The 112,880-nt window shown below is 59.9% G+C and carries 107 protein-coding genes, 2 pseudogenes and 2 riboswitches (1 of these 111 running past the window's edge); of the genes and pseudogenes, 58 read left to right on the top strand and 51 right to left on the bottom strand.

What is annotated here, in order from left to right; translation table 11 throughout:
* Positions 1–1,398, bottom strand: partial view of an NADP-dependent malic enzyme gene (locus tag ATY80_RS21195; RefSeq protein WP_088694289.1) — the 5' portion only. 915 nt of this gene lie to the left of the window's left edge; the window shows 1,398 of its 2,313 coding nt (coding positions 1–1,398); the start codon lies at positions 1,396–1,398; its stop codon lies off the left edge, out of view.
* Between the two features lie 227 nt (positions 1,399–1,625).
* Between ATY80_RS21195 and ATY80_RS21190 the strand changes: the two genes are divergently transcribed.
* The gene (locus ATY80_RS21190; RefSeq protein WP_088694288.1) at positions 1,626–2,450 is read left to right on the top strand and encodes a UDP-2,3-diacylglucosamine diphosphatase; all 825 of its coding nucleotides are present in this window, start codon (positions 1,626–1,628) and stop codon (positions 2,448–2,450) included.
* Positions 2,451–2,611: 161 nt separating this feature from the next.
* The gene (locus ATY80_RS21185) at positions 2,612–3,832 is read left to right on the top strand and encodes an MFS transporter (protein ID WP_088694287.1); all 1,221 of its coding nucleotides are present in this window, start codon (positions 2,612–2,614) and stop codon (positions 3,830–3,832) included.
* Here the strand turns inward: ATY80_RS21185 and dgcA are convergent.
* A complete protein-coding gene (gene dgcA / locus ATY80_RS21180; protein ID WP_088694286.1) occupies positions 3,784–4,767 on the bottom strand; it encodes an N-acetyl-D-Glu racemase DgcA in 984 nt (327 codons plus the stop codon). The genes ATY80_RS21185 and dgcA overlap by 49 nt on opposite strands.
* A gap of 99 nt (positions 4,768–4,866) precedes the next feature.
* On the opposite strand from dgcA, the gene ATY80_RS21175 reads away from it, so the two are divergent.
* The 4 genes from ATY80_RS21175 to ATY80_RS21160 are packed head-to-tail and all read left to right on the top strand — an operon-like array spanning position 4,867 to position 8,902.
* Positions 4,867–6,036: an MlaE family lipid ABC transporter permease subunit gene (locus ATY80_RS21175; RefSeq protein WP_189637229.1), complete on the top strand. Its 1,170-nt coding sequence runs from the start codon at positions 4,867–4,869 to the stop codon at positions 6,034–6,036.
* Positions 6,037–6,045: 9 nt separating this feature from the next.
* A complete protein-coding gene (locus ATY80_RS21170; RefSeq protein WP_088694284.1) occupies positions 6,046–6,891 on the top strand; it encodes an ABC transporter ATP-binding protein in 846 nt (281 codons plus the stop codon).
* 9 nt (positions 6,892–6,900) lie between these two features.
* Positions 6,901–8,271 (top strand): MlaD family protein, encoded by a 1,371-nt coding sequence (locus tag ATY80_RS21165; RefSeq protein WP_088694283.1) that lies wholly within the window; start codon positions 6,901–6,903, stop codon positions 8,269–8,271.
* A gap of 22 nt (positions 8,272–8,293) precedes the next feature.
* Entirely contained in the window at positions 8,294–8,902 is a 609-nt protein-coding gene (locus ATY80_RS21160) for an ABC-type transport auxiliary lipoprotein family protein (protein WP_088694282.1), read from the top strand.
* Positions 8,903–9,095: 193 nt separating this feature from the next.
* On the opposite strand, the gene ATY80_RS21155 is transcribed toward ATY80_RS21160, so the two are convergent.
* The gene (locus ATY80_RS21155; RefSeq protein WP_088694281.1) at positions 9,096–15,551 is read right to left on the bottom strand and encodes a hypothetical protein; all 6,456 of its coding nucleotides are present in this window, start codon (positions 15,549–15,551) and stop codon (positions 9,096–9,098) included.
* A 468-nt stretch (positions 15,552–16,019) separates the two neighbouring features.
* Here ATY80_RS21155 and ATY80_RS21150 point away from each other — a divergent pair, with 468 nt between their 5' ends.
* Both ATY80_RS21150 and ATY80_RS21145 read left to right on the top strand, forming a co-directional pair.
* Positions 16,020–16,388 carry an Hpt domain-containing protein gene (locus ATY80_RS21150; protein WP_088694280.1) on the top strand — a complete coding sequence of 123 codons (369 nt, stop codon included), beginning with the start codon at positions 16,020–16,022 and terminating at the stop codon, positions 16,386–16,388.
* 205 nt (positions 16,389–16,593) lie between these two features.
* The gene (locus tag ATY80_RS21145; RefSeq protein WP_024312780.1) at positions 16,594–16,914 is read left to right on the top strand and encodes a 2Fe-2S iron-sulfur cluster-binding protein; all 321 of its coding nucleotides are present in this window, start codon (positions 16,594–16,596) and stop codon (positions 16,912–16,914) included.
* 292 nt (positions 16,915–17,206) lie between these two features.
* Here ATY80_RS21145 and ATY80_RS21140 read toward each other — a convergent pair whose 3' ends face one another.
* A complete protein-coding gene (locus ATY80_RS21140) occupies positions 17,207–17,833 on the bottom strand; it encodes a DUF922 domain-containing protein (RefSeq protein WP_088694279.1) in 627 nt (208 codons plus the stop codon).
* A gap of 99 nt (positions 17,834–17,932) precedes the next feature.
* On the opposite strand from ATY80_RS21140, the gene folP reads away from it, so the two are divergent.
* From folP to folK, 3 genes are read left to right on the top strand one after another with little or no spacing between them, the layout of a single operon-like run.
* The gene (folP, locus tag ATY80_RS21135) at positions 17,933–18,799 is read left to right on the top strand and encodes a dihydropteroate synthase (RefSeq protein ID WP_088694278.1); all 867 of its coding nucleotides are present in this window, start codon (positions 17,933–17,935) and stop codon (positions 18,797–18,799) included.
* Positions 18,796–19,164 carry a dihydroneopterin aldolase gene (folB, locus tag ATY80_RS21130; protein WP_088694277.1) on the top strand — a complete coding sequence of 123 codons (369 nt, stop codon included), beginning with the start codon at positions 18,796–18,798 and terminating at the stop codon, positions 19,162–19,164. The genes folP and folB overlap by 4 nt, the downstream gene beginning before the upstream one ends.
* Positions 19,157–19,675 (top strand): 2-amino-4-hydroxy-6-hydroxymethyldihydropteridine diphosphokinase, encoded by a 519-nt coding sequence (folK, locus tag ATY80_RS21125; protein WP_088694276.1) that lies wholly within the window; start codon positions 19,157–19,159, stop codon positions 19,673–19,675. The genes folB and folK overlap by 8 nt, the downstream gene beginning before the upstream one ends.
* A 47-nt stretch (positions 19,676–19,722) precedes the next feature.
* On the opposite strand, the gene ATY80_RS21120 is transcribed toward folK, so the two are convergent.
* The 4 genes from ATY80_RS21120 to ATY80_RS21105 form a co-directional block, all read right to left on the bottom strand.
* A complete protein-coding gene (locus ATY80_RS21120; protein ID WP_088694275.1) occupies positions 19,723–20,274 on the bottom strand; it encodes a hypothetical protein in 552 nt (183 codons plus the stop codon).
* Between the two features lie 211 nt (positions 20,275–20,485).
* Positions 20,486–21,565 (bottom strand): TIGR01620 family protein, encoded by a 1,080-nt coding sequence (locus tag ATY80_RS21115; protein ID WP_088694274.1) that lies wholly within the window; start codon positions 21,563–21,565, stop codon positions 20,486–20,488.
* A complete protein-coding gene (locus ATY80_RS21110; RefSeq protein ID WP_088694467.1) occupies positions 21,562–23,037 on the bottom strand; it encodes a YcjX family protein in 1,476 nt (491 codons plus the stop codon). Before ATY80_RS21110 ends, ATY80_RS21115 begins: the two co-directional genes overlap by 4 nt.
* A 77-nt stretch (positions 23,038–23,114) precedes the next feature.
* Entirely contained in the window at positions 23,115–23,612 is a 498-nt protein-coding gene (locus ATY80_RS21105) for a histidine phosphatase family protein (protein ID WP_088694273.1), read from the bottom strand.
* Between the two features lie 273 nt (positions 23,613–23,885).
* On the opposite strand from ATY80_RS21105, the gene dksA reads away from it, so the two are divergent.
* The gene (gene dksA, locus ATY80_RS21100) at positions 23,886–24,305 is read left to right on the top strand and encodes an RNA polymerase-binding protein DksA (RefSeq protein WP_007532954.1); all 420 of its coding nucleotides are present in this window, start codon (positions 23,886–23,888) and stop codon (positions 24,303–24,305) included.
* A gap of 67 nt (positions 24,306–24,372) precedes the next feature.
* On the opposite strand, the gene ATY80_RS21095 is transcribed toward dksA, so the two are convergent.
* Positions 24,373–25,383 carry a flagellar biosynthetic protein FliO gene (locus ATY80_RS21095; RefSeq protein ID WP_088694272.1) on the bottom strand — a complete coding sequence of 337 codons (1,011 nt, stop codon included), beginning with the start codon at positions 25,381–25,383 and terminating at the stop codon, positions 24,373–24,375.
* A 285-nt stretch (positions 25,384–25,668) separates the two neighbouring features.
* Between ATY80_RS21095 and ATY80_RS21090 the strand changes: the two genes are divergently transcribed.
* Positions 25,669–28,269 (top strand): PAS domain-containing sensor histidine kinase, encoded by a 2,601-nt coding sequence (locus tag ATY80_RS21090; protein ID WP_088694271.1) that lies wholly within the window; start codon positions 25,669–25,671, stop codon positions 28,267–28,269.
* Between the two features lie 29 nt (positions 28,270–28,298).
* On the opposite strand, the gene ATY80_RS21085 is transcribed toward ATY80_RS21090, so the two are convergent.
* Together ATY80_RS21085 and ATY80_RS21080 are read right to left on the bottom strand one after the other, a co-directional pair.
* Positions 28,299–29,225 (bottom strand): pseudouridine-5'-phosphate glycosidase, encoded by a 927-nt coding sequence (locus tag ATY80_RS21085; RefSeq protein WP_088694270.1) that lies wholly within the window; start codon positions 29,223–29,225, stop codon positions 28,299–28,301.
* A gap of 28 nt (positions 29,226–29,253) precedes the next feature.
* Positions 29,254–30,198, bottom strand: coding sequence for a carbohydrate kinase family protein (locus tag ATY80_RS21080; RefSeq protein ID WP_088694269.1), 945 nt, complete (start codon positions 30,196–30,198; stop codon positions 29,254–29,256).
* A 240-nt stretch (positions 30,199–30,438) separates the two neighbouring features.
* Here ATY80_RS21080 and recA point away from each other — a divergent pair, with 240 nt between their 5' ends.
* Both recA and alaS read left to right on the top strand, forming a co-directional pair.
* Positions 30,439–31,527, top strand: coding sequence for a recombinase RecA (gene recA / locus ATY80_RS21075; RefSeq protein ID WP_088694268.1), 1,089 nt, complete (start codon positions 30,439–30,441; stop codon positions 31,525–31,527).
* 152 nt (positions 31,528–31,679) lie between these two features.
* A complete protein-coding gene (alaS, locus tag ATY80_RS21070) occupies positions 31,680–34,340 on the top strand; it encodes an alanine--tRNA ligase (RefSeq protein WP_088694267.1) in 2,661 nt (886 codons plus the stop codon).
* A gap of 95 nt (positions 34,341–34,435) precedes the next feature.
* Here the strand turns inward: alaS and ATY80_RS21065 are convergent, their stop codons facing one another.
* Positions 34,436–35,068 carry a LysE family translocator gene (locus ATY80_RS21065; RefSeq protein WP_088694266.1) on the bottom strand — a complete coding sequence of 211 codons (633 nt, stop codon included), beginning with the start codon at positions 35,066–35,068 and terminating at the stop codon, positions 34,436–34,438.
* 126 nt (positions 35,069–35,194) lie between these two features.
* Between ATY80_RS21065 and ATY80_RS21060 the strand changes: the two genes are divergently transcribed.
* A complete protein-coding gene (locus tag ATY80_RS21060) occupies positions 35,195–36,046 on the top strand; it encodes an AraC family transcriptional regulator (RefSeq protein WP_088694265.1) in 852 nt (283 codons plus the stop codon).
* Between the two features lie 10 nt (positions 36,047–36,056).
* Here ATY80_RS21060 and ATY80_RS21055 read toward each other — a convergent pair whose 3' ends face one another.
* The 3 genes from ATY80_RS21055 to ATY80_RS21045 all read right to left on the bottom strand — a co-directional run bounded on the left by ATY80_RS21055 (position 36,057) and on the right by ATY80_RS21045 (position 38,520).
* The gene (locus ATY80_RS21055; RefSeq protein ID WP_088694264.1) at positions 36,057–36,677 is read right to left on the bottom strand and encodes a glutathione S-transferase family protein; all 621 of its coding nucleotides are present in this window, start codon (positions 36,675–36,677) and stop codon (positions 36,057–36,059) included.
* Positions 36,678–36,783: 106 nt separating this feature from the next.
* Positions 36,784–37,230 carry a GNAT family N-acetyltransferase gene (locus ATY80_RS21050; RefSeq protein WP_088694263.1) on the bottom strand — a complete coding sequence of 149 codons (447 nt, stop codon included), beginning with the start codon at positions 37,228–37,230 and terminating at the stop codon, positions 36,784–36,786.
* Between the two features lie 78 nt (positions 37,231–37,308).
* Positions 37,309–38,520: an NADP-dependent isocitrate dehydrogenase gene (locus ATY80_RS21045; protein ID WP_018854858.1), complete on the bottom strand. Its 1,212-nt coding sequence runs from the start codon at positions 38,518–38,520 to the stop codon at positions 37,309–37,311.
* A 187-nt stretch (positions 38,521–38,707) separates the two neighbouring features.
* Here ATY80_RS21045 and ATY80_RS21040 point away from each other — a divergent pair, with 187 nt between their 5' ends.
* The 11 genes from ATY80_RS21040 to ATY80_RS20985 all read left to right on the top strand — a co-directional run bounded on the left by ATY80_RS21040 (position 38,708) and on the right by ATY80_RS20985 (position 50,292).
* Positions 38,708–39,238: a hypothetical protein gene (locus ATY80_RS21040; RefSeq protein WP_088694466.1), complete on the top strand. Its 531-nt coding sequence runs from the start codon at positions 38,708–38,710 to the stop codon at positions 39,236–39,238.
* 444 nt (positions 39,239–39,682) lie between these two features.
* Complete coding sequence (locus ATY80_RS21030; RefSeq protein ID WP_088694261.1) at positions 39,683–40,513, top strand: RNA methyltransferase; 831 nt, start codon at positions 39,683–39,685, stop codon at positions 40,511–40,513.
* Positions 40,494–41,294, top strand: coding sequence for a glutamate racemase (gene murI, locus ATY80_RS21025; RefSeq protein ID WP_088694260.1), 801 nt, complete (start codon positions 40,494–40,496; stop codon positions 41,292–41,294). The genes ATY80_RS21030 and murI overlap by 20 nt, the downstream gene beginning before the upstream one ends.
* 128 nt (positions 41,295–41,422) lie before the next feature.
* Complete coding sequence (locus tag ATY80_RS21020) at positions 41,423–42,529, top strand: MFS transporter (protein WP_245306910.1); 1,107 nt, start codon at positions 41,423–41,425, stop codon at positions 42,527–42,529.
* A gap of 91 nt (positions 42,530–42,620) precedes the next feature.
* Positions 42,621–44,135, top strand: coding sequence for an ATP-binding protein (locus tag ATY80_RS21015; RefSeq protein ID WP_088694465.1), 1,515 nt, complete (start codon positions 42,621–42,623; stop codon positions 44,133–44,135).
* A gap of 165 nt (positions 44,136–44,300) precedes the next feature.
* Positions 44,301–45,758, top strand: coding sequence for an alkaline phosphatase (gene phoA, locus ATY80_RS21010; RefSeq protein ID WP_088694464.1), 1,458 nt, complete (start codon positions 44,301–44,303; stop codon positions 45,756–45,758).
* Positions 45,759–46,014: 256 nt separating this feature from the next.
* Positions 46,015–46,632, top strand: coding sequence for a 30S ribosomal protein S4 (gene rpsD / locus ATY80_RS21005; RefSeq protein WP_088694258.1), 618 nt, complete (start codon positions 46,015–46,017; stop codon positions 46,630–46,632).
* A 171-nt stretch (positions 46,633–46,803) separates the two neighbouring features.
* Entirely contained in the window at positions 46,804–47,733 is a 930-nt protein-coding gene (locus ATY80_RS21000; RefSeq protein ID WP_088694257.1) for a glutaminase, read from the top strand.
* A gap of 59 nt (positions 47,734–47,792) precedes the next feature.
* Positions 47,793–48,677 (top strand): tRNA 2-thiocytidine(32) synthetase TtcA, encoded by an 885-nt coding sequence (gene ttcA, locus ATY80_RS20995; protein WP_088694256.1) that lies wholly within the window; start codon positions 47,793–47,795, stop codon positions 48,675–48,677.
* A gap of 29 nt (positions 48,678–48,706) precedes the next feature.
* A complete protein-coding gene (locus ATY80_RS20990) occupies positions 48,707–49,531 on the top strand; it encodes an inositol monophosphatase family protein (protein ID WP_088694255.1) in 825 nt (274 codons plus the stop codon).
* 164 nt (positions 49,532–49,695) lie between these two features.
* Complete coding sequence (locus tag ATY80_RS20985) at positions 49,696–50,292, top strand: LysE family translocator (RefSeq protein ID WP_088694254.1); 597 nt, start codon at positions 49,696–49,698, stop codon at positions 50,290–50,292.
* A 74-nt stretch (positions 50,293–50,366) separates the two neighbouring features.
* Here the strand turns inward: ATY80_RS20985 and ATY80_RS20980 are convergent, their stop codons facing one another.
* The 3 genes from ATY80_RS20980 to grxD all read right to left on the bottom strand — a co-directional run bounded on the left by ATY80_RS20980 (position 50,367) and on the right by grxD (position 53,368).
* Positions 50,367–51,647 (bottom strand): multidrug effflux MFS transporter, encoded by a 1,281-nt coding sequence (locus ATY80_RS20980; protein ID WP_088694253.1) that lies wholly within the window; start codon positions 51,645–51,647, stop codon positions 50,367–50,369.
* 35 nt (positions 51,648–51,682) lie between these two features.
* Positions 51,683–52,888, bottom strand: coding sequence for a multidrug effflux MFS transporter (locus ATY80_RS20975; RefSeq protein WP_088694252.1), 1,206 nt, complete (start codon positions 52,886–52,888; stop codon positions 51,683–51,685).
* Between the two features lie 144 nt (positions 52,889–53,032).
* Positions 53,033–53,368: a Grx4 family monothiol glutaredoxin gene (gene grxD / locus ATY80_RS20970; protein ID WP_007532908.1), complete on the bottom strand. Its 336-nt coding sequence runs from the start codon at positions 53,366–53,368 to the stop codon at positions 53,033–53,035.
* A 284-nt stretch (positions 53,369–53,652) separates the two neighbouring features.
* Between grxD and ATY80_RS20965 the strand changes: the two genes are divergently transcribed.
* Positions 53,653–54,804, top strand: a complete 1,152-nt coding sequence (locus ATY80_RS20965) for a hypothetical protein (RefSeq protein ID WP_088694251.1) — start codon at positions 53,653–53,655, stop codon at positions 54,802–54,804.
* A gap of 20 nt (positions 54,805–54,824) precedes the next feature.
* Here ATY80_RS20965 and ATY80_RS20960 read toward each other — a convergent pair whose 3' ends face one another.
* The 4 genes from ATY80_RS20960 to ATY80_RS20945 form a co-directional block, all read right to left on the bottom strand.
* Positions 54,825–55,058, bottom strand: coding sequence for a BolA family transcriptional regulator (locus tag ATY80_RS20960; RefSeq protein ID WP_088694250.1), 234 nt, complete (start codon positions 55,056–55,058; stop codon positions 54,825–54,827).
* 19 nt (positions 55,059–55,077) lie between these two features.
* Complete coding sequence (gene purL, locus ATY80_RS20955) at positions 55,078–57,312, bottom strand: phosphoribosylformylglycinamidine synthase subunit PurL (RefSeq protein WP_088694249.1); 2,235 nt, start codon at positions 57,310–57,312, stop codon at positions 55,078–55,080.
* 124 nt (positions 57,313–57,436) lie between these two features.
* Entirely contained in the window at positions 57,437–58,012 is a 576-nt protein-coding gene (locus ATY80_RS20950; protein WP_088694248.1) for an acyloxyacyl hydrolase, read from the bottom strand.
* Positions 58,013–58,129: 117 nt separating this feature from the next.
* Positions 58,130–59,551 carry a PLP-dependent aminotransferase family protein gene (locus ATY80_RS20945; RefSeq protein ID WP_088694247.1) on the bottom strand — a complete coding sequence of 474 codons (1,422 nt, stop codon included), beginning with the start codon at positions 59,549–59,551 and terminating at the stop codon, positions 58,130–58,132.
* Positions 59,552–59,630: 79 nt separating this feature from the next.
* On the opposite strand from ATY80_RS20945, the gene ATY80_RS20940 reads away from it, so the two are divergent.
* A complete protein-coding gene (locus ATY80_RS20940; RefSeq protein ID WP_088694246.1) occupies positions 59,631–59,897 on the top strand; it encodes a DUF1127 domain-containing protein in 267 nt (88 codons plus the stop codon).
* Here the strand turns inward: ATY80_RS20940 and ATY80_RS20935 are convergent, their stop codons facing one another.
* The 7 genes from ATY80_RS20935 to ATY80_RS20905 form a co-directional block, all read right to left on the bottom strand.
* Positions 59,898–60,296 (bottom strand): hypothetical protein, encoded by a 399-nt coding sequence (locus ATY80_RS20935; protein ID WP_088694245.1) that lies wholly within the window; start codon positions 60,294–60,296, stop codon positions 59,898–59,900.
* 47 nt (positions 60,297–60,343) lie between these two features.
* Entirely contained in the window at positions 60,344–61,015 is a 672-nt protein-coding gene (gene purQ / locus ATY80_RS20930; RefSeq protein WP_088694244.1) for a phosphoribosylformylglycinamidine synthase subunit PurQ, read from the bottom strand.
* Positions 61,016–61,023: 8 nt separating this feature from the next.
* The gene (locus ATY80_RS20925; protein WP_028744592.1) at positions 61,024–61,269 is read right to left on the bottom strand and encodes a hypothetical protein; all 246 of its coding nucleotides are present in this window, start codon (positions 61,267–61,269) and stop codon (positions 61,024–61,026) included.
* A 21-nt stretch (positions 61,270–61,290) separates the two neighbouring features.
* The gene (gene purS / locus ATY80_RS20920; RefSeq protein WP_007789552.1) at positions 61,291–61,533 is read right to left on the bottom strand and encodes a phosphoribosylformylglycinamidine synthase subunit PurS; all 243 of its coding nucleotides are present in this window, start codon (positions 61,531–61,533) and stop codon (positions 61,291–61,293) included.
* Positions 61,534–61,566: 33 nt separating this feature from the next.
* Entirely contained in the window at positions 61,567–62,331 is a 765-nt protein-coding gene (gene purC, locus ATY80_RS20915) for a phosphoribosylaminoimidazolesuccinocarboxamide synthase (protein ID WP_007532892.1), read from the bottom strand.
* A gap of 231 nt (positions 62,332–62,562) precedes the next feature.
* Positions 62,563–64,857 carry an EAL domain-containing protein gene (locus ATY80_RS20910; protein ID WP_088694243.1) on the bottom strand — a complete coding sequence of 765 codons (2,295 nt, stop codon included), beginning with the start codon at positions 64,855–64,857 and terminating at the stop codon, positions 62,563–62,565.
* 425 nt (positions 64,858–65,282) lie between these two features.
* The gene (locus ATY80_RS20905) at positions 65,283–65,840 is read right to left on the bottom strand and encodes an alpha/beta hydrolase (protein WP_088694463.1); all 558 of its coding nucleotides are present in this window, start codon (positions 65,838–65,840) and stop codon (positions 65,283–65,285) included.
* A 153-nt stretch (positions 65,841–65,993) separates the two neighbouring features.
* On the opposite strand from ATY80_RS20905, the gene ATY80_RS20900 reads away from it, so the two are divergent.
* Both ATY80_RS20900 and ATY80_RS20895 read left to right on the top strand, forming a co-directional pair.
* Positions 65,994–66,797 (top strand): DUF2189 domain-containing protein, encoded by an 804-nt coding sequence (locus ATY80_RS20900; RefSeq protein ID WP_088694242.1) that lies wholly within the window; start codon positions 65,994–65,996, stop codon positions 66,795–66,797.
* A 70-nt stretch (positions 66,798–66,867) separates the two neighbouring features.
* Positions 66,868–67,365 carry a low affinity iron permease family protein gene (locus ATY80_RS20895; RefSeq protein WP_088694241.1) on the top strand — a complete coding sequence of 166 codons (498 nt, stop codon included), beginning with the start codon at positions 66,868–66,870 and terminating at the stop codon, positions 67,363–67,365.
* On the opposite strand, the gene purB is transcribed toward ATY80_RS20895, so the two are convergent.
* From purB to ATY80_RS20875, 4 genes are all read right to left on the bottom strand, one after another.
* Complete coding sequence (purB, locus tag ATY80_RS20890) at positions 67,362–68,669, bottom strand: adenylosuccinate lyase (RefSeq protein WP_088694240.1); 1,308 nt, start codon at positions 68,667–68,669, stop codon at positions 67,362–67,364. The genes ATY80_RS20895 and purB overlap by 4 nt on opposite strands.
* Positions 68,670–68,732: 63 nt before the next feature.
* Complete coding sequence (locus ATY80_RS20885; protein WP_088694239.1) at positions 68,733–69,224, bottom strand: hypothetical protein; 492 nt, start codon at positions 69,222–69,224, stop codon at positions 68,733–68,735.
* A gap of 16 nt (positions 69,225–69,240) precedes the next feature.
* A complete protein-coding gene (rpe, locus tag ATY80_RS20880; protein WP_088694238.1) occupies positions 69,241–69,921 on the bottom strand; it encodes a ribulose-phosphate 3-epimerase in 681 nt (226 codons plus the stop codon).
* 38 nt (positions 69,922–69,959) lie between these two features.
* Positions 69,960–71,042 carry a branched-chain amino acid ABC transporter substrate-binding protein gene (locus tag ATY80_RS20875; protein WP_088694237.1) on the bottom strand — a complete coding sequence of 361 codons (1,083 nt, stop codon included), beginning with the start codon at positions 71,040–71,042 and terminating at the stop codon, positions 69,960–69,962.
* 172 nt (positions 71,043–71,214) lie between these two features.
* On the opposite strand from ATY80_RS20875, the gene ATY80_RS20870 reads away from it, so the two are divergent.
* Genes ATY80_RS20870 through ATY80_RS20840 form a run of 7 tightly spaced genes read left to right on the top strand, consistent with a single transcriptional unit; the run spans position 71,215 to position 76,910 of the window.
* Complete coding sequence (locus tag ATY80_RS20870; RefSeq protein ID WP_088694462.1) at positions 71,215–71,709, top strand: flavin reductase; 495 nt, start codon at positions 71,215–71,217, stop codon at positions 71,707–71,709.
* A gap of 23 nt (positions 71,710–71,732) precedes the next feature.
* Positions 71,733–72,662: a MoxR family ATPase gene (locus ATY80_RS20865; protein ID WP_088694236.1), complete on the top strand. Its 930-nt coding sequence runs from the start codon at positions 71,733–71,735 to the stop codon at positions 72,660–72,662.
* Between the two features lie 3 nt (positions 72,663–72,665).
* On the top strand, positions 72,666–73,928 hold the full coding sequence (locus tag ATY80_RS20860) for a VWA domain-containing protein (protein WP_088694235.1): 1,263 nt from the start codon (positions 72,666–72,668) through the stop codon (positions 73,926–73,928).
* Positions 73,925–74,254 (top strand): XdhC family protein, encoded by a 330-nt coding sequence (locus ATY80_RS20855; protein ID WP_088694234.1) that lies wholly within the window; start codon positions 73,925–73,927, stop codon positions 74,252–74,254. The genes ATY80_RS20860 and ATY80_RS20855 overlap by 4 nt, the downstream gene beginning before the upstream one ends.
* Positions 74,254–74,958 carry an XdhC family protein gene (locus tag ATY80_RS20850; RefSeq protein WP_088694233.1) on the top strand — a complete coding sequence of 235 codons (705 nt, stop codon included), beginning with the start codon at positions 74,254–74,256 and terminating at the stop codon, positions 74,956–74,958. Before ATY80_RS20855 ends, ATY80_RS20850 begins: the two co-directional genes overlap by 1 nt.
* Positions 74,955–76,589 carry a molybdopterin-binding/glycosyltransferase family 2 protein gene (locus ATY80_RS20845; RefSeq protein WP_088694232.1) on the top strand — a complete coding sequence of 545 codons (1,635 nt, stop codon included), beginning with the start codon at positions 74,955–74,957 and terminating at the stop codon, positions 76,587–76,589. The genes ATY80_RS20850 and ATY80_RS20845 overlap by 4 nt, the downstream gene beginning before the upstream one ends.
* Positions 76,590–76,592: 3 nt before the next feature.
* Positions 76,593–76,910, top strand: a complete 318-nt coding sequence (locus ATY80_RS20840; RefSeq protein WP_088694231.1) for a TfoX/Sxy family protein — start codon at positions 76,593–76,595, stop codon at positions 76,908–76,910.
* 3 nt (positions 76,911–76,913) lie between these two features.
* Here ATY80_RS20840 and ATY80_RS20835 read toward each other — a convergent pair whose 3' ends face one another.
* From ATY80_RS20835 to ATY80_RS20815, 5 genes are all read right to left on the bottom strand, one after another.
* On the bottom strand, positions 76,914–77,336 hold the full coding sequence (locus ATY80_RS20835) for an NUDIX domain-containing protein (protein WP_088694230.1): 423 nt from the start codon (positions 77,334–77,336) through the stop codon (positions 76,914–76,916).
* Between the two features lie 6 nt (positions 77,337–77,342).
* Complete coding sequence (locus tag ATY80_RS20830; protein WP_088694229.1) at positions 77,343–78,830, bottom strand: DEAD/DEAH box helicase; 1,488 nt, start codon at positions 78,828–78,830, stop codon at positions 77,343–77,345.
* A 157-nt stretch (positions 78,831–78,987) separates the two neighbouring features.
* A complete protein-coding gene (locus tag ATY80_RS20825; protein ID WP_088694228.1) occupies positions 78,988–80,286 on the bottom strand; it encodes a M23 family metallopeptidase in 1,299 nt (432 codons plus the stop codon).
* 97 nt (positions 80,287–80,383) lie between these two features.
* Positions 80,384–81,211 carry a ferritin-like domain-containing protein gene (locus ATY80_RS20820; protein WP_088694227.1) on the bottom strand — a complete coding sequence of 276 codons (828 nt, stop codon included), beginning with the start codon at positions 81,209–81,211 and terminating at the stop codon, positions 80,384–80,386.
* Positions 81,208–81,681 (bottom strand): peroxiredoxin, encoded by a 474-nt coding sequence (locus ATY80_RS20815; protein WP_088694226.1) that lies wholly within the window; start codon positions 81,679–81,681, stop codon positions 81,208–81,210. The genes ATY80_RS20820 and ATY80_RS20815 overlap by 4 nt, the downstream gene beginning before the upstream one ends.
* A 119-nt stretch (positions 81,682–81,800) precedes the next feature.
* On the opposite strand from ATY80_RS20815, the gene ATY80_RS20810 reads away from it, so the two are divergent.
* Complete coding sequence (locus ATY80_RS20810) at positions 81,801–85,190, top strand: DUF3971 domain-containing protein (protein WP_088694225.1); 3,390 nt, start codon at positions 81,801–81,803, stop codon at positions 85,188–85,190.
* Positions 85,191–85,242: 52 nt separating this feature from the next.
* On the opposite strand, the gene tyrS is transcribed toward ATY80_RS20810, so the two are convergent.
* Complete coding sequence (gene tyrS / locus ATY80_RS20805) at positions 85,243–86,499, bottom strand: tyrosine--tRNA ligase (protein WP_088694224.1); 1,257 nt, start codon at positions 86,497–86,499, stop codon at positions 85,243–85,245.
* A gap of 116 nt (positions 86,500–86,615) precedes the next feature.
* Here tyrS and ATY80_RS20800 point away from each other — a divergent pair, with 116 nt between their 5' ends.
* Together ATY80_RS20800 and ATY80_RS20795 are read left to right on the top strand one after the other, a co-directional pair.
* Positions 86,616–87,734: an anhydro-N-acetylmuramic acid kinase gene (locus ATY80_RS20800; RefSeq protein WP_088694223.1), complete on the top strand. Its 1,119-nt coding sequence runs from the start codon at positions 86,616–86,618 to the stop codon at positions 87,732–87,734.
* Positions 87,734–88,258: a GNAT family N-acetyltransferase gene (locus ATY80_RS20795; protein ID WP_088694222.1), complete on the top strand. Its 525-nt coding sequence runs from the start codon at positions 87,734–87,736 to the stop codon at positions 88,256–88,258. Before ATY80_RS20800 ends, ATY80_RS20795 begins: the two co-directional genes overlap by 1 nt.
* Here the strand turns inward: ATY80_RS20795 and ATY80_RS20790 are convergent.
* A complete protein-coding gene (locus ATY80_RS20790) occupies positions 88,255–88,932 on the bottom strand; it encodes an alpha/beta hydrolase (protein ID WP_007789602.1) in 678 nt (225 codons plus the stop codon). The two genes, ATY80_RS20795 and ATY80_RS20790, sit on opposite strands and share 4 nt — an antisense overlap.
* A gap of 204 nt (positions 88,933–89,136) precedes the next feature.
* On the opposite strand from ATY80_RS20790, the gene ATY80_RS20785 reads away from it, so the two are divergent.
* The 10 genes from ATY80_RS20785 to ATY80_RS30175 all read left to right on the top strand — a co-directional run bounded on the left by ATY80_RS20785 (position 89,137) and on the right by ATY80_RS30175 (position 98,014).
* Complete coding sequence (locus ATY80_RS20785; RefSeq protein ID WP_088694221.1) at positions 89,137–90,303, top strand: cysteine desulfurase family protein; 1,167 nt, start codon at positions 89,137–89,139, stop codon at positions 90,301–90,303.
* Positions 90,304–90,446: 143 nt separating this feature from the next.
* On the top strand, positions 90,447–91,916 hold the full coding sequence (gene sufB / locus ATY80_RS20780; protein ID WP_088694220.1) for a Fe-S cluster assembly protein SufB: 1,470 nt from the start codon (positions 90,447–90,449) through the stop codon (positions 91,914–91,916).
* A 72-nt stretch (positions 91,917–91,988) separates the two neighbouring features.
* The gene (sufC, locus tag ATY80_RS20775) at positions 91,989–92,744 is read left to right on the top strand and encodes a Fe-S cluster assembly ATPase SufC (protein WP_088694461.1); all 756 of its coding nucleotides are present in this window, start codon (positions 91,989–91,991) and stop codon (positions 92,742–92,744) included.
* A gap of 23 nt (positions 92,745–92,767) precedes the next feature.
* Entirely contained in the window at positions 92,768–94,042 is a 1,275-nt protein-coding gene (gene sufD / locus ATY80_RS20770) for a Fe-S cluster assembly protein SufD (RefSeq protein WP_088694219.1), read from the top strand.
* A 12-nt stretch (positions 94,043–94,054) separates the two neighbouring features.
* Positions 94,055–95,296 (top strand): cysteine desulfurase, encoded by a 1,242-nt coding sequence (locus tag ATY80_RS20765; protein WP_088694218.1) that lies wholly within the window; start codon positions 94,055–94,057, stop codon positions 95,294–95,296.
* Between the two features lie 11 nt (positions 95,297–95,307).
* Positions 95,308–95,688 (top strand): SUF system Fe-S cluster assembly protein, encoded by a 381-nt coding sequence (locus tag ATY80_RS20760; RefSeq protein WP_018854912.1) that lies wholly within the window; start codon positions 95,308–95,310, stop codon positions 95,686–95,688.
* A 136-nt stretch (positions 95,689–95,824) separates the two neighbouring features.
* Positions 95,825–96,217, top strand: a complete 393-nt coding sequence (sufA, locus tag ATY80_RS20755) for a Fe-S cluster assembly scaffold SufA (RefSeq protein ID WP_088694217.1) — start codon at positions 95,825–95,827, stop codon at positions 96,215–96,217.
* Between the two features lie 139 nt (positions 96,218–96,356).
* Positions 96,357–96,974 carry a LysE family transporter gene (locus tag ATY80_RS20750; RefSeq protein WP_088694216.1) on the top strand — a complete coding sequence of 206 codons (618 nt, stop codon included), beginning with the start codon at positions 96,357–96,359 and terminating at the stop codon, positions 96,972–96,974.
* A 79-nt stretch (positions 96,975–97,053) separates the two neighbouring features.
* On the top strand, positions 97,054–97,707 hold the full coding sequence (locus ATY80_RS20745; protein ID WP_348626659.1) for an NAD-dependent epimerase/dehydratase family protein: 654 nt from the start codon (positions 97,054–97,056) through the stop codon (positions 97,705–97,707).
* Positions 97,604–98,014, top strand: a complete 411-nt coding sequence (locus ATY80_RS30175) for an NAD-dependent epimerase/dehydratase family protein (protein WP_348626658.1) — start codon at positions 97,604–97,606, stop codon at positions 98,012–98,014. The genes ATY80_RS20745 and ATY80_RS30175 overlap by 104 nt, the downstream gene beginning before the upstream one ends.
* Here the strand turns inward: ATY80_RS30175 and ATY80_RS20740 are convergent.
* The 6 genes from ATY80_RS20740 to ATY80_RS20715 all read right to left on the bottom strand — a co-directional run bounded on the left by ATY80_RS20740 (position 97,974) and on the right by ATY80_RS20715 (position 104,553).
* Positions 97,974–99,032: a glycosyl transferase family 90 gene (locus tag ATY80_RS20740; protein WP_245306909.1), complete on the bottom strand. Its 1,059-nt coding sequence runs from the start codon at positions 99,030–99,032 to the stop codon at positions 97,974–97,976. The genes ATY80_RS30175 and ATY80_RS20740 overlap by 41 nt on opposite strands.
* Before the next feature lie 165 nt (positions 99,033–99,197).
* The gene (locus ATY80_RS20735; protein WP_189637235.1) at positions 99,198–99,443 is read right to left on the bottom strand and encodes a DUF982 domain-containing protein; all 246 of its coding nucleotides are present in this window, start codon (positions 99,441–99,443) and stop codon (positions 99,198–99,200) included.
* 95 nt (positions 99,444–99,538) lie between these two features.
* Positions 99,539–102,403: an aminomethyl-transferring glycine dehydrogenase gene (gcvP, locus tag ATY80_RS20730; protein WP_088694213.1), complete on the bottom strand. Its 2,865-nt coding sequence runs from the start codon at positions 102,401–102,403 to the stop codon at positions 99,539–99,541.
* Positions 102,403–102,765, bottom strand: coding sequence for a glycine cleavage system protein GcvH (gene gcvH / locus ATY80_RS20725; RefSeq protein ID WP_088694212.1), 363 nt, complete (start codon positions 102,763–102,765; stop codon positions 102,403–102,405). The genes gcvP and gcvH overlap by 1 nt, the downstream gene beginning before the upstream one ends.
* A 24-nt stretch (positions 102,766–102,789) precedes the next feature.
* The gene (gene gcvT / locus ATY80_RS20720; protein WP_088694460.1) at positions 102,790–103,926 is read right to left on the bottom strand and encodes a glycine cleavage system aminomethyltransferase GcvT; all 1,137 of its coding nucleotides are present in this window, start codon (positions 103,924–103,926) and stop codon (positions 102,790–102,792) included.
* A gap of 74 nt (positions 103,927–104,000) precedes the next feature.
* Positions 104,001–104,081: riboswitch (glycine riboswitch) on the bottom strand.
* A 3-nt stretch (positions 104,082–104,084) separates the two neighbouring features.
* Positions 104,085–104,172: riboswitch (glycine riboswitch) on the bottom strand.
* 111 nt (positions 104,173–104,283) lie between these two features.
* Positions 104,284–104,553: a hypothetical protein gene (locus ATY80_RS20715; protein ID WP_088694211.1), complete on the bottom strand. Its 270-nt coding sequence runs from the start codon at positions 104,551–104,553 to the stop codon at positions 104,284–104,286.
* A 119-nt stretch (positions 104,554–104,672) separates the two neighbouring features.
* Here ATY80_RS20715 and crcB point away from each other — a divergent pair, with 119 nt between their 5' ends.
* The 7 genes from crcB (at position 104,673) to ATY80_RS20680 (ending at position 110,185) form a co-directional block, all read left to right on the top strand.
* Positions 104,673–105,050 carry a fluoride efflux transporter CrcB gene (crcB, locus tag ATY80_RS20710; protein ID WP_088694210.1) on the top strand — a complete coding sequence of 126 codons (378 nt, stop codon included), beginning with the start codon at positions 104,673–104,675 and terminating at the stop codon, positions 105,048–105,050.
* Between the two features lie 90 nt (positions 105,051–105,140).
* Positions 105,141–106,136 carry an RluA family pseudouridine synthase gene (locus tag ATY80_RS20705; RefSeq protein WP_088694209.1) on the top strand — a complete coding sequence of 332 codons (996 nt, stop codon included), beginning with the start codon at positions 105,141–105,143 and terminating at the stop codon, positions 106,134–106,136.
* Positions 106,133–106,786, top strand: a complete 654-nt coding sequence (locus ATY80_RS20700) for an HAD-IA family hydrolase (RefSeq protein WP_088694208.1) — start codon at positions 106,133–106,135, stop codon at positions 106,784–106,786. The genes ATY80_RS20705 and ATY80_RS20700 overlap by 4 nt, the downstream gene beginning before the upstream one ends.
* Before the next feature lie 8 nt (positions 106,787–106,794).
* Complete coding sequence (locus tag ATY80_RS20695; protein WP_088694207.1) at positions 106,795–107,580, top strand: ATP12 family chaperone protein; 786 nt, start codon at positions 106,795–106,797, stop codon at positions 107,578–107,580.
* A gap of 71 nt (positions 107,581–107,651) precedes the next feature.
* Positions 107,652–108,107 (top strand): hypothetical protein, encoded by a 456-nt coding sequence (locus tag ATY80_RS20690; protein ID WP_088694206.1) that lies wholly within the window; start codon positions 107,652–107,654, stop codon positions 108,105–108,107.
* Between the two features lie 32 nt (positions 108,108–108,139).
* On the top strand, positions 108,140–109,672 hold the full coding sequence (locus ATY80_RS20685; protein WP_088694205.1) for an acyl-CoA carboxylase subunit beta: 1,533 nt from the start codon (positions 108,140–108,142) through the stop codon (positions 109,670–109,672).
* A gap of 126 nt (positions 109,673–109,798) precedes the next feature.
* Positions 109,799–110,185: a DoxX family protein gene (locus tag ATY80_RS20680; RefSeq protein ID WP_088694204.1), complete on the top strand. Its 387-nt coding sequence runs from the start codon at positions 109,799–109,801 to the stop codon at positions 110,183–110,185.
* Positions 110,186–110,228: 43 nt separating this feature from the next.
* On the opposite strand, the pseudogene ATY80_RS20675 reads toward ATY80_RS20680, so the two are convergent.
* The 5 genes and pseudogenes from ATY80_RS20675 to ATY80_RS28720 form a co-directional block, all read right to left on the bottom strand.
* A pseudogene (locus tag ATY80_RS20675) lies at positions 110,229–110,541 on the bottom strand (multidrug efflux SMR transporter).
* A 127-nt stretch (positions 110,542–110,668) separates the two neighbouring features.
* Positions 110,669–111,502 (bottom strand): S-formylglutathione hydrolase, encoded by an 834-nt coding sequence (gene fghA, locus ATY80_RS20670; RefSeq protein WP_088694203.1) that lies wholly within the window; start codon positions 111,500–111,502, stop codon positions 110,669–110,671.
* The gene (locus ATY80_RS20665; protein ID WP_088694202.1) at positions 111,499–111,966 is read right to left on the bottom strand and encodes a YaiI/YqxD family protein; all 468 of its coding nucleotides are present in this window, start codon (positions 111,964–111,966) and stop codon (positions 111,499–111,501) included. Before ATY80_RS20665 ends, fghA begins: the two co-directional genes overlap by 4 nt.
* Before the next feature lie 102 nt (positions 111,967–112,068).
* On the bottom strand, positions 112,069–112,647 hold the full coding sequence (gfa, locus tag ATY80_RS20660; RefSeq protein WP_088694459.1) for an S-(hydroxymethyl)glutathione synthase: 579 nt from the start codon (positions 112,645–112,647) through the stop codon (positions 112,069–112,071).
* 104 nt (positions 112,648–112,751) lie between these two features.
* Positions 112,752–112,880 (bottom strand): annotated as a pseudogene (locus ATY80_RS28720) (S-(hydroxymethyl)glutathione dehydrogenase); the annotation flags it as partial.

The following is a 112,880-nucleotide window of genomic DNA, read 5'->3' as shown; positions in this document are numbered from 1 at the left end:
TTCGTCTTCACCTTCGGAGAAGATCACCCGCTTGCGCTCGGCATTCTTCGCCGCAGCAAAGATCGGCTTCATGATGAAGCCCGAGCGGAAGACGAAACGGTTGAGCTGGTCGAGATAAGCGTCGAAATCGGTAATCGGACGCAGGGCGACGCCGCTTTCGGCCGCGGCTTTCGCTACGGCCGGGGCGATCCGCAGGATCAGGCGCGGGTCAAAGGGCGAGGGGATCAGGTAGTTCGGGCCGAAGACGGGCGTTTCGCCCGAATAGGCGCGGGCGGCGACGTCGGATGGTTCTTCGCGCGCCAGTGCCGCGATGGCGCGGACGGCAGCCATCTTCATTTCTTCGTTGATAGTGACCGCGCCGCAATCCAACGCGCCCCGGAAAATATAGGGGAAGCAGAGAACGTTGTTCACCTGGTTCGGGAAGTCGGAGCGACCGGTGCAGATCATCGCATCGGGACGGGCAGCGCGGGCGAGATCGGGCATGATTTCGGGCGTTGGGTTGGCGAGCGCCATGATCAGCGGGTTTTCGGCCATCTGCGCCAGCAGCTCCGGCTTCAGCACGCCCGCTGCGGAAAGGCCAAGGAAGACGTCGGCGCCGCCGATGTTTTCGGCAAGCGTGCGCGTGTCGCTCTTCTGGGCGTAGACGCTCTTCCACTCGTCCATCAGTTCGGTGCGGCCTTCGTAGACCAGACCTTCGATGTCATGAACCCAGATGTTTTCGCGTTTGGCGCCCAGCGTGACGAGGAGATTGAGGCAGGCGAGGGCGGCAGCACCTGCGCCGGAGGCAACGATCTTGACCTCGTCGATCTTCTTGCTCGCCAGTTCCAGGCCATTGAGGATCGCGGCAGCGACAATGATGGCGGTGCCGTGCTGGTCATCATGGAAGACCGGGATCTTCATGGTCTCGCGCAGGCGACGCTCGATTTCGAAACATTCCGGCGCCTTGATGTCCTCGAGATTGATGCCGCCGAAGGTCGGCTCGAGCGAAGCGACGGTCGAGACCATCTGCTCGACGCTCGATGCATCGACCTCGATATCGAAGACGTCGATGTTAGCGAACTTCTTGAACAGGACGGCTTTTCCCTCCATGACCGGCTTTGATGCCAGCGGGCCGATATTGCCGAGGCCGAGAACGGCCGTACCGTTAGAAATGACCGCTACGAGATTTGCACGCGAGGTATAATCGGCGGCCGTCTCGGGATGATCGCGGATCGCTAGACAGGGTGCTGCGACGCCGGGGGAATAGGCAAGAGCCAGGTCGCGCTGGTTGCCGAGCGGCTTGATCGCCTGGATCTCGAGCTTGCCCGGACGCGGATAGCGATGGAAGTAGAGCGCCTGCTCGTCCAGGCTTCCACCTGCCAGATTCTTTTCCGTCTTGGACTTTTCCTGATGATCCATCATCGCCTCCGGGCTGCCGCATGCTGTCTTTGAAATGCCTTCAATACATCAAACGGGATGGCGGAACAGTCGGAATTTCCGTTCGAAATACGAAAACAGCGCAAATCTGTCGCCGTTGCATCGAGGCGCGGTGGCAACCGGGAAAATCAGGCAGGGCACCAGCATGTCATCTTCCTGAAACACGACTCTGGTTTTGAGAGGCAGGTGAACGATGGGACACGAGCAGGATGCTTGTGAGGGACAACATGGATACGCGGCACTTCCGTACGCTTTTCATTTCCGATGTACATCTCGGCTCCAAGGCCGCGAAGGTGGACTTCCTGTTGGATTTTCTCAAGCATCACGAGGCGGACACCATTGTCCTCGTTGGCGACATCGTTGACGGCTGGCGGCTGAAGCGTAGCTGGTACTGGCCGCAGGATTGCAATGACGTCGTTCAGAAGCTGCTGCGCAAGGCGCGCAAGGGCACGCGGGTCATTTATATCCCCGGCAATCACGACGAATTCCTTCGCGACTTTCCAGGCACCCATTTCGGTGGCATCGAGGTCGCCGAGCGCATCATGCATGAAGCTGCCGACGGCAAGAAGTACCTCGTGCTGCACGGCGACGAGTTCGACGTCGTGGTGCGCAATGCCCGCCTGCTCGCCTATCTCGGTGACTGGGCATACGACATGGCGATCATGGTCAATATTGGGCTCGCGGCGATCCGCCGCCGGATGGGAATGCCTTACTGGTCATTTTCCGCATGGGCCAAGCTTCAGGTCAAGCATGCGGTCAACTTCATCGGCGAGTTCCAGCGCGTCGTCGCTGACGAAGCTCGGAAACATGGTGCGGACGGCGTGATTTGTGGCCACATTCACCATGCGGTGATGGAAGACATGGATGGGATCCGCTACATCAATACCGGGGACTGGGTCGAAAGCTGCACAGCGATCGCCGAGCATGAAGACGGCACCTTTGAATTGATCGAGTGGCGCACCATGAGCGATCTACAGTCGATTCCGATGGCGATCGGTCATCGCGAAAAGGACGTCGCGCAGCAGGCCGCCTAAAGCGGTCTTGCGAGCCCGTAATTCAATGAATCTATTTAGCCCGTTGTGTCTTTGCGACAGGCCCTATTTATTTTCTAAAACGTTTCAGTTGGGCAATTTCTTGCCATAGTCGCCCTTAGGTTGACGTGTTAGGCAACGTTCAGTTCCTACAGGTCTACCCCATGATTCCCGCGCAAAATCCTCCGGCGAGTGAGGGGGCACCACCGCGCTTCCGTGTGCTCAGTGCCTTGTCCTATTGTGCGCCTTTGCTCGTCAACGGCGTTGCCCTGCCGTTTTTCCCGATGTGGCTTGCGCTGCACGAGTTCAACGACCATGAGATCGGTGTCATTCTCGCCGTGCCGATGGTGGTGCGCGTGCTCGTCGCTCCCATCGTCGCGATGTATGCCGACCGGATGAAAGAGCGCGCCGATGTGCTGCCGTTTTCGGGCTGTCTATCGCTGCTGACGGCGATCGCGCTCTACTGGACGAATACATTCTGGCCAGTGCTGATCGTCTACACGATCCAGGGAGCGACCTTTGCCTGTTATGTCCCGGTCGTCGAGTCGATCGTGATTTCCGGTGTCAGGCGCTGGGGGCTGGATTACGGCTCGATGCGGGTGTGGGGTTCGGTCGCGTTTATCGTCTCCACCCTGATCGGCGGGCAGTTGATCGGGCACTGGGGCGGCGAGATGGTGCTGCCGGTCATGACCTTTGGTTTCGTGACAACCGTTGTGATGGCGATCTACTGTCCACGGATCGGCCCGACACGCAGGCGCGGAACGCCCGTCGATATTTCCGCGGCGACCGGCAGTTCGCTGCGTCAACCGCATCTGCTTGCATTGCTGATCGGCGTCGCAATCCAACAGTCGAGTCATGCTGTCTTGCAGGCGTTTGCGTCCCTCTACTGGCGGGATCTCGGCTTCTCAGGGACGCAGATCGCGATCCTTTGGAGTGCCGGCGTTGCAGCCGAGGTAACGGTGTTCTTTCTGTCCCGGCGGCTTAGCCGTCGTTTCAGTGCCTGGACGCTGATTCGGTTTGGTGCGGCGGTCAGCGTCTGTCGCTGGATCCTGTTCCCGATGCACTGGGGTTTCTGGGGCTTCTTTTTGCTCCAGTGCATGCATTCCTGCACCTACGCCTTCGTGCATACCGGCGTACAGAGAAGGATCGTCGCCTCCGTGCAGGAGACTCAGGAATCGTCTGCACAGGGCGCCTATTTCTTCTACAACGGCATGTTCATGGGGCTGATGACGATCGCCTCCGGCTACATCTATGCGTGGCTAGGGCTCGCAAGCTACTACGTCATGGCGCTGGTCGCCCTGACCGGACTGAGCCTGCTCATCGTGGCTTACTATCTTCAGCCCCAGAGCGTCGTTTCTGGCGGCCAGACGAGAGAGGCGGCGTAGCGCAGCCCTGGTTCGCGGTCGCGAGCCAGAAGCAGCGGTCCGTCCAGGTCGACGAATTCGGCATCCTGCGCCAACAACACGGCCGGCGCCATTGCCAGCGATGTGCCGACCATGCAGCCAACCATGATCTTGAAATCAAGGCGTTGCGCCTCTTTTTTCATGGCGAGCGCCTCGGTGAGACCGCCTGTCTTGTCGAGCTTGATGTTGATCGCATCGTAGCGGTCGCGAAGGCTTGCCAGGTCGCCGGTGTGGTGGACACTCTCATCCGCACAAACGAGCACGGGACGGTGGATCTCAGCCAGAAGCTCATCCTTGCCCGCCGGCAGCGGCTGCTCAACGACGGCGACACCCATCTCGGCAGCGATGCGCAGATGATGCTCCAGCGTCTCTTCAGGCCAACCCTCATTGGCATCGAGAATGATCGCGACATCAGGCGCTGCCTCGCGCACCGCGCGGATGCGGCTTTCATCGTCGCCCGTACCGACCTTGACCTTCAAAAGCGCCCGATCGGCGTTCGCGCGCGCCTGCGCTGCCATGACATCAGGCTCACCGAGAGAGATCGTGAAGGCCGTCGTCAAAGGTTTCGGCTTCATGAGACCCAGGTTTTTGATGACCGAATTGCCAGAGCTCTTGGCTTCGAGGTCCCAGAGGGCGCAGTCAACCGCATTGCGCGCCGCACCGGGTGGCATCGCTCGCTGTAGTTCCTTGCGCGTCAGGCCCGCCTCGATCAGCGGCCTTGCAGCTTCGACCTGGGCGGTGACGCTTTCCATGGTCTCGCCATAACGGCGATAGGGAACACCCTCGCCCCGGCCGACAATCCCGTGCTCGCGGATTGTGCAGAGGATCACGTCTGCTGACGTTTTGGCGCCGCGCGAGATCGTAAATGTGCCTGAGATGGGGAAGGATTCCGTCTGAATTTCAAGCGACCGTGGCATATTTGCAATCCTGCGCGCATGGAAATTTGGTGTGGCTTGGGTATATTGATCCGAAGCGGCGAACCGCTAGTTCGCGAGTCGGCAATGTCGCCGTAAGCCTTGAAAGACACAAGCGTTTTGAAGTCCGAAACCCGTAACGCCGCCTCACTGCATGTGGACGACCAGACCCATGGCGCGGGCCAGCTCGTTCATATCGAGGGGAACTGGCGAAGCGCGAACCTGCATCTCGTTTTGCGCGACTTCGAGAAGCTCACTGCGGGTCGAAGCGGCGAGGTGACCCTCGACCTGTCAGGCGTGACGGACATCGACACGGCGGGTGTCTGGCTGCTGTGCCGGCTGAAAAAGCAGGTGGAAGGCGCAGGTGGCACCGTGCGCTTCGAAGGCAGCAACGCGCATATCGACGAAATGATCGCGGAGTTTTCCGAGGAGCCGCCGCTGTCCGAGCAGGAACCGCAGCAAGGCGCAAGCTGGCTGGAGTGGATCTTCGCGCCGATCGGCAAGATCACGTTCGAGATATGGAACAACCTTGCAGCCGCGATGTATATTCTCGGCTCCGCCGTCCGCGGCGCACAGATGAAGTTCGGGCGCGGCAGTGGGGTCTCGCCGGCGTCGATCGTCAATCAGATCGACCATATGGGCGTACGCGCGGTGCCGATCATATTGCTGATGTCGTTCCTGATCGGCGCGATCATCGCGCAGCAGGGCGCCTTCCAGCTCCGCTATTTCGGCGCGGAAGTCTTCGTCGTCGACCTCGTCGGTATCCTGCAGCTTCGCGAAATCGGCGTGCTCCTGACGGCAATCATGATCGCTGGCCGTTCCGGTAGCGCCATCACCGCCGAAATCGGCTCCATGAAGATGCGCGAGGAGGTCGATGCGCTGAAGGTGATGGGGCTCAATCCCGTCGGCGTGCTGATCTTCCCGCGCCTGGTTGCCCTTACGGTGGCGCTGCCGCTGTTGACCGTCATTGCGAACTTTGCGTCGCTCGCCGGCGCAGCCGTGGTTGCCTGGGCCTACTCCGGCATTACCTTCGCCAACTTCATCGCCCGCCTGCATGAGGCGATCACGCTGTCGACGGTCCTGTCCGGGATGATCAAGGCGCCGTTCATGGCGCTGGTTATCGGTATCGTTGCGGCGGTCGAGGGCTTAAAGGTAGGCGGCAGCGCCGAGTCGCTTGGCCAGCATGTGACCGCGTCGGTGGTGAAGGCGATCTTCGTCGTTATCCTCATGGACGGGCTTTTTGCCATGTTCTATGCGGCCATCAATTTCTAAGGATCGTACGTGGACGGACAACAGACAGAGACCAGAAACAACGAGGGGCGGAAAGTCGTGCTGTCTGCGCGCGGCGTCACCGTCGGTTTCGGGTCGAAGGTCGTCCTCGACAATCTGAACCTCGATATCTATCGCGGTGAAATTCTCGGTTTTGTCGGCGCGTCGGGAACGGGCAAGTCTGTCTTGATGCGGACCGTGCTTCGGCTGCTGCCGCGGCGCTCGGGCACCATCAAGATTCTCGGTCAGGACTTCGATCAACTGGACGAACCGCAGCGCAATGCGCTCGACATGCGGCTCGGTGTGCTGTTTCAGCAGGGGGCACTTTTCTCCTCGCTGACCGTCAAGGAAAACATCCAGGTGCCGATGCGCGAGTATCTGGATCTGCCGCAGTCGTTGATGGACGAACTGGCTCAGCTCAAGATCCGGCTGGTTGGACTCGCGGCTGATGCTGCCGACAAATACCCTTCCGAGCTTTCGGGCGGTATGATCAAGCGTGCGGCGCTGGCACGCGCCCTGGCACTCGATCCCGAGCTGGTGTTCCTCGACGAACCGACGTCAGGCCTTGATCCAATCGGGGCAGCGGAGTTCGATGAGCTTATTGCAAGGCTCAGGGACACGCTTGGACTGACCGTCTACATGGTCACCCACGACCTCGACAGCCTCTTCTCCGTCTGCGACCGCATTGCCGTGCTTGGCAAGAAACGGGTATTGGTCGAGGGAACAATAGACGACATGCTGGCCTGCGATGATCCGTGGGTTCAGGCTTATTTCAAGGGCAAGAGGGCGCGCTCGATCGTGCCGCAAAACAGCCACGCCGGCGACGACAGCCTGGCGCAAGATAGCCGCGGGAAGTGAGCGGATACGATGGAAACAAAAGCGAACTACACGATTGTCGGCTTTTTCACGGTGCTTGTTATCGCGGCGGCGTTCGGCTTCGTCTACTGGATGGCTGAATACGGGCGCGGCGGGCCGATGGCTGAACTGATCGTCCGCATCCCGGGCTCCGCGAACGGTCTGAGCGTCGGTTCGCCGGTGCGCTTCAACGGCATTCAGGTCGGCTCGGTGAAGTCGCTGTCGATCGATGCAGACGATCCGAGCTTCTCGCTGGCGTTTACTGAGGTGCGCGTTGATGCGCCGATCTATCCCTCGACGAAAGCCATCCTTGAAATCCAGGGTCTGACGGGTGCCGCCTACATCGAGCTCTCCGGCGGTAAGATCGGCGAGAAGAACATCCTTCAGCAGTCGATTGACACAGGGAAGCGAGCGGTGATCGTCGCTGACCAGTCGAGCGTGACCAACCTTCTGGCGACGGCGGACAAGATTCTCGACCGCGCAAACGATGCCATCGGGCAGGTTCAGGGGTTTGTGAAGGACGCACGCGGACCACTGACGAAGACGTTGCAGAATGCAGAGACGTTCTCCGACGCGTTGGCCAAGAATTCCGGCAATATTGATTCATTCCTGCAAAGCGTCGGGCAACTGTCCGATACGGTTCGGAAAGTCTCGGGTCGTGTCGACACGACGCTGGAGGCGGTCGAAGCGCTCGTGAAGGCCGTCGATGCGAAGAAGATCGATACTATTCTCAGCAATGCCGAGAAGGTCAGCCGCGACGTTGCCGATGCGTCGGGCGACTTCAAGGGTGCGATCCAGAAATTCCAGGAGACGGCAACGACCTACAACGATCTCGGCAAGAAGGCGCAGGCGACACTCGATCGGGTGGATACTCTGGTAGCGCAGATCGATCCGGCGAAAGTCAAGGGATCCGTGGACGACATCTCCCAGGCGACCAAGGATGCGCGCAGTGCAGTCGCGTCCATCAAGGATGTCGCAAACACCGTTTCGGCTCGGCAGAAGGATATCGATCAGACGATTCAGGACGTGTCGCAGATGGCGAACAAGCTGAATTCGGCGTCCACACGCGTCGACGGTATTCTGATCAAGCTCGATGCGCTGCTCGGAACGGACAATACGCAGTCGCTTTTTGCGCAGGCGCGTGACACGCTCACCTCGTTCAAAAAGGTGGCCGACAACCTCAATTCGCGGATCGGCCCGATTGCGGACAATCTGCAGAAGTTTTCCAGCGGTGGCCTGCGCGATATGCAGTCGCTTATCAACGACACGCGCTCCACCGTCCAGAACCTTAGCAATGCGATAAGTGATTTCGACCGCAACCCGCAGCGGCTCATCTTCGGCGGGGATACGGTAAAGCAATATGACGGCCGGACGCGGCGTTAACAGGGATATTAGGGGAGCGCATATGGCCGTATCGGATCTGTTGCAGCGTCGTTCGTGGCTATCCAGAACCGCGATCGCGTTGCCGCTATTGGCAGGCCTTGCCGGCTGCGGAACGGCTGCGAAGAACGACACCTATGATCTCTCGGGGTCGGCGACCGGCACTGGACCGGCGGCAAGAAGCCGGCAGATCCTGGTGCAACAACCGACCGCGTTGAAGGCAATCGACAGCGAACAGATTGTCGTTCGGGTGGCGCCTTCGCAAATACAGTACCTTTCCAGGGCGCAATGGGGTGACAAGCTGCCTCGCATGGTTCAGGTGAAGCTGGTCGAGGCCTACGAGAATTCCGGCAAGCTCGGCGGCGTCGGCGTCCCCGGCCAGGGGCTCGCGATCGATTATCAGCTCGTGACGGATATTCGCTCCTTCGAGATCGATACGACCGGTGGCAGCCGCGCGGTGGTTGAGATTTCAGCCAAGATCGTGAACGATCGCAACGGTACTGTACGGGCTCAGAAAGTGTTCAGACAAGAGGTACCCGCCAGCGGGTCGAACGATGGTCTTGTGAAGGCGCTCGATCGTGCTTTCTCGGCCGCAGCCGCTCAGATCGTCGACTGGACGCTGCAGTCGATCTAACCGTCCAACCGGGCAGGCGGTAAGTGCCGCGGGGCGCTTTGTGACCGGAACGGCCAGGGGTATGAGGCTATATGGGGTTCCATCTTGCTGTGCACGAGCTTCGCTCGCTTCATCCAGATCTCAGCCGGATAGCTGCCGCCCAAAATACAAAATGGCCGCCCTCGGGCGGCCATTTCTTTGTTTTCCGGACGTCTTACTTCAGCCGTCCCGCGGCATGAGCAAGCATCGTGTAGACCTTGCCCGTATCGGAGGTCAGGTAGGACTGCGTAATCGTCTTGTCGCGATCGCCGCGGGACACATCGGCCAGCAGCTTCTCGAAATCGGCGATGTAGCGATCGACTGCAGTGCGGAACTCCGGCTCGCGATCGTACTTGCGTTTGATTTCGTCGAACGTCTGCTGACCCTTCAGCGTGTAAAGGCGACGTGTGAAGACGTCGCGTTCGCCGCGCTGGTAGCGACGCCACAAGTCAACCGACGCATCGTGATCGATCGCGCGGGCGATATCCACTGAAAGCGAGTTCAGGGACTCGACGACATGGCGCGGGTTGCGGCTATCGGCGGTGCGAGCCGGTGCTGCTGCGGTAGCCTCGGCGCGCGGTGCCGGTTGCCGTGCCGGAGATTCCTCGGCGGTTTCCTCGCGCGATGCGCCACGCAGAAGATCGCTGATCCAGCCGCCGGTTGCCGGCGTTGCCGGAGCAGGCGCTGCAACGGGTGCTCGCTGTGGAGTCACGGTTGCTGGCGTCGGCGGTGTCAGCGAACCCCGCAGACCGAAGTTTTCGATCGGCGATGGCGTTACTGCAGGTGCGGGGGCTGGCGACGTGGCAGGTTGAGGAGCCTGCTGGGTAACGGCTGGCTGGCCAGGACGCGGCGCTGGCTGAGGCTGAGCAATGGCCCGCGGCGCCGGCTCGGAGATTTCCAACTGCTGCGTCGAACGGCCAACGATGTGCGAGATATCCTGCAGAGCCTTGATCTGCTCGGCGACCGCGCGACGCATGGCGGCGGCGCTTTCCTTAGCTTCCTCGGGGAGGTCGAATGCGCCGCGCTTCAGCTCGCTGCGGGTCATATCGAGTTCCTTGCGGATATCGCCGGCGGAGCGGCGGATCTCTTCCGTTGCACCTGAGAAGCGAGATACCGCCTCCTCGACTGCTTCACGCAGCGATTCGCGCATGGTCTGGGCAGCGCCGTCGGATGCGCGGCCTGCCTCGCCCAGCATACGCTCGACTTCCGACAGGGACGCTGTCAGGCCGCCGCGCAAGCGGTTCGAGAGCTCACCGGAACGACGCTCGGCGTTGCCGAATGCACCGTCGATTGTCGCGTTGGCTTCTTCTCCGGCCTTGACGAGCGCCGCGCGCATGGTCGCGGCTGCTTCCTCCGCACGCTTTTCGGTCTCGGAAAGAACGCGGCCGATGTCGGAGAACGAGGACTGCACGCTTTCGCGCAGAGTACCGCTAACTTGGTTCGAGCGCTGCTCGGCGCGGTCGAACGCGGATTCGACCATACCGCCCAGGGAGCGCATGGTCTTCTCGATTTCCTCCGAGCGCTGGACAAGGCCAATCGAGAGGTTCTGCAGTGCAGTCTCGCGATCCTCGAGCGTCGAAACAAGGTTCGATTGAGCGGCCGCGAGCAGGCCGGATGCCTGGCCGAGCACCTTGGAGTGCTCGTCGAACCGGCCAATGATGCCACCGACCTGAGCAAGAGTCTGACCCGAAATATCGGACAGGCGATCGACCTTGCCTTCGAGCAGGCGCGTTGAGGCCGAAACCATCTCTGCTGCCTTCGATGCCGATTCAGTGAAACGCGATGTCGTATCGCCAAGGCGACCGTCCACTGCTGCCAGGTTTTCGGCTGCGCTGCTCATCATTTGCCCCATGGCGGAGCTGTTGTCCGACAGGCGCTCGATGAGCTTGTTTACGTTGGCAAGAAGGCTGTTTTCCATTGCATCGACGGCCGAGGATGCACTCTCCGTGCGTGCGGCGATCGCATTGATCAGGGCCTCATTCTCGCTGCGCAGACGCTCGGTGCTGCGCTCGGTTGCCGCCGTGATACGCGCTGCGGCCTCCTTGCCTGCGTCGGCATAGCGATCGATCAGCGGGCGTGCTGTCTCGTCGAGAATGCGCGACAGCTCCGTATTGCGGCCGGCAAGCATCGAGTTGAGTTCGCGTGTGCGATCGTCGAGCGTCGAGCGGATGGCGTTGCCGCGTGCTTCAAGCGCTTTTTCAACGTCGGTGAGCGTCGAGTCTATTTCGCGCGTGCGGTCCTCGAGGCTTGACCGGATCGCATTGCCGCGAGCTTCCAGAGCACGTTCGACCTCGGCCATCGTCGAGGTGATTTCCTGGCTGGCGTCGGAAATCGTCATGCGGATGCCCGCGCCATGGCTTTCGAAGGTTGCCTGTGCGTCGCCGAGCGCGCGTGAGATGGCGCCCACCTGGCCGCTGACCAGGGTCTCGGCTTCCGCAACCTTGTTGATGATTGCATTACCTGCTTCCGAGAAGGTCTGAGCGACGGCTGCTGCCTGGCCGGCCAAACGGTTCTGCGCTTCGGACACGCGACCGACGATCCGTTCGGAACGCTCTTCGATCGTGCGGCTGAACTCGTTGCTCTTGGCTTCGAGGCTCTCCGCAAATTGCTGGCCGGTACGGCCGAGACTTTCGGCGGCGCGGGCTGCTTCTTCGTCAATGCCCTGGGTTGTCTCGGCGACGGCGCTACGCAGCGAAGCGGCGAGGCTGGCAGCTTTGCCTTCAATCGTACGATTGACCGCGTCGAGGCCAACCGTCAGAGCGCGGTCCATCGTCGAGAGACGCTCCTCGATGCGAGCACTGCCGCGCTCCATCGCCTCGCCGATGCTTGCCGTGCGGGTGTCGATACCGGACGTCAGATTGGTCGTGCGGCTGTCGATCTCCGATGTGAGGTTGGCCGTGCGGCCATCGATCGTCGCGGCAAACTTAGCAGCGCTCTCATCAAGCGCTGCCGAAATGCGGCCGGTCGCTTCTTCGCCGATCGTTCCGAGACGCGAGATGCCGTCGGACAAGGTGTTTGAGAGGCGACCGCCAGCCGCGTCGACCTGCTCAGCCACGCCGCCAACGCCGTCGCGAATACGGTTTTCGAGGGCCGTAAGGCCAGCCTCGACGCGAGAACCGGTTTCGGCAAAGCGACCGGTCATGCCCTCGATCGACTGATCGAGCTGCGAGGAGAAGGTTTCTGCCGTGCGCGAGATCTCGCCTGCAGCCTCCTGGAAGCGACCGGCAATATGGCCGGTGCTGTCGCGCAGGCGATCTTCGAGAGCTCGGCCACTGTTGTCGATCGTCTGGCGAAGAGAAGCCTCGTGGTCTTCCAGCGACATTTCCAGCATGCCGACGCTGGTGGCGATCGATGCGCCGATGGTCGTCGCCTGGTCGGAAAGCGTGTCATTGAGGCGAGTGTGAGCATCGGTCAGCGCGAGATTGATCGCCTGTTCGCGATCGGTGAGCGTCGAGCGAATGCGTTCGTGAGCCGAATCCAGACCGCCCTCGATGCGCGTGGCTGCGTCGCCGTGTAACGTTTCCAGCCGCCGGTGCGCGTTGCTCAGGCTGTCTTCGATGCGGGCGGCAGCACCACCGGTCAGCTGCTCGATGCGGTCTCCGCCGCTCGAAAGCGTGTTGGCGAGCGTCGATGCGTGATCGTTCAACGTGCGCTCGAGGCGTTCCTGGCTCTGGGTGTAGGCGCTGCGAATTGCGTCCGACTTGTCAACGAGGGCACCGGCAACGCGGGATTCAGCGCCGGCCACCGTGTCAAGCAATGCATTGGTACGCGCTTCCAGTGCGTCGTCGAAGCGGCCCTGGCTTTCGCTGAAGGAGATCGCGAGCGCCATGGCCTTCTCGTCGAGCGTATCCGAAAGACGATCCTGAACCGTGGCAATCGAATTCGCGATGGTATCGACGCGCCGGCCAAGCGCATCCTCGATGCGGCTATGACCTTCGTTCAGGGATACGGCGAGTGCCATGACGCGGTCGTCGAGCGCTTCGGTGATCCGGTCATGTCCGCCGGAAAGCGAGTTGCTGATCGTTTCCGCGTGATGGCCGAGCGTGTCTTCGAGACGGGTCTGGCTTTCGTTGAGGGAAATGGCAAGCGCCATTGCCCGATCGTCGAGAGCCTTTGTGAGCTTCTCGTGGCCGCCGACCAGTTGGTTCGCGATGGTCTCAGCGTGATGTCCGAGGGTGTCGGCAAGGCGCGTCTGGCTTTCATCGAGAGAGATGGCGAGCGCCATCGTCTTGTCGTCAAGCACTTCGCTGAGCTTTTCGTGGCTGCCGGCGAGCTGGTTTGCGACCGCGTCGACATGAAGGCCAAGTGTGTCGGCAAGGCGGGACTGCCCCTCGTTGAGGGAAATCGCGAGTGCCATCGCCTTGTCATCAAGAGTGTCGGCAAGCTTGTCGTGGCCGCTGGCGATCGAAGCGGCAATCGCTTCGGCACGCTTGGCGATCGTATCCTCGAAACGGTTCTGACTTTCATCCAGCGAAATGGCCAGCGTCATCGCCTTGTCGTCGAGGGTGTCGGCGAGGCGCTGATGGCTGCCGGAAACTGCGCTGATGATTGCCTCGGAGCGGCTTGCAAGCGTGCTCTCGAACCGGTCCTGGCTCTCCGCGAGGGCAGCCGTCAGCGCGCCGCCGCGATCGGTCATCACTCCGTCGATCCGCTCGTGCGCGGAATCGAGCGCCTGCGTAATATCTGCTGCGCGCCTGGAGATCATCGTGTTCAGTTCGTCGGCACGACCAAAGGCCGAGGTGATCTGATCGGTCCCCGCGGAGACGGCGGAGCTTAGATCGGAGGTCGTGGACAGCAGCGTGTCGCGGAATTCCGTCGCGCGCGCGGAGAGATTGTTGTGGAGTTCGGACGTGCCCGATGCGAGCGCCAGGGAGATCTCGGAGGTGGCGTGGCTGAGCGCAGACGTCATACCCGTCGTATGCGTATGGATGGCCTCGGTGACTTCCGAGACCTTGCCCGCCAGCGAGCTTTCCATGACTTCCTGGCTGGTGGCAAGGGCGGTGGCCAGCGTGAAGGACTGGTCGGTGAGCGACGCGCCAAGGCGCTCGATGCTCGAACTCAGGATACCGTTCAGCGCGTCTGAACCGCCGGTCATCGTGTCGTTGATGCGATTGAGGCTTTCCATCAGCTTCGTGTCGAGCGAGCCGGCGCGCTTGTCGAAGGCATTGGCGAATTCCGCGACACGCTCATCGAACGAGGTCGAGAGCTGCGCGACAGTTGCCTGGAGCCTTTCGTCAAAGAAGCCGGAGCGAAGATCGAGGTCCATAATAGTGTCGTCGACGCTCGATTGTAGGCTCTGACGGAAGCTCGAACCCTTCTCGTCCAGTGCGCTGTTGAGCTTGGAAAGGACGTCATCAAGCGTGGTGCTGATCGTGCGCTCGCCACCGGTCAGGCTCTCGTTGATCTCACGGGTGCGGGCAATCAGGATCTCGTTCAGCTGACGGGCGCGGTCGTTCAGCGCGGCATTGAGCTTCTCGGCGTTGCTGTCCATCGTGGACGCACGCGTCTCGAACTGCCGGAGGATCTGCTCTCCGTGTTCGCTGAGGCTCGACGTGAGGGAGTCCAGTCGGGTGTCGAATTCGTTTGTTAGCGCAAATCCAGACGAGGTCAGCGTTTGGAGCAGCGAATCCGTCTTTGCCGCCAGCAGCGTGCCGAGCGACTGGATCGCCGACTCGGATTTTTCAGTGATCGCCGCGGCGCGCGTGTCGATCATCGATGCGAAGGCTTCACCTGAAGTCGCTAGGCGTACGGCGATCTCTTCCGTGGCAAGCGACAGATCTTCCTTAAGCTGGTCGTGCACGCCGGCGATCGACGTGCGGATGCGCTCGGCGTGATTAACGATCGCTTCGCGCTCCGAGCCGAGCTCGTGCACGAGGCCGCGTACGCGCAATTCATTGTCGGCGTAGCTCCGCTCAAGCGCATTGACCTCGGAATGGACGAGGGTTTCAAGCTCCGAGGCGCGCGCAATAGTACGCTCGATGCCTTCATTCATGGCGGAGACTTCGCGGCGAACGGCCTGGCCGACGGTCATGATGCGTTCGGAAGCGACGGTTTCCGGCTCGGAGAGGCGAAGCGCGACTTCGGCCATGGAACGTGCTGCGTTGCGCATGTCCTGGGCGCGGGCCATCATGACGGCGAAGGCATAGAACAACAGTACCGGCACAATGATGCCGATGAAGCCGGCGATGACACCCGGAAGCGCCAAAAGATCGGCGAGGGAGCGGATCTGCCAGATCTGGGGCGAGTAGAGCAGGGCCATCAGGCCAAGTCCCGCGACAATCCAGAGAAGCGACACGAGCGTTGCGTTGCGCACTGCCGAGCGGCTGGTGCCGTTCTCCAGGGACTTCAGGAGCGAAGCCGGCGAGATGCGGGTGGCATCGTTGGCCGCGAAGGAGGGCGCGCGCGACGGCTGTTCGGGCTGGCGAGGCGTGTTAGCGGCACGGGCACGCTTGGCGTCTGTTTGGCTCTGCTGATTGCGGGCACTTGGTGTTTCGGACAATTTGGCCTCCGGGGCGTCGGTCTTGCCGTTGCGAGACAGCGTATCGTCTTCTCCGAAGTCGATCTGGAGCGCTTCGTCCAATGCCTTGAACGCCTTGTCCTCGATCGACTCGTTGTACTTGTTGTTCGCCATTTACGTTACGCCTCGTTACATCCCAGCCGGTTCAACAACGCATCCGGGCTTCCCGCCGAGCCCGAACAAAACCTTAGCCTCTGAGCCCGCCCGCCCACATTGCCGAGGACGGATAAGCATATCATTTCAGAGTGGATAGCTGCTTTTTCATACAGACGGTATCAAAACATTACCATTATCCACTTGGCGAGCAAAGGCAGGTGCCGGCAAGCTCGCCCAGTAGTATCGTAGTGACACATCCGCGACTGCTAGACAATTAACGCAATCGGTCAAATCCCCCGGCATTAAGGTCTTGTTAACATCATTTAAGAAATGTGCGTCTTTAAAAACCAAAGAGTTAACGCCGTTTATCGGGCGTTAACCATATCCCGAGAAATCCGCCCTGAATGTGCCGGAATTTAACGCGATTCCCATCCAGTACCCCGCACGATGATGAAACGGCGGGATAGACGACGGGAGAATTGGCACATGGCAGCAGTCAGTATTGCGTTCGCGGCGCCCGACAATTGCAAGGGGCCTCGCCCTTCGCACGAACGTCCGGTCGATCTGCTGCATCTGGCAAATCAGACAATGGGCGACAAGAGCCTGGAAATCGAAGTTCTGCAGATGTTTGCGCGGCAGGCGCGGGCTTGCCTGCAGGAGATGTCGTCCGGCGATGCCAAGATTATAGAAGCCGCGGCACACCGCCTCAAGGGCGCGGCTGGAGCCATTGGCGCGTTTCGTGTTCATGCGGCAGCCGAAGCGCTCGAGGGTAATTGCGGCGACGCTGCCAGCATGGCGGCGGTCGGCATTGCGGTAATCGAAGCCGAGAATTTTATTCTCAAGCTCTGCCGCTAATCGATGCAAAGTCAACATGGGTACAAGACCCGCTGGCCCATTTCAGGGCAGCGGGTCTTTTTGTGACCTTCGGCATGGCGCATTTTGACAAGCGCGTCGCTTCTCAATTTGTGATGAAGAGCATCGAGCGGTCGATGTTGACTGCCTCGGCGATTTGTTGGAAGAAAAATCCAGACCCTCCCATTGACGACCACCGGAAATCATCATGCCCAAATTGACCATTGTCGCCTTCGACGGCACGCGCTTCGATCTTGATGTCGATCAGGGATCGACTGTTATGGAAAATGCCGTGCGCAATTCGGTGCCGGGCATCGAGGCGGAGTGCGGCGGCGCCTGCGCCTGCGCAACCTGTCATGTCTACGTCGACGACGAGTGGACGGAGCGCGTTGGTCCGCCCGAGGCCATGGAAGAAGATATGCTCGATTTCGCGTTTGACGTGCGCCCGACGTCGCGCCTTTCCTGTCAGATCAGGATGAAGGCAGCCCTGGATGGCCTCACCGTCCACGTGCCCGAGCGGCAGGCCTAATTTCACTGCACTCCCCAAAAAAAGCCTCGCTGGCCGTTAGACGAGCGAGGCGAGGTAGGCGCATTACCTACGGACGAGGGAGGATCATCCGCGGCTTCGCAACGCGCCAGGAGAACCCAGGAGCGAAAGTTCGAGCTTGCCGACCTGAACTTTCGAATGTTTGAATATTACCGCGTTGTGGTTGATTTAGCTAGACCGAGAAATAACCACTAAAACACTGGGGCGACAGCGGTTTCACACAAGTTTTGTTGCGCGGCTAAACTTCTGTGATCGTTTTTGACCCAAGAATCGGCTATCTTGCGCCGCCGGATTTTTTTAGCCGGTGGTCGAGCAACCTCATCATCCGATTCTCGAAATTGGCAGCTTCGACTCGGTCGAATCGGGCCTGCAGCCGATCGTGTTCCTCGATGCCGCGCGTCGATACGTCGGTGACGAGTTCCTGCATCCGCTCGCAATTGGGTTGTGGCGGTAGAGCGAGAATCTGTCTTTCCATGACGCGCGCCTGGTTTCGGGCAATTTCGGCATGGCGTTCTTCGTGGCGCTTAATGTCGCTCGAGAGTGCATCCCAGACCATAGAGAGCTGTTTGCTGGCGCCTTTGCGGTTTGTCCAGCGCGGCAGGATAATCTGCGTATGGACCGTTACCTTGGCGTTGCCAACCTTGCACTTGCCGCCCGTCTGGACATAGGTGGCGTCGCCGCCAAAACGGATTTTGGTCGCGCCGGGATGGCGGGCTGACGACCCGCTTGCCGTCGGTCCGTTGGAGCTCAGCTGTTGATCGAGCTGATCCGCGGTTTTGCCCCCGATCGCGAAGTAGGAGTAGCTCTTGGTCGCAATGACGGCGGCAGAGGCCGGAGGACACGCTGGTACGACCATGGAAAACCCCAGCACGAAGGGCATATAACGCGGTACGGAAAGCATTCTGCAGATACTCATGTTGAAGTTTGGCGGAGCTTGGGGCATAGGCACGGCCAGCGCAATATGGTTGGCGCCTTTTTCGATCGATAGGATGAATTGCCGTTGGCACAGCTTGGGAGCAGTTTCTGGCGCGTCGGGCATGGCCGTGAGATAGAACTGGGCACACGCGCCGTTATTATGGCGATCGTCAACGCGACGCCGGATTCCTTCTCTGATGGCGGACGTTACGACACTGTCGATGCCGCTGTTGCGCACGCGCTTCAGGCCGCCGAGGAGGGGGCTCAGATCATCGATATCGGCGGCGAGTCGACACGTCCCGGCGCGGATATCGTCACTCCCCTGCAAGAGCAGGCACGAGTCCTGCCGGTGATCGAGGCGTTGCGCAGCAAGACCGATGCGTTGATCTCGATCGACACCTATCGGGCCGAGACCGCCCGGCTTGCGGTCAGCGCGGGAGCGCATGTTATCAATGACGTATTCGGATTGCAGAAGGAGCCGGAGATCGGAAAGATCGCTGCTGATACCGGCGCAGGACTGTGCCTGATGCACACGGGCCGCGAACGGGAGAAGCTTGCCGACGTGATCGCCGACCAGTTTCTCTTCCTGCAACGCTCGCTCGAAATCGCATCGGTCGCGGGGGTCGCAAGGGATCGCATCGTGTTGGATCCGGGCTTCGGCTTTGCGAAGGATACCGAAGAGAATATTGAGCTGATGGTGCGTTTCGGCGAACTTCACCGCCTTGGATTACCGCTGCTTGCCGGGACATCGCGCAAGCGTTTTGTCGGCGCCATCACGGGCAGGGAAGCCGCCGACCGGGACGCAGGAACGGCAGCGACGAGCGTGTTGCTGCGTCTTTCCGGAGCGGTCATTTTTCGTGTGCACGATGTCGCAATCAACAGGGATGCTTTGGCCATCGCTGATGCTATGCTCGCGGCGCGCTATAGTTTGGAGCAAGGACACTCGGCATGAGCACCACTTACACAATCACGCTTCAGAACTGTGCGTTCTTTGCCCGCCACGGCGTTCACGACGAGGAGGAGTTCCTCGGCCAGCGCTTCTTTGTGGATGCCGAGCTCGAAGTCATTGCCGGCGATGCTCTAGAGAGCGATTCCATCAACGATACGGTCAACTACGGTATCGCCTTCACGGTGATCGAGGAGATTGTCACAGGCAAGCGTCGCTACCTTATCGAGGCGCTTGCCCTTGATATAGCAAAAGGACTTTGCGCAAAGTTTCCGCAGGTCAAGCGTGCAAAGATTACTGTCCGCAAGCCGAACGCGCCGGTGCCGGGTGTTCTGGATTTCGTCCAGGTGAGCATCGAACACTTTGCCTGAGTCCGTTTTCAAGACCGCAACACTTGGCCTCGGCGGCAATCTCGGCGAGCCCGTCCATGCGATGGCGGTCGCACTAAGAGCGCTTGACCGACGGTCCGATTGCCGGGTGGTAGCGGTGTCGCGGCTCTATCGTACGCCGCCCTGGGGCAAAACCGACCAGTCCTATTTCTTCAACGCTTGCGCTGAAGTCCAGACAACGCTTGCTCCAGAGGCGCTTCTCGACGTCTGCCTCGATATCGAACGAGGGATGAAACGAGAGCGCATCGAGCGGTGGGGACCGCGAACACTCGATATCGATATCCTGACCTATGCCGATGTGGTGCAATCGGCGCCGCGTCTCGAACTCCCGCACCCGCGCATGACGGACCGTGGCTTCGTGTTGATGCCGCTTGCCGACTTTGCTCCGAAACTGCTCGTCAATGGGGCACCGGTTCGCGAATGGCTGATGAAGGCTGATGTGCAGGGGATCGAGGTTGCCGATGACCGCAGCACTTGGTGGCATACCGTCTGAAACAAAAAAGCGGCGGGAAATCCGCCGCTTTCAGGTACGCGTTGGAATTATTCGACGGAGCCGACGGCGATTTCGTCGAGTTGGCGCGTAAGCGTCAGGCCGATGACCGGGATCATCTGGCTTTCGACCTTAACGGAAACGGTAACGTTCATGGTCTTGTCGTCTTTGACGCGAGCAATCATAGCGCCGTTCAGCTTGGAGCGGTTGAGGCCGACGACCACCGTATCCTGCGTTACCGCACCCGAAACGACGTCGAGACCCTTGCCATCGGCACCATCAAGGAACTTGCCCTTATAGGAACTGCCGGACTGCGTGATGAGCGCCGTCATCGGCTGCTTGAAGACACCAACCCTGCAACTTCCGTCAAGCTTGATACCCGTGCCGCCCGCGCTGACCGGTTCCCCTACGAGATTGCAGGTGAATTTCGTGCCTTTGTACTTGCCGGCAACGATCTCGCCGGGACCTCGCCAGGTGCCGGCGACGGACTCGAAGAAGGCTTTGTCACGTGTTGCAGCTGTCGCGGACGGGGCCATGTCGGCGACTGGTGACAGCGCCACCGCAGCGAGCCCGAAAAGAAGAAGAAACTTGCGCGAATACATGGATTTTCCCTGGCGACACCATCGCTTAACTGGTGCCAAGTTTTGCCGAATAATGGTTAACAGTTGGTTTCCCGTCATCCGAAAACACTGACGAGCGGGGCGTTTTCGCAGTTGGCGGAATGTGAGAGTGTGGCGGTAGAGTATTGAATTCACGACAAGTATTTCCACGCCGTGTTTGAGACGCGGCGGGGCGCAACAAAACCGTCAATTCTCAGGAATTCTTGTCGCGCGACGTCATCGAGGGAGTCAAATCGCCGATGAAGTCGCCGATTCCCGGACGTTTCAGGGCATGGAAGGAAAGGGGACGGCAGAGATCCATGGCAGCGATTCCGATGCGGGCGGTCATCAGGCCGTTGATGACGCCCTCGCCAAGGCGCGCCGACAGTTTCGAGGCCAGTCCATGGCCGAGCACCTGCTGCACAAGGCTGTCGCCGACAGCGATTGAGCCGGTAACGGCGAGATGCGCCAGAACATCTCGCATGAGTCGGATCATGCCGAGTGTGCCAGGCCGACCGCCGTAGAGCTCCGCCATCGCGCGAACGAGTCGGGCAGCTTCATAAAGTACGTAGAGCAGATCGACGATGGCGCGTGGGCTGACAGCGGTGACGATGGAGACCCTTTTCGATGCATTGACGATCAGAGCTCGGGCTTGCCTGTCGAGCGGGGCCAGGAGTTCGCGTTCCGCGAGGGCAATGAGGTGTGGCGCGTCGATGATATCAGCTTCCGCCGCCTTGAGAGTGGCTCGGCCTTTTGCCGTCTCGGGCTTGTCGGACAGCAAGGTTTCCAGGCGCTTGACCAGTGCGCGCGCCTTCGCCGGCTTAGCCTCGACCATGGCGGTCTCCGCTTCCGCCTTGATCCCCTGCACAGCCGTCAATCGCATCATTCCGGCTGTTTCGCGAACAACGATGGCAATCACAGCCAGAACGCCGATCGCCAGCGCCGCGAGCGCCGCATAGCCCAGCCAATCGGCGCGGCTGAAAAGATTGCGGATAAGACTGTCGGTCCAAAGGCCGAAGGCAAGCGAGAAGAGAATGCCGAATGCGGCCGCTGCGATTTTCGCAAACGACGTGCCGCGCTTGCGGGGAACGGCGCCCGGCACGGGAGGGACATCCTTTTCAGGATTGAGGAATGGATCGTCCTCGTCGGCGGTCAGCACGACCTCGTCGGTGAAGCTGCCTGGCTTTCGCTGGCGGTGTTTGGTCTCGATTGTCGGTCGGACCGCTGGGTCCTCTTCATAAGAAAACGCGGCCGGCGCGCGGTGGACCGGCTGTTCGGATGGTGGCTTGATCATGCGAGGCGATCTCCGAACAGAAACTGCATGGCGCGGTCGAGGCGAATATGTGGGACCGAAAGCTTTATGCCGCCGCCCGTTTCTTCGAGGTGCGGTGGACGAAAGCGCACGACATTTATATCGGGCAGCGAGGTGTCGGGCTCTCCAGATTCGATTCGCTCGAACAGGTTCTCCGGGTCCGCAGGAAGGTCTCCCGGAAATATCGCCGTCTTCCTATGGCCATCGAAACGTTCACCACCAATGGTTTCTCCCTCCATCGGTGTCCCGACGATGACCGGGAGGTCATGACCGTTGCGTTTCACTGTCGCTTCGCGGGTGGCGCGGACAGAGGCAAGTGCCATGACGTCGATTCCTGCCCCCGCCATTCCAATGCGCTCAGCTGCGCGCTCAACCAGGCGGCGGGTGAGGGCGTCGAGCCGGTCGTGGCTTTCATGATGCAGGTGGTCGGCCTTGGTCGCGGCAACCAGGACGCGGTCGATGCGGCGGCCAAGCAATGAAGACAGCCAGGAATTCGTGCCTGGTCGGAAGCATGCAAGAACGTCCGTCAGGGCGCGTTCGAGGTCCTGTACCGCCTCGGGGCCACGGTTGATGGCTTGCAGCGCATCGACCAGCACGATCTGCCTGTCGAGACGGGCAAAGTGCTCGCGAAAGAAAGGCTTCACGACGACCGATTTATAGGCCTCGTAGCGTCGTTCCATCATCGCCCACAGCGATCCCTTTTGTGCTTTGCCCTCGGGCGGAAGCGCGAGCGGCGCAAAGGTCAGGGCGGGAGAGCCATCGAGGTCGCCAGGCAATAGAAAGCGGCCGGGTGGGAGCGTGGAAAGCGAGCGTTCGTCTGCTTTGCAGGCTTTGAGGTAATCGGCAAAGGAAGTTGCAAGGTCGCGGGCCCGCATTTCGTCGGCGGGAGCACTGATGTCCGCGGTGTGGGCGAGTGTCAGCCAAGCGTGCGAAAGGTCCGCGCGAACGCCCGTTTTGGCCAAGGCAATCGTTTCCTCGCAGAACGCGCGATAGTTCTTTGCGAGCAGCGGCAGGTCGAGCAGCCATTCACCAGGATAATCGACGATATCGATCGACAACCGACCGGGCGAGAAGAGACGATTCCAGCCGCTGGCACTTTGATATTCGAGTGTGATGCGCAATTCCGAGATGGCGCGTGTGGAATCCGGCCAGACGCGGTCCTTCACGAGGGAGCGGATGTGATCTTCATACTGGAAGCGCGGCACTGCATCATCCGGCTGCTGCTCAAGCCGGACCGCCGAGACACGACCGGACTGCACTGGCTCGAAGAGCGGCAGCCGGCCGCCGTGCAGCAGGTTGTGGACGAGGGAGGAAATGAAGACGGTCTTGCCAGAGCGCGATAGGCCGGTGACGCCAAGGCGCACAGTTGGATTGATCAGGCCAGATGCCCGGTCCGCGAAATTGTCGAGGGCGATGCGCGCGTCATCGGTGAAGGAGGTCAGGCTGGGCGGCAAGGCGGAATCCCGGTTGTATCGTGACAAGCCATATAGGAACCCCGGATCGACGCGAAAAGACGTTCCGCGAAAAGAGCTTAGTCGATCACGAAATCGACGAGACGCCAGCCTGCCGACACACCGTCATAGTCCAGAACCACAAGACCGGCCGTCGGAAAGCCGGTCGGCAATGCCTGACAGAGTGCCTCGTGGCCGATCAACGCTTCCAGCGTTTGCTCCATCGTCGGGTTGTGGCCCACCAGCATGACTGAGTCGATCGCCTGCTGGGCATCGATGATCTCGAGATAGATGTCCTGTGAGGCATTATAAAGCTCGTCGACGAAACGAAGGTCGAGTGTGGAACCCATGGCCCGATGTACGGCATCGGCCGTGTCCCGGCAACGCGCCGCTGTCGAACTCAGTACGAGATCCGGCCGATACCCCTTGTCCGCGGCCCTGTCGGCGACGAGTTCGGCCTCGGCATAGCCTTTGTCGCTGAGCGGGCGGTCGAAATCACGTTGTCCAGGTGCGGCCCAAGCGGCTTCGGCGTGCCGCAGCAGATAAATCCGGGAAGGCGGAGGCGTGATTGCGGCCATAGGAAAATCCACGTCGAAGGGACTTTTTCAGTAGCGGGTGAGCGGCCCGTGCGTCAACCGCGGCCGCAGGTGTCGCGCCTAAATCCGGCTTGGGAAAGTATGGGGTTACCGGGAGAGGAATATGCATCCGGCGGAATAAGGGTGAGAAAATAGCCTGTTAGCTTAAAAATATGACAGATTTAAAAAACTGTTTACCTAGCGTATTTGGCTTGAATCAACCGTAGTGCTCGCGATATACACCCGCCAGATGAGATGTTCTTCAGGAGAATCGCGTTGAGTGAGAAGATCGATCTTAGCAACTACGTACCCTCGGAAGAGGAAGAGTTCATGAATGGCAATCAGCGGGCTTACTTTAGAGCCAAGCTCGTCGCCTGGAAGAACGACATTCTCAGAGAGGCGCGCGAAACCCTCGACCACTTGGCCGAGGAAAGCGCAAACCACCCGGACCTTGCCGATAGGGCATCGTCCGAAACCGACCGGGCTATCGAACTGCGTGCCCGCGACCGCCAGAGAAAGCTGATTTCCAAGATCGACGCAGCACTGCAACGTATCGAAGACGGCACCTACGGCTATTGCGAGGAGACCGGCGAACCAATCGGTCTCAAGCGGCTTGACGCTCGACCGATCGCGACGCTCTCCATCGAGGCTCAAGAGCGGCACGAGCGCCGGGAAAAGGTTTACCGGGACGAATAGTCCCGACATAAAAGATAAAAGGGCACCGCGGAAACACGGTGCCCTTTTGTTTTTGGGATCGACCCGCCTACTTGTCGCGGTTGACGCTCATCTCGCCGAAGATGCGTGCGACTTCGTTTTGAAGCGCGGCATCAGCACCTGTGAGCGGCGCCATGTCAGGATCACGGCGCGGCAGGTTACCGGGCGCCGGAGCGGGTCTTGCAGCGGGCACCTGTGGCGTCGGCACGATGCGCTCGGCGGCAAGTGTACTTGTCATTTCTTCCTCGAGGATGCGCTGGAAGTCGCTCGGCTGTGCAGCCGGCGCTAGCGTGCCAACCTCGACGAATGCCGATGAGGGCTGCACGGGCGCGGGCGCGCTCCGGACCGACGGAGGGGTGACATGCGGCTCGATGCGCTGTTGCGAAAGCACACGCTCGCGGGCCGAATCGAGAATGTCTGCGGCAGCGGAGGCCTCGATCGGGGCCGGCGCCGGGCGCGGTTCCGGGCGTGGCTCGAATGATGGTGCCGGACGCGGGGCACGCTCACGTTCGCCGATGACGGGCGGAGGCGAGGGCGGCGTGGCGACGATAACCGGTTCCGGGCGGGCTTCGATCGGCGCGCGGTCGGGCACGTAAGCTTCAGCTGGCGTATGGCTGCGGATCGGTAGCGCATCCTGGGGTTCCGCCTGCGTGATGCGAACAGGCGCCGGCTGCTCGGGCGGGGCCTCGAGCTGTGGTGACATCACGGGGGTAGCAACCGGCGCGGGCGCAGCGGCCGATTGAGCTGTCTCGAGCGATACGGGCTTGTCGGCGGCCTCGCCAATCTTGCTCTCGATGACGATATCGGTCGGTCCGCCGATCATAATCAGATGTTCGACATCGTCGCGGCGGACGAGGACGAGGCGTCTGCGCGCATCGACGGCCGCCGCATCGAGGACCTGCAGCCGTGGCTGACGGTTGCGGCCACCCCGCACGAAGGGCGAAGGCGCCCGGTTTCGCATGAACCAGAGCACGACAATCAGCAGCAATAGAGCTATGCCGACGCCGCCGGCGGCGAGAAGGAAGCGGCTCCCATAGGCTCCCATGAGATTATCGAACATCTTGGCTTACTCCCTTCGCGGTTTTGAACCACATGGCGACTTTACCACTTCGTAGACAAGTCCCGATGGCCTTGTCCAGTCACGCCAACCCGAAGTGGAATTCGAACATGCTTTCTTAACAACGCATTTTAATGGCGAAATTGGCGCTGTTCGTTGTGAATTCAATCAGTCTTCACAGAGACCAGTGTTTTTGCGGGGACCGCAAATTGATAAGAAGGAAATGACGCCTGATTCCTGCTTTCTCCCCATTACGAGTGAAGCCCGGCAGGCCATGCGAGGGAATAGATGACGAGACCGCGTCAGGCCGACGATTATAGCGAACCGCTCTTGGACCGCGGGGGCCGCACGGGAACGGCCTTGCGGATCATCCTGCTTGCGCTTGTGCTGATCGGTGCAGCCGCTGCATTCGTTGTTTTCAAAAGTTCTCTCGACAACGAAATGGTGCTTGGCGTTCTTGGCGTGCTTGCCATGGTCGGGATTTTCTTCCTCGTGTCGTCGGTGATCGGCTTTATCGAGGTCATGCCGCAGCGGCAGTCCGATAGCCTCGCGCGGGCATTTCTGAACAGCCACCCCGATGGGTCGCTAATTACCGATGACAAAGGGCGCATCGTCTATGCGAACGCGGCCTATGGCGAGTTGACAGGCGCCCGCAAATCGACAGAAGTTCAGACGCTCGAAGCGCTGCTGTCGCGTCATCGGGAATCGAACGAGGCGCTTTATCGTCTTTCCAACGGGCTTCGCGAAGGGCGGGAGGGCAGTGAGGAGTTCCGCCTGTTGCGGTCGCTGGGCCCCTCGACGAACGGTGCAGGAGCGCATTGGTACCGCCTCAAAGCGCGGACTCTGCAGAGCGAGGAGATCGGGCGCAAGCCACTCCACATCTGGCAGATCAGCGACATCACATCCGAGCGTGACGATCAGGAGCGGTTCTTCAAGGAACTGCAAAATGCGATCGACTATCTTGACCACGCGCCAGCCGGGTTCTTTTCGGCCGGTCGCAAAGGGGAGATATTCTACCTCAATGCAACGCTGGCGGAATGGCTTGGCATCGATCTCACCAAATTCGTTCCAGGCTCCGTAACGATCGGCGATTTCGTCGCAGGCGAGGGACTTGCGCTCATCCAATCGGTGCAGGCTGATCCGGGCCTGAAAAAGACGGTAACGCTCGATCTCGACCTGAAGAAGATGAACGGCCAGAGTCTGCCGGCCCAGATCGTCCACAGCGTGACGTCGATGCGCGATGGTGCTCCGGGAGAAAGCCGGTCGATTGTTCTGACGCGGCAGAAAAGCGGCGAGAACGATCAGTCGGGGACGGCGGCCGCGATGCGGTTTACTCGTTTCTTCAACAACACGCCGATGGCAATTGCCTCGGTCGATGGCGAAGGCCGTATCCTGCGAACCAATGCCCCGTTCCTGAAACTGTTTTCCGGGATTGTCTCCCGGAATGACGTCGAGAACGGCGCCTTACTCGAAATCATTGTCCAGGACAGCGATAAGTCGAAACTGCAGCAGGCGCTTGCGGCGGCGAAGGATCGGCAGGGCGATATCCCGCCGATCGACTCTCGTACGCCAACGGATGAAGCCCGCCATTTCCGCTTCTACGTCAACGCGGTGATCGATCAGAGCGACGAGGCGCCGGAAGAGGCCGCGATCGTCTATGCCGTCGAGGTGACCGAGCAGAAGGCGCTTGAGGCGCAGATGGCGCAGACGCAGAAGATGAACGCGGTCGGCACGCTGGCCGGTGGCATTGCGCACGACTTCAACAACGTTCTGACGGCCATCCTGCTCTCCTCCGATCATCTGCTGCTACAGGCGCGACCCGCCGACCCGGGCTTTGCCGACCTGATGGAAATCAAGCGCAACGCCAATCGTGCCGCCGTGCTTGTTCGGCAACTGCTGGCCTTCTCGCGCAAGCAGACAATGCGACCGACGGTGCTCAATCTGACTGACGTGGTCGGCGACCTCAGGATGCTGGTCGACCGCCTGCTTTCCGGTACCAATGTGAAGCTTGATGTCGAGTACGGCCGCGATCTCTGGCCTGTGAAGACCGACCTGTCACAGTTCGAACAGGTGCTGATCAACCTTTGCGTCAACGCCCGAGATGCCATGCCGCAGGGCGGCAAGCTCACGCTTCGTACGAAGAATGTGATGGCGGAAGAGGTCGCGGCATTCAACTATTCCTACATGCCGCATGAAGACATGGTTCTCGTCGAGGTTTCGGACAACGGGACCGGCATTGCGCCCGAGATCATGGACAAGATCTTCGAGCCCTTCTTCACGACAAAAGAGGTGGGCAAGGGAACGGGCCTTGGTCTCGCGATGGTCTACGGCATCGTCAAGCAATCAGGTGGCTACATTCAGCCGGAGTCGGAAGTTGGCAAAGGCACGACATTCCGCGTCTTCCTGCCGCGCCACATTGTCGAGCCAGCGGTTGCCGCCGAAGGTGATGCCGTCACGCCTGTTATCGGCGCGCTTGCGGAACAGGCGCCGGCACCGGTCGAGCAACCCGAGGACCTAACGGGTTCAGCGGTTATTCTCCTGGTGGAGGATGAGGAAGCAGTGCGTCGTGGGGGCAAGCGCATGCTCGAGACACGCGGCTATACGGTTTACGAGGCCGGGTCTGGCGTCGAGGCGCTCGATATCATGGAGGAGCTCGAAGGCAAGGTCGACATTGTCGTTTCAGATGTCGTGATGCCGGAGATGGATGGTCCGTCGCTGCTGCGCGAGTTGCGCAAGAACTATCCGAACCTGAAGTTCATCTTCGTTTCGGGATATGCCGAAGACGCGTTTGCCCGCAACCTGCCGCCGGATTCCAAGTTTGGCTTCCTGCCGAAACCGTTCTCCCTGAAGCAGCTTGCCGTTGTCGTCAAAGAGACGCTGGACAGTTAAGGGGCGCCGCAGCGCCCCTTTCTAAACGATCAGCCAGCCAGCGCGACGGCAATTTCTGCCGCCAGTCGCGCGTTGTTTTCTACGAGCGCAATGTTGGTCTTCAAGCTCTGGCCGTCGGTCAGGTCAAAGATCGTGCTGAGCAGGTAAGGCGTCACTTCCTTGCCGCTGATTTCATCGCGCTCTGCGCTATCGAGCGCGCGCTCGATGTAGATCTCCATTTCCTCCCGGGGGATCTCGTCCGCCTCCGGCACGGGGTTGGCTATCAGCATGCCGCCGTCAATGCCGAGCTGCTCGCGCACCGTCTGGAAGTTGGCGATGGCGGCCGGGCTGTTCAGCGTCAGTGGACTGCGCAATCCCGAGGCACGGGACCAGAAGGCGGGGAATTCCTCGCTTTCATAGGTGACGACAGGAACGCCCGCGGTTTCCAGCACCTCCAGGGTTTTCGGAATGTCGAGGATAGCCTTGGCGCCGGCGCAGACGACGATGACGCCGGTGCGGCCGAGTTCCTCGAGGTCAGCGGAAATATCGAAGCTTTCCTCAGCGCCGCGGTGAACACCGCCGATGCCTCCGGTGGCGAAGACCTTGATGCCGGCACGCTCGGCGGCGATCATCGTCGCTGCTACGGTCGTTGCACCGTGACGGCGCTCGGCGATCGCGAAGGCGAGATCGGCGCGAGAAACCTTGAGGACGTCCTTGGCCTGCGCCAGTTGCTCCAGCTGATCGGATTCGAGGCCGATATGCAGCGTTCCGTGAATGACCGCGATAGTGGCTGGCACGGCACCCTGCTCACGAATGAGCGCCTCGACGCTGCGGGCCATCTCGATGTTGCCGGGGTAGGGCATGCCATGCGTGATGATGGTCGATTCAAGTGCCACGATCGGCGCGCCGCGCTGCTTGGCGCTTGCGACTTCTTTGGAATAGGCGATCGGCAGGAGGGGGGAGAACGGTTTCGTCATTGTCTCTTCCATTTCATCGGTACGGCCTTCAATGCAAAATTCTCGCCGGTGGAACAAGGGAAAGTGTCTCCCTGATCAGATCCGGGGAAAGGTTTTCATTGACCGCATGCGGCGATTGTACGGTCAGCGCTGCTGCTGCGGCGCCTTCGCGAACGGCATCGACCAAGGAAATCCCGCGCATCAATCCTGAGATTACGCCGGCTGCAAGCGAGTCTCCCGCGCCGGTGACATCCGCGACGCCTTCCAGATTTGCGGGCTGCAGGGCTATCGCGTGGCGATCCGCAAAGGCGATCAGCTCGCGTTGTCCGCGCGTGACGACGCCGCCGCGCAAACCGATGTCACCCAGCAGTGACGGCCAGTGTGCTGGATCGTTGGGGCGCTCGCCGGTCAATGCGGCAGCCTCAGCCTCGTTGAGGAAAAGGTAGTCGATCCCTTCGATGCACGGCTTGAGCTTGACGGCCTTCGCCGGCGAGATTGCGATTGCGCCCACCGGCTTGCCAAGCACCTTCGCACGCTCGACGATCGATGCCAGCGTCTCTGCTGGCAGGTTGGCGTCGATGAGGATGAAATCGGTCGCGGCAAAGGCATCGCGGACGGCACGGATCGAGAGGCGCCTCGGCACGAACATGCGGTAGAGATCCATGTCGGCAAGCGCAATCACCAGGTTTCCGTCGTTCTCGATGATTGCGGTATAGCTCGGCGTCTTGCGATCGAGGAAAACAAAGGGGCGATCATCAACGCCGGCGAAGTCGGCAGCCTCGCTGACCATCTCGCCGATCGGATCACCGCCGCGGGGCGAAATCATCGTCACGTCGAAGCCCAACCGGGCAAGATTGCGAGCGGCATTGAAGCCGCCGCCGCCCGGCTCCTCGAACCATGTACCTGGATTGCTGGCGCCAGCCACGGTGTCTCCTGAAATGCGTCCGCGCCTGTCGATATGGGCTCCGCCAAGGACAAGAATCTTCCGCTTCATTTCATCATCCCGCGTGGCCGAAAGATACGAATCGTCCTGCCGCCACTGGTCGACTGGCGAGCAGATCCCTATCTCTAAGCTGTTGCTTTCCATTACTAAAACAAATGTAGAACACGGGCAGTTTTACCTTTTTGTTTCAATTATTTGAGCGCCGCTTGCGCAATGAGAACAAATGCGGTACAAAATCGGCATCAGCGGCGACATTGCTTGAGCGGCTTCAATAACCTAAAGGTGGATCGAATGTCACAGAATACATTGCGGCTTGTAGAGGACAAATCGGTGGACAAAAGCAAGGCACTTGAAGCGGCACTCTCACAGATCGAGCGGTCGTTCGGCAAGGGCTCAATCATGAAGCTCGGCTCGAACGAGAACGTTGTCGAGATCGAAACGGTGTCGACGGGTTCCCTCGGGCTGGATATAGCGCTCGGAATCGGCGGTCTTCCGAAAGGACGTATCATAGAGATTTACGGACCTGAAAGCTCGGGTAAGACGACGCTCGCGCTACAGACCATTGCCGAATCGCAGAAGAAGGGCGGCATCTGCGCTTTCGTTGACGCGGAACATGCGCTCGATCCGGTCTATGCCCGCAAACTTGGTGTCGATCTGCAGAATCTGCTGATTTCACAGCCGGATACGGGCGAGCAGGCGCTTGAGATCACCGACACGCTGGTCCGTTCCGGTGCGGTCGACGTTCTCGTTGTCGACTCCGTCGCCGCGTTGACGCCGCGTGCCGAAATCGAAGGCGAGATGGGCGATAATCTGCCGGGTCTTCAGGCTCGTCTGATGAGCCAGGCACTGCGCAAGCTGACGGCTTCCATCTCGAAGTCGAACACCATGGTCATCTTCATCAACCAGATCCGCATGAAGATCGGTGTCATGTTCGGTTCGCCGGAAACGACGACCGGCGGTAACGCGCTGAAGTTCTATGCGTCCGTTCGCCTTGACATTCGACGCATCGGTGCGGTCAAGGAGCGCGAAGAGGTGATTGGCAACCAGACCCGCGTCAAGGTCGTCAAGAACAAGATGGCGCCTCCCTTCAAGCAGGTCGAATTCGACATCATGTATGGTGAGGGCGTTTCGAAGACCGGCGAACTGGTCGACCTAGGCGTCAAGGCTGGTATTGTCGAGAAGTCGGGCGCCTGGTTCTCTTATAACAGCCAGCGCCTCGGCCAGGGCCGCGAGAATGCGAAGCTCTTCCTGCGCGACAATCCGGATCTCCTGCGTGAGATTGAGACGGCGCTTCGTCAGAATGCCGGTCTGATTGCGGACCGCTTCCTGCAGAACGGCGGCCCTGATGCGAATGACGGGGACGAGGCCGTCGACGGCTAATCGTATCGGTTTCCAACAGTTCAAAACCGGCCGTATTCTTTGATCAGAATGCGGCCGGTTTTGTTTGTCTGCTGGACAGTGGTTAAGGCGAACGATAAAAGCCACTGGATTTAAGTTTTGACCTGCCTTCCGGCAGCATTGAAGGGCATAGCATGAGCGGTGTGAATGATATCCGGTCGACCTTCCTCGACTATTTCAAGAAGAACGGCCACGAAATCGTTTCGTCGAGCCCGCTGGTGCCGCGCAACGATCCGACCCTGATGTTCACCAATGCCGGCATGGTCCAGTTCAAGAATGTTTTCACCGGCCTGGAGCAGCGTCCATACAAGACGGCCTCGACGGCGCAGAAGTGCGTCCGCGCCGGCGGCAAGCATAACGACCTTGATAACGTCGGCTACACTGCGCGCCATCACACCTTCTTCGAGATGCTCGGCAACTTCTCCTTCGGCGACTACTTCAAGGAGCGGGCAATCGAGCTTGCCTGGAACCTGATCACCAAGGAATTCGCGCTCGACGCCAAGCGGCTGCTGGTCACCGTCTATCACACGGATGACGAGGCCTTTAATCTCTGGAAGAAGATCGCAGGTTTGCCGGACGAGAAGATTATCCGCATTCCGACCAGCGACAATTTCTGGGCGATGGGCGATACCGGCCCCTGCGGCCCGTGTTCGGAAATCTTCTATGACCACGGCGATCACATCTGGGGCGGCCCTCCCGGCTCACCTGAAGAAGATGGCGACCGCTTCATCGAGATCTGGAACCTCGTCTTCATGCAGTACGAGCAGGTCACCAAGGAAGAGCGAATCGACCTCCCGCGTCCGTCGATCGACACCGGCATGGGACTGGAGCGCGTCGCTGCTGTTCTGCAGGGCAAGCACGACAACTATGACATCGACCTCTTCCGCGCCCTGATCGAGGCTTCGGAGGAAGTGACGGGTGTGAAGGCAGAGGGCGAGCGTCGCGCCAGCCACCGCGTTATTGCCGACCACCTGCGCTCATCGGCGTTCCTGATTGCCGATGGGGTGTTGCCCTCGAATGAAGGCCGCGGTTACGTGCTTCGCCGGATCATGCGCCGCGCGATGCGGCATGCAGAGTTGCTCGGTGCCAAGGAGCCGCTGATCTGGAAGCTGTTGCCGACGCTTGTCCAGGAAATGGGACGGGCATATCCGGAGCTGGTCCGCGCGGAATCGCTGATCTCCGAGACGCTGAAGCTTGAAGAGACCCGATTCCGTAAGACGTTGGAGCGCGGTCTTTCGCTTCTCTCCGATGCCACGACGGCGCTCGGCAAGGGTGACATGCTCGATGGCGAAACCGCCTTCAAACTCTATGATACCTATGGCTTCCCGCTCGACCTGACGCAGGATGCGCTTCGCGCCCGCGAAATCGGCGTAGACATATCCGGCTTCACCGACGCCATGCAGCGGCAGAAGGCCGAGGCGCGCTCGCACTGGGCCGGTTCCGGCGACAAGGCTACCGAGACGATTTGGTTCGAACTCAAGGAGAAGCACGGCGCGACGGAGTTCCTCGGCTACGACACCGAGACCGCAGAAGGCGTTGTTCAGGCCATTGTGAAGGACGGCACGTCGGTTGATTCCGCGTCGGCCGGCGACAAGGTTCAGATCGTCGTCAACCAGACGCCGTTCTACGGTGAGTCCGGCGGCCAGATGGGAGATACGGGTGTCATTACCTCCGATACCGCCAAGATCGAGATCACGGACACACAGAAGAAGGGCGAGGGCCTCTTTATCCATATCGGCACTGTCGTCGAAGGTAATGTGAACGCGGGTGATGCGGTCGCGTTGACGGTCGACCATGCGCGCCGCTCGCGCTTGCGCGCAAACCATTCCGCCACGCACCTGCTGCACGAGGCGCTGCGCGAAGTGTTGGGCACGCATGTGGCACAGAAGGGCTCGCTCGTCGCCCCGGAGCGACTGCGCTTCGACGTTTCGCATCCAAAGCCGATGACTGCTGACGAACTGAAGGTCGTCGAGGACATGGCGAACGAGATCGTGTTGCAGAATTCGCCGGTCACGACCCGCCTGATGAGCGTCGATGACGCGATTGCCGAAGGCGCGATGGCTCTGTTCGGCGAAAAATACGGCGACGAGGTTCGCGTTGTGGCCATGGGCCAGGGCGTGCGCGGCGCGAAGGCCGGAAAGCCCTATTCGATCGAACTTTGCGGCGGCACGCATGTCGGCGCGACCGGTCAGATCGGGCTGATCCGTATTCTCGGCGAAAGCGCGGTTGGTGCCGGCGTGCGCCGTATCGAGGCGGTCACCGGCGAATCCGCGCGTGAATACCTGGCGGAACAGGACGAGCGCGTCAAATCGCTCGCGACGTCGTTGAAGGTGCAGCCGGCAGATGTTTTCGCTCGTGTTGAGGCGCTGATGGATGAACGCCGCAAGCTTGAGCGCGAGTTGGCCGATGCCAAGCGCAAACTTGCAATGGGCGGCGGGCAGGGCGGCTCCGCGGATTCGGTTCGCGATGTTGCCGGCGTCAAGTTCCTTGGCAAGGCAATCTCTGGTGTGGATCCCAAGGATCTCAAGGGCCTGGCCGATGACGGTAAGGCAAGCCTCGGTTCCGGCGTTGTCGCGCTGATCGGCGTTGCCGAGGACGGCAAGGCGAGTGCTGTCGTTGCTGTCACCGAAGATCTCGTCGGACGCTTCAGCGCCGTCGATCTGGTGCGCATCGCGTCTGCTGCGCTCGGTGGCAAGGGTGGGGGCGGCCGTCCTGATATGGCGCAGGCCGGCGGTCCGGATGGATCGAAGGCGGATGAGGCGATCGAGGTGGTTGCTGCGGCGCTGGCTGGTTGAGGCGCAATAACTGGTAATAGTCTGAAATCTGAGCCGGCTGCGAAATGACGTATTTCGCAGCCGGTTTGTATTTGTGCGCGTGCTACTGACTGGTTTCAGCTTCTCGTTTGCACAGCGAGACGGCACGCAAGGCCAGTGAACACGCTTGCCAGCAAATATTGCGGCAGCTTGGGGAAACGGGTCGCAGCGCTCAGACGTGTGCGTATCTTGCTTCCCAGAATGATGACGGCGCCGTTCACGATGAAGCCGATGCCATTCAAAACACTCGCTAGCACAAGCATCTGTACAACCATGGAGCCGCCGCCGGGGCGGACGAACTGCGGAAACAACGCCACGACGAAGAGCGCCATCTTGGGGTTCAGGAGATTCGTCGCTAGTCCTGCAAGGAATATCCGCTTTCCCGCGAGCCTCGTGAGCGTCGAGGCTGGAGCAAAAGCTGTCCGCTCCGACCGAATCGTCTTGTATGCGAGATAGAGAAGATAAGAGCACCCCGCCAAGCGAACGACATCGTAGGCGACCGGCACGGTCAGAAAGAGCTGGGAAAGCCCGAGAGCTGCGGCGAGGGCATGGCAATAGGTGCCGAGCGCGATGCCCGCATAAGTCAGAAATCCGGCTGCGCGTCCCTGGCTTATGCTGCGGGAGGCGATCAGCAGCATATCTGGGCCGGGTGTTGCGGTCAGCACCAGGGCGGCGACGGCAAAGAGTATGATTGTTGAAAAGTCCGGCATTTTGAAATCCTCTTGGGTTCGAGCCGGAATTCCGATCTATCAGGATTCGCTGGCGGCGCAAGTCCGCAGGATTTGTCAAATCGCGGTATGCTTTTCTGCCGCGATCGACTTGCATGAGGTTCTGACATGAATGGCGAAACGGCATGGGCGCTCTACGAAAACCGTCTCAGACGGGTATCGGCCTATATCCATGATCATCTCGACGAGGAGCTCGACATGGACAACCTTGCCGGCATCGCCTGCATGTCGAGCTACCACTGGCACAGGATCTATCGCGCGGTTCATGGCGAGACACTCGCGGCGACCGTCAAGCGATTAAGGCTGCATCGTGCCGCCGGCGACATCGTTGCCACGGATCTTTCTGTCCGGGAGATAGCAAGGCGATCAGGCTATCCCAACCTCCAGTCCTTCAACCGCATCTTCAAATCGGTCTATGGCATGCCGCCAGCACAGTACCGGAAGGAGGGAAGCCACAAAGCCTTCGAACCCTCACCTTACGGAAAGACCGCAACCATGTTTGACATTACCCTACGGAAGATCGAGCCAATTCAATTGCTTGGCGTGCCGCATATCGGCTCGTACATGCAGATCGGCAAGGCATTCGAGACCTTGTTCGGCACGCTTTTTGCTCGTGGACTTGCCAAGCCCACGATGCGCATGATCGGTGTCTATCTCGATGATCCCGACATTGTGCCTGCCGAAAAGCTCCGCTCGGTCGCATGCGTTACCGTCGAAGGCGAGGTTGCGGTGGCGGCGCCGTTCGAAACTCGTACACTCGACGGAGGGGAATACGCCGTGCTGCGTCACAAGGGACCTTACGCCGACATGTACAAGGCCTACCATTGGCTCTATGCGGAATGGTTGCCCGCTTCGGGCAGGAAACTTCGCGACAGCGTTATGTTTGAGGAATATCTCAACAACCCACGTGATGTACCGCCGACCGAACTCCTGACTGACATTCACATGCCGCTGGTCTAGCATCCGGTTGCTATTGTGCGGCCTTCATGGCCTCGTCATCGATTGCGACGGCGCGCTTGTAAGCCGGGCGATCGGTGACGCGGCCGAGATAGTCTGCGAAGGCCTGGCGCTTCTCGAGGGTGCCGATGCCCATGCCCCAGCCGATATGCGAGCCGACGTAGACGTCGGCTGCCGTGAAGCGGTCACCGGTGACATAGGGCGAGGCGCTGACGGCGCGCTCCAACGTGTTCATCACATCCGCGTAGCTGCCATATCCGGCCATGCGTGCCTTGTCGGGTGGCGTTTCGAAGCCCAAGGCCTTGTTGGTCACTGCCGCTTCGAGAGGGCCTGCGGTGAAGAACATCCAGCGATAATAGCTGCCGCGCTCGTCCGGTTTTGGAGCAAGGCCGGCCTCCTGAAAGGTATCGGCCAGGTAGGCGCAGATGGCGGCGCATTCCGTCACCACCGTCTTGCCGTGGCGGATCGCAGGAACTTTGCCCATCGGGTTGACGGCGAGGTATTCCGGCGACTTGATAGTTCCACCGAAGGTCATGATCTCTGTTTTGTACGGTACGCCTGTCTCTTCCAGCATCCAGCGGGCGATACGACCGCGCGACATAGGGTTCGTATAAAATACCAGTTCGTCTCTCATGTACTCCTCCTCGCTTCCTTCGGTGTTCCTCCATCTGAACGCAGCGGATCAAGGCTCGCCATGAGGGAAATAGGACAGAACCGTCGTGCGCAAAGTGGATAACTATCTAAAGCGCCTTGCGATATTGGATGAAGCCGGATCGCTCAGCGATCCTGTCGTAGAGTCTTCGCGCGGTGGCGTTTGTTTCGTGCGTCATCCAGTAAAGCCGACCAGCTCCGTTCTCGCGAGCGAGATCAGCGACGGCGTCAATGAGGGCAGCGCCAGCACCGACACCGCGCTGGGTGTCATCGACATAGAGGTCCTGGAGATAGCAGGTCCATTTCGGCAGCCAGGTCGAACGGTGGAAAATCGCGTGGACGATACCAACGAGGCGGCCGCTATCGTCGAAGGCGCCAAGCGCGTGCATGTCCTCGGTCGGATCGTGAAAGCGCGCCCAGGTCAGCTCCGTTGTCTCCGGCGGGATGACGACCTCATAGAAGCGTTGATAGCCGGCCCAAAGCGGCTCCCAGGCGCCTCGGTCGGATGGCTGCAGCGGACGGATCGTAGTGGTCATCCTTTTGTTCCCCTTACTTGTCGCTGAAACGAAAACGGCGGGGAAATCCCCGCCGTCCATTCCGATATTGGTTCTGGCTTATGCCATGGCCTTCTGCAGGTTCTGGTCGATCTTGTCGAGGAAGGCGGTGGTGGAGAGCCAAGGCTGATCGGGGCCGATGAGCAACGCCAGATCCTTGGTCATGAAGCCGGCCTCGACGGTGTCGACGCAGACCTTTTCGAGCGTGGCGGCGAACTTTGCGAGTTCGGCGTTGTCATCGAGCTTGGCGCGGTGCGCGAGGCCACGGGTCCAGGCGAAGATCGATGCGATCGAGTTCGTCGAGGTCTCCTGGCCCTTCTGGTGCTGGCGGTAATGGCGGGTAACCGTGCCGTGTGCAGCTTCGGCTTCAACAGTCTTGCCATCCGGAGTCAAGAGAACCGAAGTCATCAGACCGAGCGAGCCGAAGCCCTGGGCAACCGTGTCCGACTGGACGTCGCCGTCATAGTTCTTGCAGGCCCAGACGTAGCCGCCGGACCACTTCAGCGCCGAAGCAACCATGTCATCGATCAGGCGGTGCTCGTAGGTGATGCCGATTTCCTTGAACTGATCTTTGAACTCGGTCTCGTAGACTTCTTCGAAGATGTCCTTGAAACGGCCGTCATAGGCCTTGAGGATGGTGTTCTTGGTCGACAGGTAGACCGGCCACTTGCGCATCAGGCCATACATCATCGAGGCGCGGGCGAATTCGCGGATCGACTCGTCGAGGTTGTACATCGCCATTGCCACGCCGGCGCCCGGTGCGTCGAAGACTTCTTTTTCGATGACCTGGCCGTCTTCGCCGACGAACTTGATCGTCAGCTTGCCCTTGCCCGGGAATTTGAAGTCGGTCGCGCGGTACTGGTCGCCGAAGGCATGACGGCCGACAACGATCGGCTGTGTCCAGCCCGGAACGAGACGCGGGACGTTCTTGCAGATGATCGGCTCGCGGAAGATAACGCCGCCAAGGATGTTGCGGATCGTGCCGTTCGGGCTCTTCCACATCTGCTTGAGGTTGAATTCCTTGACGCGTGCCTCATCAGGCGTGATCGTTGCGCACTTGATGCCGACGCCATGCTTCTTGATGGCGTTGGCGGCGTCGATCGTCACCTGATCGTTGGTGGCGTCGCGGTTTTCAACGGAAAGGTCGAAATAATCGATCTCAAGGTCGAGATACGGATGGATCAGCTTATCCTTGATGAGCTGCCAAATGATGCGAGTCATTTCATCGCCGTCGAGATCGGCGACGGGATTGGCGACCTTGATCTTCTTCATGTATCTGCCTCGTTAAGCTTGGAAGGGACTTGCGTCCCGGGTGGGTGATGTCAAATCCCGAGCGCTATAGCATTGTGGGCCGGGAGTGCAAAGCCGGAAGCAGGAAGGGGATCGTGTTTTTGCGGCCATTGCCAAGCGGAGGAAAATGGCTAGTCTCCGGCGCAAAACCATTGCCTGGATATTCGTCATGAAGAAGATTTCCCTTGTCCTTGCGATCCTGCTCGGTTCGACGTGCCCGATGCTCGCCGCCGACGTTACAGCGCCTGTAAAAGAGGTTATGGATGCGACGATCAAGAACTGGTCGGGAGCAGACAGCGATTGGATCGACATCTTCGATCCGAGCAAGCTTTCACGGTTATACAGCAAGGATTTCGTGACTAAGTACCAGGCCGCCATCCAGAATCCTGCTGCCGACGAGGATGGTGTTTCCCCCTTCGACTACGACGTCATCGTCAATGGCGAAGATGCTTGCCCTCTCGAGGATTTGACGTACACGCCGAAGTCCGTCGCTGACGGCGCGACGGAAGTGGTCGTCACGTTCAAGAAGGCGACGTGCATGGATGACGGGTCGGACAAGCAGGCCGTGACCACCGTGCGGTTCGAGGTGCTCGATGAGGGCGGCAAGCCTGTCATCGATGATATCGTCACCGAGGGCGACCCAGGCCAGCCACCGAATTCGCTCAAGAACACGATGGTGCAGATCGCCAAAGGCCAATAATGGCTCGGACGACTGTGGGCCGTACTGTTCCGAGGTGGGCTGCGCGCTAGGCTTTGCATTGTAATCTGTGGTTACGCGGAGGGACAGCGAAGCTTCGATGGCTGGCGAAAATCCCCCTTGATCACCGGCATCGAGGTCGCGAATGAGGCGAGGGCAACTTTCCGCGGCCTGTTGTCACCGGGCGGGGACAGGTCCGGCAGATCATGGCCAAGGATTTCGATGGGCTTACGAGTTCCAACCGGTGCGCTTCCCACCAGTGGAAGTGTTTCCTCGTTGACCGCAAGAGCAAAGGTTCGTCCCGACAGCACTTGCCGCTATCACATGCCGGCCCGCGCCTCGGCGCAGAGATGGTCGGCTCGACGCTGGACAGGCTCTCCGAATGCTTGACCCTTGCCGTTTCGGCGCGGCTTGGCTATTCCGGCCGTAACAAAAGGATCCAGCGTCATGGCAGGCACGAACAGCGAGCGGCAACTTCTCACGGAAGGCCCGGTTGTCATTCTCGTCGAACCCCAGATGGGGGAGAATATCGGCATGGTCGCGCGCGCCATGGCGAACTTCGGCCTGGTGGACTTGAGGCTGGTCAATCCGCGTGATGGTTGGCCGAACGAAAAGGCACAGGCTGCCGCCTCGAAGGCGGATCATGTGATCGAAGGCACGAAGGTCTTCGAGACGCTGGAACAGGCGATCGCCGACCTGAACTTTGTCTATGCGACGACGGCGCGCGAGCGGGACGGCTTCAAGCCGGTACGATCGCCGGTGGTGGCAGCGGAAACGCTGCGGGCGAAGTTCCGCGCAGGTGAGGGCACCGGCATCCTGTTCGGCCGCGAGCGCTGGGGGCTGACCAACGAAGAAGTCGCGCTGGCCGATGAGATCGTGACTTTCCCGGTCAACCCCGCCTTCGCCTCGCTCAACATTGCCCAAGCGGTGCTTCTGATGTCCTATGAATGGATGAAATCGGGGATGGCGGACGTCGGCAGCGTTCCCTTCCAGGCAATGTCGCAAACGCAATCCACGAAAGAACAGCTCTTCGGTCTCTACGACCAGTTGGAAGAAGCGCTGGAAGCGCGCAATTATTTCCATCCACCCGCGAAAAAGCCCAAAATGGTGGACAACCTGCGCGCAGTCCTTTCTCGCCGCGCCTTCACGGAGCAAGAAATCAGCGTGTTGCGCGGCGTTATCTCCTCCCTCGACCGCTTCTCGCGGAAATATCCGCGCGGGAGCCGGCCGCCCGTCGACGTCAAGGAACAATCGGAAGATGACAGCAGCGCTGAATGAGCTGAAACCGGTTATGGTCTTCGATTCCGGCATCGGAGGGCTGACCGTCTTGCGCGAAGCGCGCGTGCTGATGCCGGAGCGTGGCTTCATCTACATCGCAGACGACGCCGGCTTTCCCTATGGCGGCTGGGAAGAGCAGGCGCTGAAGGAACGGATCATCGGCCTTTTCGCCAAGCTGCTTGCGGAGCATGATCCCGAGGTCTGCATCATCGCATGCAATACGGCCTTTACGCTTGTCGGCGCCGACTTGCGTGCGGCGTTTCCGCGGATGACCTTCGTCGGCACGGTACCGGCGATCAAGCCGGCCGCTGAGCGGACGCGCTCAGGGCTCGTCTCGGTTCTGGCGACGCCTGGCACGGTGAAGCGCGCCTATACGCGCGACCTGATTCAATCCTTCGCGCAGCAGTGCCATGTGCGCCTGGTCGGCTCGGAAAATCTGGCGCGAATAGCAGAGGCTTATATTCGCGGCGATGCTGTATCCGATGAGGCCGTGCTTTCCGAGATCGACCAGTGCTTCGTGGAGAAGGATGGTTCCAAGACCGATATCGTGGTTCTTGCCTGTACGCATTATCCCTTCATGGCCAATGTTTTCCGTCGGCTAGCACCCTGGCCGGTCGATTGGCTCGATCCGGCGGAGGCAATCGCGCGGCGTGCCCGCAGCCTCGTGCCGCAGGTCGTCGATGGCGTGCACCCTGATAGTTTCGACTTCGCGGTCTTCACCTCTGGCAATCCCGATTTTGCGACGCGGCGGCTGATGCAGGGATTTGGTCTCAAGGCTTGAATCAGGCGCTCGCGCCAAGCCCGTCTTCATCTCGATACAATAGGGGCTATTGCAAAGCCAGGCGACTGCGCAGACTGTGGGATGTGATTCGTCCCGCCAGGCTTCGCATGTCCTTCCAAAAACTTGTCATGGCTATCTTTTTTCTGCAGCCGATTGCGTTCGGCAGCTGGTTGCCGCGCATTCCCGAAATCCAGGCTCGTCTTGAGCTTGGTCCGGCCGATCTTGCCTTGGCGCTGTTCGGCATGCCGGTCGGTATTCTGTCGACGCTGCCTGTCGCCGGACGAGTGGTATCGCGCATTGGCGGCAAAACCACCGTCATCGCGGGATTCTTCGTCTTCTTGGTGATTGTCTGCCTTCCCGCCTTCTCGCGCACGCCGCTGGAACTCTTCATCGCGCTTGCGCTGCTTGGCGTTGCTATGTCGACGCTGGAGCTGGGGCTGAATGTTGAAGCAGATCGTGCTGAAAAGGATACCGGCTCGATTATCATGAACCGCTGCCACGGCTTCTGGAGCCTGGGCATCATGGCCGGCAGCCTGCTTGGTTCGGGAATGGTGGCAATTGCCGCGCCCGCCGAATGGGCGATCATGGCTGCTGCCTTCGTCGTTTTGCCGTTTGCCATTGTAGCAAGCCTCGGCCTGCCGCCCGATCGCGAGGCTGGTGCGGCTCCGCCGCATATGCCGTTCAAGCTGCCAAGCAGCGCTCTGCTCGGTATCTGCGCCTTCGTCTTCGGAATTACGATGACAGAAGGAGCGATCGCCGACTGGTCCGCCGTCTATCTCAAGGGTGTTTTCCAGACCGACGGCATGATGACCGGTATCGGATATACGATTTTCGCGATGATGGTCGCAGCGGGCCGCTTCAGCGGCGATCATCTGAAACAGCGTTTTGGGGCAATCGCGCTGGCTCGTGGCTGCGGCGCAGCTGCTCTCGTCGGCATGCTTATCGTCGTTTTTGCCTGGCACAGCCTTTTGACGCTGGCAGGTTTTGCCTTGGTCGGGATCGGTGTATCGGTCGGCTTTCCGCTGGCGGTGACCGCCGCAGCAAGCCTGAGGGATCGACCGGCGGCCGCCAATGTCGCCATCCTGTCCTTCATGGCGCTTACCGGCTTTCTGATCGGTCCGCCTCTGATCGGCTTCATCGCGGAGATGTCCGGGTTGCGCGTCGGGTTGGCGGTGTTGCTGGTTCCACTCGCGGTCAGCCTGGTCTGCACCAGGATGCTGAAAGCCAGGTTCTGACGTTTTCTCCTGTGGGTTCGTGCCGCCGTGTTGCCAAAGACACGGCCAAACCTGCTAGGACGCCGTGTCGAATTGAAAGAGGAATGTGACATTGCAGGTTGGTATCGATATGGGAACGGCGTCGGGAGGCAATCCGGCCACGCTCGATATCGAGGAGCTTCTGGCTACCCGTCTTCTGGTGCAGGGCAATTCGGGCTCCGGCAAGTCGCATCTTCTCCGCCGTTTGTTAGAGCAATCCGCCCAGTGGGTGCAGCAGGTCATCATCGATCCTGAAGGCGATTTCGTCACTCTGTCGGACAAGTTCGGCCACGTCGTCGTCGATGGCGAGCGCACGGAAGCCGAATTGGCCGGCATCGCCACTCGTATCCGCCAGCATCGCGTCTCCTGCGTTCTGACCCTCGAGGGTCTTGATATCGAGCAGCAGATGCGTGCGGCGGCAGCTTTCCTTAACGGCATGTTCGATGCCGACCGTGAATTCTGGTATCCCGTTCTCGTCGTGGTCGACGAGGCGCAGATGTTTGCGCCTTCAGTCGGCGGCGATGTTTCGGAAGATGCCCGCAAGATGTCGCTTGGCGCCATGACGAACCTCATGTGCCGCGGCCGCAAGCGTGGTCTTGCCGGCGTGATCGCGACGCAGCGTCTCGCAAAGCTTGCGAAGAACGTGGCCGCGGAAGCCTCAAACTTCCTGATGGGCCGCACCTTCCTCGATATCGACATGGCGCGTGCGGCTGATCTCCTCGGGATGGATCGGCGTCAGGCGGACATGTTCCGCGATCTGAAGCGTGGCAATTTCGTTGCGCTCGGGCCAGCCTTGTCGCGCCGCCCACTACCGATCCAGATCGGCAATGTCGAGACCTCGGCTCGCTCGTCGAGCCCGAAGCTCATGCCGCTGCCGGATGCACCTGACGACGTCGAGGATCTGATCTTTACCCCGGATCCAGAGGAGTTTCAGAGGCCGATCGTCCGCCGTGCGCCGCCGGCGCCACGGCCGACCACGGATATTCTTGCCGAACTGTCGCGATCGGCTCCCATTGCCTCGGCTCCTGTCTCGGAAGCGCGTGCACCTCAACCCGAACTATCGGCCGAGGAGCGCGAAGAGAGGCTGACAGCAGTGTTGCACGAGATACTGGACGATCCGGGCTCGGGATTTCGAACGGATCCCGTCCTTTATCAAGAGTTCCTCGTGCGACTTCGTATGCGCCGGGTTCCCGGTCCTCCGATGTCGCTGCCCGAGTTTCGACGTCGCGTGGCGATTTCGCGCTCCGGCGTGGATGCGGCAACGGCGGGAACAGAAGCTTGGGCGACGGCGCTGTCACTGTCCACAGGCGTCACGGACGACCTACAGGGCGTTTTCCTGATGCTGGCAAAGGCTGCTGTGTGTGGCGAGACGTGCCCCTCGGATGCACGGATTGCGCGGGCCTATGGCACCCATTCGGCCCGGCGTGCGAGACGCCTGCTTGGCTATTTCGAGGAGCAGGGCACCGTCGTCGTGCATACGGATTTCTCGGGCAAGCGCATCGTCGCGTTCCCCGATATGAACTGCCAGACGGCCCCGGGCGATGCCAATGCGCCCGATGCGGGTGATGTCCGCTCTGCAGCGGAATGACGGCCGGATTGCAGCAAGGATAGCGCGGGAACTATCGGGCTGCTCTATACTCGACCTCTAATATCACACGAAGAAGTTGCTTTTGTCACATGGGCTTCATTCAGGTGGTGGATAAGGCGCGCGACCCGTGTGGTCGATGCGGATTATCAAAAGGAGATCTCGGTCATGAGAAACAACGTTCGTCACCAGCTGTTGCGCCTTGTCGCCGGCGGCCTGCTTGCAACCGTTGCCATTCAACCCGGCTATGCCGATGATGCGGCGAACAAACTTCTGGAGCGCGCGGCGAGTGCCGATCTGAGCGCTCCTGGTGGCGCACGCCGCCTCTCCGGCGATATCACCGAGGCTTACCGCGCTGCGCTCATCGATACTCGCCCGAAGAATGTCATCCTCCTAATCGGCGACGGCATGGGCGACTCCGAAATCACCATCGCGCGCAACTATGCGGTTGGTGCGGGCCAGTATTTCAAGGGTATCGATGCGCTGCCGGTCACCGGCCAGTACACGCACTATTCGCTCGACAAGAAGACCGGCAAGCCGACCTACGTGACCGACTCCGCTGCCTCGGGCACCGCCTGGGCGACCGGCGTGAAGTCCTATAACGGCGCGATCGGCGTCGACATTCATGAGAAGGCCCACGAAACACTGCTTGAGAAGGCAAAGGCTGCCGGCATCGGCACGGGCAACGTCTCGACCGCCGAACTCCAGGACGCAACGCCTGCCGTCCAGGCCGCACACGTGACCCAGCGTAAGTGCTACGACCCGGCTTCCACGACCGAGAAGTGCCCGACGAATGCGCTTGAAAACGGCGGTAAGGGATCGATCAGCGAGCAGCTTCTGAATGCACGTGCTGACGTGACACTTGGCGGTGGCGCCAAGAGCTTTGGCGAGACCGCCAAGGCCGGCGAGTGGAAAGACAAGACGCTTCGCCAGCAGGCCGAGGAGCGCGGCTACAAGATCGTTTCGAACCTCGATGAGCTTCGGGCCATCAAGCAGGCAAACGACAGCGCGCCAGTGCTCGGACTGTTTGCCGAGGGCAACATGCCGGTTCGCTGGGAAGGCCCGAAGGCCAGCCACTACGGCAATATCGAGATGGAGCCGGTCGTCTGCCAGCCGAACGAGAAGCGCACGGCCGCAACCCCGACGCTGGCCCAGATGACGGCGAAGGCGATCGAACTGCTTCGGACGAATGAGAAGGGCTTCTTCCTGCAGGTCGAGGGCGCGTCGATCGACAAGCAGGACCATGCCGCCAACCCGTGCGGTCAGATCGGTGAGACGGTTGATCTCGACGAAGCCGTTCAGGAAGCGCTGAAATTTGCGCGGGAAGCTGGCGACACGCTCGTTATCGTCACCGCTGACCATGCCCATGCAAGTCAGATCATCGAGGCTGATACCAAGGCTCCCGGCCTGACGGAAGCGCTGATGACGAGGGATGGGGCTGTTATGGCCGTGAGCTACGGTAACTCCGAAGACGAAAATGACCAGGGCCACACGGGCTCGCAGCTGCGCATCGCGGCCTACGGGCCGCGTGCAGCAAATGTTGCCGGTCTGACGGACCAGACGGATCTGTTCTATACGATCCGTGACGCGCTCGGCCTGAAGACCGAGACGGCGAGCGCCAAGTAAGCTGCAACGGCTACGCCACCAGGGGCATTGATGGGCAAGGACGTGGAATTGTGATTGACATTCCAGCGACTTCGCCCTAAAGACCGCGCCAGCACCGGGCAGAGATGTCCGGTGTTTCATTTGACATGTCCCGTGGATTTGTCCTGTTCGCGTAATGGGATGATCCTGTCGGATCCTCGAGAGAAGATCAAAGGAGGGCGTGTTTCCTTCACGCGGTTTGGTAACAAGCCGTTCTAACTTTCTGAAAGGAAATACGATGAGCAAGCGCGAATCGTCCAAGTACAAGATTGACCGCCGTATGGGCGAAAACATCTGGGGCCGTCCGAAGTCCCCGGTGAACCGCCGCGAATACGGCCCGGGCCAGCATGGTCAGCGCCGCAAGGGCAAGCTCTCTGACTTCGGTGTGCAGCTGCGCGCCAAGCAGAAGCTGAAGGGTTACTACGGTGACCTGCGCGAAAAGCAGTTCCGTGCAATCTTCGCTGAAGCCGCACGCCGCAAGGGTGACACCTCCGAAAACCTGATCGGTCTTCTGGAGTCCCGTCTGGACGCGATCGTTTATCGCGCCAAGTTCGTTCCGACCGTTTTCGCTGCCCGCCAGTTCGTGAACCACGGCCACGTGACCGTGAACGGCGTCCGCGTCAACATCGGTTCCTACCGTTGCAAGGCTGGCGACGTCATCGAAGTTCGTCAGAAGTCGAAGCAGCTCGTTTCCGTTCTGGAATCGGTTAGCCTGGCTGAACGTGACGTCCCGGACTACATCGAAGTCGACCATAACAAGATGGTTGCTACCTTCGCACGCGTTCCGGCGCTCGGCGACGTACCGTATCCGGTCGTCATGGAGCCGCATCTGGTGGTCGAATTCTATTCGCGTTAACGCATAGCCCCGACAATCGAATTTCGATTGTCGGAAAGGCTTATGCGTCTCTCTAAGGGACTACTGCGTCCTTTACGCGTCTTCGACGCGCGGCGCAGTAGGACGCGAGGCGTTTTCGCATACGGAAAAGCCGCCTCTTGGGGCGGCTTTTTTGTTATCTGGGGAGATAGGATGGTGGACTTGCAGGCAGTTCTCGACAGCATCCACAAGGAGCTGGCGCCCCGTATCGGCGAGGGCAAGGTTGCGGACTATATTCCGGAACTCGCCAAGGTCGACCCGAACCAGTTCGGTTTGAGCGTCGTGACCGTAGACGGCAAGGTCTACAACGTCGGCCATGCCGACGTGCCGTTCTCCATCCAGAGCATCTCGAAGGTTTTCATGCTGACGCTTGCGCTCGGCAAGATCGGCGAGGGCTTGTGGAAGCGCGTCGGCCGTGAACCATCCGGCTCTTCGTTCAACTCGATCGTCCAGCTCGAGCATGAGCAGGGTATTCCGCGCAATCCCTTCATCAATGCTGGCGCAATCGCGGTGACAGATGTCGTCATGGCCGGCCATGCGCCGCGCGAGGCGATCGGCGAGTTGCTGCGCTTCGTGCGCTATCTCGCGGATGACGAGTCGGTCACCATCGATGATCGCGTTGCAAAGTCCGAGACGCAGACGGGCTACCGCAACTTTGCGCTCGCCAATTTCATGCGCTCCTATCGCAACCTAGATCACCCCGTCGATCACGTGCTTGGCGTCTATTTCCACCAATGCGCCTTGTCGATGACCTGCGAGCAGCTTGCGAAGGCCGGGCTGTTTCTCGCGGCGCGCGGCAGTAATCCGATGACCGGTCACTCGGTAGTGTCGCCGAAGCGGGCACGGCGTATCAATGCGTTAATGCTGACCTGCGGCCACTATGACGGCTCGGGCGACTTCGCCTATCACGTAGGCCTTCCCGGCAAGAGCGGTGTCGGTGGCGGCATCTTTGCCGTGGCGCCCGGCATCGCCTCCATCGCCGTCTGGTCGCCGGGTCTCAACAAGGTCGGCAACTCGCAACTCGGCGCCGTCGCACTCGAAATGCTGGCGGCTCGCACCGGCTGGTCGGTTTTCGGCGATTGATGCTGTGTTGTCGTGACGCTTTCTGCTAAGGCGGAGGCAGACTCTGATTGGACGAGAGAATGAACATCGCAGCCAACATTGCCGATGAGCTGGAAACGCCGACCGCGGACGGCGCGATCGCGCACGCGCTCTTTGCAGAGGCTCCGAACTCGGTGTCGTTCAACAAGCTGCGCAAGCGGCTGCTGCGCAACGTCAGGCAGGCATTCGACGATTTTGCGATGCTGAAGGGCCAGAAGCGGTGGCTGATCGGTCTCTCTGGCGGCAAGGACTCTTACGGGTTGCTCGCCCTTCTGCTCGACCTGCAGTGGCGTGGTCTTCTGCCGGTGGAATTGATCGCCTGCAATCTCGACCAGGGGCAACCGAACTTCCCCAAGCATATCCTGCCTGACTACCTGACCAAGATCGGCGTCAAGCACCGCATCGAGTATCGCGATACCTATTCGATCGTGAAGGAGAAGGTTCCGGACGGAGCGACCTATTGCTCGCTCTGTTCGCGCCTGCGCCGCGGCAACCTCTACCGGATTGCCAAGGAGGAAGGCTGCGACGCATTGGTGCTCGGCCATCATCGCGAGGATATCCTCGAGACCTTCTTCATGAACTTCTTCCACGGTGGGCGGCTCGCGTCGATGCCGGCCAAGCTGCTCAATGACGAGGGCAACCTGATGGTTTTGCGGCCACTCGCCTACTGCGCCGAAGACGACATGGCGAAGTTTGCGGCTGCCATGCAATTCCCAATTATTCCGTGCGATCTCTGCGGCTCTCAGGATGGGCTGCAGCGCAATGCGATGAAGGACATGCTCGCAAATATCGAGCGGCGCATGCCAGGCCGCAAGGACACGATGCTCAGGGCGCTCGCGCATGTGAACCCGTCGCATCTTCTTGATCCCAAGCTTTTCGATTTCGCTGGCCTGATGGCCAGAGAGACCGCACCGAAGAGTGAATAATCGGCACTCACGCCAAAGAAGGAAAGTCCATGAGTTCCACGATAGATGTAGCGACGCTTGCCGATCTCCTGAGGCGGGCGGCGAAGGCAGAGATATTGCCGCGTTTCCGTCGGCTTGGGAGCGATGACGTGCGCGCCAAGAGCGAGGCAACCGATCTGGTCACGGAGGCCGACCTTCAGGCGGAGCGGATGATCAAGGCGGAAGCCGCCGCGCTTTGGCCAGATGCCGTGTTCATCGGCGAGGAGTCGGTCGCTGCCGATCCAGCGCTACTTGCCAAGCTCGAAGGAGCGGATCTTGCGATTGTCGTGGACCCCGTCGACGGGACCTTCAATTTCGCATCGGGCATTCCAGCCTTCGGCGTCATGGCATCCGTGGTATCCAAGGGCGAAACCGTTGCCGGTATCATCTACGACCCGATGGGCGACGATTGGGTGATCGGAGAGAAGGGCAGCGGCGCGTGGCTTCGACGTCCTGATGGGGAGGCACAACGGCTCTCCGTTGCAGTACCTGTCGCACTGGAAGAGATGGTCGGCATGGCATCGACCGGCTTCCTTCCGAAGCCCCAGCGCCGTGAGATCCTGGCCAACCTGGCCAAGGTCCGGTTTCTTGCCAACTACCGCTGCGCGGCCCACGAATACCGCGCCTTTGCCGGCGGTCATGTGCACTATCTCATGTATAACAAGCTCATGCCCTGGGATCATCTTGCAGGCACGCTTCTGAGTATCGAGGCCGGCGGTCATGCGACCCGCTTTGACGGCTCACCTTATCTGCCGCACCACACGACCGGTGGTCTGCTGATCGCGCCTGACAAGGAGAGTTGGGACATTCTGCGGCGTGAAGTCCTCACGATCTGACACGAAGTCGGTGCGCCTCACGCGGATCGCTGGCGAGGACGTGGCGTTTTAGGGGACGCAGATTTGCGTTCCAACGCGACTGCGACGTTTGCACAGACGTACAATACGATCAGGCACGCCGGCTGTAGAGCTTCTCCCGTCTTTAGAAATCCCGGGAGGGAATGATGGATACCGCTCAGGCGCTGGCTTTCCTGCTGTTTGCGTTTATCGCGGCGGTTACACCGGGACCCAGCAACGCGATGATCCTGTCCACCGGTGCGGCTGTCGGTGCCTTGAGAGGCATCGGCTGTCCGCTCGGCGCGTCGCTGGGCATGGGCGTGATGATCGTTCTAAGCGCCTTCGGCCTTGGAGAAATTGTCGCCGCAGCGCCAGCTGTTGTGACAGCGATGAAGATGGCCGGATCTCTGTTTCTGCTGTGGCTGGCCTGGAAGATTGCCAGTGCCGGCACGTTCGAAGCGAACGGCCAGACGCGGGCGGTGGGATTTCGGCAGGCTTTTCTATTCCAGTGGTTGAACCCAAAAGGTTGGCTGGTCGCCCTTAGTGCCGGCGGCACCTATCTCGTGTCGCCGGAGTACGCTCAAACCAGCGGTGCGCTATGGATGGGGACGCTGTTTGCTGCCGCGGCATTTCCAGCCGGGCTGCTGTGGCTTGTCTTGGGTGCACTCGTAGCCCAGATTCTCCGGACGCAACGCTCGGCGAGGTTCTTCAATATCGCCATGGCGTCGGCGCTGGCTCTATCGGTTGTTCTGGTGTGGCGGTAGCTGTTTGAAAGCTTCGCCCGCAACGATCTGATGCGAGCGATATGGAACGCCATGCGTGCAGTTTTGTCAGACGGTTAGAAGTGCCCGGCACCGGCGTCGAGCTGCGGACTGTCGCCCGGATGCGTGAAGAGCTTGCCGCCTTCCGCCCAGAGCGTTGCCGCGATGCTGATCGCACCGAACACGGCAAAACCACCAAAGAGCGGCTGGACAGTGCCGTTGAAGAGCTGGCCAACGGAGCCGCCAAGGATCGCGCCGAAGGTCGTCGACACGAAGCCGGTGATGGCGGTCGCTGTGCCGGCGAGATTGCCCATCGGTTCCAGGCTGATTGCCGTAAAGTTCGTGGCAATGACCGCAAACATCATCAGTAGGATCGTGAATAGCGCATAGGCGAAGGCGAAATCGGGGCGGCCGCCGAGTGCCTTGACGTAGCCGATTGCCGAGACGATCGTGAACAGGATCATCGCGACGTGCGAGATGCGGCGCATGCCGAATTTACGCACGAAGAAGCCGTTGGCGAAATTTGCCACCGCGATTCCGCCCGCCGTCGCGGCAAAGGCGATCGGCAGCCAGTCGCCGAGGCCGTAGACTTCGCCGAAGACCTGCTGGACCGAGATGACATAGGCACTGATGACGCCCGTGAACATCGTGAGCCCAATCATGTAGCCGCAGGTGACTTTATTCGTCAGAACGGTCCTGAAGCCGTCGACGACCGAGCCCACCGATAGCGGGATCCGTTCTTCTCTCGGAAGCGATTCCTTGAGGCGCACCAGTGCCCAGATAAACAGGATGGCGCCGACGACGCCGAGCAGGATGAAGATCCAGTGCCAGTTGGCGTAAGTGATGATCAACTGACCGACAGACGGTGCCACGATCGGAACGATCATGAAGACGATCATCACGTAGGACATGACACGCGCCATCTCGCGGCCGCCGAAGCAGTCGCGAACGATCGCCATGGTGGTGATGCGAACGGCTGCGCCGCCAAGGCCTTGGACGAAGCGCATGACCAGCAGCATCTCGAAGCTGCCGGTGGCGGCCGCGGCGAACATGGCGAGCACATAAACCGCCAGGCCGCCAAGCAGGATATTCCGGCGGCCGAACGTATCTGAGAGGCTGCCGAAGATGATCTGCGATACGCCGAAGCCGAGGAAGAAGACGCCGATCACGAGCTGCGCGTCGTTGGCGTTTGTGACGCCGAACGAATGGCCGATCGCGGGCAGGGAAGGCAACATGATATCGATCGCCATGGCGATGCTGGCGGTCATGATAGCGATGGTGATGACAAATTCGACGAAGCCCATGCCTATTCGGCTGGAGCCCTGATTTTCGACGTGTTGTTTATGTGGCGGCGTCATACTGGAAATCCTGAAATACGAGGCGGGCGACTCGATCAGACCGCGGGGTTATGCGGTTGGAAGAGGCGTCCTTTCTCTGCGATCAAAACGAAGATCAGACCGATGATCGAGACGGTGAAATAGCCTGCGACCATTGGTAATGCGGTGCCGTTGAAGGCCTGACCGATGCCGGCGCCGATCAGCGCGCCGCCCACCGTGCTCATGAATCCGAGGACGGAGGAAGCCGTTCCCGCAACATGGCCTAGCGGTTCCATGGCAAGCGAATTGAAGTTCGAGCCGATCCAACCGAACTGGAACATCGCCAGACCGAAGAAGCCGATGAAAAGCGGGAAGGGCATCGGCTGTGGTCCCAGGACGAGGGCGACCAGCCAGATGGTGTTGACCGTGATGAAGCCCGCCAAGGCGCCATGCGACAGCCGCCGCATGCCGAACTTGCCGACAAGCCGCGAGTTGAGGAATGACGACAGCGACATGAAGACGGCAACACCCGCGAAAGCGAAGGGGAAGTAGACCCCCAGACCGTAGATGCCGACATAGATCTGCTGCGCGGAATTGATGAAGCCGAACAGCGAGCCGAAGATGAAGGTGCTGGCAATCGTATAGCAGAGCGCGATCCGGTTGGTGAGGACCAGCTTGAAGCCGCCGATGATGGAGCGAGCGGTAAATGGGCGAACGTTGGACGGATGCAGAGTTTCGGGAAGGCGAAGATAGGCCCATGCCGAAATGAGAGCAGCCATAAGCGCGATGAATACGAAGATCAGGTGCCAGCTGCCGAAGAACATGATGATCTGGCCACTGCCCGGCGCTATAACAGGGACGATCATGAAGACCATCATGATCAGCGACATGACTTCTGCCATCTGGCGACCGCCGTAGATGTCGCGAACGATGGAGATTGTGATAACACGCGTTGCCGCCGAACCAATGCCCTGAATGAAACGAAGCAGGAGAAGGCCCTCAAAGGATGGCACCAGTGCGATCCCGAGCGCGGAACAGATATAGATGGCGAGGCCGATCAGCAGCGGCAGCCGGCGCCCGAAGCGGTCGGAGAGAGGGCCGTAGAAGAGCTGCGCCGCGCCGAAACCAAGCAGATAGGCAGAGACCACAAACTGACGATGGTTCTCACTTTCCACACCAAGGCTGGCGCCGATCTGCTGAAGCGCCGGGAGCATGATGTCGATCGCAAGCGAATTGACTGCCATCAGGAAGGCAGCGAGCGCAATGAATTCCCCTTTGCCCATGGGCAATCGGCCCGCGTGCACGGCTTGTGATGAATCTGTCACAATGAAATTCCCATAAACGGGCCAAGGCGCTGTTCAGCACAGCGCCTCGGACTCAAAATGCAAGATTTGGAAACCGGGCGGGATGCCCGGTGACCGAACAGGTCAGGCGGCGCCGCGAACGGTCACGCCGTGTTCCTGCAGGTGCTGCTGCAACTCACCGGCCTGGAACATTTCCCGGACGATGTCGCAACCGCCGATGAACTCGCCCTTCACGTAGAGCTGCGGGATCGTCGGCCAGTTGGAGTAATCCTTGATGCCCTGGCGGATTTCGGAGTCAGCGAGCACGTTGATGCCCTTGTAGTCGACGCCGATGTAATCGAGAATCTGCACGACCTGACCGGAGAATCCACACTGCGGAAACTGCGGCGTGCCCTTCATGAAGAGGACGACGTCGTTGCTCTTGATTTCGTTGTCGATGAATTCGTTGATACCGCTCATAGGGACCTAATCCTTTCCACAGGCGAGTTAAAGGCCCGCCGTTTCAATCGTTAAGCTTAGATAGCATGTGATTGACGGAATTCCAGCAGGCTCAGGCAAAAAAAGAGCGCCCTACCGGTTTGCTGAGTGCGGATTGTTGCGCTTGCGTTACTTCAACGCCTGAACCGCTGCTTCAGCAGGTTGGCCATGACCGTTTGCCGTGTCGATGCTCCGGATTTCGCCACAATTCTCGCCGATTGCGGCGCTGCAATTATCTGCCGCGCCCGCGGCCACGAAAGAAAATAATGACATTGATTTCGAAAAGGGTCGTTCTCCATTTTCCGGGGTTCGAGCCACTTGACGGGCTTGCTCACAGAGCGCGCTACGAACGTTCAGCAAAGCAAAGTGCAGCGGTCTGGGATTACTCGGTGCTGACGAGTGAATCAGAATACGGAGCGGATTCAACGCGCTTCGAAGTGAAGGCGACTGCGGATGGCTGGGAAACCAACAGCCAGATTCATGTGTTCGACCACAATGCGCTGGTCGAGAAGCTGAGAGTTGGCGGCCGTGCGACACAGATCGTCAGAGGCTTTGAGAGTGCCTTTCGGGTGGTCGCCTATGGTGGAATGGCCGGCTATTTCCGGCATGCTTGGCGGTTCGGGCTGTTCTTCATCTTTCCGTTTCTGATGATGGTTCTCGGCTTCGCGCTCAGTGCAACGATCGCCGTCATACCGATCGGAATGGAGTTGCCCGCACTTCATCTCCTGTGGAGCGTGGCCCTAGCGTTGTGTTTCTTCGTCTTTGCGTTTCTGCCCTTCGCCGAGCGTTTCTACACACTGCATCTCTTCGCGGACTGGCGTATGGCGATTGCTCTTGCCCGTATGAGCGACTCGGAGTTCAACCAGTGGCTCGATCGCTGTGCCGCAGCCGCACGGGCAGCGTTGTCAGACGCCGCGGACGAGTATGTGATCTCATCGCACAGCATGGGCTCCAGCGTAGCGGCTCATGTCATCGGCATGGTGCTTGAGCGCGATCCTAACATCCTGTCTGGCAAGAGGGTGATCTTTGCGACCCTCGGTTCGGCGATCCTGCAATGTGCTTTGCTGCGTCCCGCGGAATTGCTGCGATCACGGGTGGGCCTGATTGCGCGATGCGCGAGTGTCAGCTGGCTCGATGTCCAGTGTCTGACCGATGCCATCCACTTCTACAAAGTGCCGGTGGTAGCCGTTTGCGGACAGCGCGATGCCCGCCCTGCGAAAATGATCTTCATTCGCGTGAAGCAGATGCTGACCGTTGAACATTATAGGAAGATCAAGAAGGATTTTCTGCGCGTGCATCGGCAGTACGTCCTGGGGCCGGATTTGCAAGCATCCTTCGACTTCACGCTGCTAACCGCCGGTCCGCGCTCCGGCATGGTCTTTGCCGAAGGCGGCTATAGCAAAATGCCCGGCTTGTAACCGGGCATTTGCGTTCGACATTACTCAGGTGCCGAGGTCTGCAGCGCCAGGGCATGCAATATGCCGCCCATGTTCCCCTTGAGGGCCTCATAGACCATCTGATGCTGCTGCACGCGGCTCTTGCCGCGAAAGGCTTCCGCTACCACCTCCGCCGCATAATGATCGCCGTCGCCAGCGAGATCGCGGATGGTCACCTTGGCGCCGGGGATGCCGGCCTTGATCATGTCTTCGATATCACCGGGGTTCATAGGCATGATCGTTACTCCTTGCGTATTATTCCGTGGCAGCCAGTGTGCCATGGCCTTCCATGTAATTAGGGAACCATGATTCATGGGCGTCGCGCAATTGCTGAATTGGCAGCGACATCAGATCGTCAATTACAAGCCTTTCACCTTCGACCGTGCCGAGACGGCGGAAGGGGACGCCTGCACCTTCGGCGTTAGCACAGACGAAATTGGCAACATCCGCTGGCACCGTCAGCACGTAACGGGCCTGATCTTCGCCGAACAGCAACGCGTGTGGAGCGCCCCGGCATTCGCTGAGGCCGATCTTCAGGCCCTTGCCTGAGGCCATCGCCATCTCGGCGAGAGCGAGGACGAGGCCGCCGGAAGAGATATCGTGGCAGCTCGTTGCCTGGCCGTTGCGAATAACCGAGCGCACGAAGTCGCCGTTGCGGCGCTCCGCAAAGAGGTCGACCTCGGGAGCAGGGCCTTCGGTGCTGCCGATGACATCGCGCAGGTAGGCCGACGAGCCGAGATGGCTGCCGTCTCTGCCGATCATGATCACCTTATCGCCATTCGATGCGCTGCCGATGCGTGCCATCCTCTTCCAGTCGGGCAGAAGGCCGACGCCGGCAATCGTCGGCGTCGGCAGGATCGCAACGCCATTGGTTTCATTGTAGAGCGAGACGTTGCCCGACACGATAGGGAAGTCAAGGACACGGCAGGCTTCGCCGATACCCTTCACGGCCAGGACGAACTGGCCCATGATCTCCGGCTTTTCAGGATTGCCGAAGTTGAGGTTGTCAGTCGCCGCCAGCGGCTCTGCACCGGTTGCCGTGATGTTGCGCCAGCATTCTGCGACCGCCTGCTTGCCGCCCTCGAACGGATCGGCCTCGACATAGCGAGGCGTCACGTCGGACGAAAAAGCGAGAGCCTTGGCCGGGTGGTTCTCGACGCGAACGACGCCCGCATCACCGCCGGGAAGCTGGAGCGAGTTGCCCTGGATCAGGGTGTCGTACTGTTCGTAGACCCACCGGCGGCTGGATTGATTGGGAGAACCGACGAGATCCAAGAGCGCCTGACCATAGTCTGCCGGAGCGGAGACGAGGTTCGCAGGCAGCGGCGCGCGCTTGTCCGACTCGCGCCACGGACGATCATATTCCGGCGCCTGGTCGCCGAGATCCTTGATCGGCAGGTTGGCGACTTCTTCTCCCTGATGGACAACGCGGAAGCGCAGGTCGTCGGTGGTCTTGCCGACGATTGCAAAATCGAGGCCCCACTTAACGAAGATCGCCTTTGCCACGGCTTCCTTTTCAGGCTCCAGAACCATGAGCATACGCTCCTGGCTTTCGGACAGCATCATTTCGTAGGCGGTCATCTGCTCTTCGCGTACCGGCACGGTATCGAGGTCGAGCAGAATGCCGAGATCGCCCTTGGCGCCCATTTCGACGGCCGAGCAGGTGAGGCCCGCAGCGCCCATATCCTGGATCGCGATGACCGCACCGGTCTGCATCAGCTCGAGGCAGGCTTCCAGCAGGCACTTTTCGGTGAAGGGGTCGCCGACCTGTACAGTCGGGCGCTTCTCTTCGATCGATTCATCGAATTCCGCAGAGGCCATGGTCGCACCACCGACGCCGTCGCGGCCGGTCTTCGCGCCGAGATAGACGACCGGCAAGCCGACGCCCTTGGCTTCCGAAAGGAAGATCGCATTCGACTTCGCCAGTCCAGCCGCGAAGGCGTTGACCAAGATATTGCCGTTGTAGCGCGCGTCGAATTCGACTTCGCCACCGACCGTCGGTACGCCGAAGGAGTTTCCGTAGCCGCCGACGCCCGAGACAACACCGGACACGAGGTGACGGGTCTTCGGATGATCCGGCTCGCCAAAACGCAGCGCGTTCATCGCTGCGATCGGGCGGGCGCCCATGGTGAAGACGTCACGCAGAATGCCGCCTACGCCGGTAGCCGCGCCCTGATACGGCTCGATGTAGGAAGGGTGATTGTGGCTCTCCATCTTGAAGACGACGCAGTCGCCGTCGTCGATATCGACGACACCGGCATTTTCGCCGGGCCCCTGGATGACGCGCGGGCCTTTGGTCGGCAACGTGCGCAACCACTTCTTGGAGGATTTGTAGGAGCAGTGCTCGTTCCACATGGCCGAGAAGATGCCGAGCTCCGTGAAGGTCGGTTCGCGGCCGATCAGGTCCAATATCCGCTGATACTCGTCTGGCTTCAGGCCATGGGCGGCGATGAGTTCGGGGGTGATCGGGCGGGTATTGGAAATGGTCATGAGCTCTCGGAAGTCCCTGCCGTTGCGCGATTGCGGTGTCTTTAGCCTAAGTGAATGAAACGCGCGACAGGAAAATGCCCGCTGTTAACAGACAGCAGACATTGAAATGCACCTGATCGAAAGGTCAGAACTTGTAACCAACCTGGATGCCGGCACGGGTCATGCCGTTGTTCGGCCCGTCGCAGAGATTGGCGTTGGACGAATGGGCGACTTGCGCGACCACGTTCCAGTGCTGATCGAACCGATAACCGGCGCCTAGATACTCGTGGAAGAGGAACCGACAGCCGAGGTTCGGGCCATCGGTATTGCCTTCGAGTTCCCCATCGTGCCAGACGCCACCAAAACCGGCTTCGGCAAAAAACTTCTCATTGAAGTTCGCCGTCCAGGAGAGACCCGCAAAGACTTGAGTGGCTTCCCCGGACGTGCCGATGGAGGTGCCGAGGTTGATGCGAGGGCGCGCAAGCTGTTGCTTCCAGCCGGTGGCAGCATCCTGGCCGAACGGATCAAAGAACACCGTTACCTCGGGAAAGATGCCGTCCTCGCGCTCGACGCCACCTTGTACCGAAGCGGACCCGCCGAAACGCAGTTCGTCAAAGATTTGTTGGCCAGCATGAGCCGGAGTGACCGAGATATTGGTAGCGATCGCCGCCAGGAGCGCTATTGAAGAACGCGGTACAATTGTCCGAAATTCGATCGCCATCCAGATTACCTCGTCCGACTCACGCCAGATTCGCTATCCGAATTTCGTAGCATCGATCAGGGTTAGGTAAAGTAGCTTCTGCTTGCTGTCGCTGCTTTATGGCTGATCGCCGCAGTTTTAGATCTCGCCGTCATAGCCCGCGCCGCCGCTTTCTAGCAGGCGTCGCAATGTCATAAGTCCCGCAACCAAATCTTCGCGGTTGCGGGGGGAGGAGAAGCCTATCCGCACACGATGATAGACCTTCTCGGCGCGCGCTGCCTTGAACTCATCCTCGTCATCAATCAGCACGCCGTCTCTGTAGGCGGCGTTCTTGAACGTTCCGGAGAGCCAGGGATCAGGCAGCTTGAGCCACAGGAAGGGCACATGCGGATGCGATACGAAGTCGTATCCTTGCAACTGTTCCCGAGCGAGCCGCTCGCGGAAAGCCAGTTCCGCGGTGCTTGCCTTGCGGATCTCGTGTGCCTGGCCGCTTTCAACGAGACGCGCGCAAGCCTCAGCCAGAATGAATGGCAGCCCGCCGGTGATCATCTTGTGCGTCACCTTGACTCGCTGCGCAAAATGCGGCGGGCAGGCGACCCAGCCGCCGCGCACTCCGGCAGCTACCGATTTCGAAAGACCGCTAATCAGGAAAGTGCGATCCGGGGCAAGCGATGCAAGCAGCGGGTTCTCGTCGCCGGTCATACCGCCATAGAGATCGTCTTCAATCAACCAGACCCCGTGACGGCGTGCAATTTCGGCAATTCGCGAGCGACGTTCGTGGGGCATGGTTGCCAGCGTCGGATTGTGCGCGGTTGGCATCAGGAACGCGAGCTTGGGATGCTGCTGAAGGCAGAGGCGCTCAAAGTCATCGGGAACCACACCATTCTCGTCGGACTCGACTGTGATGGTGCGCCGACCAAGAATGCGAGCGCTGCGGCTAACTTGCGTGTAGCTCAGGTCTTCGAATACGATCTTGTCACCAGGCGATGACACGGCCGAGATGACGGCGACAGCTGCTGCATGCGCCCCGAGGGTAGGGACGATGTTTTCCGTCTCTGGCATCCAATCGTTCCTGGCGAGCCAAAGCCGACCTGCTTCGTACCAATTCTTTGGAAAGACGCGGGAATAGGATGAGATCTCGGAAAGCTGTTCCTCACCGATCGCGGCGAGCACGCTGCCAATGATCTTACCTTGGCCGAGATCCGGCGCGGCCGTGGTGTCGAAGCGTATCTTGCCGGCTGGCGCATCGATCGCGCGCGTGCCCCCGAGCGCGATGGTCAGTGGATCCGGCTGATTGCCGGGGGCGGCGGTCCCGGCGCGATCGAGCACATAGGTCCCACGGCCGACCTCTCCCGCCACCAAGCCACGCTCGTGCACGAGTGCATATGCCCGGCCAATTGTCCCGATTGTCACGCCAATATCGTAGGCGAGGTTTCGCTGCGGCGGCAATTTGCTGCCAGCAGGCAATGTGCCGCTGGCAATGGCGGTTTCAATGCTGTCGGCAATCCGAAGGTAGACCGGACCGGAACCACGCGTAACGTCTGGGAGCCAAGTTGTCATGATGACAATTCTCTATATTGTCACCCATTGCTCGTCAAGTTTATCTGAGTGACAGATACAATTCTGCTCGGAGAATGACATGTCTGCCGTTCAAGAGAACGAGCCCCTGGTTGCACCTTTGTCTTCTCAGGTGCAATCGATGCAATACCGTGTTTCGCAACGCGCGGGCCATGCACCGCACACTTGGATCGTGTGGCAGTCCGTATGGAGACGGCTATCGTCGTGGCATCAAAAGCGGGAGAGCCGCAAGGCGCTGCTGGATCTGACGGATGACGAACTGTTGGACATCGGCGTTACGCGCGCGGATGCACGCAAGGAAGCCAGCAAGTCGTTCTTTTGGGATTGATCAGCCGCAAGCCTTGCCGCCAGAGGCCCAGCGGGTAACATCCTTGACGATCCGCGGTCCCGTGGCGCCTTCCATCATCGGACCAAAGGCATCAAGCTTGGATGGGTTGCCTTCCGCCTGAACGACAAGCAATGGGCGGCTTTCGGGGCTTCCCTTGTGCACGACGAGAATGCGAGGACGACCGGAGAAGGAGTTCAGCTCCGGCGCCAGCCTGTAGGCGGCAAAGGCCGCGTCGCCCGATTTGAACCAGCAGGCGTTCGCCCCAAGAGCAACGCGTTCCATGGTGGAAAGCGCGCTCCGATCAGGACCCTTCGCCGGCGTGTTCGATTGGCAGGACGCGACCAGCGCCGCCGTTGCGGCAATCGCGAAAATACGTGTCGTCGAAAGGCGAGGGCGCATCAACTTGCTCCAATGGACCGGATGGATGGCCTCTTACGTGCCGAAAGTTAAGCAGCAATTACCTCGAGGGCGGAAGCGAACAGACCACGGCCGTCGGAACCGCCGTGCGCTGCTTCGATGAGGTTTTCTGGATGCGGCATCATGCCGAGGACGTTGCCCTTGTCGTTCATGACGCCGGCAATATCGTTGATCGAGCCGTTCGGGTTGGTGCCCTCCGCATAACGGAAAACGACCTGGCCGTTGCCTTCGATCTTCGCCAGGGTCTCGGCGTCAGCGAAGTAGTTGCCGTCGTGATGGGCGACTGGGCTACGAATGATCTGACCCTTGGAATAAGCGCGGGTGAAATCGGTGTCGGCATTGACGACTTCGAGCTTGACCTCGCGGCAGACGAACTTAAGGGAGGCATTGCGCATCAACGCACCAGGTAGCAGACCTGCCTCAACAAGGATCTGGAAGCCGTTGCAAACACCGAGAACCTTGACGCCCTTGCTCGCCTTTTCGATGATCGCCTGCATAACCGGCATGCGCGCGGCGATGGCACCGCATCGGAGGTAGTCGCCGTAGGAAAAGCCGCCAGGGATAACGATGAGGTCGACGTCCGGAATATCCGTTTCCGTTTGCCAGATTGTCACCGGTGCGCGACCGGAGATTTTCGTCAGTGCAGCGATCATGTCGCGATCGCGATTGAGACCCGGAAGTTGAACGACGGCTGATTTCATGAGTGCGACTAAAACCTTGTTTGTGCTTCTGCAAGTTCTCTGAGTACGAGACGCTTTTCAATACGCTCCAGCCGACCTTCGTGCCGGCCAAGGACACCATAAATACTGTGTATTTCCTGCTGCATCGACGTCATCGTGTCGCGCATGCAATGCATTTCGCTCCTGATATCGTCAAGAGAGGCATCCAATGTGTCGATGTGCTCGTGCATTTTCGTCAACAACTCAAGCATGAGCTCTTGCGTCAATTCAGCCATCGAGTGCGCTCCACGACAAGATTAGTCGACGGAAATATTATAGTTCTCGATCACCGTATTTGCGAGGAGTTTCTCGCACATTGCCTTAAGGTCGCTCTCCGCTTTAGCCTTGTCGGCCCCTTCGAGTTCGACATCGAAAACCTTGCCCTGACGGACATGGCCGACACCATCGAATCCGAGCGCGCCGAGGGCGCCCTCGATGGCTTTGCCCTGCGGATCGAGAACGCCGTTCTTCAGCGTGACGGTTACACGAGCCTTGATCACTTTATCTTCCCTGTCTTGCTTGGCCTGAAAGTCTTACTTCACGAGTACCGGACCGGTGCCGCGCACGGGTTCGTTCTCGTTGATGATGCCGAGGCGGCGTGCAACTTCCGAATAGGCTTCCAGAAGTCCACCCATGTCGCGGCGGAAGCGGTCCTTGTCCATCTTCTCGCGGGTATCGATATCCCACAGACGGCAGGAGTCCGGCGAAATCTCATCGGCCAGGATGATGCGCATCATGTCGCCTTCATACAGGCGACCGCATTCGATCTTGAAATCGACAAGCTGAATGCCGACGCCGAGGAAAAGGCCGGTCATGAAGTCGTTGACGCGAATGGCGAGCGCCATGATGTCATCGAGCTCGGCGGGGTTTGCCCAGCCGAATGCCGTGATGTGCTCTTCCGAGACCATCGGATCGTCGAGCGCGTCGGACTTGTAATAGAACTCGATGATGGAGCGCGGCAGGACCACGCCTTCCTCGATGCCGAGGCGCTTGGACAGCGAGCCGGCGGCAACGTTGCGTACAACGATCTCGAGTGGGATCATTTCCACTTCGCGGATCAACTGCTCGCGCATGTTGAGGCGGCGAATAAAATGTGTCGGAATGCCGATCTTGTTCAGATGGCTGAAGATATATTCCGAAATGCGGTTGTTCAGAACGCCCTTGCCATCGATGACTTCGTGCTTTTTCTTGTTGAAGGCGGTGGCATCGTCTTTGAAGAACTGGATCAGCGTGCCCGGTTCCGGGCCCTCATACAGAATCTTTGCCTTGCCCTCGTAAATACGGCGGCGACGGTTCATTGCAATTGTTCTCTATCGTTGGCGCTCTTGGGATAGCGCGAGTGGATCGATCTCGTGGCGTCCCCTTAAAGGAAAAGCGAGGGTTTCACAATCCGCCTGTCACTCCTTCCCCGGAATCCGGGACTGCCGGAGTGCCGCTAAGAGAATCGAAGACTTTCTGTAAAGCAGTTTACAGGTTTTTTGCGATCAACGGAATGTGATGCGTCCCTGTCGAGCCAATCATGCAGGCCTTTATCTTTGGCCGGAACCGCTGACCGACTTACGAAGGTCCTGTTGCAAGCCACGGGCAGGGCCCTCTACGCCCCGCCAGGACGCGGCCCGGACGAAAGGCGCTATCTGCAGGGCGGGCAGCGGACGGGCTAGCGCATAACCCTGAAGCATATCGCAACCGAGATCGTAGAGAATGCGGACGTGGTCCATCGTCTCAACCCCTTCTGCTGTGACGAGGATATTCAGCGAACGGCCGATATCGATGATCGAGCGGACCAGTTTCCGCTGTTCCGCCGAATGTGGCAGCATGCGGATCAGTTCGCGGTCGATCTTCAAGGTTTTTGGGCTCAGCTTCAAAAGGCTGACAATGGACGCGTGGCCCGTACCGAAGTCATCGATCTCTATATCGATGCCGAGGCGGCGCAGGTGCCGGAGATTGGCGATCACGGCATCATCGCAATCGTCCAGCGAGATCGATTCAAGCAGTTCGAATGAAATCGTACGTGGCTCGATCTTCAAGCCGCGAAGCTTTTTCACCAGGTTCGGATCTCCCAGGCGACGCGACGACACGTTGACCGCGATCTTCGGGATGCGGAGCCCCTCATCCTCCCATCGCTTTCGGTCGGCCAGTGCTTGCTCGAGAATCAGACCGTCGATCGTCGAGACAACATCGAGATCCTCGGCAATCGCCAGGAAGCGATCGGGCGCAAGCAAACCGTGTTCCCGGTGCTGCCAGCGAGCCAGAGTCTCGACGCCTGCAACCTCGAGCGTTCGTGCATGGAACTGCAACTGGTAGAACGGAACAAACTCTCCCCGTTCCAGACCCAGCAGGATTTCGTCCGCCAGCCGCTTGCTGGCGATAATGCGGCGTCGCTCGTCGGTCGAGAAGAATTCGTGGCGATTGCGTCCGCCGCTTTTTGCGCGGTAGAGCGCTATATCTGCGTTGAGCAGAAGTTGCTTGGCATCTAGTGCCGGGCCACTATCCGTCGCAATGCCGATGCTTGCGCCGAAACGGCAATCGTGACCCTCGTAGCGGATAGGCTTGCAGAGCTCGCGGATGATGCGCTCGGCCAGATTGGAGATCTTTTTCGGGGTGACGTCGAGCGTACAAAGGACGACGAACTCGTCGCCACCAATACGAGCGACGAAATCGGTCGAACGGACATTCCTCTTCAAGACCTGCGCAGCATGCTTCAACATCGCGTCGCCGGCACGGTGGCCAAGCGTATCGTTGATCTGCTTGAACCGATCGAGATCGATATGGAGGATCGCGAGCGTCAGGCCGGTCTGGCGACATGCCGCGGAACGCTCGTCCAGCATACGATCCAGGTAACGGCGATTGGGCAAGCCGGTGAGATAGTCATGGAGCGCCAGATGCTCGATGCTTTCCTTGGCACCTTCGAGTTCCTTGTTTCGGGCTTCCGCGAGATCCTTGGCGCGCTGCAGCTCACTATTGAGCCGCACTTCGGCGGTGACATCCCAATTCGCACCAATCAGCTTGCGGCGCCCGTCGCTATCATGGAAGAAGGCCGCCTTTGCGCGAATGACGCGCTCCATACCGTCCTGCCTGATGATGCGGAATTCGTGCTGAAAATCGGCATTGTTGACGATGCTGTCATTGATGGTCGCCAGTACACGGTTCCTGTCGTCCGGATGCAACGAAGCTTCCCAGGCGCTTCCGGTGCTGGCCGGTGATGTGTCAGTAATGCCGTATATTGCCAGGAGTCGGTCGTCCCAATCGACCGTGCCCAGCTCGATGTCAGCCTCGAAGACGCCGATATTAGAAATATCAAGGGCGAGATCGAGGCGTCGCGACACGTGTGCAAGCCGCTCCTGAGCCTCCTTGCGCTCGGTGATGTCGGTATCGGTGCCGACTAGCCGGGCAGGCGCGCCGTCTTCCTCCCATTCGACGCAAGCGCCGCGGCACTCGATCCAGATCCAATGTCCGCCCCTGTGGCGCTCGCGATACTCGAAAATCTGATAGTCCGGGTCGCCGGCGTTCTGCCGAGCGACGGCCTTTATGACGAAGTCCCGATCATCGGGGTGGATGAGTTCGATCCACGTGTCGTAATCGCCGTCGGCATCCTCGTCGGGCCCCATGCCACGCATCATCTTCCAAGTATCGGAATAGTAGCGCTTGCCGAGACGAAGATTGTGGTCCCAGACACCGATTCCCGATCCGACAAGAGCGTAGTTCCAGCGACTCTCGCGCTCCAAGAGTTCGGCACCATTCGGTGGTGTCGTGTCGCCGTGAAACGCTGCGGCTTCGACTTTGGTCTTCGATTTGACCCGTGTATCGGGAATCGTGTGCTTCAATCTGTATACTCGCTCTTTTAGCGTGTATATATTTTGCATTCATTGAATTAAACAGCCATTAATGTCATAAAAATAATAAGCATTTAAAAACAAATAGATATGCGCTGTCGATCTATGCTGGCCGCTCTATATGCGTGTAACTTTTCCGTAACGCGCCTACACTTGGCCGGCGGCAGCCGACGTCGGACTGACGGGGGAGGGACTAACATGTCTCCAGAATGGCCAATGTTTATACTGCAATGCATTGTTCTTGTGGGCTTGGCGGGCGTCCTCTTCATTCGCGGTGAGGGTGACTGAACTGACTGTTGGAGCGGCACAAACTGTCAGCGGGTTCGCGGAAGTGCTCGCGTGAAGCCTTGAAATAGCCGGATCGCCGCAGCCTTGAAATTATGCGGCTATAAGTAAGGCGAGGGTCAAACGCGCCTCTAAGACGGCTTCAAGCGGCTTAGGAACTGCGCAAACACCATTGTTCCTTCCGGCCACGGGCCATGGCCGGACTCGCTGTTGATATGCCCGGACTCACCGGCGTCGATGAAGAGCGATCCCCAACTGGCAGCGATGTCGTCGGCTTGCTCATAGCTGCCGAAAGGATCGTTGCGGCTCGCGATCGTGATCGTCGGGAAAGGCAATGGATCTCGCGGATATGGGCCGAATGTCATCAGGTGCTTCGGCCGTATTGCCGGATTGGCAACATCGGGCGGCGCAACGAAGAATGCCCCCGCCACCTTGTTGCGGAAATGGGGAATGGCGTGGATGGCCGAGGGAATGCCAAGTGAATGCGCGACCAACACGACAGGTCGAGTTGCTGCGTTCACCTCCTCGGCGATGCGCCTCACCCAATCGTCGCGGACTGGCTTCGACCATTCGGCCTGCTCGACGCGACGCGCGGTGCTGAGCTTGGCTTCCCAGCGGCTTTGCCAGTGGTCGGGACCGGAATTGGTATAACCGGGGATGATGAGGATTTCGGCATCTGAAGCTTTCATGATGCCGCGGATGTGAGAAAGCTTGGCGGTGATGTCAAGGGAGGGTGGGACAAGGCCGGCGAAATTTGTTATGTTTTCGGCAGTGCCGGTTGCGTATCGGCGATGTCGCCGATCCCTTCGCTGCCGGCTATCTTGGCTGAGGAGGAGAAAGCCATGACGGCATTCCATGTTATGTCGGGTGCAAGCGATGTCTATACACGCCCGGTCGTCAACAAGATCAGCGTTGCGGATGTCATAGACGCGCTTCGGCGCGGGCTCGACGATTTTCGGGAAAAGCCATCCCACTATGTATTTTTGTGCATGATGTATCCGATCGCCGGCATTTTTCTTGCGCTCGCAACATCAAGTGCCAACCTTCTGCCGATGATTTTCCCGCTGATATCAGGCTTCGCGCTGATCGGCCCCATTGCCGCGATCGGGCTCTACGAAATCAGCAGCAGGCGTGAAGCCGGCATGGACACCTCGTGGAGGCATGCGCTTGAGGTGACGAGATCACCGGCCTTCCCATCGATCATTGCCGGCGGATTGCTGCTGTTTGGCTTCTTCATCGTCTGGCTCGTCGCAGCGCAGACGCTCTACTCCAATGTTTTCGGCGAGGTTTTCCCGCGCTCGATCTCCTTATTCTTCTCGGAGATCTTCGGCACGCCTGAGGGCTTGCAGCTGATCATATGGGGACATCTGCTCGGTCTCGGCTTCGCCGTTATCGTTCTGGCCACGACCGTCGTCACCTTCCCATTGCTGCTAGATCGGGACGTCGGTCTCGTCTGTGCCATGGAAACTTCGGTCAGGGCGACTGTCGCCAACCCGGTCCCCGTCTTCTTCTGGGGTTTGGTCATCGCCGTTTCCCTCATCGTCGGTACGATCCCGTTGTTTGTCGGGCTCGCCCTGGTGATGCCGGTGCTCGGCCACGCCAGCTGGCACCTCTACAGGAAGCTCGTCGCCCCGCCGGTCGTTTGACCGTCACAGAACTGGAACAGGACCACCTCCCTTGGAGTTTCGCTGAGGCGAATACCGAGGGAGGTTACGTATGGCTACGCCGCAACATCTGTTTACCCGCTTCGCCAGCAGGACGTCTGAATGGGCAGGGAGGCCGGTGACGTTTGTGCTTGCCGTCGTGCTTGTCGCTGTCTGGGCAGGGACAGGCCCACTCTTCGACTTCTCGGAGACTTGGCAGCTGGTTATCAACACAGGAACGACGATCATCACGTTCCTGATGGTGTTCGTGTTGCAGAACGCACAGACGAGGGACGCTCGCGCTGTTCAAGCAAAGCTCAATGAAATTATTCTGACGAGCCACGCTGAAAACAGGTTCATTGGAATCGAGCACCTCGATGACGAAGATCTTGAGCACTTGGATCGCCTTGTCGCCAAGGCCGCGAAGGGGGTGCGCGAAGAGCGAACGAAAGGCGTGCCGGAAGCCGCCAATGCAGGGGATGAGGTCAACGAAAAGAGGGCATCTGCAAAGCCCCGGAAGCCGAAACGGAAAACGGCGCCTCGAAGGCGCCGTCCCGGTAATCCAACTTAGGCAGCGCCGAAGACGCGCCGGAAGATCGTGTCAACGTGTTTGGTATGATATCCGAGGTCGAACTTTTCACGAATTTCTTCTTCAGACAGCGCGGCACGGACCTCTGCATCGGCCAGTAGTTCCTCGAGGAAGTCCTTGCCCTGTTCCCAAACCCTCATCGCGTTGCGCTGGACGAGCCGGTAGGCGTCCTCACGCGAAACACCAGCCTGCGTCAGCGCCAGAAGTACGCGCTGCGAATGCACGAGACCACGGAACTTGTCGAGATTCTTGATCATGTTGTCGGGATAGACCACGAGCTTCTCGATGACACCGGCCAAACGGTTGAGGGCGAAATCAAGCGTGATTGTCGTGTCCGGCCCGATGGCGCGCTCGACGCTGGAATGGCTGATGTCGCGCTCATGCCAGAGGGCGACGTTCTCCATGGCCGGAACGACCGACATGCGAACCAGGCGTGCCAGGCCAGTGAGATTCTCGGTCAGAACCGGATTGCGCTTATGCGGCATGGCCGAAGACCCCTTCTGGCCCGGCGAGAAGTATTCCTCGGCTTCCAGCACTTCCGTGCGCTGCATGTGGCGGATCTCGATCGCAACGTTTTCGATGGAGGAGGCTATGACGCCGAGCGTGGCAAAGAACATCGCATGGCGGTCGCGCGGAATGACCTGCGTCGAAACGGGCTCGGGTATCAGGCCGAGCTTGGCGCAGACGTGTTCCTCCACACGTGGATCGATATTGGCAAAGGTCCCGACGGCACCCGAAACCGCACCGGTTGCGATTTCAGCACGCGCGGCCAGGAGGCGCGCGCGGTTGCGGCTCATCTCAGCGTAGAAGCGCGCCAGCGTCAGTCCCATCGTCGTCGGCTCGGCGTGGATGCCATGGCTGCGACCGATGCGGACGGTGTCCTTGTGTTCGAAGGCGCGCGCCTTGAGTGCTGCAAGCAGGCGATCCATATCGGCGAGCAGAATGTCTGCTGCCCGGACAAGCTGGATGTTCAGCGTGGTGTCGAGAACATCCGACGAAGTCATACCCTGGTGGACAAAGCGGGCATCCGGTCCGACGATTTCCGAAAGGTGCGTCAGGAAGGCGATGACATCGTGCTTGGTAACGGCTTCGATTTCATCAATGCGCGCAACGTCGAACGTGGCGGCGCCACCTCGTTCCCAGATCGTCTTGGCAGCGGATTTCGGGATAACGCCCAGTTCGGCGAGCGCATCGCAGGCGTGAGCCTCGATCTCGAACCAGATGCGGAACTTGGTTTCGGGCGACCAGATGGCGACCATCTCTGGCCGGGAATAGCGCGGGATCATGGCTTCCTGCTTTCGTTCATAAAAGGAATGCTGGCGCCCCTGTAGCAAAGACAGGCGGCAATCTCAACGCATGCGTTTGGCAAGCGCAATACTGGTGCCGAAAAGGCAAAGGAGACCGAGCGGAAGAAAAAGGCGAATTCCCAGCACGGCAAACTGATAGACCGCGCTGGCTCCGGTGAAGACGAATTGGAAAACCCATGTCAGGGATCCAAAAGACGCGTGCCACGCGGCGTAGAAGACCCGGTAGTCCATGGCAAAGAGAAAGGCCGTCATCAGGATGGTGCCGGCGGCAAGTGTCAGGAAAAACGCTGCAAACCGCGTTTCCAGCGACCGTCGATGCGCAAGGAAGCGAGCCAAAGGCAGCATGAACGGCCATGCCAGCAGGCCGCCTGCGAAATAGAGTATCGCGAGGTCGCGTACATGCGCCGTCTCCATCCCATTTCGGAGATAAAGCGCGGCCATCGCAGACGCCAGCATTTGCATGCCCCAGAGAATGGCGCCTGCGAAGAGATCGGAAAAGGGCGGGCGAGCCGCCTTGAGCCGCTCTGAGATCAAGGACGGCTCACTTTCGTCACGGCTTGGTCTTGCCTTCGGCGGCACTGCGCAGCGCACTGATCGCTGCCTTGTAGGTCTCGACCGAACCGCCCTTGAAGATCGCCGAACCGGCGACCAGAACGTTGCCTCCAGCCTTGCCGATAATCGGCGCGGTTTCGACCGTCACGCCGCCATCAACCTCAAGATCGATTGGCCTATCACCGATCAGTGACCGGGCGGCGGCAATCTTGTCCGCCATTGCGGGGATGAATTTCTGCCCGCCGAAGCCAGGGTTGACGGACATGATGAGGATCAGGTCGACGTCGTCGAGCACGTTCTCGATTGCCGAAAGCGGCGTGGCTGGATTGATCGTTACGCCAACCTTCTTGCCCAGGCCGCGCACCGTCTGAAGCGAGCGGTGGAGATGTGGCCCGGCTTCAGCATGAACGGTGATGCGATCGCAACCCGCCTTGGCGAAGGCCTCCAGGTAAGGGTCAACAGGGGCAATCATAAGATGGCAATCGAAAATCGCATTCGTGTAGGAACGCAACGACCTGATCACATCTGGACCGAAGGAAATGTTGGGTACGAAATGACCGTCCATAACGTCGAGGTGGATCCAATCGGCTCCGGCTGCCGTCACGTCGCGGACTTCCTGGCCAAGTTTAGCAAAATCGGCAGCAAGGACGGACGGCGCGATGCGAATGGGCATAGTCATTGAAGTCTCTCCGTAAAACTCGTGCCGTGTGACAGGTCCTATTCGATCGGCGCACTCGGCGGGACGAACGAACCGGCGTGCCACTGCAGCATGCGGTAGGGGTTATCGGCCAATTCGTGGCCGGCATTGAAGGCAACTTTTCCGATGACCGTCTCGAAGGACGTGCCGCCAATGTGCTGCGCGATGGGGCGGTCGTCCGCGCTGGCGTCCTGGGCGGCTTTCGCCGCAATCTCCACTGCTGTATAGGCAGGCAGCACATAGCCCTCGGGCTCGACGCCGCTCGCGCGAAACGCATCGACGACCGGCTTGGCTTCCGGTCGCGCGGCATAGTCGGGCAGAACTACGGCGAGAACGCCATCCGCGAGCGTAAGGGGCTGGTCGGCGGCGCGCATGGCGTCGCCACCAAGAATATCGAGGTGGATCTTTTCCGCCAGGGCATCACGCGCAATGACAGAAACGTCGCCGCGATCTCCGCCGACAAACACCTTTGTTGCCCCAGCTTTCTTCAGTCGCCTCACCAGCGCAACCTGTTGCTCCTGGCCAGGTCGATAGGTGTCGGTGAAGACGGGCTTAAGGCCTTTTTCCTCGAGGGCGTTGCGGATCGCTTCCGTAAGTTCCCGACCATGGATGGTGCCATCCTCGATCAGGGCGAGCGGCGAGGCCGCCCATTCGCGTAAGATCACCTCGGTGATCTTCTCCGCTTCGGCGCCATCGGCTGGCGCCAGCCGGTAGAGCGGCCAGCCATTTTTTAGAGCGTCTTCCATGAGGATGCGCGAGCGTACGGAGACGGTGATCGCCGGAATATCTGCTTCCTTCAGCTTCGGCAACGCCCCCTCGAGCGTCTCGCTGCAGAGAAAACCGATGGCGACCTGGACCTTGGCATTGATCAGCGCATCGGCGATGGCCGCACCGCTGTTTTCCTCGCAGGTCTCTCCGACCGTGACGATCGTGTTGCCGTCCTGCCGGATCTTGGCAGTGGCACCGGCGATAATCTGCGCTCCGATCGGCGCGAGGTTGCCACTCTGTGGCGCTACGACACCAATCGTAAGACCGGCGGCATGGCATTCTGCGGCCGCAAGGAGCAGCATCGGCAGAAGTGCTAGGCCACGCAAAGTATTCATAAAAGCCGCAGGTCCCTGTCGTTTGTCCTGCTCTTTTATCCGTCCGGCATCGATCGTCAAAGAAAAACGCACAATCGGGAAGCTTTTCGCCTGGCTTTTTGTAGAAAAGGTAACCGATCACCTTCATATTACAGGAAACAGCAAGCTGGCGAACGCCGGATGGAGAATGCATTTGTTGAATAAGCAACCGATCGATCCGCGCCTCTATCGGGATGCGATGAGCCGCTTTGGAGGCCACGTGCAGCTCGTGACGACCGCAATCGGCGAGGAGCGCCGGGGGGTTACCATCACCGCCGCTTGCTCGGTAACGGACAGCCCTGCGACCGTTCTGGTGTGCCTGAACAACAGCAATCCGAAGAACGACATCTTCTTCCGGAGCGGTATCTTCGCATTGAATACGCTTGCGGCGCACCATCAAGCGCTTGCCGATGCTTTTTCCGGCCGTACTCAGATCACAAATGACGAGCGTTTCGCGACCGGCGTCTTTGACAAGCTGGTGACCGGCGCGCCCATTCTTCACGACGCCCTTGCCTCCTTCGATTGCCGCGTCAGCGAAATCAAGGAAATGTCGACGCACCATATCATTTTTGGGGAGGTCGTGGCGGTCCGGTACAACGAGGCGAAGCCGGCGCTTGTCTATATGAACCGGGACTATCACACGTTATAACTTCCTGAAAAAAGGGAGGAAACATGCGGGATCAAGCGCATCCACCGCTGCCATCGTCGATCGACGAGACGATCGCGATGCTGGGCGAACAGGACTATTTGGCGGGGCGGGCGCTTGGAACGGTGCTTTTCCTGGCCGTAAAGATGAAGCGGCCTCTCTTTCTTGAAGGGGAGGCGGGCGTCGGGAAGACGGAGATTGCCAAAGTTCTGTCGAAGGCTTTGGGGCGACCGCTGATCCGCCTGCAATGCTACGAAGGGCTAGATATCTCATCGGCTGTCTACGAATGGAACTATCCAGCACAGATGCTGGAAATCCGGTTGGCCGAAGCGTCCGGCCTGACGGACCGGGACAGAATAGAATCCGACATCTTCTCCGAGAGATACCTGATCCGCCGGCCCGTGCTGCAGGCTTTATCCAGTGCCGATGGTCGGGCACCTGTGTTCCTTATCGATGAGCTCGATCGTACCGATGAGGCGTTCGAGGCCTTTCTGTTGGAGGTTCTTTCCGACTTTCAGGTGACGATCCCCGAGCTTGGCACCATCCGCGCCGCCGAACCGCCGATCGTGATCATCACCACGAACCGGACGCGCGAGGTCCACGACGCTCTAAAGAGGCGTTGCCTCTACCATTGGGTCGATTATCCCGATGCGCAGCAGGAGCTGGAGATCATTCGCCGAAAGGTGCCGGGTTGCAATGCCGCGTTGTCCGCGCAGATCGTTGCCTATGTGCAGAAGCTTCGGACATTGGATCTTTTCAAAAACCCCGGCGTTGCCGAGACGATTGACTGGGCGACGGCGCTAACGGAACTCGACCGCCTGGCGCTCGATCCGGAAACGATCTCCGATACGATCGGAACGCTGCTCAAATACCAGGACGATATCGCGCGCATTCAAGGCAGCGACGGCGCGAAAGTCTTGGACGACATAAAGAACGAACTGCAGGCGGCAGGATAACGGATGGATCCGACAAGCGGACAGGATGGGATCGTCGTTCCGCCCCCTCCGGTCGGCGACGGTCGATTTGCCGACAACATCGTCTTCTTTGCCAGAGCATTGCGGAAGGCCGGCATGAAGATCGGGCCGGCGGCGATCGTTGATGCCATCGAAGCGGTAGAGGCAATCGGCATGGGGTCGCGCGAGGAATTTCACGCAGCACTCTCGTCCGTCTTCGTTAAGCGGCGCGAAGACAAACCGGTCTTCGACGAGGCGTTTCGCCTTTTCTGGCGCTCACGCGATCTTGTCGAGAAGATGATTGCGATGATGTCACCACGGGCGCCAGACACTCGCGCGAAGGAGAAAGCAAAGCCCGGCGAAACCCGCGCCGCCGACGCCTTGCTCGGCGAACGTCGAGACAACAAGCCGCCACGCGACGAGCCCGACATCGAGATCGACGCGCGCTTCACCATGTCGGGCAACGAGGTTTTCCGGCGGATGGACTTTGCGCAAATGTCAGCGACGGAGATTGCCGCCGCCAAGAAAGCGCTCACGAAGCTGCAACTGCCACTGGATAAGGTGCCCACTCGGCGCTTTCGGCCATCGCATGTCCACACGCGTGTCGATCCGCGTGCGACCATGCGGGCGGCACTGCGCAGCGGGGCAGGGCTCATTCTTCCGCGATATCGTGAGATCCGCGAGGTCCAGCCGCCCTTGGTGGTTCTTGCCGACATCTCCGGCTCCATGAGCCAGTACACGCGTATCTTTCTCCACTTTCTCCATGTGCTGACGGAGAAGCGCCGGCGGGTTCATACCTTCCTATTCGGGACACGCCTCACGAATGTCACCCGCCAGATGCGACACAAGGATCCCGATCAAGCGATGGATGAATGCGCGGCGGCCGTAAAGGATTGGTCCGGAGGAACTCGGATCGGGGAAACACTAAAGGAGTTCAATCGGCTGTGGGCTCGGCGGGTACTCGGGCAAGGCCCGATCGTGCTGCTTATCACCGACGGGCTGGAGCGCGAGGGAACGGATCTGCTCGCGGCCGAGATGGACAGGCTGCATCGCTCCTGCCGGCGTCTCATCTGGCTCAATCCACTGCTGCGCTTCGATGGCTTCGAGCCGCGGGCGCGTGGCGTGCGGGCGATGCTTCCGCATGTTGACGAATTCCGACCGGTTCACAATCTATCATCCTTGAGCGATCTCGCGGAGGCACTCGGCGCGACCAGATCGACCACGTACGATCCGCGCCGGTATCTTGAAACCTTGAAAGGCATCGCATGACAGGGACATCCTTTGACCTTGATCCACTGATGATGGCGGAAGCCTGGCGAAAGGGCGGGCGGGACGTTGCTATTGCCACGGTGATCGAAACGTGGGGATCGGCGCCACGTCCGGCGGGGAGCCATCTGGTGATCGACCGGGATGGGAATTTTGAGGGATCTGTATCGGGCGGTTGCGTCGAGGGTTCCGTTATTGCCGAGGCTTTGGACGTGATCGCCGACGGCAAAGCAAAGATGCTCGAATTTGGCGTGGCCGATGAAACCGCATGGCGGGTCGGCCTTTCCTGTGGTGGCCGCATTCGCGTTTATGTTGAAAGGCTCGATTGATGGACGCCGCAAATCTTGCGCGGCTCAATGACGCTCGCCGGGCTCGCCGGGCTGCCATACTGCTGACCGATCTCGAGAGCGGTAGCGACAGCGTCGTCATCGAGGGAGATTCCGTAGAGCCTTCGCTACAGGATGCCGTCGAGGCTGCCTTGCGCTCCGGCAAATCGACGGCAATCGACATCGAGGGACATCGCTATTTTCTGAACGTGCATTTGCCGCCGGCCCATATCGTGATCATCGGCGCCGTTCACATCAGTCAGGTCCTCGCGCAGATGGCATCTCTCGCCGGCTTCGATGTGCGGATCATCGATCCGCGAACGGCTTTCGCCACGCCAGAACGGTTCCTCGGCATCGACCTGACTGCGGATTGGCCGGTTGATGTCCTCAAGGATCGTCCGCTGGACGCCTATACCGCGCTCGTCGCAGTGACGCATGACCCGAAGATCGACGATTTCCCGATTGCCGAGGCATTGCGGATCGGCTGTTTCTACGTCGGTGCCCTCGGGAGCCGCAAGACGCATGCGGCGCGACTGGAACGGCTGCGCGCCGATCGCGTGGACGAGGCGGCACTTGGCAGGATCAGCGCGCCGATCGGGCTGCATATCGGCGCGGCGAGCCCCGCCGAAATCGCGGTCGCCATTCTCGCCGAGATCGTCCAGACGCTGCGGACACGGGCCATATCGCCGATTGGTGACAAGAAATGAAATTCGGTTCGTTTTCCCTCGATGTCGCCGACGGCGTGATTCTCGCGCATGCGGTCAAACTTGCAGGCGGCAGCTTGCCAAAAGGTCACAGGATCGACGCCAGTGATATCGTGAGGCTGCGCGGCGAAGGCATAGAGCATGTGATCGCGGCGCGCATGGAGTCGGGCGACATCGGCGAGGACGAGGCGGCGAAACGACTTGCGCAGGCCGTCGCGCCCGACCACCTGCGCTTCTCGGAGGCCTCCACCGGGCGGGTGAACGTGTATTCGACCGTTGACGGTCTGTTTGTCGCAAGTCGCGGCACCGTTGACCGGCTGAACAGGATCGACCCCGCCATAACGCTTGCCTGCTTGAACGACCATGTGCCCGTTCGGAAGGGCGATATGGTTGCAACATTCAAGATCATTCCGCTCGCCGTTTCTGGCGCAAAACTCGACATTGCGTGCGAGGTTCTGCGGGTCACATCCGCGTTCGAGGTGAAGCCCTTTGCCAGCCGATCGGTCTCTCTGATCGCAACTGAGCTGCCATCGCTGAAGCCAGCGGTGATGGATAAGACCGCCCGCGTGCTTTCCCGCCGGCTGATTGCATCAGGCAGTCATCTCGTGAGGGAAACCCGGGTTGCTCATCGGGCGGAGCCGGTTGCAAAGGCACTGCGAGAGGTTGCGAGCGCGCCCGACGAGGCGCCAAAACTGCTCATCCTTTTCGGCGCGTCCGCCGTCATCGACGACGAGGATGTGATCCCCGAGGCGATCCGACAGGCAGGCGGCGAAGTGGTGCAGGTCGGCATGCCTGTGGATCCGGGTAACCTCCTCGTTCTCGGACACATCGGCGACATTCCCGTGATTGGGGCGCCGGGATGCGCGCGCAGCCCGAAAGAGAATGGCTTCGACTGGGTACTCGATCGGGTCCTAGCCGGTGAACAGCCAAGCGCAATCGACATCAGCGGGATGGGCGTGGGAGGTCTTCTGATGGAAATTCAGACGCGGCCAAGCATTCGTGAAGCGGAGGCGCGCTTTGTCCCCGCCGGCAATGTTGCGACCGTCCTTCTCGCCGCAGGCAAGGCCAGCCGGATGGGCGAGGGCGGTCCACACAAGCTGCTCGCAGAGTTTGACGGTGTGCCGCTTATTCGGCGATCGGTGATGACCGCGATCGGCAGTCGGTCGTCGTCGGTCATCGTCGTGACCGGGCATCGCAAGAACGACATCGAAGCAGCACTGTCCGGGCTGAAAGCGACGACAATTCACAATCCGGACTATGCCTCTGGCATGGCCTCGTCGCTCGCCACAGGATTTTCCGTTGAGCAGGCGCAGGAGGCGGATGGAATCCTGGTGATGTTGGCCGATATGCCGGGCGTTTCCAGTGGCGATCTCGATGCACTGATCGCAGCGTTCGGGCAATCGAGCGGCCAGTCGATCATCCGTGCCGTGTCCCGCGGCAAGCGGGGCAATCCCGTAATCATCCCGAAGTCGCTATTCGATGAGGTCGTGAGGCTGGAAGGTGACGTTGGGGCGCGGCATATCATCGAAACCTCAGGCGTGCCTGTGGTAGACATCGACATCGGCGATGCGGCACATCTGGATGTGGACACGCCGGAGGCCGTCGTTGCGGCGGGTGGTATTTTGAAGGGTTGAGGGATGGATGCGGCAGCGATCGAAGAAATGTTTCAGGGGCTTGGGCCCGTCACTATCAAACGGATGTTCGGCGGCAAGGGAATCTACCATATGGGGCGGATCGTTGCGGTCGAGGTACGCGGTGAGATGTTGCTGAAAGCCGATGAGCAGAGCGCGCCCGAATTTGCCGCGGCGGGGGCGACGCAATGGGCGTATGAAGGCAAGAAGGGAAACCCGGTGAAGATGCCATATTGGTCGATCCCGGACGATGCCTATGATGACCCCGACGTTATGGCGCGGTGGGTACGGCTTGCCTATGAGGCAGCGCTCCGGGCGGAATGAAGCCTAGAGAAGTTCGTCGGCTTTCAGCCTGGCCATCGCGGCCGCCGCGAATGCGGAGAGAGGCTGCGGGAGGTCGGAACGGCTGAACCAACCGAAGTCAGAGAGCTTTTCCGGCTCAGTGAGCTTCGGTTCGCCGTCGAATTCTGACGCAATATAGAGCAGGGAGACCCAGTGCTGTTCATCCGCCTTGCTAATGACTTCCGCGGGACCGAGGAGATTGACGCGGCCAATCGATAGGCCGGTCTCTTCTTCCGCTTCACGACGCGCCGCCTGCTCGGCCGGCTCCATGTGATCGACCTTGCCGCCCACGATGCTCCAGTGGCCGGCCTCGGGCGCGCGGATACGCTTATAAAGCAGTATCTTGCGGTCACGCAAAATCACCAGGCCAACACCAACGCCCGGAAAATCGATACCCGGCGCGCCCATGGCTCGTTAGATCTTGGCGTTGGCTGTGATCAACATGAAGGCGGGAATTTCATCGCCGAAGCCGACCGGCGTCGGGCCGTCGTCGTGGTCCCGGTAGCGGCGGCGATCGCGATTGTCATCATTTGCCGGATAGGGACGAGCGGCGCGCGTGTTGTGCTGCGGCTTCTGTTGTTCTGCTTTGCGCTCTTGCTTCACGCTCTCGACCTTTGCTGGTGCTGCTGTTTCCATCGTCTCGACGTCATTATCTGCGACGGCGATATCAGATTTATGACCTCCACGGCCCTTGCCGCGGCCGCGGTCCTTGTCTCGACCCTTGCGACGCGAGCGATCGTCGTCACGGCTAGGTTCGGCAGGGGGCAAGGCGGAAAGGTCGCCGTTCAACCACTCGACCTTCTCGCCGATCAGCTTTTCGATTGCGTCGGCGTGCTTCTGGTCGTGGCGGGTGACGATGGTGAATGCAGCGCCGGAACGGCCTGCGCGGCCGGTACGGCCGATGCGATGAACATAATCCTCGGAATGGATTGGAACATCGAAGTTGAAAACGTGGCTGACGTCGGGAATGTCAAGACCGCGAGCGGCGACATCGGAAGCCACGAGAAGCTGGAGGTTGCCGTCCTTGAAGTTCTGCAGCATGGTCATGCGCGAACGCTGATCCATGTCACCGTGCAGAGCGCCGGCGGAAAAGCCATGGCGGTCCAGAGAACGGAAGAGATCGGATACGTCCTTCTTGCGGTTGCAGAAGATGATCGCGTTCTTCAAATCGGTCTGCGCCTTGATAAGGTCACGCAGAACGGCACGCTTCTCGTAGTCCTTGCCATGCGAGGCAACGAAGCGCTGCGTTACGGTCTTCGCCGTCGATGCCGGCTTAGCGACTTCGACACGTTCCGGATTCTGCAGGAAGCGATCGGCGAGCTTCTGGATCTCAGGCGGCATAGTCGCCGAGAAAAAGAGCGTCTGACGGGTAAACGGAATAAGCTTTGCGATCCGTTCGATATCCGGGATGAAACCCATGTCGAGCATGCGGTCGGCTTCGTCGATGACGAAGATTTCGACAGCGCTCATCAGGAGCTTGCCGCGCTCGAAGTGGTCGAGTAGGCGGCCAGGTGTGCAGATCAATACGTCGGCGCCGCGCTCAAGCTTGCGATCCTGATCTTCAAAGGAAACGCCGCCAATCAGCAGTGCGACATTCAACCGGTGATTCTTGCCGTACTTTTCAAAGTTCTCCGCGACCTGCGCAGCCAACTCGCGGGTCGGTTCAAGGATGAGGGTGCGTGGCATACGGGCGCGGGCGCGCCCCTTCTCCAGCAGCGAAAGCATCGGCAGAACGAAGGACGCGGTCTTGCCGGTTCCCGTCTGCGCAATCCCGCAAATGTCGCGACGTTCAAGCGCAAAAGGAATCGCGCCAGCCTGGATTGGAGTTGGCGTCGTGTAGCCCGCGTCTGTCACAGCGGAAAGCACTTTTTGGCTCAAGCCAAGATCAGCAAATGTCGTCAAAGGGAAAACTGTTTCCGTTCCGGTTCGGCCGTACTCTGATTGAGTCGGCGTGATTGCGTGCCGCAATGCAGCGCGACATAAGCCGAAACTGTCCTTAAGTCAAGGAATACAGGCCTTGCAGCCAGTGCAGAGGTAAAGACGTGGTTAGCGCGCGTATTTACTGTATGTAACTCGCAAGCTTCAAGCCCGCATTCATGAAGTAAATGGGGTCGACGGCACGACCATCTTGGCGGACCTCGTAGTGGAGATGCGTACCGGTGGACCGGCCGGTGCTGCCCGCAAGACCAACCACATCATTGCGGTCAACCTTGTCGCCAACTTTCACCAGAATTTCCGACATATGGCCGTAGCGCGTGGAAATGCCGTTGCCATGATCCACTTCGACCATGTTGCCGTAGCCGCCGGTCCAGCCGGCCGCGATCACCTTGCCGGGTGCTGTCGGGCGAACCTTCTCGCCGGGCGCAAAGCGAAAGTCGATACCAGAGTGCAGCGCCAGGCGCCCGAGGAATGGATCGCGCCTGTTCCCGAACGAGCTGGTGATCTCCTTGCCGACAGCCGGGTTCTGGAACGGCAGCGATTCCGCTGTGCTCCGTACGGTCTCCAGTCGGGTTAAGGCATCGTCGAGCTGCGAGATCGAGGTATCGAAATCATCCGCGCTTTCGGGCTCGATGTAAGGGCCGCCGACTGCGCTGTCCTCCTGCTTCATGAGCTCGACCGGTACAGGAATTCGGAACCGCGTCAGGACCTTCGATATGGCATTGGCCGCGCCACCGGCATCGCTCGTCAGTTGTGCGATGCGGCTGCGTTGCGTCTGCTCGACGTCCTTGAGAGACAGCGTCACCTTGGAGAAAACACGGTCCGCGCGATCGCCAACAGTCTCCTTTGCCGGCACGTCGGCCAACGTAGCGTTATCAGGCGTCGCTTCAGCCGGCCCGTCGGCGCCGGCAAGCTGGTTCTCGATGGCCTGAACTGCGCCGGAAAGCGAAGCATGCTTGTCATTTGCTTCGGGTGCATAGGATTGGAGCGGTGTGGTCGCTTTGCCGCCGAGACCGGAATTTTCGGCGCGGTCGAGCAGGGAGCCCAGCTTGCCATGGCGCGAGGTGAGCGCCAGTTGCTGCTCCATGAGTTTGTCGACCTTGTCTTCGACAACTTGCTGATCGAGCAATTGACGCGAGGTGACGCGGTCCACCTGGGCACGCAGAGCGGCGATTCGGTCTTCATAGTCATGCTGCATGCGTGCCTGCCTGGCCATCGTGGCGCCGATCAGATCGTCGCGCAGCACGAGATAGGAAGTCGCCAGGAGATAGCCGATTGCAAAGACTCCGACGAAACAGAAGGCGACTGCCGCCATCCATGGCCGGATCGTCAGGTGGCGAACCCGATCGCCGCTCGCCAGGATCAGTATATGCTCTTGTTTTTTCTGACCGAATACGCGGCTGTGCTGTGCATGCGTCACGGAGACTCTCCCAATTGACGGCCAATGCCTCAATTGCCTTAATTACGCACGATTATGGTTAATATTTAATTAGGCCAGCATGCCTGCCGCAATGAGATCAGGCGTTACTGGTCGATGTCAGCGACCGGTAGAAGGACGGCGTCAGGCCCGCTTCGGCCCGTGCGATGTCGTTGAAGGGAGGCTTCAACGGACCACGAAAATTGGCACGCACCAGTTCGTGGAATGCCCGTGCGGGATCACGCCTTTCGCGCGCGCAGAGGAAGCGGAACCATTTGGCGCCGATCGCAACGTGACCTTTCTCGTCGTTGTAAATGACATCGAGCACGGCCGCGCTCTCCAGATCGCCGGTTTCGCGCATCTTGGCCTGTAGCGATGGCGTGACGTCGAGCCCACGCGCCTCGAGGATGAGTGGGACGACGGCAAGGCGGGCCGTCAGGTCATTCCTAGTCGAGTGTGCCGCCTGCCACAAGCCGTCGTGGGCGGGCAGGTCACCATAGTCCGCGTCGAGGTCATTCAGGCGGGCGCGCACCATACGGAAATGCTTCGCTTCCTCGAAGGCAACCTGCATCCATCCATCGAAGAAGGAATTAGGGACAGGTTCGGTGGCGAATCGCGCAACGATATCAAGCGCCAGGTCGACTGCGTTCAGCTCGATGTGCGCGATCGCATGCAGCAGTGCGATGCGTCCCTTGACGGTGTGCAGGGAGCGTTTTTCGACCTGCGTCGGTGGTATCAGGTCTGGCTTGTCCGGACGGCCTGGCCTCTCGGGCAGCGGCGCGTCGAGCGGCGAACGCAGTGATAGCGTACGACCGAACCAACGTGTGGCGGTTTCCTGGGCAAGCGTGGTCTTCTCATCGAGATCTGTCGCGCGGATCGCAGCGATCGCTCCACCACGCAAGGATGTGATGTTGGACCGAGGCGTCATCGAGACAAGTTCTGCAGTGCGGCTAGCACGATTTCAGCGTGGCCGGGCACCTTCACCTTCTGCCAGATCGTTCCTATTGTCCCGTCCTCGCGCACGAGAAAAGTCGTGCGCTCCACGCCCATGAAATTGCGGCCATACATGCTCTTCTGCTTCCACACGCCGTAGGCCGCGAGCGTCGTCTTCTCTTCATCTGACGCCAAGACGACCGAAAGGTTGTGCTTCTTGATGAAGCGATCATGGCATTTCACGGAATCAGGAGACATACCGATGACGGCGGCACCAGCCTTCTCGAACTCATCGGCCAGCGCCGTGAAAGCAAGTGATTCCGCCGTGCAACCCGATGTGTCATCCTTGGGATAGAAGAAAATTACCAATGGTTTGCCGCGGAAATCACCAAGCGAGACGCGGCCTCCACCGTCACGCGGAAGATCGAAGTCGGGCGCCGCGGTGCCGATGCTGATATCCGCCATGGAGAGACCTTTCTTTTGCCGAGTTTATGGATAACAGGTGATTTGCCAGATATATACTGAACGAATAATCGTCCAGCCAGTCTGGTCCAGACCACAAATTGAGGCGTTAGGCGAGGCGCATGTCGGCGATCCGCGGCGAGAAAATTACATTCCGCAAGAAAGATATCGTCGCACTGCATGAGCTTCCCTCGGCGCAGGCCGAAGATCCCATCATCGTCAGCTGCCCGCCAACGCATTCGCGGATGCGCAGAACTGCCGGTGCTACGGGCGGCTGCGTTGCCGTCATTCTGTTCGTGCTCGCAGCAATTGTCTTCACAGTGGAAAGCGGCATGTTTGACGCGCCGCTGTCGCGGCAGGCGCAGGCTGCGCTCAACTCAGCCATCGGGCCGCGCTATCGGGCCGAGGTCGGTTCTACGGTCATCCGCTTCACATCGAATATGCGTCTTGCCCTCGAGGCGCGCGACGTCAACATGATCGATGAAGAGAGCGGCCAGCACCTTTCGACGACGCATGCTATGCGCATAGCGCTCGACCCGCTGCAACTCTTTCGCGGTCGCATAGCGATTGCGCAGATCGAGGCGGAAGATATCGCGCTCGATACAGCCCTGCTGCCGTCAGGGAAACCGCTCAAGCTTGATGATGTCAGGATCGACGAAATCCCGGCTGCGATGGGCGCTGCATTTGCCCAGCTCGACATGATCGACAGCTTCGTGGAGCGTGGGGGAACGCGGTCGGTGAAGCTCTCGGGCATCGACATCAAGCTGGCCGATACGGCAAACGGTCCGCTTTCCATCGTCGTTGACAGTCTGGCCTTCTCGAGGACACGCCAGGGCGCGCTGGCGCTGGATGGCGAGGTCGCGATTAATGGTAAGCCGGCAACATTCGGCGTCGTCACGGAAAGTGCCGAAGGACGCACTTCGAAGTTGACAGGGCAGGTGGTCGGCGTCGACCTGGGGCCGTTCACACTCAAGCGGAACGTCCAGGGTCAAATCCGGCAAGGCATCGACGGCTTTGGTGACTTGGCGATCTCTGCGGTTCGTACGGGCGACCAAGCGTCACCTGCGCTCGGTGCCTCAATCGAGCTGAAGCCGGGGCACTTTTATATGGATGGCGACGAGCAGGAGTTGAGCGGCGGTCGCATCAACCTTGCTTATGATTTTTCCAAGCAAACGCTCGAGATCGCGAAATCCCGCGTTCAGTTCGGCGCAACCTCCGTACCGGTTACCGGTGCGCTTATCGATCTGGACAAGATCGATGCCTCAGCCGGAAAGGGCTTCGGAATCGACCTGCTTGTCAGCGGCGGTACGGCAGCGCCAGTTGCGTCAGGCGAGCAACCGCTCGCCTTCGATATCCAGGCAACCGGCCGATACCTCGTTGCCGGTCGTGAGTTGCAATTCGAGAATATGCGGGTTTCGAGCCCGGCTGGCGGCCTCTTCGGCTCACTGCATGTCCGCTTCGGCGATGTTTCACCCGAGATCAGCTTTGCCGGTCAGTCGGAGCAGCTGCAAACGACGGCAGTCAAGCAGCTGTGGCCGTTCTGGATGGCGTCGAAGGGCCGCGAGTGGGTTCAACACAACCTCTTCGGGGGGACAGTTACCGACGCATCGATCTCTGTCTTCATTCCGTTTGGACGCCTGGACGAAGCCGTTGGCAAGGGTCTGAAACTCGATGCGAACCAGATCCGCATTGCGTTCGACATCGCCGATACCCGGATGAACGTGGCCGGCGATATCCCGCCGATCCGCGATACGGATGCCCACTTTGATCTGAGTGGTCCGCGCGCGACAATTTCGATCAAGGGAGGAACGGCGTTCTTTCCCTCGGGACGATCGGTGACCGTCGGCGAGGGGACCTTTGTCCTGCCGTCGACTTATGAGAAGCCGCTCATGGCCGAACTCGATCTTCCCATCTCCGGCGCGGCGGACGCGGTCGGCGAATTGCTGACCTATAAGCCCATCCAAGTATTACAGCGCGCGGGCTTTGTGCCCGAAGATTTCAAAGGCAAGGTGTCGGCAAAAGTGCAGGCCCGGCTCGGGCTGATCTCGTCGCAGAATCCCCCGCCGGCCGAATGGAAAGCGGTGCTACAGCTACAGGATCTCGATGTCGCCAAGCCGATGTCCGGCCGTAAGATCACTGATCTCGACGGGGTGCTGAACGCGGATCCTAAGCAGGTAACCCTCGACGGAAAGGGCCTGATCGACGGCATTCCTGCCGGTATCGAGCTTGTCGAGCCAACGGATAAATCTTCCGACGTTCAACCGCAGCAGACCATCACCGCTACCCTCAACAACGACCAGCGGGAAAAGGTGTTGCCCGGTCTCAACGATATCATCGATGGGAGCATAGACGTCGAGCTCAACCGTATCGATAAGGACCGGCAGGCGGTCACCGTCGACCTTGGAAGGGCCCGGCTGTCTCTCCCATGGATCGGCTGGTCAAAAGGTAGCGGCATCGGCGCGACCGCCACGTTCGAATCCTCAGGCCCAGCCGACAACACGGAGTTGAAGAATTTCGTCCTCAAGGGGGATGGATTCGGAGCAAACGGCTCGCTTGTCATCGGCAAGGGCAGCCTTGTGAAGGCGGATTTCGACAGTGTCAAACTGTCTTCGCTGGACGACTTTGCCGTGTCGGTGAAGCGCGGCAAGGGAGGGCTTGATCTCTCTGTGTCAGGCAATAGCGCCGATGCTCGCCCGATCATCGCCAGACTGAAGTCTGGCGGCGGAGGCGACAATCCCGATCGCAATGGCAGCGTATCCGTCCGAGCCAAGCTCGGTCGCATCGTCGGTTTCAATGACGAGAAGATGCGAAATGTCGACATGCTTTACGTGTCTGCGGACGGCAGGCTGCAGTCGCTGAATTTTACCGGCGTCACCGACAGCGGCGAGGCGTTCGTAGCCCAGACGAAGAGCAATGGCGTCATTAATGTCACCAGCGGCGACGCGGGCTCCGTCTCGCGCTTTGCCGATCTCTATCGGCACATGATGAGCGGCCTGCTCAACCTACAGATTCGCCTCGGGGCGGGTGACAATTGGGATGGCTCGATCGACATCAGGCGCTTCTCTCTCGTCAACGAGCAGCGTCTGCACTCGATCGTTTCGACGCCGGTCGGTCAGGAGCAACGAAGCCTGAATTCTGCGGTCAAGCGGAACATCGACACCTCGGCACAACGCTTCCAGCGCGGCTTTGCGCGGATCGTTTCGAGGAACGGCGTGATCAGCATCGAGAACGGCGTCGTGCGTGGCGATCAGGTCGGCGCGGTGTTCCAAGGCATGCTGCGCGACCAACGCGGCAATATGGACATGACGGGCACCTTCATGCCTGCCTACGGCCTGAATCGGCTCTTTGCCGAATTGCCTCTGATCGGCATCATCCTCGGCAATGGCACGGACCGCGGCCTGATCGGCATCACGTTCAAGCTGACAGGAAAATTGGAATCGCCCGACATGATCATCAATCCGTTGTCGATCATCGCGCCCGGTGTCTTCCGGAACATTTTCGAGTTTCAATAGGCACAAGAAAGCCGGCACGAGGCCGGCTTTCCGCTTGAGAACTCGACCGCGCTTAGGCAGCGCGACGGATCAGGATGTGCTTCTTCTTGCCGAGCGAGAGCTTGATGACGCCATCGGCAGTGATCTCCCCGCTGCCAACGATCTTGCGCTCGTCGCTGACAGCCTGGTCGTTGATGCGCACGGCACCGCCCTGAACGTGACGGCGTGCCTCGCCGTTCGAGGCTGCCAGGCCGGCGCGGACGATCAGCGACAGAAGGCCAATGCCGCCGTCAAGCTCGGCAGCCGGGACGTCGACCGACGGAAGGTTCTCGGCAAGACCGCCTTCCTCAAAGGTCTTGCGGGCGGTTTCGGCTGCCTGTTCGGCGGCCGCGCGGCCATGCAGGATCGCCGTGACCTCCGTCGCCAGTATCTTCTTGACTTCATTGATCTCGGAACCGGCAAGCGCCGAGAGGCGTGCAACTTCGTCCATCGGCAGCGTTGTGTAGAGCTTCAAGAAGCGCGAGACGTCGGCGTCTTCCGTATTGCGCCAGTACTGCCAGAAGTCGTAGGCAGACAGCATATCCGAGTTGAGCCAGACAGCGCCGGTCGCAGACTTGCCCATCTTGGCACCAGAAGCGGTCGTCAGCAGCGGCGAGGTCAGCGCGTAGAGCTGTTTCGTCCCCATACGGTGACCGAGGTCGATGCCGTTGACGATATTGCCCCACTGGTCCGAACCACCCATCTGCAGACGGCAATCATAGCGCTTGGCAAGCTCGACGAAGTCGTAGGCCTGCAGGATCATGTAGTTGAATTCGAGGAACGACAGCGACTGCTCGCGGTCAAGCCGCGTTTTGACGCTGTCGAAGGACAACATCCGGTTGACTGAGAAATGCCGGCCGACGTCCCGCAAAAACTCCAGGTAGTTGATCGAACGGAGCCACTCGGCGTTGTTGATCATCAACGCATCCTTAGGGCCTTCGCCGTAGGTCAGGTAATTGGAGAAGACCCGCTTGATCGAAGCAATGTTGCTCTCGATGGTGTCAATCGTCATCAACTGGCGTGCTTCGTCCTTGAACGAAGGGTCACCGACCATGCCGGTGCCGCCACCCATCAGCGATATGGCGCGATGGCCGGTCGCCTGCATCCAATGCAGCATCATGATCTGGATCAGCGAACCCGCATGCAGGCTCGGCGCAGTCGGGTCGAAGCCGATATAGGCCGTTACCGTTTCCTTGGCGAAGAGTTCGTCGAGGCCGGATTCATCGGAGATCTGATGAATGAAGCCGCGCTCTTTCAGCGTGCGGAGGAAATCGGATTTGAACTCGGACATGACCTTTTGCTCTCAGGTGCGGATTTTCGGATTGTCTATTGTTGAAGTGACGCGGCGCGTTTAGCACTGTTTTGCCGAACAGTCACCATTTTGCAGGAATCTTCCAGCGAGGGGCAATGGAGAAGATCAGGACCGCGATCGGCTTGATGAGCGGAACATCGATGGATGGCATCGATGTGGCGCTGCTGCGTACCGACGGCCGCGCCGTCGTCGAGCGCGGGCCCTTTCTCGGAGTTCCCTATGAGCCAACCTTCCGCGATCGATTGAAGCTCGCGCTGGAACAGGCAAAGGCCATTACGCAACGTGCGCAACGGCCGGACGATCTGGCGTCGATCGAGCGCGAACTGACGTTACGTCATGTAATTGCCGTTAGGGAATTTCTCGCCGCGAACGCGATCGACGCGGCCACGATCGACGTCATCGGCTTTCATGGGCAGACAGTGCTGCACCGGCCGGATGAGGCACTGACCGTCCAGATCGGCGATGGGGCGCTCCTGGCTCAGGAGACAGGGATACCGGTCGCGTACGACCTCCGCGCCAACGACATGGTTCACGGCGGCCAGGGCGCACCGCTGGTACCTATCTATCATGCAGCGCTCGCCGCCAACGTGCCTGATGCGACCTTGCCGGTGTGTTTCGTCAATATCGGTGGGATCTCCAACCTGACCTATATCGGCGCAGACGGCGTGCTCGTCGGCTATGATAGCGGGCCAGGCAATACACTGATCGACCAGTGGGTCGAGACCCATGCGGGTGTACCGTTCGATCAGGGGGGCATGATCGCCTCGGAGGGGCGGATCATCGCGGAACTGGCAGATCGCTACTTGAACAGCCCGTTCTTTACCGGGGAGAAGCGGCGATCGCTCGACCGCAACGACTTTCCGCCGCCATCGGGTGCAGACGCAGAGCTTGCCGATGGCGCTCGCACGCTCGCCCATGTCGCGGCCGCCTCGATCATCAAGTCCGCCGGTCACTTGCCGGTGACGCCGACCCTTTATGTCGTCTGCGGTGGTGGTCGGCTCAATCGCGTGCTGATGCAGGATTTGAAAGATATCGCCCATCGCCAGGGCGCCGAGGTGATAACCGCAGAACTGGCGGGATTCAATGGCGATTCAATGGAGGCTGAAGCCTGGGCCTACCTCGCGGTGAGGTCGTTGGACGGCTTGCCATTGACGTTTCCCGGCACGACCGGTGTGCGCGCTCCGGTCAGCGGCGGTGTCGTGGTGAAGCCGTGATGCGACAGGTGATTCTGGAGACGCGGCGCCTGGTCGCAGTTATGTGGGAACCCGACGACGCTGGCTTGATCCAGGAGCTTCACTCGACGATCGAGACGACGCGATATCTCTCTGGTGCGGCGCCATGGTCGCGAGAGAAGGCTGAGGAGCGGCTGCGCAACTGGTTTGGCGAGCAGGCGCGGGACGGAACAACGAAATACAAAATCCTCAGTCGTGAGGATGGTCGCTTCATCGGCCGCGCGGGTTTCTCACTGTTCGGCGGTGACCGGCAGGATTTCGGGCTCGGTTACTCACTTCGGCACCGCGAATGGGGCCAGGGCTATGCTACGGAGATTGTGAACGGGCTGGCGGACTGGTTTTTCGGACGGAACTTCGCGCCGCAGTTCATCGCTTTCACGCATCCGGACAATACCGCATCACAGCATGTCCTAACGAAAATCGGCATGCGAAGCCGCATGCCGATCACCATTGACGGATTGTCCTACCCGACGTTCGAACTGACCGCCGGGATGCGGTCGGCCTAGCGGATGCGCTTGGCGGCCGGCTCCGGCACCAGTTCGCCATTCAGGCGGCGATCGAGGTAATCCTCGCATTCGCTCATCAAGGTCTCGACCTGGCCGTTAAAGAAGTGGTTGGCGCCCGGCACCGTGCGGTGCGTGATCAGGATACCCTTCTGCGTCTTCAGCTTCTCGACGAGGCCGTTGACGTCCTTCTCGGGCGCGACCTTGTCGGCTTCGCCGTTGATGATCAGGCCGGAAGACGGGCAGGGCGCGAGGAAGGAGAAGTCATAGGTGTTCGGCTGCGGCGCGATCGACATGAAACCTTCGATCTCCGGGCGGCGCATCAGGAGCTGCATGCCGATCCACGAGCCGAAGGAATAGCCGGCAACCCAGCAAGTCTTCGAATCAGGATGCAGGCTCTGAACCCAGTCGAGCGCGGACGCTGCGTCCGAAAGCTCGCCCGCGCCGTGATCGAACTCACCCTGGCTGCGACCGATTCCCCGGAAGTTGAAGCGCAATGTCGTGAACCCGCGCTTCTGGAACATGTAGAAGAGCTGGTAGACGATCTGGTTGTTCATCGTGCCGCCGAACTGGGGGTGCGGGTGCAGAATGAGGGCAATCGGCGCGCTCTTTTCCTTGGAGGGCTGGTAGCGGCCTTCAAGGCGGCCTGCGGGGCCGTTGAAAATGACTTCGGGCATCGGTACTCCGGCGTTTTATTTCTTCGCGTTCGCGCTGCGCAGACTTGACGAATGTTGTCAGCTTTTCTAAAACGCAGTTTAGAACAATTCGAAACTTGCATGGCGCTCCACGCATTGTGGATGTGTCATAAGGCAAGCGCGGCCGAAATTTCAAGGAAAATGAGCCGAGCCGCCTAGCAAGGATTTAGCGCAGGACGAAAGATCATGGCGCCGCCACGCCTTTATCTCGATTGGAACGCGACTTCGCCGCTGCATCCGCATGCGCGCCACGCGGTTCTGCGCGCGATGGACCTGTTCGGCAACCCGAACTCGGTGCATGGCGAAGGCCGCGCTGTGCGAGCTGCAATCGAGCAGGCACGTCGGCAGGTGGCGGCGCTTGCGGGTGCTGATCCCGCGCATGTGATCTTTACCAGTGGCGCCACGGAAGCAGCCAACACGGTGCTGACGCCAGATTTCAAGATGGGTCGGACGCCGCTTACAGTCAGCCGGCTTTACTATTCGGCGGTCGAGCATCCCGCGGTGCGCGAAGGAGGCCGGTTCCCGAAGGAACAGACGACAGAGATTCCGGTTACCGAGGCTGGCGTTGTCGATCTTGATGCGCTTGGCACCCTGCTTGCGGCTCACGACAAGTCGACCGGATTGCCGATGATCGCGGTCATGCTTGTTAACAACGAGACCGGCATTGTTCAGCCAATGGCCGAAGTCGCGAAGATCGTACAGGCCTATGGCGGTCTGCTCGTTGTCGATGCCGTGCAGGCGGCAGGGCGCTTGAAATTGGATATCAACGCACTCGGCGCCGATTTCATGATCGTGTCAGCGCACAAGATCGGCGGTCCGAAAGGTGCGGGTGCGCTTGTCACGCGCGGCGAAGTGTTGATGCCACGGCCGCTGATCCATGGCGGTGGGCAGGAGAAAGGTCACCGTTCGGGGACAGAGAATTCGCTTGCGGTGATCGGTTTCGGTGCTGCGGCCGAGGCTGCTGTCGCGGAACTTGAGACGCGCACCGAGGCCATTTCGGCGCTGCGCGATCGACTGGAAACCGGAATGCGCGGCGCGGCGCCCGACGTCGTCATCTACGGCTCCGAGGGCCAACGCGTTTCGAACACGACTTTCTTCACGCTTCCGGGGCTGAAGGCCGAAACTGGCCAGATCGCCTTCGATCTCGAAGGTGTCGCGCTCTCTGCAGGGTCTGCGTGCTCGTCCGGCAAGGTCGGCGAGAGCCATGTTCTCGTTGCCATGGGGCGTGATCCCAAGCTCGGTGCTTTGCGCATTTCGTTGGGCTTTGCCACGACCGAAGAAGAGATCGACAAGGCGATTTCCGTCTTTGCGAAAATATCCGCTCGGCGCAAGCCGGCCGGGGAGGCGGCGTGACCGCTTCATAAATTTGCGGAAACGCAATTTTCCGCTTGCCATTCGGGCTGAAAAGTCCCTTTTGGCCACCTACATACGGGGCAAACGATACCGCCCGAACGACAAGCTGCCGGACCTTTTCTCCGGCGAGATTGGAGAATGACATGCCCGCCGTCCAGGAAACGGTTGATCGCGTCCGCCAGATTGACGTTGATCAGTACAAATACGGTTTCGAGACCATCATCGAAATGGACAAGGCGCCCAAGGGCCTGTCCGAAGACATCATCCGTTTCATCTCCGCCAAGAAGCAGGAGCCGGAATGGATGCTCGAATGGCGGCTTGAGGCCTACAAGCGCTGGCTGACACTCGAAGAACCGACCTGGGCGCGCGTCGATTATCCGAAGATCGATTTCAACGACATCTACTACTACGCCGCGCCGAAAAGCACGCCTGGTCCGAAGTCGCTTGATGAGGTCGATCCGGAGATCCTCAAGGTCTACGAAAAGCTTGGCATTCCGCTAAAGGAGCAGGAAATCCTGGCGGGTGTCGAGAAGCCGAAGATCGCGGTCGATGCCGTTTTTGACTCCGTCTCCGTCGTTACGACCTTCAAGGAAGAGCTGAAGAAAGCCGGCGTGATCTTCATGTCGATCTCGGAAGCCATCCGCGAGCACCCGGAACTGGTGCGGAAGTACCTCGGTTCCGTCGTTCCCACGTCCGACAACTATTATGCGACCCTCAACTCCGCCGTCTTCACCGATGGCTCGTTTGTGTTCGTCCCGAAGGGCGTTCGTTGCCCGATGGAGCTGTCCACCTACTTCCGCATCAACGAAAAAAACACCGGCCAGTTCGAGCGCACGCTGATCATCGCTGAGGAAGGTGCATACGTGTCTTACCTCGAAGGTTGCACCGCGCCGCAGCGCGACGAAAATCAGTTGCATGCCGCCGTCGTTGAGCTCGTTGCGCTCGATGATGCGGAGATCAAGTACTCGACGGTTCAGAACTGGTATCCGGGCGATGCCCAGGGCAAGGGTGGTATCTACAACTTCGTCACCAAGCGCGGCGATTGCCGTGGCGACCGCTCGAAGATCTCCTGGACGCAGGTCGAAACCGGCTCCGCGATCACCTGGAAGTATCCGTCCTGCATCCTGCGCGGCGACGATAGCCGCGGCGAGTTCTATTCGATCGCCGTCTCGAACGGTCATCAGCAGGTCGATAGCGGTACCAAGATGATCCATCTCGGCAAGAACACCTCGAGCCGCATCATCTCCAAGGGTATTGCGGCCGGCGTTTCGCAGAACACCTATCGCGGCCAGGTATCTGCGCACAGGAAGGCGAGCAACGCGCGCAACTTCACGCAGTGCGATTCGCTGCTGATCGGCGACAAGTGCGGCGCCCATACAGTTCCGTATATCGAGGCAAAAAACTCCACGGCGCAGTTCGAACACGAGGCAACCACCTCGAAGATCTCGGAAGACCAGCTCTTCTACTGCCTGCAGCGCGGCATTCCGGAGGAAGCGGCGATCGCCCTGATCGTCAACGGCTTCGTCAAGGAAGTCCTGCAGGAGCTGCCGATGGAATTCGCCGTCGAGGCGCAGAAGCTTATCAGCATCTCGCTCGAAGGCAGCGTCGGCTGACGCAACATGACATGAATGCGCGAGGGCGCGTGGATCGCGCCTTTCTCCGATTGCTTTTTATGGGACAAAACCATGCTTGAAATTAAGAACCTGCACGCCCGCATCGCCGAAGACGGCACCGAGATCATCCGCGGCCTGAACCTCACCGTGAAGGCTGGCGAAGTCGCCGCCATCATGGGCCCGAACGGCTCCGGCAAGTCGACGCTCTCCTACGTCCTGTCGGGCCGCGAAGACTATGAAGTCACCGAAGGTGACATCCTTTACAACGGCGAGAGCATCCTGGAACTCGACGCCGCCGAGCGCGCTGCCAAGGGCATCTTCCTGGCTTTCCAGTATCCGGTCGAAATTCCGGGCGTTGCCACGATGCAGTTCCTGAAGGTTGCGATGAACGAGCAGCGCAAGGCGCGGGGCGAAGAGGAGCTGAAGACGCCTGACTTCATGCGCCTCGTCAAGGACGCAGCCGGCAAGCTCCAGATCAATACCGAAATGCTGAAGCGCCCGCTGAATGTCGGCTTCTCCGGCGGTGAGAAAAAGCGCGCCGAAATCCTGCAGATGGCACTGCTGCAGCCGCAGCTTTGCGTACTCGACGAAACCGACTCCGGTCTCGACATCGATGCTCTCAAGATCGTTGCCGATGGCGTCAACGCGCTGCGTTCGCCGGATCGCGCTGTCGTCGTCATCACGCACTACCAGCGCCTGCTCGACTACATCGTTCCGGATACCGTTCACGTTCTCTACAAGGGGCAGGTGATCAAGTCGGGCGACAAGACGCTAGCGCACGAGTTGGAAGCCAATGGCTACGCCGACATCATCGGGGCGGCAGCCTGATCGAGGCGGAAAGGACGAGTCTCATGAACATGCAGACGACGAGCCGCCAGACCGCCGCGGAAGCGGCGCTCATCGAGGCTTTCAACAACCAGATCGGCGAACTGCCGGGCGACGGTTCGGTCATCGCCATCCGGGACAGGCTGCTTGACGACCTGAAGAAGGCGGGTTTGCCGACGCGCCGCATCGAGGCCTGGCACTATACCGATCTCAAGACCCTGCTGCGCGCCATTCCGGACCAGGCTGGCGACGCCGGCTCCGAAGCACGCGACCCGCTGGTCGAAGAGTCCTCGGTTCTGTCGGTTATTCAGGGCGTTCCCGATCTCAGGGCTTCGGTCGATGGCCTCGATATCTCCGACTACGCGGCTCTGCTCTCGAACGGCACAGCTGCCACCAGCCTCGGCGCACTCGGCAACGACGACGCAATCGGCCGCATCAATGGCAGCTTCGTTCGCGATGGCTATGTCATTGACGTAGCAGCCGAAACCGATCTTGAGGCGCCGCTTGAGATCCAGTTCGTTCACGCTGGCGGCCAGACGCATACTCGCCTGCCCGTCAACTTCGGCGCCAACGTCAAGGCAACTGTCATCGAACGTCACCTCGGAGTGACGTCGGATGCGGCTTTTGTGTCGCATGTCAGCGACATCACGGTCGGAGAGGGCACGGAGCTTACCTGGATCATCATCCAGCAGCAGGGTGCAGACGATACGCACCTCGGCCAGATCCGCGTTGATCTTGGCGCCGATGCCAAGCTGAAGCTTTTCGTCATCAATGCTGGCGGCAAGCTGGTTCGCCAGGAACTGCACATCAAGGTGACGGGCGAGGGCGCCGATCTGACGCTGCGTGGCATCAATCTGCTTGGTGCTGAGACGCATACCGACGTGACGATGATGCTCGGCCATAACGTCCCGCATACCGGTTCCACCGAAGTGATCCGCAACGTCGTCTTCGACCGCGCGAAGGGGGTCTTCCAGGGCATGATCCGCGTTGCGCCTGACGCGCAGAAGACCGACGCGAAGATGGCGTGCAACACTCTGCTGATGTCTGACGACGCCGAATTTTCGGTAAAGCCGGAACTTGAGATCTTCGCTGACGACGTTCAGTGCGGTCACGGCGCCACCGTTGCGGACATCGACGACAATCATCTGTACTACATGATGGCGCGCGGCATTCCCCGGGCGAAGGCACGCGCTATGCTCGTCAACGCCTTCGTTGCCGAGATCGTCGAAGAACTTGAAGACGAAGCCCTGGTCGAATCGCTGGAAGGCGTCATCTCGGCCTGGCTCGAGAAGCACGCCTGATCGGATAGCGTCATGGACAAGATAGTTCCGGCCACAGCATACGACGTCGAAGCCATTCGCAAGGATTTCCCGATCCTTGCGCGGGAAGTCTATGGCAAGCCGCTGGTCTATCTCGACAACGGCGCCTCCGCTCAGAAGCCGCAGGCGGTGATTGATGCGATTTCGTACGCCTATTCGAACGAGTATGCGAACGTTCACCGTGGTCTGCATTTCCTCTCGAATGCAGCAACCGATGCCTATGAGGGCGCGCGCGAGAAGGTCAGGCGCTTCCTGAATGCGCCTGATGTCAACGACATCATCTTCACGAAGTCCTCGACCGAAGCGATCAACACCGTCGCCTACGGCTGGGGCATGCCAAAGCTCGGCGAGGGCGATGAGATCGTCATCTCGATAATGGAGCATCACTCCAACATCGTGCCGTGGCATTTCATCCGCGAGAGGCAGGGCGCCAAGCTGGTCTGGGTACCCGTCGACGACGAGGGCGCTTTCCACATCGAGGATTTCGAGAAGAGCCTGACGGAACGGACGAAGCTCGTCGCCATCACGCATATGTCGAATGCGCTTGGCACAGTGGTTCCGGTCAAGGAAATCTGCCGTATCGCGCATGAGCGCGGCATTCCTGTACTGGTCGATGGTTCGCAGGGCGCCGTCCACATGCCTGTTGACGTGCAGGACATCGATTGCGACTGGTACGTGATGACCGGCCACAAGCTCTATGGGCCGTCGGGCATCGGCGTGCTCTATGGCAAGAAGGAGCGGCTCCGCGAGATGCGGCCCTTCCAGGGCGGCGGTGAGATGATCTTCGAGGTGACGGAGGATGCCGTGACCTACAACGATCCGCCGCATCGCTTTGAAGCCGGGACGCCACCGATCGTCCAAGCGATCGGGCTCGGCTATGCGCTCGATTACATGGAGAAGGTTGGCCGCGAGGCGATCGCCCGCCATGAGGCAGATCTCGCTGCCTATGCCGCAGAGCGATTGCAAGCGGTCAATTCGTTGCGAGTGTTCGGCACGGCGCCGGGCAAGGGCGGTATCTTCTCCTTCGAGTTGGCCGGTCTGCACGCGCATGACGTGTCGATGGTGATCGACCGTCAGGGCGTTGCGGTTCGCGCAGGCACCCATTGCGCCATGCCCCTCTTGAAACGCTTCGGTGTCACCTCCACGTGCCGCGCGTCCTTCGGGATGTATAATACACGGGCCGAGGTCGATGCCTTGGCCGATGCGCTGGAATATGCGCGCAAGTTCTTTGCCTAAGGAGTGTCCATATGAGCCTGGACGAAAGCGAACAGAAGATCGACGTGCGCGAAGGCATCGTGCATTCCAGCATTCCGGCCGATGAACTGGCGCGTCTCAGCGACGATGTGATCTCGGCGCTCAAGACAGTCTATGATCCTGAAATTCCGGCCGACATCTTCGAGCTCGGGCTGGTCTACAAGATCGATATTGAAGACGACCGCATGGTGAAGATCATGATGACGCTGACGGCGCCGGGCTGCCCGGTCGCCGGCGAGATGCCGGGCTGGGTCGAGAATGCCGTCGGCGCGGTCGAGGGCGTGTCCGGCGTCGAGGTGGAAATGACCTTCGATCCGCCGTGGACGCCGGACCGCATGTCGGAAGAGGCGCAGGTCGCCGTCGGTTGGTATTGAGCATGATCCGAAGAGTCGCAGACTTTTCGGATCAGATCATGCGGTCCGGTTGGTATTGATCGGTTAAGCTGCTGGCACTACATTTGAATCGTGAAACGCCGGACCTTTAATCCGTGCGCGGAAGGAGAAGAGGCCGATGGGCTTTGCAATCATGAGCATGACGGAAGCCGCCGCGAACCGCGTGAAGGCTATCGTCGAAAACTCTGGGCCGGAGGCCAAGGGCATTCGCGTCGGGATCAAGAAGGGTGGCTGCGCGGGGATGGAGTATACCATCGACCTCGTGACCGATCCGAATGCTAAGGACGACCTGATCGAGCGCGATGGCGCCAAGGTCTGGGTCGAACCATCAGCCGTGCTCTACCTCCTCGGCACGGAAATGGGCTTCGAGAGCACGACGTTGCGGTCCGGTTTTACCTTTACCAATCCGAACCAGACGTCTGCCTGCGGCTGTGGCGAATCCGTCGAGCTGAAGCCGGCGGATCTCGCGGCGCTCGCCGCTCAGGGCAACGCTGTCGTTCCCGCGCACTGATTGTCACAATCGTCGAATTATCGATGAGGCTGCCGGTTTCGGTGGCCTTTTTTATTCTACGTCATCGCGATGGCGCTCTAAGGGCTCTCTTTCGAAAAGTCCGCAGGATTGTCTCCTACGGAAAGGAACCGACTGAACAATGCTACTGCTGTTTGCGAAGGGCGCTCTGCTGGGTGTCATCATCACCGCGCCACTGGGGCCGATTGGAATGCTCTGTATCAAACGTACCCTGGAGCGCGGCTTTTCCGCCGGTTTTTCCTGTGGCCTCGGAACTGCGCTCGGTGATGCCAGTTATGCGCTGGTAGCTGTAACCGGCATCGCGGTCTTCGAGCAGACCATGTCGGCAGCAACGCTGCCTCTGGCGATTGGTGGAGGCATATTGCTCCTCGCGCTGGGCTATCGTGGGCTCACGCACGATCCGGTCCGGGCGGCAAATGTGAGGGCGGCGGGTCTGATGGGCACAACGCTTGCAACGTTCTTGCTGACGGTCTCTAATCCCGCCACCATTCTCTCCTTCGGCGCGCTGTTTGCCGGTTTCGGGTTGACAGAGGAGACACGACGATTCAGCTCGGCTGTCATCGTCGGTGGTGTTTTCAGCGGGTCGCTGGCCTGGTGGTTCTTTTTGAGCGGTACGGTTAGCTTTGCCAGGGACAAATTGCCAAGGGATTTCACAGCAAAGGTCGTGCGGGGAACAAGCTACCTGCTGATACTCTTCGGCCTCGCTGCGCTCGCCTCTGCGACCTACTCGCTTCTCTAGCGTGCGGCCTTGTCTCCTCCCTTGAAGGCAGATCCAATTCGCGATAGGCGTGCAACGTCACAAACAAGCGCAAGCCATTATGAGTCAACGCATCCTTGTTACCGGCGGCGCCGGCTTCGTGGGCACACATCTTTGCGAAAAGTTGCTCCAGAGAGGGCATCAGGTTGTCTGCATGGACAATTTCGCGACCGGTTCCATGCACAATATCGCGGAATTGCTCAATAACCCCGCCTTCAGACTGCTGACCCACGACGTGAACGAGGCCGTGAGCCTCGAGGTTGACCAAATCTACAACCTGGCGTGCCCAGCCTCACCGGTCCATTATCAGGCCGACCCGATCGTGACGCTGAAGACGAGCGTCGTCGGAGCGCTCAATGTGCTCGAGCTGGCTCGACTCAGGAATATCCCAGTGCTGCAGGCGTCGACATCGGAGGTTTACGGCGATCCGCATGTCCATCCGCAATCGGAAACCTACTGGGGCAACGTCAATCCGATTGGCCCGCGAGCCTGCTACGACGAGGGAAAGCGGAGCGCCGAGACATTATTTTTCGACTATTGCCGCCAGTTCGGCCTGCCGATCAAGGTCGTACGCATTTTCAATACCTATGGTCCCCACATGCATCCCGCCGATGGGAGGAGTTGTCGCAAATTTCATCATTCAGGCATTGTCGGGCGACGACATCACCATCTATGGCGACGGAATACAGACGCGGTCATTTTGCTACGTGGATGATCTGGTGGCGGGTCTGATGGCCATGATGAGCAGTCTTCCGGACATTACCGGCCCCATCAATCTTGGAAATCCCGAAGAGCTCACGATCCGCCAGTTGGCGGACCTTGTCCTCGAATTGACCGACTCCAATTCGAGGATCGTCCATCGTCCGCTTCCCGCTGACGATCCGCGTCAGCGGTTGCCGGATGTCGACAAGGCGAGGCGGCTTTTGAACTGGACGCCAAGTGTCCCGCTCCGCGAAGGCCTGATGCGCACGATTGCCCACTTCAAATCCGTTCGTACGATGCCGGTACTGGCGGTCGTTTAGGCGGATTATCTCCGTCCCAGTGTTCTTCAATAAGGTCGGCAGCGCGCCGAGCCTGGGTTGCGAAAGTGAGCGTACGCGCCAGCGCCTGACCGCGCTCCGCGATGGCCTCGGCCTCCATTTGGTTGCTGCGTACCCAGTCGATCTTCTCGCGGAAGTCCGACATATCGGCAGCCACCGGCACATAGTGTTCGAATGGCCTGAGTTCGTCATAGTACCACTGGCGAAAGCCGAATTGTGACTCGACCTTGAGAACGCAGCATCCATAGAGCATGCGAACCAGGAGGTTCGACCATGTGTTGGTGAACCCGTCGATATCGATCGCGAACTTGCGCCCAAGCCAGCTCTGTGCCGGAATTGGCTGACCCAGGAACTTTTGCCTGTGCGCCAGTGTCTCATACTCGTCCGCACTCGGATGGAGATCGACGAATCGGACGTCTAATCCCGCCATGTCCCTAAGCTGCATGACCATGCGAATCCTCTGCAGGACGGTGGGATTGTTGATGTCTTCCCGGGCAAAGCTCGCCCAGCCACATCCATTCATGCCCCCACGCCAGACGATGTCGTTCGAGCGGTCCTCCCAGCGCGGCGCGGTCCTCCCGCGTTCCATTTCGGCAGCAAAGCCGTCATGCTGAAAGAAATGCGGATCTGGCAAGCCCACATGATGAGGAAATCGCACCGACGCAGCAAACCGTGCGTTGGAGACCGCCTGGCCATCAGTGGCATTGACGGTGATCTGCCTCACCTCTGGCGGGCACAGGCTAAGCCAATAGGCAAAGCTGCAAACCTTGTACTGCATGTGTCCCGAAAACCACCGTGTCGCGGCGCTTTCGAGAACAAGCGTGAACTGTTGCCCATGCCGCTCGATCCGAACATCTCGGGGCGGATTGCCAGCATCGGCATAGCCAATGCGAACCCTTGGCGGTCGGGCGCCGACCCGTTCGAACTCACGCCTGAAATAGGTGCGAACTCGTCGCGTGCTGTAGAGGCGAAGCGGATTGAGAGCGGTAGAGTAGGTCATCATGCTCCTAAGCTGAGGCGACGATCTTCACGCGATTGCTGACACTGGCACGCGCCAATCAATAAGACGGGTCGAGGTCAAAAAACAGATCACGCGCGCGCTCGCCACGGGGCATGGCGAACGAATCCTCAGGCTGGGGGAGGCTGCGCTGGTGCGGCGACTTAGTCAGCTCTTGATGTCGATGCCTGCTTCGACGGCCGCTTCGATGAAGGCACGTCGCGCATCCTCGTTGGTGCGCTTGCCCTTGATGACGTTGGCGCAGACCAGGAGTGCCTTGTCGAGTGCCGCACCGTCTTCGGTCGGCCAGTCCTCGATCATCGCCCAGGAGGCTGCCTGCGTGGTTGCGATGGTCACGTATTTTCCGGGCTCTTCAAGAGCGAGCAGAACCGGCTTCGGCCACGGAGCCTGCATCACAGAATCGCTGTCGTCCTTTGGCATCCGCGCCTACCTCATTTCCGGTGTATGTGGGAAACGGCCCTCCCTCAAAAGGGAAGGCCGTTCGGATGTTACTCCGCAGCTTCGGCGTAACTCTCAACCGGCGGGCAGGTGCACACCAGGTTGCGGTCGCCGAAGACGTTGTCGACGCGGTTGACCGGCGACCAGTACTTGTCGACGCGGAAGGCGCCGGGCGGGAAGCAGGCCTGTTCGCGGGAATAGGGACGATCCCATTCGCCGACGAGGTCTTCGACCGTGTGCGGGGCGTTCTTCAGCGGATTGTTCGCCTTGTCGGAACGGCCTTCCTCAATGTCGCGCGCTTCCTGGCGGATCGCCAGCATCGCCTCGCAGAAGCGGTCGAGCTCGGCCTTGGTTTCCGATTCCGTCGGCTCGATCATCAGCGTGCCTGCGACAGGCCAGCTCATGGTCGGCGCGTGGAAGCCGCAGTCGATCAGACGCTTGGCGACGTCGTCGACGGTGACGCCCGCGCTGTCGACCAGCGGGCGAGTGTCGATGATACATTCGTGCGCCACGCGGCCGGCCTCGGACTTGTAGAGCACGTCATAGGCGCCCTTCAGGCGGGCGGCGATGTAGTTGGCGTTAAGGATCGCAACCTTCGTCGCTTGCGTCAGGCCTTCGCCGCCCATCATCAGGCAGTAGCTCCAGGAGATAGGCAGGATAGAAGCCGAGCCGAAAGCGGCCGCCGAAACGGCGCCAGAACGGCCGTCGGTTTCCGGGTGGCCGGGGAGGTATGGCGCCAGATGCGACTTGACGCCGATCGGGCCCATACCGGGACCGCCGCCGCCGTGCGGGATGCAGAAGGTCTTGTGCAGGTTGAGGTGGGAGACGTCGGAGCCGATGTCACCGGGGCGAGACAAGCCGACCATGGCGTTCATGTTGGCACCGTCGAGATAGACCTGGCCGCCCTTGCTGTGCACGAGGTCGCAGATTTCCTTGACGGTTTCCTCGAAGACGCCGTGCGTCGAGGGGTAGGTGATCATGCAGCAGGAGAGGCTTTCCGCATACTGCTCCGCCTTGGCGCGGAAATCATCCATGTCGATATCGCCGTTTTCGCAAACCTTGACCACGACGACCTTCATGCCGGCCATCTGTGCTGAGGCAGGGTTGGTGCCGTGCGCGGAAGTCGGGATGAGGCAGACATCGCGGTGACCGTTGCCATTGGCGATATGATAGTCGCGGATCGTCAGCAGGCCGGCATATTCGCCCTGCGCACCGGAATTCGGCTGCATGGAGAAGGCATCATAGCCAGTTACGGCGCAGAGCTTCTCTGTCAGGTCATCGATCATCTCGCGATAGCCGAGCGCCTGGTCGGCTGGAACGTATGGATGAATATCCGAGAACTCAGGCCATGTAATCGGCAGCATTTCCGCTGTCGCGTTCAGCTTCATCGTGCAGGAGCCGAGTGGGATCATCGCGCGGTCAAGCGCCAGATCGCGGTCGGACAGCCGGCGGATGTAGCGGGTCATCTCGCTTTCGGCGCGGTTCATGTGGAAGATTGGATGCGTCAGGTACTCGCTGGTACGGGCGAGGCCCTTCGGCAGACGATAGCTCGGCTCGAACTCGGCGACGGCGAAGTTGCCGCCGAAGGCGCGCCAGACGGCTTCCAGTGTCGCCGGGCGCGTACGCTCGTCGAGGCTCATGCCGATCTTAGTGGCACCGACCTTGCGCAGGTTGACGCCCTCGGCGACCGCCGCGCGCAGGATAACGCCCTGCATGTGGCCGACATCGACGGTAATGGTGTCGAAGAAGGTTTCGGGCTCGATGGTATAGCCGAGCTTTTCCAGGCCCTTGGCCATCAGCACGGCCTTCTGGTGAACCTGCTGTGCGATCGCCTTGATGCCCTTCGGGCCATGGAAGACGGCGTACATCGAAGCCATGACGGCAAGCAGCACCTGCGCGGTGCAGATGTTCGACGTCGCCTTTTCGCGGCGGATATGCTGTTCGCGGGTCTGCAGCGACAGGCGATAGGCGCGGTTGCCGCGGGCATCGACGGAAACGCCGACGAGACGGCCGGGCATGGAGCGCTTATGCGCGTCCTTGACGGACATGTAGGCCGCATGCGGGCCGCCGTAGCCGACGGGAACGCCGAAGCGCTGCGACGAGCCGATGGCAATGTCGGCGCCCATCTCGCCGGGCGACTTCAGCAGCGTCAGAGCCAGAATGTCAGCAGCGACGATGGCGATGGCGCCGGTCTGGTGCAGGCGTGAAATCAGGCCGGTGAAATCATGCACATGGCCGTGCGTGCCCGGATACTGGAAGATCGCGCCAAAGACATCGACCGGATCGAGATCGGTGAAGGGGTTGCCGACGATGACACTCCAGCCGAGCGGTTCCGCGCGGGTCTTGATCAACTCGATCGTCTGTGGATGGCAGGCAGCATCAACGAAGAAGGCCTTCGACTTCGACTTCGAGACGCGCTCGGCCATGGCCATGCCTTCGGCAGCAGCAGTCGCTTCGTCGAGCAGCGAGGCGTTGGCGACGTCGAGACCGGTCAGGTCGCAGATCATCGTCTGGTAGTTCAGGAGCGCCTCGAGGCGACCCTGGCTGATTTCGGGCTGGTAGGGCGTGTAGGCCGTGTACCAGGCCGGGTTTTCCAGGATCGTGCGCTGGATAACAGGCGGCGTAATCGTGCCGTAGTAGCCCTGACCGATCAGCGAGACGAGAACCTTGTTCTTGTTGGCGGTCTCACGCAGCTTGTCGAGCGCCTCGCGCTCCGTCATCGGCGCGCCCCAGACGAGCGGTGCCTTCTGGCGGATGGAGGGCGGGACGGTCGCGTCGATCAGGTTGTCGAGGCTGCCGTAGCCGATCACCTTCAGCATATCCGTCATTTCGGCCGGCGACGGGCCGATATGGCGACGGTTGGCGAAGTCGTAGGGCTGGTAGTCGGTAAACTGGAATTCGGTCGGCGTCGTCATTACGCAGTGAGCTCCTTGTAGGCCGCCTCGTCGAGCAGGCCATCGACGTCAGCGGCATTTGCAAGCTTCAGCTTGAAGAACCAGCCGGCGCCCTGAGGATCGGAATTGACCAACGATGGATCGGCGACGATAGCGGGGTTCACTTCGGTGATTTCGCCGTCCAGCGGACAATAGACGTCGGAAGCGGCCTTCACGGATTCGACGGTCGCGGCATTGCCATTCTTGGAGAAGGTGGCTCCGACTTCCGGCAATTCGACGAAGACGAGGTCGCCGAGCTGTTCAACGGCGTAGGTGGTAATCCCGACCGTCGCAACGCCGCCTTCAATCTTCAGCCACTCGTGTTCTTCGGTAAACTTCAGCATGATTGTTCTCTCCGGAAAAATGTTTCAGCGTTTGTAGGTTGGCGTAATAAAGGGGAGGTTACTGACGGTGACGGGCAGGAACTTACCGCGCACTTCAGCGTAGATCTGTGTGCCAACGGCTGCCTGGGCGACCGTGACATAGCCCATTGCGACGGGGTGTTCGACGGATGGGCCGAAGCCGCCCGAAGTCACTTCGCCGATCTCGGTCTTGCCCTCGGAATCCGCAAAAAGCTTGGAATGGCCGCGAACCGGGGCCTTGCCTTCGGGCTTCAAGCCGACGCGGCGGCGGGCTGCACCCCTTTCAAGTTCGGTTAGGATGCGGTCTGCGCCGGGGAAACCGCCGGCACGGGCGCCGCCGCTCTTGCGGGCCTTCTGCATGCCCCATTCGAGCGCTGCTTCCACAGGAGTCGTGGTGGTGTCGATGTCGTTGCCGTAGAGGCAAAGGCCGGCTTCGAGGCGCAGGCTGTCACGCGCGCCAAGGCCAATCGGCTCGACATCCGGATGCTCAAGCAACCGCCTGGCGACATCCTCGGCTTTGTCCGCCGGAATCGAGATTTCGAAACCGTCCTCGCCGCTGTAGCCGGAGCGCGAGACAAGACAGGAAACGTCGTGCAGTCGGCAATGGCGAACGTCCATGAACTTCATCGCGGCGACATCGGCCCAGAGTTCGGCAAGCACTTCAACGGCGCGCGGTCCCTGCAGCGCAATGAGTGCGCGGTCGAGCAGCGTGATATCGCAGGTATCACCAAGATGCTTTTGAATGTGAGCAAGGTCGGCCTCCTTGCAGGCGGCGTTGACGACAACGAACAGGTGATCGTCGAGATGGGTGATCATCAGGTCATCAAGGATGCCGCCATTCTCGTCGGTGAAGAAACCGTAGCGTTGGCGACCTTCCGCGAGGCCGAGAATATCCACCGGAACGAGGCTTTCGAGCGCAAGGGCCGCGTCTTCGTACTTGCCCGATTTCGCCTTGATGACGACTTGGCCCATATGGGACACGTCGAATAGACCGGCAGACGTACGGGTCTGGATGTGCTCCTTCATCACACCGGCCGGATATTGCACGGGCATGTCATAGCCTGCAAAGGGAACCATGCGGGCGCCAAGCGACAGATGCAGCGCGTGAAGCGAAGTTTTCTTGAGGGCAGCAGTATCGTCCAACGACGCCTCCGGGGTTTGCGCCTGGATTTCCATGCGCGGGCTCAAATCTTCAGGCGCAGTTGCGCCTTGCATTTCGAGCCCCCTCTGTCCCTTCGCCTGAGATTGTTATCCCTTCGGCGAGCGTTTCGAGAACGCTTCTCTCCAGAGTTCCGTCTGCCCCTTGCTGGTCCTTTGGCCTGAGAGTTTCCGGGGCGGTTGCTCCTTCGGCACTGATCGCAGATGACCAGCTTCTCCCAACAAGGTCGAGGGCAATTATCTGGCCATGGCTATACTTGGCAAGGGGGAATGTCGCCGCCAAACAAATTTTTGTCGCGCTTTTAAGGATCGGCGGCTACGGAGATGGGAGGCGGGCGATGCTCAGCTGTCGCTGTAGAGCTCCAAAGCCTGTTTTAATCCAGCCTGCGGCTGCTTTTGCCCCATTGTCATGAGATCCAACGCCACTTCGGTCGATTGAATGATGTTGGACGGTTCCTCGACATCTTGGCCGCTGGCCGCCCTGGTCTGGCGGTCGGCAGCGCGGCGAGCTTCCTTGGCTGCCGTGCTTGCAGACACGCGCTGCGGAATCCGGAGCGTTTCAAACGCCGCGGCTGCGGTGCTCGCGGCTATGGTGCCTACCAAGACTGTCATACGCCAACACTAAGGCGCCCCACGTTCTTAACTGGCTAAATTAACCGCTGGCATTTTATGCATCTTGATCTTCTCCGGAGATAATCGGAATTTCCGGCACGGAAAAACAGAGACGACTCATGATTCAGGCCATACTTGTCGCCGTCGGCGGCGCGATCGGTTCCGTCCTTAGATACTACGTCGGCCGTTGGGCTCTCAGGCTCGCAGGCCCGGCCTTTCCGTGGGGAACCTTGACCGTCAATGTTGTCGGCTGCTTCGTCATTGGCGTATTCGCGGAAATGATCATCAGACGCTTCGACGCATCGCCGGAATTGCGCTTGCTGCTGATCACCGGCTTCCTCGGCGGTCTGACGACCTTCTCCTCATTCTCGCTCGATACAATTACGCTCTTTGAGCGTGGCGCGGCGCTATCCGGCGCCCTCTACATCGTCGCGAGCGTCGGCCTGTCGATGGCCGGTGTGATCGGGGGACTGGCACTTATGCGCGCGATCTTGTGAGATTACGGTTTCCGTTTTCAGCGAAAATGCTCTAAAGCCAGCCGCAAAGTCCGCGCGGCGCGCGGAAGACCATTTTCCGAAAGATAACGTATGGCGGGTATCGAACACATAAAGGTGGAGCCGGATGAGGCGGGCATGCGGCTCGATCGCTGGTTCAAGGTGCACTTCCCGGGTCTCGGTTTCGGCCCACTTCAGAAGCTTCTCCGATCCGGGCAGGTCCGCGTTGACGGCGGGCGTGTGAAGAGTGACACCCGGGTGCAGCCTGGACAGATGGTGCGCGTACCGCCGCTTGATGTTGACGCTAAAGCGAAGACCGGACCCATCGCTGGCCGCGATCTGAAGCACTCCGGCGATTTCGAACTGTTGTCGCGGATGGTGCTGCACGAAGACGACAAGGTCATCATCCTCAACAAGCCCGCGGGCCTTGCGGTGCAGGGCGGCTCGGGCGTGACGCGTCACATCGACAAGATGCTTGAAGCCTGGACCAGTCCGAAGGGCGAGAAGCCACGTCTGGTGCACCGTCTGGACCGAGACACATCGGGTGTGCTCGTCGTGGCACGGACCCGCGGCGCTGCACAAAAACTCACAGCCGCCTTTCGTGAGCGCGATACCAAGAAGACCTACTGGTCGCTGGTTAAGGGCGTCCCGCGCAAGCACGAGGACAAGATCTCCACCTGGCTTGTCAAGGAAGCAACGCCGGACGGCGACCGCATGCGGATCGCCAAGCACGGGGAGGAGGGTGCCGACCACGCCGTTTCGTACTACCGTGTCATTGAGACGGCGGCGCAACGCCTCGCCTGGCTCGAAATGGAGCCCTATACCGGCCGTACGCATCAGCTTCGCGTCCATGCCCTTCATATTGGTCACCCGATCATTGGCGACCCCAAGTATTTCGACGATGATCCTAACTGGGATTTTCCCGGCGGCGTTCAAAAGCGACTGCACCTGCACGCACGCCATATCGATATCCCGCATCCATCCGGCGGACGGCTGCGCATAACGGCACCGCTGCCTCCGCATATGGTCCAGACCTGGAACCTGTTGGGATTTGATGAAAACTCCGCCGACGGAGCCGACCACGAATGAAACTGGCACTTTTCGATTGCGACGGAACGCTGGTGGACAGCGCCGCGCTGATCCACGAGGTGATGGCGAGGACGTTCGCGCATTTCGGCTATGACAGACCCGATGTCTCGCTGACGAAGTCGATCATCGGACTGACGCTGGATATCGCGATTACGCGGATGCGCGGAAAGCCACATGTCGACGATGAAGCGATCGCGATGACGGCCCACTACAGGGCGATCTATACCGGTGTCCGCGACGAACCTGGAATGGACGTGCCGCTCTTTAACGGCATCAAGCCGCTGGTCGATGAATTGGCGCGAAACGATGACATTCTGGTCGGCGCGGTAACCGGCAAATCGCGTCGCGGTCTTATCCATGTTCTCGAAAAACATGGTCTTGCACCACATTTTGTCGTTTCACGCACCGCAGACGACTGCCCATCGAAGCCGCATCCAGCTATGGTAATGGAGTGCTGCAGCGAGACCGGCATGAAGCCCGCCGATGCCATTGTCATCGGCGATGCCGTCTACGATATGCAGATGGCGAAAGCCGCCGGCGCGAAAGCCGTGGGTGTGAGTTGGGGCTATGCCAGCGTGGACGACCTGGTGACTGCGGGTGCCGATAGCATTGTTCGCCACCCGAGCGATATTCTGAAGCACTTTTCCTGAGGTGACGCATGCGTGATCTGTTGAACGACCTAACAGAAGGATTGAGTCATCCGGATCCAATCCGTCGCGCCCAGATCCAGATGAAGAAGCCTTTGCCGAAACGCTTCTACAAGACGGTCACCATCAGGGAGCTCGACGAGGGTTTTTCTATCGAACTGGACGGCAAGGCAATCCGAACGCCGGCCCGCAACCTACTTGTTGTCGCGACGAAAGCCGTTGCGGAACTTCTCGTGCGGGAGTGGGAGGCGCAGGCCGAACTCATCGACCCCGCGACAATGCCGGCGACACGGCTCGTCAATACGGCGATCGATGGTGTTGCAACCGACACGCAGGCAGTCTTTGAAGACATTCTACGTTTCTCCTCGAGCGATCTTCTCTGCTATCGCGCCGATGCACCGCAGGAGCTCGTCGAGCGTCAGAGGGAACTTTGGGATCCGGTGCTCGACTGGGCCGCCAATTCGCTCGGCGCGCGCTTCATTCTGATCGAAGGCGTGATGCATCACGATCAGCCACCGGAAGCCATTGCGGCATTTTCGGCGGCATTGAGGCCGCACGACAACGCTACGGTCCTCGCCGCCCTGCATACCATCACGACATTGACAGGCTCGGCGCTGCTGGCGCTTGCCTTTGCCGAACGCGTGCTATCGGCCAAGGAAGTTTGGTCGCTCGCCCATCTCGACGAAGACTGGACGATCGAGCATTGGGGAAGCGATGAAGAAGCGGAGGAGCGCCGAGAAAAGCGTTTCGAAGATTTCAAGGCCGCTACTGACGTTTTTTTGGCCCTGAAGGCCTGAAACATATTGCGTTGATGCCGGTTATCGCGAAAATCTGCGACTCTGTTGGGGGCGGATGCGGATTTTCTTGAATGAACTGGCTCAAGTCGTGCATTTTTCCGGTTGTTTTTACCTGCATCGTCTTGGCGTCATGCTCGCTCTACACGAAGGAGCAACCGGCTCCTGTCTATGACGTGCGAAGCGCCGTTGTTGTCAGCCCGCAGAAGATACCGCCGGCAATCCTTGCCGGTGTTGGCGATCGGGTAAATTCCGCGATCAACGCCACGGTGCGGACTGACGTTTACCCACGCGTCGTGCTGACGATACGGATCCTTTCCGTCGAAAAGGGCCAGGGTATCGAAAAGAGCCGGAATGTCGCGAAGGTCAGCATCGATGCCGCTTCGGTCGAAGACGGATCGGTCATTGCCGTTAGCTCGTTCGAGGTCACAAGCTTCTCCAACAGTCCCACGGCTGCCGACGAAATCCTTGCCGAAGACATCGCCGCCCGCATTCGTTCCGCTTTCTCGCTAAGCGCCGGACGCGCTTGAACCGGCCGCGATATCCGCGGCGAGGAGTATCTATGAAGGAAATTCTTGAAGAACTCGAACGTCGCCGGGGAATTGCAAGGCTCGGTGGCGGCAAGGCGCGTATCGACGCGCAGCACCAGCGCGGCAAGCTGACGGCACGTGAGCGCATCGATCTTTTCCTGGACGAGGACTCCTTCGAGGAGTTCGACATGTTCGTCGAACATCGATCGAGCGACTTCGGCATGGACAAGACGCGGATTGCCGGCGACGGCGTGGTCACCGGCTGGGGAACCGTGAATGGACGAACGGTCTTCGTCTTCGCCAAGGACTTCACGGTGTTCGGCGGTTCGCTCTCTGAGGCACATGCCGAGAAGATCATGAAGGTGCAGGATATGGCGCTCAAGAACAGGGCGCCGATCATCGGCATTTATGATGCGGGCGGCGCCCGTATCCAGGAAGGCGTTGCCGCGCTTGGTGGCTACGCCAAGGTGTTTCAGCGCAATGTGCTCGCCTCCGGCGTCATTCCACAGATCTCCGTCATCATGGGACCGTGCGCTGGCGGCGACGTCTATTCACCGGCAATGACTGATTTCATCTTCATGGTCCGCGACACGTCCTACATGTTCGTGACCGGCCCGGATGTGGTGAAGACAGTCACCAACGAGACGGTCACCGCCGAAGAACTCGGCGGCGCCTCGGTGCATACGACCAAATCCTCGATTGCCGACGGCGCCTACGACAATGATGTCGAGGCGTTGCTGCAGGTTCGCAGACTGATTGACCTCCTGCCGCAGTCGAACACTTCGCCAGTTCCGGAAATCGAATGTTACCAGTCGGTGACAGATATCGATGCATCGCTAGATACGCTGGTGCCTGCAAATGCGAATAAGCCATACGACATCAAGGAATTGATCCTTAAGACAGTGGATGAGGGGGATTTCTTCGAGATCCAGGCGAGCTTCGCCAAGAACATCGTCTGCGGCTTCGGTCGAATCGAGGGCTCGACCGTCGGTTTCGTGGCAAACCAGCCAATGGTGCTCGCCGGCGTACTCGATAGCGATGCGTCGCGAAAGGCGGCACGGTTCGTCCGCTTCTGCGACTGCTTCAGCATTCCGATCGTTACGTTCGTGGACGTGCCCGGCTTCCTGCCGGGAACCGCCCAGGAGTATGGCGGACTGATCAAGCACGGTGCGAAGCTGTTATTTGCCTACGCCGAGGCGACGGTGCCGAAGCTCACCGTGATTACGCGCAAGGCATTCGGCGGCGCATATGACGTCATGGCGTCCAAGCATCTGAGGGGCGATTTGAATTATGCCTGGCCGACGGCCCAGATCGCGGTCATGGGCGCCAAGGGTGCAGTCGAGATCATCTTCCGGAAGGACGTTGCCGCTCCCGAAAAGATCGCTGCGCACACAAAGATGTATGAGGACCGGTTCCTTTCACCATTCGTGGCCGCCGAGCGAGGCTACGTGGATGAAGTGATCATGCCGCACTCTACGCGCAGGCGGCTGGCACGCGGCCTCAAGATGCTTCGCAACAAAGACCTGAGCAATCCCTGGAAGAAGCACGACAATATTCCGCTTTGAGGAGATTAGATTGGGGAAAGCTGAGGAAAATCAAGAAGAAGTGATCGCCCGTCAGCGATCCGTGTCTTCTTCCCTTTTGGCGAAGCAGCTAACGCTCCGCTGTCTTTACTCAAAAGGAGAGTTTACATGGAACGACTGAGCGCATATCAGCCCTACGCGCTTGCCGCCCTGCGGGTCATTGCAGCGCTGCTGTTTATCGAACACGGGACGATGAAGCTTTTCGCGTTCCCGGCCGCGCAGATGGAGGGGCCCTTGCCGCCCTTGCTGCTGGTCGCCGCTTTGCTCGAAGTGGTCGGTGGCCTTCTCGTGCTGATCGGCCTGTTCACACGACCAGTCGCCTTCATCCTCTCGGGCCAGATGGCCGTCGCCTACTTCATGGCGCACGGATCAAAGGCATTTTGGCCGGCACTGAACGGTGGCGAAGCGGCAATTCTGTTCAGCTTCATTTTCCTGTTCATCTTCTTCGCCGGACCTGGCGCACTGTCGATCGACCAGCGCAAGGCGACCGCCTAATAGACACAGTGCCGTGGTCGGCTTTGCCGGCCACGGCTGCGGCTCACGCAGTAGCCTTCAAGCCGGCGATCCCGGCGACAATCATTGAAATGCAGAGCAGACGTGGGGCAGTGGCGGCGTCACCGAGCAGCCAGATGCCGAGCAACACGGTGCCAACACTGCCGATACCGGTCCAAACCGCGTAGGCCGTCCCGATCGGCAGCGTCTTGACGGCGATGCCCAGCAGCAGAACGCTGATGACCATGGAAACGGCGGTCAAAGCCGTTGGTATCGCGCGTAAAGCCATCGGTGTATTTCAAACCGATCGCCCAGCCGCATTCGAAAAGTCCGGCAAGAACAAGCAGGAGCCATGTCATCGAAATCTCCATCCTGAGAGCGAGAACGTTCCAGCGCACCAGGCGCAAATCAGATGCCAAGGACTTCGAAACGGTTCAACTCAGGTAGGAAACGTCATAGCGCAGCTACCACCCGTTTCTTGCGGCCTTAAACAAGTCGCTCGGCGTGCCACCTCAGGTGATCATCCATGAAGGTTGAGATGAAGTAGTAGGAATGGTCATAACGCTCATGTATGCGCAGCGTGACCTTGATATCAGTATCTTTCACAGCGTCTTCGAACAGCCAGGGACGCAGCCCGTTCTCCAGGAAACCATCGGCCTTCCCCTGGTCGATCAGGAACTCAGGAAAACGTGCGCCGTCACGTACCAAGGCACAGGCATCGTATTTGCGCCACGCAGCGCGGTCGGGGCCCAAGTACTTCTCAAACGCCGGTGCCGACCAGTCCGCGGTGGAGGGCTCCACGATCGGCGCAAAGGCCGAGCAGCTCCTGAAACGGTCCGGGTTCCTGAGCGCGGTGGTCATGGCGCCATGACCACCCATCGAGTGACCAAAGATGCCCTGGCGAGTCATATCCATGCGGAAATGTTGGCTGACATAGGCCGGAAGCTCTTCGGTGATGTAGGTGTGCATCTGGTAATTTTCCGACCAAGGCTCTTCGGTCGCATCAAGATAGAAGCCGGCGCCCTTGCCCATCTGCCAGTTGGTGAGTTCATCCGGTACGTCATTACCGCGCGGGCTTGTGTCCGGGCAGACGATAATCAGGCCGAGCTCGGCAGCCATACGCCGATACTCTCCCTTTTCCATGACGTTCGCATGCGTGCAGGTTAAGCCTGAGAGATACCAGACAACCGGGCAGGGCTCCTTGATTGCTTTTGGCGGAACGAAAACAGCAAAAGTCATATCGCACTTGCAGGCGTCGGATTCGTGCGTGAAAACGCCCTGCATGCCGCCGAAGGCGGTTGTCTGTGAAATGATGTTCATTCTCTTTCGTCCATTCTTGGAGTAAGCGCCTTGGCCCGGCGGCACAGGCGATCGAAGGTTTCGAGAAAGCGGGAGCGATCCTTCGGGCCGAAGGCTGCATTGTAGCCCTTGCTTTCGCCGGTCTGTCTCAGGTGAGCGCCGAGATCGCGCATCGCGCTCGCCATGCCGATATTGGTATCATCGAAGACCCGACCAGTCGGACCGCTGACAAGTGCACCCGTCGCCACGCAACGGACCGCGAGGGGGACATCGGCGGTGACGACCACGTCACCGACACTGGCATGCTCGGCAATCCAGTTATCGGCAGCATCGAACGAGGCCGAGACGATGACATTGTACACCATCGGATCGCGGGAAGGACGCAAGCCCGAATTCGCCACGAAAGTCACTTCCATGCCGTGGCGCTCGGCGACCTTGAGGATTTCCGGCTTCACGGGGCAGGCGTCTGCATCGACATAAATCATGAATTTCAATCTGCTTTGATGGAAACGCTACGCGGCCCTGAGGGCGCGTAGCGGCGGTTCGTTCGGGTCTCATAGTCCGACGGCTGTAATGCGTTCAAGATGTCAGGCCTCTTTCAGCGTGCCTGCCTTCTTCGCCACCCAGGTTGCGATGACATCCATCAGCGTCGGGTTCAGGCAATCATAGGGCGTGAGACCAAGTTCGTTCAGGCGACCGCGGACGCCTTCCATCGCCGAAGGCGGGGTGCCCGATTCGATGATCGACGAGACGAAGGCCGCAAATGTTGGTTCCGGCCACCCACCTTCCTGAAAGCGCTCCGGATGGATGAAGTCGAGCCCTTTGAATGCATGTTCGCGCTCCACCGGCCCGTACATGTGAACGCCGCAGGCCTTGCAGGCGTGGCGCCGGATCAGTGCATCCGGATCGACGACCTGGAGCTTGTCGCCATTCTCCAGCACCGCGACGTTTTCGTGCGGGGTCACGGCGACGATTGAAAAAGCCGCTCCGTTTGGCTTCCAGCATTTCGTGCAGCCGCAGGCGTGATTGTGAGCGATGGCGCCCTTGATCGCGACTTTCACCGGACGGTCAGCGCAGGCACAGACGAGCGTGCCGCCGTTGAAACTGGCCTGGCCTTTCTTCACCCCGCCGTCGAGGGCGGGGTGTATCGATACTTGACTTGGCATGTTCAGCTCCTCCTCCTCAGCTGCCCACGGCTCCCAAATCAGGATCAATTTGCGAAAAAGCCGCAGGCCATTTCAAAGTCGCGCCGCATTCCGTCGTCTTTTCCTCAATACAGTACCACGCTTCTGATGCTTTCGCCGGAATGCATGAGTTCGAAGCCCTTGTTGATGTCTTCGAGGGCCAGGGTGTGGGTGATCATCGGATCGATCTCGATCTTGCCCTGCATGTACCAGTC

Origin of the sequence: Rhizobium sp. R711, from assembly GCF_002211365.1 — a bacterium.
Classification (GTDB): Bacteria; Pseudomonadota; Alphaproteobacteria; order Rhizobiales; family Rhizobiaceae; genus Rhizobium.
This window is presented reverse-complemented; position numbering and strand designations above follow the sequence as displayed.

Excerpts from the sequence above, each read along its gene's own strand:
- ATY80_RS20855 (WP_088694234.1), top strand. The coding sequence starts at position 73,925 with ATGACAGGGACATCCTTTGACCTTGATCCACTGATGATGGCGGAAGCC.
- ATY80_RS21020 (WP_245306910.1), top strand. The coding sequence starts at position 41,423 with ATGGCTATCTTTTTTCTGCAGCCGATTGCGTTCGGCAGCTGGTTGCCG.
- ATY80_RS20820 (WP_088694227.1), bottom strand. The coding sequence starts at position 81,211 with ATGACGCCTCGGTCCAACATCACATCCTTGCGTGGTGGAGCGATCGCT.
- ATY80_RS20700 (WP_088694208.1), top strand. The coding sequence starts at position 106,133 with ATGAAACTGGCACTTTTCGATTGCGACGGAACGCTGGTGGACAGCGCC.
- ATY80_RS20940 (WP_088694246.1), top strand. The coding sequence starts at position 59,631 with ATGTCTGCCGTTCAAGAGAACGAGCCCCTGGTTGCACCTTTGTCTTCT.
- ATY80_RS20905 (WP_088694463.1), bottom strand. The coding sequence starts at position 65,840 with ATGAAAGCTTCAGATGCCGAAATCCTCATCATCCCCGGTTATACCAAT.
- ATY80_RS21060 (WP_088694265.1), top strand. The coding sequence starts at position 35,195 with ATGAATGGCGAAACGGCATGGGCGCTCTACGAAAACCGTCTCAGACGG.
- ATY80_RS20810 (WP_088694225.1), top strand. The coding sequence starts at position 81,801 with ATGTCGGCGATCCGCGGCGAGAAAATTACATTCCGCAAGAAAGATATC.
- ATY80_RS21030 (WP_088694261.1), top strand. The coding sequence starts at position 39,683 with ATGGCAGGCACGAACAGCGAGCGGCAACTTCTCACGGAAGGCCCGGTT.
- gfa (WP_088694459.1), bottom strand. The coding sequence starts at position 112,647 with ATGCCAAGTCAAGTATCGATACACCCCGCCCTCGACGGCGGGGTGAAG.
- recA (WP_088694268.1), top strand. The coding sequence starts at position 30,439 with ATGTCACAGAATACATTGCGGCTTGTAGAGGACAAATCGGTGGACAAA.
- ttcA (WP_088694256.1), top strand. The coding sequence starts at position 47,793 with ATGAACATCGCAGCCAACATTGCCGATGAGCTGGAAACGCCGACCGCG.
- ATY80_RS21165 (WP_088694283.1), top strand. The coding sequence starts at position 6,901 with ATGGAAACAAAAGCGAACTACACGATTGTCGGCTTTTTCACGGTGCTT.
- tyrS (WP_088694224.1), bottom strand. The coding sequence starts at position 86,499 with ATGTCCGAGTTCAAATCCGATTTCCTCCGCACGCTGAAAGAGCGCGGC.
- crcB (WP_088694210.1), top strand. The coding sequence starts at position 104,673 with ATGATTCAGGCCATACTTGTCGCCGTCGGCGGCGCGATCGGTTCCGTC.
- ATY80_RS21045 (WP_018854858.1), bottom strand. The coding sequence starts at position 38,520 with ATGAAGAAGATCAAGGTCGCCAATCCCGTCGCCGATCTCGACGGCGAT.
- ATY80_RS21090 (WP_088694271.1), top strand. The coding sequence starts at position 25,669 with ATGACGAGACCGCGTCAGGCCGACGATTATAGCGAACCGCTCTTGGAC.
- ATY80_RS21140 (WP_088694279.1), bottom strand. The coding sequence starts at position 17,833 with ATGCTTTCCGTACCGCGTTATATGCCCTTCGTGCTGGGGTTTTCCATG.
- ATY80_RS20925 (WP_028744592.1), bottom strand. The coding sequence starts at position 61,269 with ATGGCTGAATTGACGCAAGAGCTCATGCTTGAGTTGTTGACGAAAATG.
- ATY80_RS21120 (WP_088694275.1), bottom strand. The coding sequence starts at position 20,274 with ATGTATTCGCGCAAGTTTCTTCTTCTTTTCGGGCTCGCTGCGGTGGCG.
- ATY80_RS20740 (WP_245306909.1), bottom strand. The coding sequence starts at position 99,032 with ATGACCTACTCTACCGCTCTCAATCCGCTTCGCCTCTACAGCACGCGA.
- ATY80_RS20900 (WP_088694242.1), top strand. The coding sequence starts at position 65,994 with ATGACGGCATTCCATGTTATGTCGGGTGCAAGCGATGTCTATACACGC.
- rpsD (WP_088694258.1), top strand. The coding sequence starts at position 46,015 with ATGAGCAAGCGCGAATCGTCCAAGTACAAGATTGACCGCCGTATGGGC.
- ATY80_RS21040 (WP_088694466.1), top strand. The coding sequence starts at position 38,708 with ATGAAGAAGATTTCCCTTGTCCTTGCGATCCTGCTCGGTTCGACGTGC.
- ATY80_RS20695 (WP_088694207.1), top strand. The coding sequence starts at position 106,795 with ATGCGTGATCTGTTGAACGACCTAACAGAAGGATTGAGTCATCCGGAT.
- ATY80_RS20990 (WP_088694255.1), top strand. The coding sequence starts at position 48,707 with ATGAGTTCCACGATAGATGTAGCGACGCTTGCCGATCTCCTGAGGCGG.
- ATY80_RS20665 (WP_088694202.1), bottom strand. The coding sequence starts at position 111,966 with ATGATTTATGTCGATGCAGACGCCTGCCCCGTGAAGCCGGAAATCCTC.
- ATY80_RS20745 (WP_348626659.1), top strand. The coding sequence starts at position 97,054 with ATGAGTCAACGCATCCTTGTTACCGGCGGCGCCGGCTTCGTGGGCACA.
- ATY80_RS21055 (WP_088694264.1), bottom strand. The coding sequence starts at position 36,677 with ATGAGAGACGAACTGGTATTTTATACGAACCCTATGTCGCGCGGTCGT.
- ATY80_RS20760 (WP_018854912.1), top strand. The coding sequence starts at position 95,308 with ATGAGCCTGGACGAAAGCGAACAGAAGATCGACGTGCGCGAAGGCATC.
- ATY80_RS20690 (WP_088694206.1), top strand. The coding sequence starts at position 107,652 with ATGAACTGGCTCAAGTCGTGCATTTTTCCGGTTGTTTTTACCTGCATC.
- alaS (WP_088694267.1), top strand. The coding sequence starts at position 31,680 with ATGAGCGGTGTGAATGATATCCGGTCGACCTTCCTCGACTATTTCAAG.
- sufC (WP_088694461.1), top strand. The coding sequence starts at position 91,989 with ATGCTTGAAATTAAGAACCTGCACGCCCGCATCGCCGAAGACGGCACC.
- ATY80_RS21050 (WP_088694263.1), bottom strand. The coding sequence starts at position 37,230 with ATGACCACTACGATCCGTCCGCTGCAGCCATCCGACCGAGGCGCCTGG.
- ATY80_RS20985 (WP_088694254.1), top strand. The coding sequence starts at position 49,696 with ATGGATACCGCTCAGGCGCTGGCTTTCCTGCTGTTTGCGTTTATCGCG.
- dgcA (WP_088694286.1), bottom strand. The coding sequence starts at position 4,767 with ATGCCACGGTCGCTTGAAATTCAGACGGAATCCTTCCCCATCTCAGGC.
- ATY80_RS20835 (WP_088694230.1), bottom strand. The coding sequence starts at position 77,336 with ATGGGCGCGCCGGGTATCGATTTTCCGGGCGTTGGTGTTGGCCTGGTG.
- folB (WP_088694277.1), top strand. The coding sequence starts at position 18,796 with ATGAGCACCACTTACACAATCACGCTTCAGAACTGTGCGTTCTTTGCC.
- ATY80_RS21190 (WP_088694288.1), top strand. The coding sequence starts at position 1,626 with ATGCTTGTGAGGGACAACATGGATACGCGGCACTTCCGTACGCTTTTC.
- ATY80_RS20685 (WP_088694205.1), top strand. The coding sequence starts at position 108,140 with ATGAAGGAAATTCTTGAAGAACTCGAACGTCGCCGGGGAATTGCAAGG.
- ATY80_RS20980 (WP_088694253.1), bottom strand. The coding sequence starts at position 51,647 with ATGACGCCGCCACATAAACAACACGTCGAAAATCAGGGCTCCAGCCGA.
- ATY80_RS20800 (WP_088694223.1), top strand. The coding sequence starts at position 86,616 with ATGGAGAAGATCAGGACCGCGATCGGCTTGATGAGCGGAACATCGATG.
- ATY80_RS20790 (WP_007789602.1), bottom strand. The coding sequence starts at position 88,932 with ATGCCCGAAGTCATTTTCAACGGCCCCGCAGGCCGCCTTGAAGGCCGC.
- ATY80_RS20765 (WP_088694218.1), top strand. The coding sequence starts at position 94,055 with ATGGACAAGATAGTTCCGGCCACAGCATACGACGTCGAAGCCATTCGC.
- ATY80_RS20795 (WP_088694222.1), top strand. The coding sequence starts at position 87,734 with ATGCGACAGGTGATTCTGGAGACGCGGCGCCTGGTCGCAGTTATGTGG.
- ATY80_RS21150 (WP_088694280.1), top strand. The coding sequence starts at position 16,020 with ATGGCAGCAGTCAGTATTGCGTTCGCGGCGCCCGACAATTGCAAGGGG.
- ATY80_RS20705 (WP_088694209.1), top strand. The coding sequence starts at position 105,141 with ATGGCGGGTATCGAACACATAAAGGTGGAGCCGGATGAGGCGGGCATG.
- ATY80_RS20945 (WP_088694247.1), bottom strand. The coding sequence starts at position 59,551 with ATGACAACTTGGCTCCCAGACGTTACGCGTGGTTCCGGTCCGGTCTAC.
- sufA (WP_088694217.1), top strand. The coding sequence starts at position 95,825 with ATGGGCTTTGCAATCATGAGCATGACGGAAGCCGCCGCGAACCGCGTG.
- ATY80_RS20895 (WP_088694241.1), top strand. The coding sequence starts at position 66,868 with ATGGCTACGCCGCAACATCTGTTTACCCGCTTCGCCAGCAGGACGTCT.
- ATY80_RS21115 (WP_088694274.1), bottom strand. The coding sequence starts at position 21,565 with ATGATCAAGCCACCATCCGAACAGCCGGTCCACCGCGCGCCGGCCGCG.
- purL (WP_088694249.1), bottom strand. The coding sequence starts at position 57,312 with ATGACCATTTCCAATACCCGCCCGATCACCCCCGAACTCATCGCCGCC.
- purB (WP_088694240.1), bottom strand. The coding sequence starts at position 68,669 with ATGATCCCGCGCTATTCCCGGCCAGAGATGGTCGCCATCTGGTCGCCC.
- ATY80_RS21000 (WP_088694257.1), top strand. The coding sequence starts at position 46,804 with ATGGTGGACTTGCAGGCAGTTCTCGACAGCATCCACAAGGAGCTGGCG.
- ATY80_RS20875 (WP_088694237.1), bottom strand. The coding sequence starts at position 71,042 with ATGAATACTTTGCGTGGCCTAGCACTTCTGCCGATGCTGCTCCTTGCG.
- ATY80_RS21065 (WP_088694266.1), bottom strand. The coding sequence starts at position 35,068 with ATGCCGGACTTTTCAACAATCATACTCTTTGCCGTCGCCGCCCTGGTG.
- ATY80_RS20845 (WP_088694232.1), top strand. The coding sequence starts at position 74,955 with ATGAAATTCGGTTCGTTTTCCCTCGATGTCGCCGACGGCGTGATTCTC.
- ATY80_RS20840 (WP_088694231.1), top strand. The coding sequence starts at position 76,593 with ATGGATGCGGCAGCGATCGAAGAAATGTTTCAGGGGCTTGGGCCCGTC.
- phoA (WP_088694464.1), top strand. The coding sequence starts at position 44,301 with ATGAGAAACAACGTTCGTCACCAGCTGTTGCGCCTTGTCGCCGGCGGC.
- ATY80_RS20715 (WP_088694211.1), bottom strand. The coding sequence starts at position 104,553 with ATGACAGTCTTGGTAGGCACCATAGCCGCGAGCACCGCAGCCGCGGCG.
- purQ (WP_088694244.1), bottom strand. The coding sequence starts at position 61,015 with ATGAAATCAGCCGTCGTTCAACTTCCGGGTCTCAATCGCGATCGCGAC.
- murI (WP_088694260.1), top strand. The coding sequence starts at position 40,494 with ATGACAGCAGCGCTGAATGAGCTGAAACCGGTTATGGTCTTCGATTCC.
- ATY80_RS21080 (WP_088694269.1), bottom strand. The coding sequence starts at position 30,198 with ATGAAGCGGAAGATTCTTGTCCTTGGCGGAGCCCATATCGACAGGCGC.
- purC (WP_007532892.1), bottom strand. The coding sequence starts at position 62,331 with ATGAACCGTCGCCGCCGTATTTACGAGGGCAAGGCAAAGATTCTGTAT.
- ATY80_RS21095 (WP_088694272.1), bottom strand. The coding sequence starts at position 25,383 with ATGTTCGATAATCTCATGGGAGCCTATGGGAGCCGCTTCCTTCTCGCC.
- ATY80_RS20850 (WP_088694233.1), top strand. The coding sequence starts at position 74,254 with ATGGACGCCGCAAATCTTGCGCGGCTCAATGACGCTCGCCGGGCTCGC.
- rpe (WP_088694238.1), bottom strand. The coding sequence starts at position 69,921 with ATGACTATGCCCATTCGCATCGCGCCGTCCGTCCTTGCTGCCGATTTT.
- ATY80_RS20865 (WP_088694236.1), top strand. The coding sequence starts at position 71,733 with ATGCGGGATCAAGCGCATCCACCGCTGCCATCGTCGATCGACGAGACG.
- ATY80_RS21185 (WP_088694287.1), top strand. The coding sequence starts at position 2,612 with ATGATTCCCGCGCAAAATCCTCCGGCGAGTGAGGGGGCACCACCGCGC.
- gcvH (WP_088694212.1), bottom strand. The coding sequence starts at position 102,765 with ATGCTGAAGTTTACCGAAGAACACGAGTGGCTGAAGATTGAAGGCGGC.
- ATY80_RS20750 (WP_088694216.1), top strand. The coding sequence starts at position 96,357 with ATGCTACTGCTGTTTGCGAAGGGCGCTCTGCTGGGTGTCATCATCACC.
- sufD (WP_088694219.1), top strand. The coding sequence starts at position 92,768 with ATGAACATGCAGACGACGAGCCGCCAGACCGCCGCGGAAGCGGCGCTC.
- ATY80_RS20680 (WP_088694204.1), top strand. The coding sequence starts at position 109,799 with ATGGAACGACTGAGCGCATATCAGCCCTACGCGCTTGCCGCCCTGCGG.
- ATY80_RS20785 (WP_088694221.1), top strand. The coding sequence starts at position 89,137 with ATGGCGCCGCCACGCCTTTATCTCGATTGGAACGCGACTTCGCCGCTG.
- ATY80_RS20975 (WP_088694252.1), bottom strand. The coding sequence starts at position 52,888 with ATGGGCAAAGGGGAATTCATTGCGCTCGCTGCCTTCCTGATGGCAGTC.
- grxD (WP_007532908.1), bottom strand. The coding sequence starts at position 53,368 with ATGAGCGGTATCAACGAATTCATCGACAACGAAATCAAGAGCAACGAC.
- ATY80_RS21145 (WP_024312780.1), top strand. The coding sequence starts at position 16,594 with ATGCCCAAATTGACCATTGTCGCCTTCGACGGCACGCGCTTCGATCTT.
- ATY80_RS21155 (WP_088694281.1), bottom strand. The coding sequence starts at position 15,551 with ATGGCGAACAACAAGTACAACGAGTCGATCGAGGACAAGGCGTTCAAG.
- ATY80_RS20935 (WP_088694245.1), bottom strand. The coding sequence starts at position 60,296 with ATGCGCCCTCGCCTTTCGACGACACGTATTTTCGCGATTGCCGCAACG.
- ATY80_RS20960 (WP_088694250.1), bottom strand. The coding sequence starts at position 55,058 with ATGCCTATGAACCCCGGTGATATCGAAGACATGATCAAGGCCGGCATC.
- sufB (WP_088694220.1), top strand. The coding sequence starts at position 90,447 with ATGCCCGCCGTCCAGGAAACGGTTGATCGCGTCCGCCAGATTGACGTT.
- ATY80_RS21105 (WP_088694273.1), bottom strand. The coding sequence starts at position 23,612 with ATGGCCGCAATCACGCCTCCGCCTTCCCGGATTTATCTGCTGCGGCAC.
- ATY80_RS21160 (WP_088694282.1), top strand. The coding sequence starts at position 8,294 with ATGGCCGTATCGGATCTGTTGCAGCGTCGTTCGTGGCTATCCAGAACC.
- ATY80_RS20965 (WP_088694251.1), top strand. The coding sequence starts at position 53,653 with ATGACATTGATTTCGAAAAGGGTCGTTCTCCATTTTCCGGGGTTCGAG.
- gcvP (WP_088694213.1), bottom strand. The coding sequence starts at position 102,403 with ATGACGACGCCGACCGAATTCCAGTTTACCGACTACCAGCCCTACGAC.
- ATY80_RS20860 (WP_088694235.1), top strand. The coding sequence starts at position 72,666 with ATGGATCCGACAAGCGGACAGGATGGGATCGTCGTTCCGCCCCCTCCG.
- fghA (WP_088694203.1), bottom strand. The coding sequence starts at position 111,502 with ATGAACATCATTTCACAGACAACCGCCTTCGGCGGCATGCAGGGCGTT.
- ATY80_RS30175 (WP_348626658.1), top strand. The coding sequence starts at position 97,604 with ATGGGAGGAGTTGTCGCAAATTTCATCATTCAGGCATTGTCGGGCGAC.
- ATY80_RS20815 (WP_088694226.1), bottom strand. The coding sequence starts at position 81,681 with ATGGCGGATATCAGCATCGGCACCGCGGCGCCCGACTTCGATCTTCCG.
- ATY80_RS20950 (WP_088694248.1), bottom strand. The coding sequence starts at position 58,012 with ATGGCGATCGAATTTCGGACAATTGTACCGCGTTCTTCAATAGCGCTC.
- ATY80_RS20735 (WP_189637235.1), bottom strand. The coding sequence starts at position 99,443 with ATGCAGGCTCCGTGGCCGAAGCCGGTTCTGCTCGCTCTTGAAGAGCCC.
- ATY80_RS21085 (WP_088694270.1), bottom strand. The coding sequence starts at position 29,225 with ATGACGAAACCGTTCTCCCCCCTCCTGCCGATCGCCTATTCCAAAGAA.